The 87,716-nt window shown below is 66.4% G+C and carries 81 protein-coding genes and 4 pseudogenes; 39 read left to right on the top strand and 46 right to left on the bottom strand.

Annotated features, from left to right (window positions below; all coding sequences use genetic code 11):
* Positions 1 to 844, top strand: an 844-nt coding sequence (locus D106_RS0111140; RefSeq protein WP_018880068.1) for an IS110 family transposase, incomplete at its 5' end; no start/stop codon positions are given.
* A 116-nt stretch (positions 845 to 960) separates the two neighbouring features.
* Here D106_RS0111140 and D106_RS0111135 read toward each other — a convergent pair.
* Positions 961 to 2,199 carry a GNAT family N-acetyltransferase gene (locus D106_RS0111135; RefSeq protein WP_018880067.1) on the bottom strand — a complete coding sequence of 413 codons (1,239 nt, stop codon included), beginning with the start codon at positions 2,197 to 2,199 and terminating at the stop codon, positions 961 to 963.
* Between the two features lie 4 nt (positions 2,200 to 2,203).
* Positions 2,204 to 3,322 (bottom strand): thioredoxin-disulfide reductase, encoded by a 1,119-nt coding sequence (trxB, locus tag D106_RS0111130; RefSeq protein WP_026280652.1) that lies wholly within the window; start codon positions 3,320 to 3,322, stop codon positions 2,204 to 2,206.
* A gap of 528 nt (positions 3,323 to 3,850) precedes the next feature.
* Here trxB and D106_RS0111125 point away from each other — a divergent pair.
* The 3 genes from D106_RS0111125 to D106_RS15110 all read left to right on the top strand — a co-directional run bounded on the left by D106_RS0111125 (position 3,851) and on the right by D106_RS15110 (position 9,188).
* Complete coding sequence (locus tag D106_RS0111125; protein ID WP_018880065.1) at positions 3,851 to 6,745, top strand: ribonucleoside-diphosphate reductase subunit alpha; 2,895 nt, start codon at positions 3,851 to 3,853, stop codon at positions 6,743 to 6,745.
* Between the two features lie 109 nt (positions 6,746 to 6,854).
* Entirely contained in the window at positions 6,855 to 8,093 is a 1,239-nt protein-coding gene (locus D106_RS0111120) for a ribonucleotide-diphosphate reductase subunit beta (protein WP_018877654.1), read from the top strand.
* Positions 8,094 to 8,237: 144 nt separating this feature from the next.
* On the top strand, positions 8,238 to 9,188 hold the full coding sequence (locus tag D106_RS15110; protein ID WP_155986347.1) for a hypothetical protein: 951 nt from the start codon (positions 8,238 to 8,240) through the stop codon (positions 9,186 to 9,188).
* 83 nt (positions 9,189 to 9,271) lie between these two features.
* Here D106_RS15110 and D106_RS15105 read toward each other — a convergent pair whose 3' ends face one another.
* A complete protein-coding gene (locus D106_RS15105) occupies positions 9,272 to 9,703 on the bottom strand; it encodes a hypothetical protein (protein ID WP_155986346.1) in 432 nt (143 codons plus the stop codon).
* Between the two features lie 8 nt (positions 9,704 to 9,711).
* Positions 9,712 to 10,590, bottom strand: coding sequence for a DUF6731 family protein (locus D106_RS15100; RefSeq protein ID WP_155986344.1), 879 nt, complete (start codon positions 10,588 to 10,590; stop codon positions 9,712 to 9,714).
* A gap of 383 nt (positions 10,591 to 10,973) precedes the next feature.
* Here D106_RS15100 and D106_RS14880 point away from each other — a divergent pair, with 383 nt between their 5' ends.
* The 7 genes and pseudogenes from D106_RS14880 to D106_RS0111085 all read left to right on the top strand — a co-directional run bounded on the left by D106_RS14880 (position 10,974) and on the right by D106_RS0111085 (position 14,959).
* A complete protein-coding gene (locus tag D106_RS14880; RefSeq protein WP_081620082.1) occupies positions 10,974 to 11,582 on the top strand; it encodes a hypothetical protein in 609 nt (202 codons plus the stop codon).
* A 98-nt stretch (positions 11,583 to 11,680) separates the two neighbouring features.
* The gene (locus D106_RS15095) at positions 11,681 to 12,526 is read left to right on the top strand and encodes a hypothetical protein (protein WP_155986342.1); all 846 of its coding nucleotides are present in this window, start codon (positions 11,681 to 11,683) and stop codon (positions 12,524 to 12,526) included.
* 145 nt (positions 12,527 to 12,671) lie between these two features.
* A pseudogene (locus tag D106_RS0111105) lies at positions 12,672 to 13,004 on the top strand (hypothetical protein); the annotation flags it as partial.
* A gap of 93 nt (positions 13,005 to 13,097) precedes the next feature.
* The gene (locus D106_RS0111100) at positions 13,098 to 14,123 is read left to right on the top strand and encodes a transposase (protein WP_018880061.1); all 1,026 of its coding nucleotides are present in this window, start codon (positions 13,098 to 13,100) and stop codon (positions 14,121 to 14,123) included.
* A 25-nt stretch (positions 14,124 to 14,148) separates the two neighbouring features.
* On the top strand, positions 14,149 to 14,394 hold the full coding sequence (locus tag D106_RS0111095) for a DUF4160 domain-containing protein (protein ID WP_018880060.1): 246 nt from the start codon (positions 14,149 to 14,151) through the stop codon (positions 14,392 to 14,394).
* Positions 14,366 to 14,623, top strand: coding sequence for a DUF2442 domain-containing protein (locus D106_RS0111090; RefSeq protein WP_026182014.1), 258 nt, complete (start codon positions 14,366 to 14,368; stop codon positions 14,621 to 14,623). The genes D106_RS0111095 and D106_RS0111090 overlap by 29 nt, the downstream gene beginning before the upstream one ends.
* Positions 14,624 to 14,683: 60 nt before the next feature.
* The gene (locus D106_RS0111085) at positions 14,684 to 14,959 is read left to right on the top strand and encodes a BrnA antitoxin family protein (RefSeq protein WP_018877646.1); all 276 of its coding nucleotides are present in this window, start codon (positions 14,684 to 14,686) and stop codon (positions 14,957 to 14,959) included.
* A 262-nt stretch (positions 14,960 to 15,221) separates the two neighbouring features.
* Here D106_RS0111085 and D106_RS0111080 read toward each other — a convergent pair whose 3' ends face one another.
* Positions 15,222 to 15,779, bottom strand: coding sequence for a tetratricopeptide repeat protein (locus tag D106_RS0111080; RefSeq protein ID WP_018880059.1), 558 nt, complete (start codon positions 15,777 to 15,779; stop codon positions 15,222 to 15,224).
* Between the two features lie 72 nt (positions 15,780 to 15,851).
* Here D106_RS0111080 and D106_RS0111075 point away from each other — a divergent pair, with 72 nt between their 5' ends.
* On the top strand, positions 15,852 to 16,877 hold the full coding sequence (locus tag D106_RS0111075; RefSeq protein ID WP_026280651.1) for a transposase: 1,026 nt from the start codon (positions 15,852 to 15,854) through the stop codon (positions 16,875 to 16,877).
* A gap of 143 nt (positions 16,878 to 17,020) precedes the next feature.
* Here the strand turns inward: D106_RS0111075 and D106_RS0111070 are convergent, their stop codons facing one another.
* The 5 genes from D106_RS0111070 to D106_RS0111050 all read right to left on the bottom strand — a co-directional run bounded on the left by D106_RS0111070 (position 17,021) and on the right by D106_RS0111050 (position 22,272).
* The gene (locus D106_RS0111070; RefSeq protein WP_017940341.1) at positions 17,021 to 17,335 is read right to left on the bottom strand and encodes a hypothetical protein; all 315 of its coding nucleotides are present in this window, start codon (positions 17,333 to 17,335) and stop codon (positions 17,021 to 17,023) included.
* Positions 17,336 to 17,527: 192 nt separating this feature from the next.
* The gene (locus D106_RS14320) at positions 17,528 to 18,520 is read right to left on the bottom strand and encodes an HDOD domain-containing protein (protein ID WP_231372875.1); all 993 of its coding nucleotides are present in this window, start codon (positions 18,518 to 18,520) and stop codon (positions 17,528 to 17,530) included.
* A 224-nt stretch (positions 18,521 to 18,744) separates the two neighbouring features.
* Complete coding sequence (locus D106_RS0111060; RefSeq protein ID WP_018880056.1) at positions 18,745 to 19,221, bottom strand: YqhA family protein; 477 nt, start codon at positions 19,219 to 19,221, stop codon at positions 18,745 to 18,747.
* Between the two features lie 83 nt (positions 19,222 to 19,304).
* Positions 19,305 to 20,774 (bottom strand): amidohydrolase family protein, encoded by a 1,470-nt coding sequence (locus tag D106_RS0111055; protein WP_018880055.1) that lies wholly within the window; start codon positions 20,772 to 20,774, stop codon positions 19,305 to 19,307.
* Between the two features lie 379 nt (positions 20,775 to 21,153).
* Entirely contained in the window at positions 21,154 to 22,272 is a 1,119-nt protein-coding gene (locus tag D106_RS0111050; protein WP_018880053.1) for a S9 family peptidase, read from the bottom strand.
* A 445-nt stretch (positions 22,273 to 22,717) separates the two neighbouring features.
* On the opposite strand from D106_RS0111050, the gene D106_RS0111045 reads away from it, so the two are divergent.
* The 4 genes from D106_RS0111045 (at position 22,718) to D106_RS0111030 (ending at position 28,178) form a co-directional block, all read left to right on the top strand.
* Positions 22,718 to 23,317, top strand: coding sequence for a hypothetical protein (locus D106_RS0111045; protein ID WP_231372873.1), 600 nt, complete (start codon positions 22,718 to 22,720; stop codon positions 23,315 to 23,317).
* Between the two features lie 61 nt (positions 23,318 to 23,378).
* Positions 23,379 to 24,506: a hypothetical protein gene (locus tag D106_RS0111040; RefSeq protein WP_018876330.1), complete on the top strand. Its 1,128-nt coding sequence runs from the start codon at positions 23,379 to 23,381 to the stop codon at positions 24,504 to 24,506.
* 35 nt (positions 24,507 to 24,541) lie between these two features.
* Complete coding sequence (locus D106_RS0111035; RefSeq protein WP_026280650.1) at positions 24,542 to 27,361, top strand: EAL domain-containing protein; 2,820 nt, start codon at positions 24,542 to 24,544, stop codon at positions 27,359 to 27,361.
* Positions 27,362 to 27,434: 73 nt separating this feature from the next.
* Positions 27,435 to 28,178 carry a hypothetical protein gene (locus D106_RS0111030; protein ID WP_018866067.1) on the top strand — a complete coding sequence of 248 codons (744 nt, stop codon included), beginning with the start codon at positions 27,435 to 27,437 and terminating at the stop codon, positions 28,176 to 28,178.
* 36 nt (positions 28,179 to 28,214) lie between these two features.
* Here D106_RS0111030 and D106_RS0111025 read toward each other — a convergent pair whose 3' ends face one another.
* Together D106_RS0111025 and D106_RS0111020 are read right to left on the bottom strand one after the other, a co-directional pair.
* Positions 28,215 to 28,889 carry a c-type cytochrome gene (locus D106_RS0111025; protein ID WP_018866068.1) on the bottom strand — a complete coding sequence of 225 codons (675 nt, stop codon included), beginning with the start codon at positions 28,887 to 28,889 and terminating at the stop codon, positions 28,215 to 28,217.
* Between the two features lie 14 nt (positions 28,890 to 28,903).
* Positions 28,904 to 29,443 (bottom strand): HIT family protein, encoded by a 540-nt coding sequence (locus D106_RS0111020; protein ID WP_018866069.1) that lies wholly within the window; start codon positions 29,441 to 29,443, stop codon positions 28,904 to 28,906.
* A gap of 509 nt (positions 29,444 to 29,952) precedes the next feature.
* On the opposite strand from D106_RS0111020, the gene D106_RS0111015 reads away from it, so the two are divergent.
* From D106_RS0111015 to D106_RS0111000, 4 genes and pseudogenes are all read left to right on the top strand, one after another.
* Entirely contained in the window at positions 29,953 to 32,010 is a 2,058-nt protein-coding gene (locus tag D106_RS0111015; RefSeq protein WP_018876335.1) for a sodium-translocating pyrophosphatase, read from the top strand.
* Positions 32,011 to 32,057: 47 nt separating this feature from the next.
* On the top strand, positions 32,058 to 32,246 hold the full coding sequence (locus D106_RS0111010; RefSeq protein ID WP_018866071.1) for a hypothetical protein: 189 nt from the start codon (positions 32,058 to 32,060) through the stop codon (positions 32,244 to 32,246).
* A 71-nt stretch (positions 32,247 to 32,317) separates the two neighbouring features.
* A pseudogene (locus D106_RS14315) lies at positions 32,318 to 32,512 on the top strand (VOC family protein); the annotation flags it as partial.
* A gap of 1 nt (position 32,513) precedes the next feature.
* Positions 32,514 to 32,978, top strand: coding sequence for an SRPBCC family protein (locus D106_RS0111000; protein ID WP_018880050.1), 465 nt, complete (start codon positions 32,514 to 32,516; stop codon positions 32,976 to 32,978).
* 23 nt (positions 32,979 to 33,001) lie between these two features.
* Here the strand turns inward: D106_RS0111000 and D106_RS0110995 are convergent, their stop codons facing one another.
* From D106_RS0110995 to D106_RS15080, 5 genes are all read right to left on the bottom strand, one after another.
* Positions 33,002 to 33,475: an SgcJ/EcaC family oxidoreductase gene (locus tag D106_RS0110995; RefSeq protein ID WP_018866074.1), complete on the bottom strand. Its 474-nt coding sequence runs from the start codon at positions 33,473 to 33,475 to the stop codon at positions 33,002 to 33,004.
* A gap of 101 nt (positions 33,476 to 33,576) precedes the next feature.
* A complete protein-coding gene (locus D106_RS0110990) occupies positions 33,577 to 35,109 on the bottom strand; it encodes an L-lactate permease (protein ID WP_018866075.1) in 1,533 nt (510 codons plus the stop codon).
* 374 nt (positions 35,110 to 35,483) lie between these two features.
* Positions 35,484 to 35,837, bottom strand: a complete 354-nt coding sequence (locus D106_RS0110985) for a hypothetical protein (RefSeq protein WP_018866076.1) — start codon at positions 35,835 to 35,837, stop codon at positions 35,484 to 35,486.
* Between the two features lie 639 nt (positions 35,838 to 36,476).
* Positions 36,477 to 37,133, bottom strand: coding sequence for an MOSC domain-containing protein (locus tag D106_RS0110980; RefSeq protein ID WP_018880049.1), 657 nt, complete (start codon positions 37,131 to 37,133; stop codon positions 36,477 to 36,479).
* Between the two features lie 72 nt (positions 37,134 to 37,205).
* The gene (locus tag D106_RS15080) at positions 37,206 to 37,367 is read right to left on the bottom strand and encodes a hypothetical protein (protein WP_155985231.1); all 162 of its coding nucleotides are present in this window, start codon (positions 37,365 to 37,367) and stop codon (positions 37,206 to 37,208) included.
* Between the two features lie 119 nt (positions 37,368 to 37,486).
* Between D106_RS15080 and D106_RS0110970 the strand changes: the two genes are divergently transcribed.
* Entirely contained in the window at positions 37,487 to 38,614 is a 1,128-nt protein-coding gene (locus D106_RS0110970; RefSeq protein ID WP_018880048.1) for a site-2 protease family protein, read from the top strand.
* A 155-nt stretch (positions 38,615 to 38,769) separates the two neighbouring features.
* On the opposite strand, the gene D106_RS0110965 is transcribed toward D106_RS0110970, so the two are convergent.
* Entirely contained in the window at positions 38,770 to 39,837 is a 1,068-nt protein-coding gene (locus tag D106_RS0110965) for a triacylglycerol lipase (RefSeq protein ID WP_018880047.1), read from the bottom strand.
* A gap of 112 nt (positions 39,838 to 39,949) precedes the next feature.
* Between D106_RS0110965 and D106_RS0110960 the strand changes: the two genes are divergently transcribed.
* The gene (locus D106_RS0110960) at positions 39,950 to 40,645 is read left to right on the top strand and encodes a DUF4197 domain-containing protein (protein ID WP_018880046.1); all 696 of its coding nucleotides are present in this window, start codon (positions 39,950 to 39,952) and stop codon (positions 40,643 to 40,645) included.
* On the opposite strand, the gene D106_RS0110955 is transcribed toward D106_RS0110960, so the two are convergent.
* From D106_RS0110955 to D106_RS14310, 4 genes and pseudogenes are all read right to left on the bottom strand, one after another.
* Positions 40,639 to 41,868 carry a bifunctional diguanylate cyclase/phosphodiesterase gene (locus tag D106_RS0110955; RefSeq protein ID WP_018866082.1) on the bottom strand — a complete coding sequence of 410 codons (1,230 nt, stop codon included), beginning with the start codon at positions 41,866 to 41,868 and terminating at the stop codon, positions 40,639 to 40,641. The genes D106_RS0110960 and D106_RS0110955 overlap by 7 nt on opposite strands.
* 237 nt (positions 41,869 to 42,105) lie before the next feature.
* Positions 42,106 to 43,053, bottom strand: a complete 948-nt coding sequence (locus D106_RS0110950; RefSeq protein ID WP_018880045.1) for a hypothetical protein — start codon at positions 43,051 to 43,053, stop codon at positions 42,106 to 42,108.
* Between the two features lie 19 nt (positions 43,054 to 43,072).
* On the bottom strand, positions 43,073 to 44,215 hold the full coding sequence (locus D106_RS0110945) for a hypothetical protein (RefSeq protein WP_018880044.1): 1,143 nt from the start codon (positions 44,213 to 44,215) through the stop codon (positions 43,073 to 43,075).
* A 162-nt stretch (positions 44,216 to 44,377) separates the two neighbouring features.
* Positions 44,378 to 45,381, bottom strand: a pseudogene (locus D106_RS14310) (TIGR00341 family protein).
* 144 nt (positions 45,382 to 45,525) lie between these two features.
* Between D106_RS14310 and D106_RS0110935 the strand changes: the two are divergent.
* Positions 45,526 to 46,788, top strand: coding sequence for an HD-GYP domain-containing protein (locus tag D106_RS0110935; protein ID WP_018880043.1), 1,263 nt, complete (start codon positions 45,526 to 45,528; stop codon positions 46,786 to 46,788).
* 34 nt (positions 46,789 to 46,822) lie between these two features.
* Here D106_RS0110935 and D106_RS0110930 read toward each other — a convergent pair whose 3' ends face one another.
* Positions 46,823 to 48,127, bottom strand: coding sequence for a PAS domain S-box protein (locus D106_RS0110930; protein WP_018880042.1), 1,305 nt, complete (start codon positions 48,125 to 48,127; stop codon positions 46,823 to 46,825).
* 99 nt (positions 48,128 to 48,226) lie between these two features.
* Between D106_RS0110930 and D106_RS0110925 the strand changes: the two genes are divergently transcribed.
* On the top strand, positions 48,227 to 49,120 hold the full coding sequence (locus D106_RS0110925) for a hypothetical protein (protein ID WP_038045890.1): 894 nt from the start codon (positions 48,227 to 48,229) through the stop codon (positions 49,118 to 49,120).
* Positions 49,121 to 49,259: 139 nt separating this feature from the next.
* Here the strand turns inward: D106_RS0110925 and D106_RS0110920 are convergent, their stop codons facing one another.
* From D106_RS0110920 to D106_RS0110880, 9 genes and pseudogenes are all read right to left on the bottom strand, one after another.
* Entirely contained in the window at positions 49,260 to 50,321 is a 1,062-nt protein-coding gene (locus tag D106_RS0110920) for a phosphotransferase (RefSeq protein ID WP_018880040.1), read from the bottom strand.
* Positions 50,318 to 50,632: an MliC family protein gene (locus D106_RS0110915; RefSeq protein WP_018880039.1), complete on the bottom strand. Its 315-nt coding sequence runs from the start codon at positions 50,630 to 50,632 to the stop codon at positions 50,318 to 50,320. Before D106_RS0110915 ends, D106_RS0110920 begins: the two co-directional genes overlap by 4 nt.
* 94 nt (positions 50,633 to 50,726) lie before the next feature.
* Positions 50,727 to 53,204, bottom strand: coding sequence for an EAL domain-containing protein (locus tag D106_RS0110910; RefSeq protein WP_018880038.1), 2,478 nt, complete (start codon positions 53,202 to 53,204; stop codon positions 50,727 to 50,729).
* Between the two features lie 161 nt (positions 53,205 to 53,365).
* The gene (locus D106_RS0110905) at positions 53,366 to 53,749 is read right to left on the bottom strand and encodes a hypothetical protein (RefSeq protein ID WP_018866092.1); all 384 of its coding nucleotides are present in this window, start codon (positions 53,747 to 53,749) and stop codon (positions 53,366 to 53,368) included.
* A 188-nt stretch (positions 53,750 to 53,937) separates the two neighbouring features.
* A pseudogene (locus tag D106_RS0110900) lies at positions 53,938 to 54,243 on the bottom strand (diguanylate cyclase domain-containing protein); the annotation flags it as partial.
* Positions 54,244 to 54,282: 39 nt separating this feature from the next.
* Entirely contained in the window at positions 54,283 to 54,999 is a 717-nt protein-coding gene (locus tag D106_RS0110895; RefSeq protein WP_018866094.1) for a hypothetical protein, read from the bottom strand.
* A gap of 7 nt (positions 55,000 to 55,006) precedes the next feature.
* On the bottom strand, positions 55,007 to 56,563 hold the full coding sequence (locus tag D106_RS0110890; protein ID WP_026280649.1) for an EAL domain-containing protein: 1,557 nt from the start codon (positions 56,561 to 56,563) through the stop codon (positions 55,007 to 55,009).
* 337 nt (positions 56,564 to 56,900) lie between these two features.
* On the bottom strand, positions 56,901 to 57,857 hold the full coding sequence (locus D106_RS0110885; protein WP_018880036.1) for a pentapeptide repeat-containing protein: 957 nt from the start codon (positions 57,855 to 57,857) through the stop codon (positions 56,901 to 56,903).
* Between the two features lie 50 nt (positions 57,858 to 57,907).
* Positions 57,908 to 58,819, bottom strand: coding sequence for a patatin-like phospholipase family protein (locus D106_RS0110880; protein ID WP_018866098.1), 912 nt, complete (start codon positions 58,817 to 58,819; stop codon positions 57,908 to 57,910).
* 144 nt (positions 58,820 to 58,963) lie between these two features.
* Between D106_RS0110880 and D106_RS0110875 the strand changes: the two genes are divergently transcribed.
* Positions 58,964 to 59,521 carry a hypothetical protein gene (locus D106_RS0110875; RefSeq protein ID WP_018866099.1) on the top strand — a complete coding sequence of 186 codons (558 nt, stop codon included), beginning with the start codon at positions 58,964 to 58,966 and terminating at the stop codon, positions 59,519 to 59,521.
* A 35-nt stretch (positions 59,522 to 59,556) separates the two neighbouring features.
* Entirely contained in the window at positions 59,557 to 59,991 is a 435-nt protein-coding gene (gene trxC, locus D106_RS0110870) for a thioredoxin TrxC (RefSeq protein WP_026279188.1), read from the top strand.
* 38 nt (positions 59,992 to 60,029) lie between these two features.
* On the opposite strand, the gene D106_RS0110865 is transcribed toward trxC, so the two are convergent.
* A complete protein-coding gene (locus tag D106_RS0110865) occupies positions 60,030 to 60,380 on the bottom strand; it encodes a hypothetical protein (protein ID WP_018866101.1) in 351 nt (116 codons plus the stop codon).
* Between the two features lie 58 nt (positions 60,381 to 60,438).
* Entirely contained in the window at positions 60,439 to 61,452 is a 1,014-nt protein-coding gene (locus D106_RS0110860; protein ID WP_018880035.1) for an MDR family oxidoreductase, read from the bottom strand.
* 170 nt (positions 61,453 to 61,622) lie between these two features.
* On the opposite strand from D106_RS0110860, the gene D106_RS0110855 reads away from it, so the two are divergent.
* Complete coding sequence (locus tag D106_RS0110855; protein ID WP_018876357.1) at positions 61,623 to 63,059, top strand: diguanylate cyclase; 1,437 nt, start codon at positions 61,623 to 61,625, stop codon at positions 63,057 to 63,059.
* Between the two features lie 18 nt (positions 63,060 to 63,077).
* Here the strand turns inward: D106_RS0110855 and D106_RS0110850 are convergent, their stop codons facing one another.
* The 3 genes from D106_RS0110850 to D106_RS0110840 all read right to left on the bottom strand — a co-directional run bounded on the left by D106_RS0110850 (position 63,078) and on the right by D106_RS0110840 (position 65,073).
* Positions 63,078 to 63,398 carry a hypothetical protein gene (locus D106_RS0110850; protein ID WP_018876358.1) on the bottom strand — a complete coding sequence of 107 codons (321 nt, stop codon included), beginning with the start codon at positions 63,396 to 63,398 and terminating at the stop codon, positions 63,078 to 63,080.
* Positions 63,399 to 63,515: 117 nt separating this feature from the next.
* Positions 63,516 to 64,259 carry a class I SAM-dependent methyltransferase gene (locus tag D106_RS0110845; RefSeq protein WP_018876359.1) on the bottom strand — a complete coding sequence of 248 codons (744 nt, stop codon included), beginning with the start codon at positions 64,257 to 64,259 and terminating at the stop codon, positions 63,516 to 63,518.
* 121 nt (positions 64,260 to 64,380) lie between these two features.
* Positions 64,381 to 65,073, bottom strand: coding sequence for a VTT domain-containing protein (locus D106_RS0110840; protein ID WP_018880034.1), 693 nt, complete (start codon positions 65,071 to 65,073; stop codon positions 64,381 to 64,383).
* 134 nt (positions 65,074 to 65,207) lie between these two features.
* On the opposite strand from D106_RS0110840, the gene D106_RS0110835 reads away from it, so the two are divergent.
* Both D106_RS0110835 and D106_RS0110830 read left to right on the top strand, forming a co-directional pair.
* Positions 65,208 to 66,740: an AAA family ATPase gene (locus D106_RS0110835; RefSeq protein WP_018880033.1), complete on the top strand. Its 1,533-nt coding sequence runs from the start codon at positions 65,208 to 65,210 to the stop codon at positions 66,738 to 66,740.
* Between the two features lie 128 nt (positions 66,741 to 66,868).
* Positions 66,869 to 67,330 carry an RT0821/Lpp0805 family surface protein gene (locus tag D106_RS0110830; RefSeq protein WP_018880032.1) on the top strand — a complete coding sequence of 154 codons (462 nt, stop codon included), beginning with the start codon at positions 66,869 to 66,871 and terminating at the stop codon, positions 67,328 to 67,330.
* A 109-nt stretch (positions 67,331 to 67,439) separates the two neighbouring features.
* Here D106_RS0110830 and D106_RS0110825 read toward each other — a convergent pair whose 3' ends face one another.
* Entirely contained in the window at positions 67,440 to 68,801 is a 1,362-nt protein-coding gene (locus D106_RS0110825) for a diguanylate cyclase (RefSeq protein ID WP_018880031.1), read from the bottom strand.
* Positions 68,802 to 69,041: 240 nt separating this feature from the next.
* On the opposite strand from D106_RS0110825, the gene D106_RS0110820 reads away from it, so the two are divergent.
* Positions 69,042 to 69,530, top strand: coding sequence for a PleD family two-component system response regulator (locus tag D106_RS0110820; protein WP_018880030.1), 489 nt, complete (start codon positions 69,042 to 69,044; stop codon positions 69,528 to 69,530).
* A gap of 18 nt (positions 69,531 to 69,548) precedes the next feature.
* Here D106_RS0110820 and D106_RS0110815 read toward each other — a convergent pair whose 3' ends face one another.
* From D106_RS0110815 to amrB, 4 genes are all read right to left on the bottom strand, one after another.
* Positions 69,549 to 70,559, bottom strand: a complete 1,011-nt coding sequence (locus D106_RS0110815; protein ID WP_018880029.1) for an adenosine deaminase — start codon at positions 70,557 to 70,559, stop codon at positions 69,549 to 69,551.
* Between the two features lie 73 nt (positions 70,560 to 70,632).
* Positions 70,633 to 71,247 carry a rhomboid family intramembrane serine protease gene (locus tag D106_RS0110810; protein ID WP_018880028.1) on the bottom strand — a complete coding sequence of 205 codons (615 nt, stop codon included), beginning with the start codon at positions 71,245 to 71,247 and terminating at the stop codon, positions 70,633 to 70,635.
* A complete protein-coding gene (gene amrA, locus D106_RS0110805; protein ID WP_018880027.1) occupies positions 71,237 to 71,815 on the bottom strand; it encodes an AmmeMemoRadiSam system protein A in 579 nt (192 codons plus the stop codon). The genes D106_RS0110810 and amrA overlap by 11 nt, the downstream gene beginning before the upstream one ends.
* Positions 71,812 to 72,612: an AmmeMemoRadiSam system protein B gene (gene amrB, locus D106_RS0110800; protein ID WP_018866114.1), complete on the bottom strand. Its 801-nt coding sequence runs from the start codon at positions 72,610 to 72,612 to the stop codon at positions 71,812 to 71,814. Before amrB ends, amrA begins: the two co-directional genes overlap by 4 nt.
* 85 nt (positions 72,613 to 72,697) lie before the next feature.
* On the opposite strand from amrB, the gene amrS reads away from it, so the two are divergent.
* The 5 genes from amrS (at position 72,698) to D106_RS0110775 (ending at position 78,511) form a co-directional block, all read left to right on the top strand.
* Positions 72,698 to 73,804, top strand: coding sequence for an AmmeMemoRadiSam system radical SAM enzyme (amrS, locus tag D106_RS0110795; RefSeq protein ID WP_018880026.1), 1,107 nt, complete (start codon positions 72,698 to 72,700; stop codon positions 73,802 to 73,804).
* A gap of 80 nt (positions 73,805 to 73,884) precedes the next feature.
* Positions 73,885 to 74,421, top strand: coding sequence for an Hsp20/alpha crystallin family protein (locus D106_RS0110790; RefSeq protein WP_026280648.1), 537 nt, complete (start codon positions 73,885 to 73,887; stop codon positions 74,419 to 74,421).
* A 76-nt stretch (positions 74,422 to 74,497) separates the two neighbouring features.
* Entirely contained in the window at positions 74,498 to 75,529 is a 1,032-nt protein-coding gene (locus D106_RS0110785) for a DUF2235 domain-containing protein (protein WP_018880024.1), read from the top strand.
* Between the two features lie 118 nt (positions 75,530 to 75,647).
* A complete protein-coding gene (locus D106_RS0110780; protein WP_018866118.1) occupies positions 75,648 to 76,028 on the top strand; it encodes a DUF2237 family protein in 381 nt (126 codons plus the stop codon).
* Between the two features lie 158 nt (positions 76,029 to 76,186).
* Positions 76,187 to 78,511: an HDOD domain-containing protein gene (locus tag D106_RS0110775; RefSeq protein WP_018880023.1), complete on the top strand. Its 2,325-nt coding sequence runs from the start codon at positions 76,187 to 76,189 to the stop codon at positions 78,509 to 78,511.
* Positions 78,512 to 78,532: 21 nt separating this feature from the next.
* On the opposite strand, the gene D106_RS0110770 is transcribed toward D106_RS0110775, so the two are convergent.
* Complete coding sequence (locus D106_RS0110770; RefSeq protein WP_018880022.1) at positions 78,533 to 80,671, bottom strand: DUF1631 family protein; 2,139 nt, start codon at positions 80,669 to 80,671, stop codon at positions 78,533 to 78,535.
* Between the two features lie 208 nt (positions 80,672 to 80,879).
* Here D106_RS0110770 and D106_RS0110765 point away from each other — a divergent pair, with 208 nt between their 5' ends.
* Positions 80,880 to 82,127, top strand: coding sequence for an HD-GYP domain-containing protein (locus D106_RS0110765; protein WP_051077461.1), 1,248 nt, complete (start codon positions 80,880 to 80,882; stop codon positions 82,125 to 82,127).
* A 163-nt stretch (positions 82,128 to 82,290) separates the two neighbouring features.
* Positions 82,291 to 83,547, top strand: coding sequence for a bifunctional diguanylate cyclase/phosphodiesterase (locus D106_RS0110760; protein WP_018866122.1), 1,257 nt, complete (start codon positions 82,291 to 82,293; stop codon positions 83,545 to 83,547).
* 26 nt (positions 83,548 to 83,573) lie between these two features.
* Here D106_RS0110760 and D106_RS0110755 read toward each other — a convergent pair whose 3' ends face one another.
* The 3 genes from D106_RS0110755 to D106_RS0110745 all read right to left on the bottom strand — a co-directional run bounded on the left by D106_RS0110755 (position 83,574) and on the right by D106_RS0110745 (position 86,986).
* Positions 83,574 to 84,152 carry a CPBP family intramembrane glutamic endopeptidase gene (locus D106_RS0110755; RefSeq protein WP_018876374.1) on the bottom strand — a complete coding sequence of 193 codons (579 nt, stop codon included), beginning with the start codon at positions 84,150 to 84,152 and terminating at the stop codon, positions 83,574 to 83,576.
* A gap of 132 nt (positions 84,153 to 84,284) precedes the next feature.
* Positions 84,285 to 85,904: a BCCT family transporter gene (locus D106_RS0110750; RefSeq protein WP_018880020.1), complete on the bottom strand. Its 1,620-nt coding sequence runs from the start codon at positions 85,902 to 85,904 to the stop codon at positions 84,285 to 84,287.
* Between the two features lie 146 nt (positions 85,905 to 86,050).
* Positions 86,051 to 86,986: a histone deacetylase family protein gene (locus tag D106_RS0110745; protein ID WP_018880019.1), complete on the bottom strand. Its 936-nt coding sequence runs from the start codon at positions 86,984 to 86,986 to the stop codon at positions 86,051 to 86,053.
* 126 nt (positions 86,987 to 87,112) lie between these two features.
* Here D106_RS0110745 and D106_RS0110740 point away from each other — a divergent pair, with 126 nt between their 5' ends.
* Positions 87,113 to 87,418: a hypothetical protein gene (locus tag D106_RS0110740; protein WP_018880018.1), complete on the top strand. Its 306-nt coding sequence runs from the start codon at positions 87,113 to 87,115 to the stop codon at positions 87,416 to 87,418.
* A 94-nt stretch (positions 87,419 to 87,512) separates the two neighbouring features.
* Positions 87,513 to 87,716 (top strand): transposase (locus D106_RS14305; RefSeq protein ID WP_018880017.1); only part of this gene is annotated, 204 nt, incomplete at its 3' end.

Here is an 87,716-nt window from a genome sequence, read left to right as displayed (position 1 = left end):
GGCGATCCGTCGCTGGGTCCGTAGCCTGGAGGGTCCGGCCGACTTCGCCCTGGAAGCCACCAACGACTATCACCTGGCCCTGGCGCTGGAGGCTCATCATCAGGGCCACCGGGTGTATCTGGTCAATGGCTATCGCCTCAATCGCTACCGCGAGAGCATCGGTGGCCGGGCCAAGACCGATGCCGGGGATGCCCGGTTGCTGGTGCGTTATCTGCAACGCGAGCAGGACGAACTGCGCCCCTGGACACCGCCGCCCGAGGGCTACCGGACCCTGCAGAAGCTGCTGCGCCGGCGTGCCACGCTGGTACGGGCACGGGTCATGCTGGAACAGAGTCTGCGAGGTGTACCCGAACTGCAGTCCAACCTGAAGGATCTGCTCCGGGAGATCGGCCGGCTGGATGCCGTGCTCCAGCGTGTGCTGCGCGAGACGGTCGGTCGCGCCGGCTGGTCGGATCACGCCCGGCGCTGCCAGCAGATCGAGGGCGTCGGTCCGCTCACCGCGGCAGGCCTGACCATGGCGTTCCAGCGGGGGGCCTTCCGCAACAGTGATGCGTTCGTCGCCTTCCTGGGGCTGGATGTCCGCATCCGCGACTCCGGCACAAAACGGGGGCAGCGCAAACTCACCAAACAGGGCGATCCAGAGTTGCGACGGCTGCTCTATCTGGCCGCGATGCAGGCCAAGTCCAAACCCGCCTGGAGCGACTACTACCAGCGCTGCCTGGACCGTGGCCTGGCGACGACCCAGGCGCTGAATGCCTTGGCTCGCAAGCTGGCGCGCCTCGCCTTCGCCCTGATGAACAATCAGACCGATTACCAACCTAAGACCCCTTGTGGAGAGACATAGAATCTCCTACGGGTTGGGTCCGGCGTGCGGGGTGTTGTAGGAGCGCAGCCCCCTGCGCGATGGGGCGCAGGGATAGGCCCCATCGGCCAGAGGGCTGGCCTCCTACAGGGGATGGTTCAGGCGCGAGGTGCATCGTTGGGTTGGGCCTGCCGGTAGGGCGAGTGTTCGTGCAGGCGTTCGCAGTGGGCCTGCATCATCTGGGCCTCGCGTTCGCAGAAGTCGCGTACGGGCTGGTCGAAGCCCTCGGTCAGGATCATGTGGGCGGAGTAGGTGGGCGTGGGCAGGAAGCCGCGCGGGATCTTGTGTTCGCCCTGGGCGCCGGGCTCGAAGCGGGCCAGTCCTTCGTGGATGCAGAATTCGATGCCCTGGTAGTAGCAGGTCTCGAAGTGCAGGTCGGCCAGCTCCTCGGTGCAGCCCCAGAAGCGCCCGTACAGGGTGTCGTGGCTGCGATAGCAAAGGGCGGCGGCGATGGTCTCGTCGTCGCCCGCCGCGCCGGGTCGTCGGGCCTCGAACAGCACCACCTGATCGGCCAGCGCCGCGGCCGTTTCCACAAAAAAGGCCTCCGACAGCGTCGGGATGCCCATGTGCTTCTCGAAGGTGTCGACGTAGAAGCGGTGGAAGCGCGCCCAGTCCTCGGGCGATCCGGTGGCCCCGGTCAGCGTGCGGAACTCGATGCCGGCCTCATTGACGCGGCGGCGTTCGCGCTTGATGTTCTTGCGCTTTTTCGAGCTGAGCGCGGCCAGGAAGTCGTCGAAGCTTGCGTAGTCCGCGTTGGTCCAGTGGTACTGGCAGCCCATGCGCTTGGCCAAGCCCAGTTCGCGGGTCACGTCCAGATCATCCTGGTTGGGGAACAGGATGTTCACGCCCGAGGCATTCAGTTCGCGCCCGCGGGTGACCAGGGCGCGCACGAGCAGGGTGCGCAGGTGATCGAAGTCCGGCGCCTCCGGGTGCACCAGCAGGCGCGGCCCGGTGGCGGGGGTGTAGGGCACGGAGACGACCAGCTTGGGGTAGTAGTTAAGCCCCTGGCGGTTCCACGCGCTCTCCCAGGCGAAGTCGAACACGAACTCGCCGTAGTTGTTGGTCTTGGCGTAGGCCGGCGCGGCCGCGACGAGCTGGTCGTCGCGGAAGATCAGCACGTGCTGCGGGAACCAGCCGAACTGGCGGCCTAGGCACTCGTGGCGTTCCAGGCCTTCCAGGAAGGCGTGGCGCAGGAACGGCTCGGTGCCGCCAGTGAGGGCATCCCAGGCGGCCGGGTCCACGTCGGCCAGGCCGTCGCGCAGTTCGACACGTTCGGGCGCGTCGCCCGAGTCGTTCTCCGGCGGGTGCGGTGCCTGGGTATCGCCCTCGGCGCTCACGTGATCAACCGAGCTTGTCCAGGTATTTCTCCGCGTCCAGTGCGGCCATGCAGCCGGTGCCGGCGGAGGTGACCGCCTGGCGGTAGACATGGTCCATCACGTCGCCGGCGGCAAACACGCCCGGTACGGAGGTCGCGGTGGCGTTGCCTTCCAGGCCGCTTTGCACCTTGATGTAGCCGCCCTCCATGTCCAGCTGGCCCTGGAAGATGTCGGTGTTCGGCTTGTGGCCGATCGCGATGAACACGCCCATCACGTCGATCTCCTTCGTCTCGCCGCTCTGGGCGTGCTTCAGGCGGGCACCGGTCACGCCGGTCGCGTCGCCGAGGATCTCGTCCAGGGTGTGGTTCCACTCGATGGTGACGTTGCCGTTCTTTTCCTTCTCGAACAGCTTGTCCTGCAGGATCTTCTCCGCGCGCAGGGCATCGCGTCGGTGCACCAGCACCACCTCGGAGGCGATGTTCGACAGGTACAGGGCCTCTTCCACGGCGGTGTTGCCGCCGCCGATCACCGCGACCTTCTGGTTGCGGTAGAAGAAGCCGTCGCAGGTCGCGCAGGCGGAGACACCCTTGCCGGCGAAGGTGGTCTCGGACTCCAGCCCCAGGTACTGCGCGGAGGCCCCGGTGCAGATGATCAGGGCATCACAGGTGTATTCCCCGGAGTCGCCGATCAGGCGGTAGGGCTTGTCCTTCAGCTGCACCGTGTGGATGTGATCGAAGATCACCTCGGTGTCGAAGCGCTCGGCATGCTTCTGCATGCGCTGCATCAGTTCGGGGCCCTGCACGCCCTCGTTGTCGCCGGGCCAGTTGTCCACGTCGGTGGTGGTCATCAGCTGGCCGCCCTGTTCCAGGCCGGTGATCACGACCGGGTTCAGGTTGGCGCGCGCGGCGTAGACCGCGGCGGTCCAGCCGGCCGGGCCGGAGCCCAGGATCAAGAGCGGGCAGTGGCGCGCTTCCTTGCCGCTGCCGCCCTTTTTCGGTTCGGACTCGGTGGCGCCGCCCAGCTGGACGGCGCCGGTAGCGGCCTGCACGGCCCCGGTGGCGCTGGCCATCTTCGGGGTCTCGGCCTGGGCCTTGCCGGATGCGTTCTTCTTCTTGTCCTTCTTGGACTTCTTGGCGTCGCTCATGGCGCTCTCCATCTCGCAACAATGAATTCCGTGGCGGGGGCGGCGGGGCCGTCCCTGCGAGTCCTGCACACGATACCGGATCGTCGGGCGTGGGCCCGGGTTCCATGAATCGGGTAGCGGGATCCGGGGTGCGCCCACAGCTGGCGGGCCATCCCGGATCGGGGATCGATATGGCGGGGATTATTGGGAGGCCGGACGGCTTTGTCCAACGCGGTCACGGGCACCGGGGGAACGCCGCGCCGGCTGGGAGGGCGGGACGCATTTGGTTAATCGCGGTCGATAAAACATTTTCATGATCGCGCGGGCCGGATCGCGGGCCGGGCAGTCACTACATCGGCGTTTGGTGGATAACCCGGGCGCCCCTCCGGGAACGGCGGCAGGACGGGGAATTGCCGTTTTTATCCACAGCTTGCTCACGGGTTGTGCGCGGCTTGTTCTTTTGCGAACCACTATATCTAGTGGCTATGCAGTTCCGGATCCCCGATCTATAGTACTTCACGTTCGATCCAACACCAGCGCGAGGCCGTCATGAACAGCGAACCCTACACCGCCGTAGCCCCCGAGGGCACCCAGTACCCGCCGCAGGCCGAACCGTCGGCCGAGGTCCTGGCGACCAGCCCGGGCCAGCACCAGGTGATTCGCCGTAACGGCAAGGTCACGGGCTTCGATGCCTCCAAGATCGAGGTCGCGGTGACCAAGGCCTTCCTCGCGGTGGAGGGCGGCAACGCCGCGGCCAGCCGCCGCATCCACGAGGTGTCCAGGGAAGTGGCCGGGCAGGTGGTGGACAGCCTGTTCCGCCGCGCCGGCACCCAGGGCATGACGGTGCATATCGAGGATATCCAGGACCAGGTGGAACTGGCCCTGATGCGCGGTGGCCACCACAAGGTCGCGCGGGCCTACGTGATCTATCGCGAGCAGCAGGCGCAGAAGCGCGCCGCCGAGGCCGCCGAGCAGTCCCCGGAAGAGCAGGAGGCTGCCGCCAGCCTGAACGTGACCCGCGCCGACGGCACCCAGGCCCCGCTGGACGAGGCGCGCCTGCAGGCGGTGGTCGCCGAGGCCTGTGACGGCATCGAGCACGTGGACGGCCAGAAGATCCTGACCGAGGCGCGCCGCAACCTGTTCGACGGCGTCGCCGAGAAGGACGTGGCCACCGCGCTGGTGATGGCCGCCCGCGTGATGATCGAGAAGGAGCCGAACTACTCCGAGGTCACCGCGCGGCTGCTGATGGACGCCCTGCGCCGCGAGGCCCTGAGCTTTGTGCACGGCCGCCCGGAAGAGGCCACCCAGGCGCAGCTGGCCGAGCGCTACGCCGAGTACTTCGGTGCCTACATCCGCCGCGCCGCCGATCTGGAGCTGGTCGACAGCGAGCTGACCCGCTACGACCTCGACAAGCTGGGCGCGGCGATCAAGCCCGAGCGCGACCTGCAGTTCACCTATCTGGGCCTGCAGACCCTGTACGACCGCTACTTCATCCATTCTGACGGCACGCGCTTCGAGCTGCCGCAGGCGTTCTTCATGCGTGTGGCGATGGGCCTGGCGATCAACGAGATCGACCGCGAGGCGCGCGCGATCGAGTTCTACAACCTGCTGAGCTCGTTCGACTTCATGAGCTCCACGCCGACGCTGTTCAACTCCGGCACGCTGCGCCCGCAGCTCTCCAGCTGCTACCTGACCAGCGTCCCGGACGACCTGGACGGCATCTACAGCGCCATCCGCGACAACGCGCTGCTGTCCAAGTTTGCCGGCGGCCTGGGCAACGACTGGACCCGCGTGCGCGGCATGGGCGCCCACATCAAGGGCACCAACGGCAAGTCGCAGGGCGTGGTCCCGTTCCTCAAGGTCGCCAACGACACCGCCGTGGCCGTGAACCAGGGCGGCAAGCGCAAGGGTGCGGTCTGCGCCTATCTCGAGACCTGGCACATCGATGTCGAGGAGTTCATCGAGCTGCGCAAGAACACCGGCGACGACCGCCGTCGCACCCACGACATGAACAGCGCCAACTGGATCCCGGACCTGTTCATGAAGCGCGTGGCCGAGGACGGCGACTGGACCCTGTTCTCCCCGAACGAGACCCCGGACCTGCACGACCTGGTCGGCGCCGAGTTCGAGAAGCGCTACTGCGAATACGAAGAGAAGGCCGCGCGCGGCGAGCTGCGCGTGCACAAGACCATGAAGGCCGTGGACCTGTGGCGGAAGATGCTCGGCATGCTGTTCGAGACCGGCCATCCGTGGATGACCTTCAAGGACCCGTGCAACCTGCGAAGCCCGCAGCAACACACCGGCGTGGTCCACAGCTCGAATCTCTGCACCGAGATCACCCTGAACACCTCGGATGACGAGATCGCGGTGTGCAACCTGGGCTCGATCAACCTGGCCGCGCATGTGAACGAGGCCGGCGAGCTCGACCTGCCCAAGCTCGAGCAGACCGTGAACACCGCCATGCGCATGCTCGACAACGTGATCGACTACAACTACTACTCCGTGCCGCAGGCGCGTCGCTCCAACCTGCGCCATCGCCCGGTGGGGCTGGGGGTCATGGGCTTCCAGGACGCGCTGTACAAGCTGCGCGTGCCGTATGCCTCCGAGGCGGCGGTGGAGTTTGCCGACACCTCCATGGAGGCGGTCTCCTACTACGCCATCAAGGCCTCGACCGACCTGGCCGAGGAACGCGGGCGCTACGAGAGCTTCCCCGGCAGCCTGTGGAGCCAGGGCATCCTGCCGATCGACTCGATCGACAAGCTGGCCGAGACCCGCGGCGACTACCTGCAGATGGACACCACCCAGCGCCTGGAGTGGGACAAACTGCGCAAGCGGGTGAAGAAGGTCGGCATGCGCAACTCCAACACCATGGCGATCGCGCCGACCGCGACCATCTCCAACATCTGCGGGGTCAGCCAGTCGATCGAGCCGACCTACCAGAACCTGTTCGTCAAATCGAACCTGTCCGGCGAGTTCACCGTGATCAACCCGTACCTGGTGCGCGACCTGAAAGATCGCGAGCTGTGGGACGAGGTGATGGTCAATGACCTCAAGTACTACGACGGCTCCGTGCAGCCGCTGGATCGCGTGCCGGAGGACATCAAGGCCCTGTACGCCACCGCGTTCGAGCTGGACACCCGCTGGCTGGTCGAGGCCGCCTCGCGCCGGCAGAAGTGGATCGACCAGGCGCAGAGCCTGAACCTCTACATGGCCGAGCCCTCCGGGCCCAAGCTGGACGCCCTGTACAAGCTGGCCTGGGTGCGCGGGCTGAAGACGACCTATTACCTGCGCTCCATGGGCGCGACCCACGTGGAAAAGAGCACCGTGGCCGACTCCTCGCGCGCCAACAAGCTGAACGCCGTCTCCGGCGGCCAGCAAGCGGCCGAGCCGGAAGCACCCAAGGCCTGCTCCATCCTCGACCCGGACTGCGAGGCCTGCCAGTAAGGCGGGCCCGCCCACGGGCACCGAATACGCAGCACGCACCGATCACCATGCACTGAACAAAAGGCCCGGCCACCGCGCCGGGCCGCCACCGAAAAGAAGAGGGGACACTATGCTTTCCTGGGACGATCCGATCGCAGCCATCAAAGGCGAAGGCCAGAAAGAACCCGCCGTCCGCCCCGGCATGGGCTTTCAGGAGAACGAAGCCCTGATGAGCACCGCCGGCGCCGCACCCAGCGTCTCGCCGGACCCGGAAAACGCCGGCCAGCCGCTGGCCGAGCCGAACGAAGACGCCCTGACCGGCACCGGTCTGGAAGACCTGGAGATGGGTGCCGAGCGCATTCGCGTCGATGACAAGAAGATCATCAACTGCCACGCGGACCTCAACCAGCTCGTGCCCTTCAAGTACAAGTGGGCCTGGCAGAAGTACCTGGACGGCTGCGCCAACCACTGGATGCCGCAGGAAATCAACATGAACGCGGACATCGCCCTGTGGAAGGACCCGAATGGTCTGACCGAGGACGAGCGCACCATCGTCAAGCGCAACCTGGGCTTCTTCTCCACCGCCGACTCGCTGGTGGCGAACAACCTGGTGCTGGCCGTGTACCGCCACATCACCAACCCCGAGTGCCGCCAGTACCTGCTGCGCCAGGCCTTCGAGGAGGCGCTGCACACCCACGCCTACCAGTACTGCGTGGAGTCCCTGGGCTTGGACGAAGGCGAGATCTTCAACATGTACCGCGAGGTGCCCTCCGTGGCCACCAAGGCCGAGTGGGCCCTGCCGTTCACCAAGCACCTGGCGGACCCGAACTTCCGCACCGGCACCCCGGAGGCGGACCAGAAGCTGCTGCGCGAACTGATCGCCTTCTACGTCGTGTTCGAGGGCATCTTCTTCTATGTCGGCTTCGTGCAGATCCTCTCCATGGGCCGGCGCAACAAGATGACCGGCGTCGCCGAGCAGTTCCAGTACATCCTGCGCGACGAGTCCATGCACATGAACTTCGGCATCGACGTGATCAACCAGATCAAGCTCGAAAACCCGCACCTGTGGACCGAAGACTTCAAGAACGAAATGCGCACACTGATCTCGGATGCCGTCGAGCTGGAGGCGCAGTACGCCCGCGACACCATGCCCCGCGGCGTGCTCGGCATGAACGCGCAGATGTTCGAGGAATACCTGCACTTCATCGCCAACCGCCGCTGCGCCCAGATCGGCCTGGCCGAGCTGTACCCGGGTGCCGACAACCCGTTCCCCTGGATGAGCGAGGTGCTGGATCTGAAGAAGGAGAAGAACTTCTTTGAGACCCGGGTTACGGAGTATCAAACGGGTGGGGCGTTGAGCTGGGATTGAGGCGGCGACGGGAGCCGAAGGGAAGAGGCTAGGACATGGCCACGCCTCAGATCATAGAGGCGCTGACCAGTGCGTGACCTACATTTGACCATGCGGTTCTTTTCTCAACGGTAGCGAAGCGAGCTAAGACCTGAACCGAACGCTATGGAATGCAACGACTACATCGACGACCCTGAACGCTGCCTGCCGCCCGAGGCTGGAGAGGTCACATGGACTGGATTCGAACCCGACGACAAATGGCTAGTGGCGGCTCACCCAGCCCTCCGTCACCTAGCTATGAGGCAATGGTTTTTGACCAGGTACTGGGACCCTGCCAACGACACACCGTACATAAGTAGCGAGGGCGGATATCTATACATACATGGTGGGCCGTATGATGCGCGCGAAGAACTCGAAGATCGATTCGCCTCCATTGTATCTGAGAGGGAGATCCTAGAAGTAGTAGAAGATGTTGAATCGGAGGGTGTTCTCGACTGGGCACCAATCCATACGCGTCCAGACTACTATGCAGAGTTTGAATTTGAGGTAAGCGCGCGGGACGAGCCCCGCCAGTTATTTGATAGGCAAGTCAAAGAGGTCGAAGCACTCGCAGGTGTTGCAGTGGACGAACCTCAGAGGCCCCTATTTCGTCAGCTTCTCTACTCATCGCTGATTACAGCATTAGAGGCTTACTTGGCCGACACAATGTCGTACTGGCTTGCTAGCAATCAGCATGTGTTTAGAAGTTTTGTATGTAACTGCCCAGAGTTTAGAGACCGCAAGCTAACGGTGTCACAGATATTTGAGCGTATGGACCGCTTGCAGGAAGATGTGGAAGAGTATCTTCAAAACCAGGTTTGGCATCGTTTGGACAAAGTAGTGCCGCTGATGTCGGTCGCGTTATCCATAGAAACTCCGCCCATCGATTCCCTTATGAAGCACATTGTAGTTCGGCATGACATCGTCCACAGAGGTGGAAGGACGAAAGATGGTCAAGTCGTTGATGTTTGTGAAGAGGATGTGGAAACACTCCTAAATGAGGTTGTCCGTTTCGTTGAGGGCGTTGAGGCAGCAGTATCCGCGAAGTTTCCAGTTGGAAATTCTAGTGAACTTTGAAGAGAAGGGGGTGGCGTGCGAGAGCGGTCGCTGCATGGAGTCGTTGCGAAGCTTTCGTATTAAACACACCGCTACGAATCAGGTTACCACTTTTTAGTTCCTAGGAACCCTATCAGTATGTAACTGATTCGGTAAAACGTTAATGTTAACAGGGCGATAAAGAATATCCATGCTCCAGTTATGACGAGTGGTGGAGGGTAGTTCCAGAAAAATAGTAAAAATGCCGTCACTGAAACGGCGATACCCGCTACGATGCTTTCTGTAATGTAGTTGGTTAATGATGCTATTGCGGTGGACCTCCTTATCTTTTCCATAATTGGCGAATCCATCCCGACTATTACAGCAGTTGCTGTTCCGACAAACCCGGTAAAGATTGCTGCTAGGGTAAGGGACGATATAAGCGCCATGTTAAAGCTAGACTCAGGGGGTATAGGAAAATCCAAATACCACCAGATGGCCAGGGCGGCTAAGGCGCCTAGCTTTGGATAAAACCTCTCAAAGGTTCTGGACGTCATGGTGGCCCCTATACAAACCTGTCTTTCCAGCTATCGAATGCGGCTCTCAGCGCTTGCCATCTATCGTTTCTGGGTATTCTGCGATGTTCGTCCAGTTCCATGCTGCGTTCGTAGGTGAGGCGCTCACTGAGCAAGTCTAGGGTTTCCACAGATGCGTCGAGTTCGTTTAGAACCCCTACGTGTACGCGTCGAAAGCCTTCCGTACGCCCCCTTTGGATGAGGTTCTGTATCCGTTCCAGAGAATCCTCCAATCGTCTAGATAACGTTCCGCTCTCGTGGCCCATGCTAAGCTGAATACTGGCGCGGCGGGCGTTCGATGCATGGCTGGCCCGGAGTGCCGGGCCGATAGCGACATCGTCATTCCAGTCCTCTTCTGTCAGTTCTTGTGGTGCAATCGAAATGTCAATGCGGCGCGATGCGACTCTATTCGCGAAACGTTCGTGCGTTTGTTCGTCGAGAAGGATTTGCGGTTCGTATACACCAATTTGGTTCGTGTTATAACGCGCGAAATAATCGAGCAAGGCGCCAACTCGAACTCCTTGGTGGTTGTATTGGACGATTAAATGGCGGGAAGAAGGGTCATAAAGAGCGGCAGTGTCTTCGGTCGGGTATTCATCGGGATTATAATCATGGCCCTCGACCGGACGGTCGAGGCTACCTTTCCCGGGCCCATGAGATTCCCTGAACCATACCATGTCCATCAGATAGACCTCGGTTTCTCGGTCCCAGCTGATTGTTTCCGCGCGGATGCGCTTGCCTCCAATAGATCGAACTCGCTGGTCAAGTTGTCTCTGGTTGGCGACATGCTGAATAGAATGCTCCAACGGTGGTGTGCCTTCAGGTCTAAAAATCCGAAACGCGTGGAATTTTAAAGATGCGTTGCTCATAGTTTTTTCTCGTTGGTCGTGTCTTATGATTCTAAGAAACCTCGAAATGTAGTTTGCAGCAACCTCGGTTATAGATGCAATCTAGCAGGCCATTACGGGAGAACAAAGGGGCAAGAAGAGGAGGCAAGAAGAGGACACCCATGATTTCTTGATCGTCTGAGGCGGGCTGTCTAGGTTTGTGGGGGAGTGCATGGACCAGGGAGGGAAGAAGAGGACAGCCATGATTTCTTGACGGTCTGTAGAAAGAAGACGACACCCATGATTTCTTGGTTGGAAAGCTGTAAGACTAACAAGGCCAAGCACAGCGGCAGCTTTTTCGTTGCGGCTTCGCCTCCACTACAAAGCTGCGCGTGTTGGAAGCGTTATGTTTCTAGGAGGCTGCATTGGATCTTTGTATCACCATAAGCGAAATAAACTGGTCACTAACGAAAGATGTAGTCTCAATTGTCGGCACGATTGGTGCTCTTACTATTGGTGGGCTTGGGCTGTTCACTTGGCGGAGGCAGCTTCGGGGGGCAAGTGAGTACGAGGTTGCAAAGAAAGCAATACTAAAGACATACGAAGTCCAGCAAGCGCTTCAGTCCGTTAGAAATCCAATGCTTTATCTTAGCAAGGAGGAAGTTGAAGCTGGTCGCCGACTTGAAGAAGAGCAACGAATTTATAGCGAGCGAATGGCTCACCTCAATGAGAAATGGGCAGAGCTACAAACGATTCGCCTTGAGGCGAAAGTTATTTGGGGTAAAGAGGCTCAGTATAGTTTTAATGAAATTCAACAGCGAATCGGTGATCTTCGCGGCGCAGTTTGGCTTCATTTTTGGATGAAAGGGGCCTATGCCGGTCCGGGTACTACTGTAGATAATAGCCCAGAGCGAGTTAGAGAGAATGATAAGGTTGTCTATTTTGCGTCTGAAGAAGATGAGTTTAGCCAAAAAATAGTTGAAGCTACGGCTAAGGTTGAAGAGTTCTTTGGGCCAAAGGTTAGAACTAAATAAACATCACAAGGCCAACCACAGCGACGGCTTTTCCGTTCCGGCTTCGCCTTCACTGCAAAGCCGCGCGTGCTGGCGGCGTTGGGTGTCAAGGAGAAGTCGTGCATAACGAAACCGCAAAAGTTACGTTAGATTCAAACGTGTGGAGAAGGGTTGCCAGCCCGGACATGTTTCCTAACGCGCCTGATATAGCGTCAATTCGCGCCATTAGGGCACTTCTCACTGACGGGAAGTTGCGAGGGTACATAAGCGAAACTACTTTCACGCTTGAGCAGATTCCTAGGAAGGATCGACTGCGGTGGCTTACAGAACCACCTGACTTCCAATCTTCTCATTCAAGTTCAGCCCCTAATTCGGCTGAACTGAGTTTTTCTATCGGTCCCAGCAAGACTACGCAGCCTGAGCAAATTCAGATGGTTAGAGATCATCTCGAAGATGCGTACGGAATTGGCATTCGGATTCTTCGTTCAAAGCGCATTGCCGGGCCAAATAGCCCACTCCTTCAGGACAAGAAGTATTTTCTGAATTACGCGGATTCGGACGAGTACCATAAATTCAACAACAGAAATGGCGAAGTTGCACGTGAGTTGGAAGCTCGCGGCTTTGGGCTGAAAAGTTTAAAGGCACTCGGAGAGGCAAACCGGACGAGTGAACAACAACCCTGGCACACTGGCTTGCATCATCTCGAAGAAACTGATGCAGGAGCAGTCCCTGAGCTGATTGCTGAGTGGGCCGATTCGGACGCAATCGCGACATCGATCGCACATGACGTTGACTACTTTTGCACGAATGACTCAGCGGTATCGGCCTCGAACAGGGGACTCAATAGCATCTTAGAACCGCATAATGCGCAGGCGTTATCAACTCGGTACGGTATTGTTATCGTAACGCCAGATGAGTTGGTTGTGAGGGTTGAGAAGAAGAAGAGGACACCCATGATTTCTTGACGGTCTGAGGCGTGCTGTCTAGGTTTGTGGGGAGTGCATGGACCAGGGAGCAGAAGGCGAAGAAGAGGACACCCATGATTTCTTGACGGTCTGAGGCGGGCTGTCTAGGTTTGTGGGGAGTATATGGACCAGGGAGGGTCCGGAGATGACGCGCGCCAGGAAGGAGCTCGTCTCGGTCGAGACGACGCCGTATTACCACTGTATTTGTCGCTGTGTTCGCCGCGCGTTCCTGTGTGGCGAGGATTCCTATTCGGGCAAGAACTACGAGCACCGGCGCGGCTGGGTGCTGGAGCGCTTGCGCGAGCTGCAGGGCGTGTTCGCGGTGGACGTGTGCGCGTATGCGGTGATGTCGAACCACTATCACCTGGTGGTGCGGCTGGATTCGGATCGGGCGGCTGCATGGAGCGAAGACGACGTAATGGAGCGCTGGGCGCGGCTGTTCTCGCTACCGGTGCTGGTCGCCCGCTATCGGGCGGGGGGACGGCAAGAAAGGGACACCCATGATTTCTTGACGGTCTGAGGCGGGCTGTCTAGGTTTGTGGGGAGTGCATGGACCAGGGAGGGTCCGAAGATGACGCGAGCCAGGAAGGAGCTCGTCTCGGTCGAGACGACGCCGTATTACCACTGTATTTGTCGCTGTGTGCGCCGCGCGTTCCTGTGCGGCGAGGATTCCTATTCTGGACGTAACTACGAGCACCGCCGAGGCTGGGTGCTGGAGCGTCTGCGCGCGCTTCAGGACGTGTTCGCCGTGGACGTGTGTGCGTACGCGGTGATGTCGAACCACTATCACCTGGTGGTGCGGCTGGATTCGGATCGGGCGGCGGCATGGAGCGAGGGCGAGGTGATGGAGCGCTGGGAGCGGTTGTTCTCGCTGCCGCTTCTCGTGGCACGGTACCGGGCGGGGCAGACGAGCACGGTGGCCGAGCGCGAGAGGGCGCAGGCGCAGATTGCCCTGTGGCGGGAGCGCTTGCAGGACCTTTCGTGGTTTATGCGCAGCCTGAACGAACCACTGGCGCGGCGGGCGAACGCGGAAGATGGCTGCAAGGGCCGCTTCTGGGAAGGCCGATACAAGAGCCAGGCGCTACTGGACGATGCGGCCGTGCTGACGTGCATGAGCTACGTGGATCTGAACCCGGTCCGCGCCGGGATGGCGGACACACCCGAGGCGTCCGATTTCACTTCGATCCAGCAACGTATCCGAATGTTGGCTTCCAAGTGCGACAAGCAGGAGAGGGAGGCTTCTGACGAGGCCCAACCCAGCCTGACCGTCCTGGGCGGGGAGGGTGCTGACCCGCACGCCAATGCGGTGGTGTTTACGACCGAGGACTACCTGGGGCTGGTGGACTGGGCCGGGCGCGCGATCCGGGAGGACAAGCGCGGCGCCATCCCGGGGCATATCCCGCCAATTCTGGAACGCCTGCAGATCGATCCGGCGCAGTTCGTCCGGCATATTGCCAGGGGGCGGGGTATCCACCACGTGGCGGCGCTGGGGTGTGTCGAGCGCATGCGTGCGGCGATCCGGCGGCTTGGCCGGCGAAGTATCAAGGGCATCGGGGTTTCGGGACGGATGTTCCTGGCATCACCTGGGTGCCGTTGATTGCCTCGGTTAGCGGGAGGCCTCAATGCCGACGGTGTTCAGGGATGGACCCTACCGCTACTACTGGTTCAGCCATGAGCCGGACGAGCCGCCGCACGTCCATGTAGACCGGGGCAAGTGCTCGGCAAAGTTCTGGTTGCGCCGTGTGGCGCTGGCGCGGAATATGGGGTTTCCGGCGCACGAGCTGCGTCGGATTCGAGAGGTTGTCGAGCGTCGGCAACCGGAGTTGTTGGAGGCTTGGAATGGGTTCTTTGGCCACGAACGCGGATGAGCGTGTTGCCTCCGTGGATTTCACCGAGCATGACCTGGTGGTCGGCCTGATGGACGGTCGACGGATTTCGGTCCCGCTCGAGTGGTACCCGCGTCTGGCGCACGCAACACCCGAGCAGCTCCGGACCTGGGAGATCTGTGGCGGGGGCTACGGAATCCACTGGCCTGAACTCGACGAAGACCTCAGCACCGAAGGATTGCTGCGAGGCGCACCGGCACCCGCCCGCTGAGGCTTACTGGACTAGGGGCCGATATTTTCGACCTTTTGTCACCTTTCGAGCGAGCCATCTATGAGCAAGACCAAGAAGATTCCTGAGTTCCAGGACGAGGTAGAAGAGCGGGCGTTCTGGGAGAGTCATGATTCCAGCGACTACGTCGATTGGAACCGCGCCGCGGCGGTTGAGCTCCCGAATCTCAAGCCTTCTACCCGGACGATCTCCCTGCGCTTGCCGGAGTCGCTCCTCGACCGCATCAAGATCGAAGCCAACAAGCGTGACATGCCCTACCAATCCCTGATCAAGGCGTGGCTGGCGGACGACGTGGACGAGGCCCGCAAAAAGGGCTAACGGCGATGACAGCGGGGCGAGGAGATACGGGGGTTGTCGAGCGTCGGCAACCGGAGTTGTTGGAGGCTTGGAATGGGTTCTTTGGCCACGAACCGCAGAAGAAGAGGACACCCATGATTCTTGTCTTCGTCAAGCCTGTGGCGGGCGACCGGCCGCTGTCTCTCAGTTGGGTTTCTCACCGTAGCAGCGGCCGGTCTGGCTCGTCGCCGAGTCCCAGGCATTGATGGCCTCGAGGCATCACACCGCGAGCGCGGCTACCGGCTCAGTCGTGGCGTGCCAACACCTGGGCTCGGTCGATGGTGTTGCGCTCGGTGTTCGGCGCAATCTCCAGCAGCCGCGCCGCCCAGCGTGCCGCCGCATCCGCATCACCCGCTGCCTCGGCGGCACGAACGGCACCGAAGAGCGTGTTGTAACGTCCCGGCCACATGCCGTCGGACTGCTCGAACGCGGTTAGCGCCTCGTCCGGGCGGTCCAGTGCGAGCAGCAGCTCGCCGAGCGCCTCGTAGGGTGGAAACAGTGCGCCCGGGCTCACCGGGTGTTTCTCCACCGAGGACTCGAGCTCGCCGGCCGTGCGCAACAGTTCGACAGCACGCTCGTGGTCGCCTTCGGTATGCGCGATGAAGCCGGCGAGGATGTGCCGGTCGGCCTCGATGTAGACCGGGAAGCGGTCGTCAGGGGCCGATTCGGCTCCTTCGGCCAGGTTCGCCAGCCGCTGCTCGGCCTCGCGGGCGGTTTCCAGATCGCCGGTGTTGACCGCGCCCAGGCCGCGGGCGTACCAGCTCAGGCCCTCGGCCCAATGGACGCCGAAAGAAGAGGACACCCATGATTCTTGACGGCCTGGGACGGCCGGACTAGGTTTCAGGGGAGCTTATGGACCAGGGAGGGTCCGGAGATGACGCGAGCCAGGAAGGAGCTCGTCTCGGTCGAGACGACGCCGTATTACCACTGTATTTGTCGCTGTGTGCGCCGCGCGTTCCTGTGTGGCGAGGATTCCTATTCGGGACGTAACCACGAGCACCGGCGTGGCTGGGTGCTGGAGCGGCTGTGCGAGCTGCAGGGCGTGTTTGCTGTGGATGTGTGTGCGTACGCGGTGATGTCGAACCACTATCACCTGGTGGTGCGCTTGGATTCAGACCGCGCGACGGCGTGGAGCGAGGGCGAGGTGATGGAGCGCTGGGAGCGCTTGTTTTCGTTGCCGCTGCTGGTGGTGCGGTACCGGGCGGGGCAGACGAGCACGGTGGCCGAACGCGAGAGGGCGGAGGCGCAGATCGCCCTGTGGCGGGAGCGCTTGCAGGACCTTTCGTGGTTCATGCGCAGCCTGAACGAGCATCTGGCTCGGCGCGCGAATGAGGAGGATGGCTGCAAGGGCCGCTTCTGGGAAGGCCGCTACAAGAGCCAGGCGCTGCTGGACGACGCGGCGGTGCTGACCTGTATGAGCTACGTGGATCTGAACCCGGTGCGCGCCGGGATGGCGGATACACCCGAGGCTTCCGATTTCACCTCGATTCAGCAGCGTATCCGGGCGCTGGCCCGGGAGGGCCAGGAGCAAGGAGGTCCAGCGTGTGAGGGCGACGAGCCTCGCCTGACCGTATTGGGCCTGGAAGGCGACGATCCGCATGGCAACGCGGTGGCCTTTACCACGGAGGACTACCTGGAACTGGTGGACTGGACCGGTCGCGCGATCCGCGAGGACAAGCGGGGGGCCATCCCGGAATCCATTCCGCCGATCCTGGAACGTCTAGGGATCGATCCAGTGCATTTCCTGCGGCATGTCGGAAGGGGACAGAGGTCGCACCATGTAGCGGCCCTGGGGCACGTGGAGCGTTTTCGCGAGGCGGTGAGGCAGCTCGGCCGTCGCAGCATCAAGGGTGTGGGGATATCGGTTCGGATGTTTCTGGCGCCGGCCGGTTGTCGTTGAACCAGCCCGGTTTCAGGGGACCGAAGAAAGGGACAGCCATGATTTCTTGCGACAGACGATGGAGACAGCCTGGATTGATGCGATGTGGCTTCGTGGGTCGGTGCGCCCATAGCGCCGGCGCCCGGGGGCACCGACGCATTGGGCTAGAACAGGCCGCAGGCGGGGCCGGTGCGTGCCGAGCGGACGTTGCGGATGTCCGGGTGGGCTCGCAGGTCATCCACCATCTGGCTGTACAGGCCGTCCGGGACGTCGCGTGCGAAGGTGATATCGACGGTGCCGTTGCGGCGCATGTTGTAGGCGGTGAAGGCGTCCGCCTCGTAATCGAACAGGATCTGGGCGAGCGCATCTTCGGAAGCGAGTGCTTCCGGTGTGTTCGGCTGGGAGGTGGATGCGCAGCCGCTAACGGCGAGCGGAAGCGAGATCAGGAACAGCAGGGCAAGGGTGAAGCGGATGTTCATGGCGGTGTCTCCTTGCTGGGAGCGACAGGAATGCTCCCCCAGACCATGGCGTTCGGTGCCCACTGACTCGCAGCGGCAGGCCCACGGGCTTTTTACAAGCATATGTTAAAACCAGAAGAAAACAAGGGTAGGGGGTTGGGGCATGCGACTTGGGGCCGCGCGAATGGAACCCGCTGTGGTCCGCCTTTGGCGTCATCTGGCACTTGGTTCGGGTGTCCACTCGTTCGCATAGCGGGGCAGGGTCTTGCGGAAGACCTTACAGGAACCGGATTCCAGTTCGCCGCGGTTGCACAGGTTGTTGATTCGAGTGAATCCGATGGCATCCATTAGGAGTGCGGATTCGAGCGTAGAACGATCTGATTTGGCCCAGGCCTGAAGCAATTGAACACCGCTTTCATCGAACTCCCAGTGGCGAGCGATGGCAACAGAGACGCTGCGTGTCAGTCCCTCGAACTCGTCGATGAAGCCTCGGGAGAGGGTGGATGCGCTGAGTGTTTGTAGTTCCCGCAGAAGAACCATGAGTCCGCTGCTATGTGCCAGGGCGGATAGATAGAGTGCGAATCCTTCGCACCCTCCGCCTAAATGCTGGGCACCAATTTTGACATTCATGGCCGTTTGCAGCGTTTCTGGCCAGATTTTCTGGATCCCCGCTGGGCTCAGACGATTGTCCCTTTCGAACTGGGCTATGGGGCTTACGATGGCCGCTGCGACTGCTTCCCTCATGCGCTGATTGCCGAGGATCGTAACGGCCTGTTCGATGCTCAAAATCTCAGACCGGGTTGGGCGTACGGACGGGCTATTGACGACCTTGAGCATGTTTCCGGCCAGAACCGGATCGCTTTCCAGCATTTTCGCGATCTCTTTTGACCGGTATTGCTCGGGGTCGCGCAGCGTGGCCATGAGCCGGGGTGCGATTCGGGGAAGCCGCGGCACTTTGGCACTGAATGAGGTGGCATTCTCCATAAGCCGGTCGCGGAGGCCACGCAGCCAGGCTCGTTCTTCCGGGGAGGGCTCGTCCCGGGAATCGAGCCCTATTTCGAATAGGCCCGCACAGTAGCGCGAGGAGAGCTCTCGTTCCGAGAGAAGCTGCTCCATGCCGTCGTGTTCTTGTTCCCGAGGGCTGTTGGCGAATTCTTTGTTGGATGGAGGCGGGTCGCTGGGTGGCAGATGTTTGTTGTCGCCCACGCGACTGAACCATCGGCGAAGGCGAGAGAGCATCATGGCGGATAGCCGTCCTCGAGTACGGTATATGGCTAGTGGCAGCCGGCGCTGGCTGGCAGCCGCGAGCTCCAGACTGGCGTGTACGGGATAGATCTCAGGTTACTTGCTGGCACAGACCCGATTGAGCGTTTGGCGGCACGAGCGTGAGGCCGACGTTAGGGAGTCACATGGTTTGTGCGTTCGGTGAGTCAATCCCCGCCATGTGTCATATTCCGGAACGCAAACACAGAGCTGGCGATGATCACCGCGATGGCGAGGCCGTAGTAGAGCGTTTCCAGTGATGCGCCAACCTCCACTGCCTGCTCCAGAAAAGGCACAACCAGGATCACGATCGCGACCTGAATGATCGTGACTTTGAGGTCGTGGAAATGCCGGATCTCCAACACGGAAAGCAAGCTGCTTTTGCTGCCGGAATCCGGCTTGATGAACAGCCGAAACAAGCCAACCGCGATGATCTGGAAAGTCACAGCGATGAGCAGCATGTCGAGGACCTTCAGGAACCTCACCGCCAGGCTCTTGCCTTCATCGACCGAGCTGGGTACCTGCTGGACAAAATCGACCACGATATTGAACACGATGTATACATTGGCGGCATACAGCAGGAGAGCCGCGATGGTGCTGACCACGACCGTCACCAGTACCAGCAGCCGGCTGGTGGTGAACATTCTTTCGATCATTCGTGCATGACTCCATGGCGGGTAGTGGCGATCCGGAGAATGGAATATGAGGCGGACCGGCGGATATTGATCTATCGAGTGTGGGCCAGCTGGTTCCGGACGATGCTGCCGCCCTTCATGATCAGGTCCAGGTGGTCGGCGGGCGCATCCAGCCAGTCCAGGCCGGCTGCCGGGTCGGCATCGACCACGAGCAGGTCGGCCAGGGCCCCTTCGGCGATGACGCCGAGGCGGCCGGGGTAGGGGGCGCGGTCGCCGGACAGGGCGAGCAGTTGGCCGGCCGCGCCGGTGGCCATGTGCAGGGCCTCCAGCGGGGCCATGAAACGGGTCAGCTTGGCGAGCTGGCGGCCCTGGCTGGCGGCGCCCCCGGGGCTGAACAGGATGTCGGTCCCGAAGGCCATGGGCACGCCGTACTGGCGGCCCAGTTCGAAGGCGCGCTCGGTGCCCGCGCTCACCTGGAGCTGCTTGGCCCGGGAGACGGGGTCCGTCTTCGGGTTGGCGTCCTCGTCGTCCAGGAAGGGCTGGATGCTCCACCACACGTTGGCATCCGCCATCATGCGCACCGTCTCCTCGTCGGCGAGCTGGCCGTGCTCGATGGAGCGCACCCCGGCGCGGATCGCGCGCTGGATGCCCTGCGGCGTGTAGACATGGGCGCATACGTAGGTGCCCCAGTCGGCGGCGGCGCGCACGGCGGCGCGCATCTCCTCTTCCAGGTACTGGGCGGTGTCCAGCGGGTCGTAGAGGCTGGAGACGCCGCCCCCGGCCATGATCTTGATCTGGCTGGCGCCTTGCATCAGCTGTTCCCGGGTGCGGCGCAGCACCTCGTCCACGCCATCGGCGATCGCAGCGACACCGCTGCTCTCGATGTAATTCGGCGGGGTGCTCGGCATGCGTGGCAACTCGTGGCGCTGGCGAAAATCGCCGTGCCCGGAGGTCTGGGAGATCATCGCGCCGCAGGGGAAGATGCGCGGGCCGGCCACCGCGCCGCGGTCGATGGCCATCTTCAGGCCAAAGGCCGGGCCGCCGAGATCGCGCACGGTGGTGAAGCCGCGCATCAGGGTCGCGCCGGCCTCGCGCCCGGCCATCAGGTGCAGGAAGCCGATGTCCGCGGTCATGGCGGTCATCTGGCTGACCCCGACCAGCGTGCTGTGCCAGTGGGCGTCGATCAGGCCGGGGATGACCGCGCGCCCGCCGCAGTCGATAGTGCGTGCGGCGGTCGGGCCTTCGCCGCGCCGGGGCAGCGCGGCGATGCGGCCGTCCGCGATCAGGATGTCCACGTCCTCGCGCATCTCGAGGGTCTCGCCGTCGAACAGTCGCAGGTGGGTGAGCAGCAGCGGCTGCCCGGGCTCGCCGGCTTTGAGCTCGCGCGGGGCGAGGCCGAAGCCCGCGAACATCCCCAGCACGGCGGCGGCACCGCCGAGGAACTGGCGCCGGTTCAGGTCGGCCTCGATGCGCCGTAGGGCCGCCTGGGTATGGGCCGCGCCACAGTGGCAGGGGTTGATGCTGGCGTTCGCGCCGTGCGGTGTACAACAGGCCATGCCCATGACGGTGTGGCTCCTGGTTAACACACGCGACATCGGGATGCGGCGCCGCGTGGTTCGGGGCGCGCCCCGACGCCCGCGCGGGTGTCGGAATCCCGGCCGCTGCCGATCGCGAGCGATAGCCGGGGCTATGCTTGCAGCATACCCAAGATCTGGCGCGCGTCTACTGGCCTGACCGGGGCGCTGGCGAAAAGATAAGGACACCCATGATCTTCCCAGGCCAAGCCTGCTCGAAGTGCGGCAGCGCCATGGTGAAGCGCAAGGCCCGTCGGGGCTCCAATATGGGGCAGGAGTTCTGGGTGTGCCCGCAGTATCCCGGCTGCCGCGGGACGAAGGCAGTCCAGTAGGCGGTGACCGGGCGAGAAGGTGCCCCTGTCGCAGGTCAGTTGTCCCGCCGAGCCAACAGGTTGGTTACGGCACGGATGAGCTGCCACTGGCCCACCAGGCCCACGCCTCGCGCATCGATGTGGGAGAAGCCATCGATCAGATGCAGGTCGGTCTCGCCGACTGCATGGGCGAGGCGCTCGCTTTCGGTGTGGGGAATCATGTTGTCGTCGCGGCCGTGGATCAGGAGCGCCCCGCTGGAAAGGTGCGCGAGGTCCCGGTGGGCCAGGGATAGCCTCTCGATGGCCTCCTGCGCGCTTGCAGGTAGGTCTTCGAGGAGCCCTGGCACTCGTTCCTGGTCATCGTTGCGGATTAACGCCAATAGTCTTCGCCCCTCTTCGCCGAGACCGGCGGCCAGCGTGTCGATCGGGGCCCCGGGATCGTCCATGCGCCGCCAGGCAATTTCGTCGAGGATCTCGCGGTCTGCGGGGTCATCGAGCATGTGCAGATTGCCGCGCAGGAATAGCCACTTCGCCAGTGGATCGGGAGTCCTGGTCATCCAGCGGTCTGACCCAGGCTCCTGGAAGGCCCCGGTAGTGGCGAAGGTGATGACGTTCTTCGTGTCGTAGTAGCCGCCGATCCCGACCAGGAAGTCGATGCTCGCTTCTCCCTGTGGCGTTAGCGTCGCGAGCGTGGCCAGGCCCACGGCGTAAGAGATTGCCGCGACCCCGACGTCCTGGTCATCCGGGGCGCGCTCTTCCTCCAGGCGGGACAACATAGCAGCGGCATCCGCGATGGCGGCGGCATCCTGGGTGCGGATCCTCAGGGCTTTCGTGCCCTCCAGATCGGGGACCAGCACCAGGAAGCGTGCCCGGGCCAGTGTATTGGCGAGTTGTACCAGGCGGGGGTCGTCCTTGCCCTCTGGCGTAAAGCCCGGCACAAGGACAATACGGGCGCCGACATCCTGCCGGGGATGGTAGAGGTCGGCTTCGATGGCCCCTTCGCTCGTCGTGACTGCAAGCGTTTCGCGCGCGGGTTCCGGGGTGCGGTCCTTCAGCGCGCTCGGTCCGTCACCGGCCTCGATGTCCTGGAGCACCCGCATGGCCTCCCAGTTTTGCACTCCGATGTAGCTGGCAAGAATCACAAGGCCCAGCAACACGGCAGCGATGCGAAGCACTAGTCCTGACCTTCTGGGGGTTCTGGTTCACTCATTTGGAAGACGACTCGGTTCCGCCCGGCGTTTTTGGCTTGATCCAAAGCGGCATCGGCTTGACGGATGAGGGCGTCCGGATCAAACCGGCGACCGGCTGAAGGGGCCATGCCAAGCCATTGGAAGGGGCTTGCACGTTGAGGCTCGAAACTGGTGGACAGCAGGGGTGCAGTGCACTTCATTTTCAACGTGTTATGTCGAACAGCATGGCAACGGACCCGAATCAGGCTTGGCTTCCATGCAGTCTGCCATTAACGGAACACCGAGTATCCCGTGTGCGCCCCGCAGACACTGAAGGCAAGATGAAGTACGAAGGTGGATCCCGACGCGCAGGCGAGTAGATTTCGGTGTGCAGCCCAGTACAATCCGGAGCTTGAGTGTTGCAGTCCTGACAAGCCCGCGAAGGAGACCGATGTTTCGTATGCGGGAAAGTCAGGATCGGCGAGATGCGGCTGATTCACGCCATGGGTCCGGTTCCTCCGGATGCCTGACAGGAAAGGGAGCGCCCATCATCTGTCCTGCTAACCGTAATCTTCCCTCTGCGGGATCTGCTGGTGCGCGCGTCCCTGCTCGACGCGGCGCGCTTCGGCTTTTCATCGCGCTTTGGGTGGGTGCCGCTTTCGGCATCACAGGTCTGTCGAAGGCGGATGATGAAGCGGTATTCGTGGTCGCCCATCCAGGCGTGTCGACCCAGACCCTGACCCGCGACACGACCCGGGCCTTGTTTGGCATGCGCCAGCGCAGCTGGCCGGACGGCGAGATCGCGCGCGTGTTCGTGCTGGGGGACAACGACCCCGTACATGTGCGCTTTGCGAAGGAAGATCTCGGGGTCTTCCCCCATCAATTACGCCTTGCGTGGGACCGAGCGGTATTTTCCGGCACCGGCCAGGCACCCCGTCGAGTGGGATCTCTGTCGGAGATGCATGAGCGTGTGGGCACCACGCCCGGCGCGATTGGCTACCTCACAAAGGAGTACCTGGATGAGCGTATCCAAGTCATCGAGATGGAATAAGGTGCGGCCTGCCCTGGGCGGGACCCTGTTACTGATTGCGTCATCGGCAGCCGGCCCGGCGATGGCCGACGAGGGTGCGCTGGGGACCTTGCAGTTGCACGGGTTTCTCAGTCAGGGCTGGGTGACGACGGACTACAACAACTTTTTCGGATCCAGCAGCGACGGCAGCGGCAGCTTCGACTTCACGGAGCTTGGGGTTAACGCCTCCCTGCGGCCCCGTGAAGACTTGCTGCTCTCGGCGCAAGTGCTCAGCCGGCGTGCCGGGGAGATCGGGGATGATGGCCGGCCGAAACTGGATCATGGTTTGATCGATTACCAGGCGCTATCCGGGCCCGAGCGAACGGTGGGTGTGCAGCTAGGGCGAGTGAAGAATCCTTTCGGCCTCTACAATCAAACCCGCGATATGCCCTTTACCCGGCCGGGCATCCTTCTGCCTCAATCCATCTATTTCGATCGTGCCCGTTCGCTGGCGCTGGCCTCCGACGGTGGCAAGGCCTATTTCGAGGAGCGGATAGGCGATGCCGGGCTCCTGCGCGGCGAGGTCGGTTTCGGACGGCCTCAGGCCGATGACGATCTACAGGGGGCGCTGCGACTGGATAACGTCCCGGGTTCTATCGAGCCGCGTAACTCGACGATCGCGCAGCTGCTCTACGAGCACGATGGTGGCCGTGTGGTCGCTGGGTTGAGTGCTGCTCAGGTCAAGGCACGCTTTGAGCGCGATGGTGGGCCCGACGGGCAGTTTGCATTCGAGCCCTGGATTCTTTCCCTCCAGTACAACCAGCCCCTGTGGAGCCTGACCGGTGAATATGCGCTGCGTCATTCCAGCATGGAGGGACTAAGCGACCTCGGGGCCGATTTCGATATCACCGGGGAGAGTTGGTATCTGCAGTACTCGCGTCGCTTCAGTGATGACTGGGAATGGTTGATTCGTTACGACAGCCTGGTGGTCGATCGCAGTGACCGTTCCGGACGTGGCTTTGCAGCCGCTACTGGCCTGCCGGCACATGCGCGCTACGCCGAAGACTGGACCGTTGGCTTGCGCTGGCATCCGCACCCGCAGGTCATGCTGGGGGCGGAGTATCACCACATCGAAGGCACGGGCTGGTTGCCATCCGGTGACAATCCCGACCCATCCGAGACCCGGAAGCGCTGGAACATGCTGATGTTGCAGCTCTCCCTGCGTTTTTGAAACCGGCCGGAACGCAATAGAACGGGCACCTGGGGATGACGAAGCCACACACATCGCATTCGCGCATCCGGGTGGGACTCACGGGGCGGCTTATTGTGCTGACCAGTCTGGTGCTGGTCGGTCTGGTAGCGCTGATTACCACGCTGGGCCATGACATCCTGGAAAGCCAGTTCCAGCAGGAGCGCGAGGACAGTCACGCCCGTGAGCAACGCGAGATGCGGCTGGCGCTGGAACGTGCCGAGGACAGCCTGCAGCAATTGGCAGCCGTGGTGGCGGCGGCGCCGGGCTTGTCCCGTGCGCTCGAGCAGCGAGACAAGATACTGGCCGACCAGGTGTTGGCGACCCAATGGCCCACGTTGGAACTGGACGCCGGAGTGGCGCAGGTCCGGGTCTATCTCGAATCGGGGCGTCTGCTCTCCAGCCGAGGTGACGACGACAGCCTGACGCCCGGGCTCGTCGAAGATTGGCTGGATCGGGTCCGCGACACAGAGCGGCCTCACAGCGATCTGCGCTGTGCAGCCGACTGTCTTATCCACAGTCTGGTACCGGTGCTGGTGGATGGGGAAATGGCGGGGACTGTGCTGGTTTCCCGGTCTCTGGCCGATCTCACCCAACAGGTCCGTAACGTGTCCGGCAGTGAGGTTGCCCTGTTATTGCGCAGCGCAGGGCAGCCCGAAACGGGGGATATGCTCCGTCAGGTGCCGGAATGGGGCGGGCATCTCCTGGCGATCACCCGGATCGAACAGACGTTGCCGACCCTGCGCGCCATGGCCGAGGAGGTGGCGTGGTCCTCGCTGTCTCGGGATCCAGTGACGTTCAAGGATGGATCGCGGGTTCTGGAGGTCCAGGCGCTCCCGCTTGCGGGCCATGGCGGCACGGATACCGATGTTGAGGGGTACTTGCTGTCCCTCTCGGATATCTCCTCTCAGGTCGCTGCCATCCGGGAGCACACCCGTAACCTGTTCCTCGCCGGGATGACCGGTTGGGTGATCGCGGAGGTCATCGTGTTGTTGATCGTCTGGCCACCGATGCGGCGCCTGTATCGACTGGCTGAGGTGCTGCCGGGGCTGGCCAGCGGTGGCTTCGCGCGGACCCGGGAGGTGATTCCGGAACCGCGCCGGCGGTTTCAGGACGAGATTGATGAACTGGAGACCACGACCCTGGATCTGGCCGATCAGCTGGAGACCCTGGAGGGCACGGTGCAGAACCGGGATCAGCAGCTGGCGGCGCAGATCCAGGCACTGGCGCGCGAGCGCGATTTCATCGGTAGCCTTCTGGACACGGCACGGGTGTTTATCATCAGCCAGGATTCGGACGGGCGGATCACTCTGGTCAATGAATACACGACGACCGTGCTGGAGCATTCCGAGGAGGACTTGATCGGCCGGACGTTTGACGAGGTCTTGCCCATCGGATCTGCCGTCCTGGATGGAGATGTCCAGCAGGGGGAGGAAGAACGTTCGTTGCGCACGCCCGGTGGTGAGGAACGAGTGGTCGTTTGGTACCACGCGCCGCTTCCCGGGGATGAGCCGGGCCGGATCTCCGTGGGGCTGGACATCAGCGAACGCAAGGCCGCCGAGGCTCGACTGACCTGGCTGGCCCAGCGCGATCCGCTCACCGAACTCTACAATCGCCGCTACTTCCATGAGGCGCTGGATCAGGCCCTTGCCAAGGGTGCCCATGGCGCCGTCCTGTTGATGGACCTGGATCAGTTCCGGGATGTGAACGAGCTACGGGGCTACCACGCCGGGGACGAGTTGCTGCGCCGAGTGGGCCATACCCTGTACGAGTATCTGGGATACCGCGGCGTAATCGCGCGCCTGGGCGGTGACGAGTTCGCCCTGTTGCTGGAGGGCGCGAGCGACGATCAGGCCATGTACGTGGCGCAGTACGTGGTGAAGCTGCTGGAGGATGTGGATCTCGCCATCGGTGAGCAGCGCCATCGAGTGTCGGCCAGCATCGGTATTGCCCGTTTCCCGGAGCACGGCGCTACGCCCGCTGACCTGATGGCAAGCGCCGATGTGGCGATGTATCAGGCGAAAGAGGGAGGGCCTCAACGCTGGCACATGCTGCACGCGGTGGAAGACGTCAGGGATGAACTGGAGCAGCGGGTCTACTGGGTGGACCAGTTGCACAAGGCGCTGAAGACCAACACTTTTGAGCTGATGGTTCAGCCCATTGTGCGCCTGAGTGACCGCAGCGTGCGTCACTATGAGGTGCTGCTGCGTATGCACGGTGGTGAAGGCGAGTTACTGATGCCGGGACGTTTTATCCCCTTTGCCGAGCGCAGTGGTCAGATCGTGCAGCTGGATCGTTGGGTGCTGCGCGCGGCGCTGCAGTTGTTGGGCAGGATTCAGGACGAAGACATCAGTCTGGCCGTGAACCTCTCCGGGCAGTCATTGCATGACGACTACCTTACGGATTACCTGGCCGAGGAGTTGCGCGCCAGTGGTGCCAACCCACGGCAACTCATCCTGGAAGTGACCGAGACCGCAGCCGTCAGCGACTTTTCCACGGCACGGGGTGTGCTGACCGGCATACGCGCGCTTGGATGCCGCGCGGCACTGGATGACTTTGGGGTGGGGTTCAGCAGTTTCCACTACCTGGGCCAGCTGCCAGTGGACTACATCAAGATCGACGGAAGCTTTACTCGTAGACTCGTGGATGACCATGAAAGTCGGGTCATTGTCCGGGCGATCGCAGATCTTGCGGTTGGCCTTGGCAAGGAGGCGATCGCTGAATTCGTTGATCAGGAGGCGATTATTCCCATCCTGCAGGACTACCGGGTTGCCCTTGGACAGGGCTACCACCTGGGCCAGCCGGTGCCCGCGTCGGAAGTGTTCGGGGGCCTCTGAAGACGAGCACCGCAACATAAAGAGGACACGCACTATGAGTTCTGCGGATGCAGGTGTGTGTCGTTGGAGGGGGATGCGGGGTCTCGCGAACAGTCGAGAACGCGAGGATGCGCTGGCGGAGCGGTCGGGCGCGGGCGCGTTCTGGCCTGGACGCGGCCGCTCGGTTCGACGCGTCGCGCCCCGGGTCGCCGCCGGTGTGGTAGTCACGTTGCTCGTGATCAGTGGTTGCACGCCGTCGGGGGAGGAAGAGCATCCGTCCGGGTACGGCGAGGCGTCCGTGCAGGCGCCGCTCGACATCCGTGAGGCGTCTGTTCGGACGGCGGAGGGTGCCACGCTCCTTGGCATTGAAGACCTGCCCGGCGATATCCAGGTGGACGCGCAGAACGCCTTCGGTGCGACAACGCGATTCCGGGAGGCCAGGGCATCCCCGGATGATGCCTGGGTAGCGGTGGTCACCAGCGGTGCGGCCCACAGCGCCGGCTGGCTGGTGCGGGCGGACAGCGGCGCGGCGAGCCCGGCGGCGTTTCAGTACGGGGGCCGCGTCACGATCGGGCCCTGGAGCGACGATGGGCGCCATGTGGTGTTCGCGCAGGAAGGACCTGCAGGGAACCGTACCCTGACGGTCGTGGATCGCGAATCGCTGGGCGACTCGGTGGAAGCGAATGCGATCCCAGTGCGTGTTGAGCACCACGGGGAGCTGGATCCGGAGGCGCAACGCTACGAGGCGCTGGGCTGGGTGGAGGGAACTCTTCGGTTCCGCCTCGGCGACGAACCATGGGTGTTTGATCCGGCCTCGGGGGCGGTGGAAGCGGGGTAGTGCCAGGCCGAATGGACAGGTTGCCTCGAGCTCTGGTTACTCGCCGCGGGCCGGCAGGGAGGCGTAGTAGGCCGCGAGTGCCGCCATTTCTTCCTCTTCCAGTTCGCTCACGATGCCCTGCATCAGGCCGGCAAGGGACGTCTCGCGCGCACCGTGGGCATAGGCCTGGAGCTGTGCCATCAGATAGCGGGGCGGGTGGCCGGCCAGCGGCGGCAGGCTGGGGTTCCGTTCGCGTCCTTCGTCCCCATGGCAGGAGGCGCAGGACTGGACGTTGCGTTCCGGCAATCCTGCAAGGGCAATCTCGCGCCCTCGTTCCGCCAGATCGCCCGGCACGTCATGCGGGCCGCCCGCCGGTTCCATCTCCGCGTAGTGCCGGCTGATCGCTTCGATCTCTTCGTCGTTCAGGTGCTGGGCGATCCGCGCCATGGTGGCGTTCGGGCGCAGGCCGTCCCGGTAGGCCTCCAGCTGCTCCACCAGGTATTGCTCCGGCAGCCCCGCCAGGCGCGGGAACGGCGGCTGCGACTGGCCCTGACCCTGTTCGCCATGGCACTGGATGCAGGCGGTCGCCCCGCGGTCGTTGCCTTCCTGGGCAATGCGTGCACCGAGGTCCTCGTCCCCGCTGGCACTGGCCGTCGGCAGACCCAACGATGCCGCGGTCAGTGCGAGCCAGGCGACTGCGCCGAGGGGTTGGTGGAGGCGTGCCACGCGCATGGCATTGGCGTTGTTCAGGCCGTGTCGGTGCGTACGCCCGGGTGGGCATGGCGGTGGTAGTTCGCGCGATCCGGGATGACGTTGCGGATGCCGCCGCGAGGGTCTTCGACGTCGCCCGCGTAGCGCGGCAGCAGGATCACGTGCAGGTGGTCGATGCTGCGCCCGGCCATGCGGCCGTCGTTGTTGCCGACGGTATAGGCATCGGGCGGATTGCCCAGGAAGGGCAGGTCCAGGACGTTGTCGATGTGGTCCTTGGGGCGCTCGCGCAGGTCTTCGCGGACGCGCATGTTGCGGTACAGCTTTTCCAGGTCCGTGGCTTCGATGACCCGGCGCACGCCGTGAAGCGCGTCGAAGTAGTCCGCCTGTTCGGTGTCGTCGAGGTCGAACAGGGAGACCACGTGGCGCCGGGGAATGACGAGTGCGTGCCCGGGGTTGACCGGATTGGTATCGAACAGGGCGACGAACGAGCGGTTCTCGTAGATCAGCGGGTCGGCCAGGCCGGCGGATACCCGGCAGAAGTAGCAGTTCGGGGTGGCTGGTTGGGCACTGGTCATGGGAAGGCCTGCGAGTAGGTGCTTGCGTCAGTTGGAAAGTGGCGGATTTTACGCGACTTCCGCGCTTGCGTGCCCGCGTCCCTGTATGCGGCGAATCGGATACGCGGTGTGGCCGCGGGACGAATCGGGCCCGGTCGTGCGCGAGCAACGCTCTTTGTGAACGGTAATGTCGGCGCAGGTTCCGAAAACCCTGATGGCTGCATGGCTTGACGGCCGGGATCGCACCACGTAAGTTCCCTAGCATTGTAAGGGGTTTTTGCGGTCCGGTCACTGAGTGATCTCCCGGCCGACCCACCATCCCCCGATACGTTTGTCGAGGCTGTACGCCCGCGCCAGCGGCCGCCGCGCGCCTCGACGACCGGTCGCGCGCAGGCACGACCGGGCTGCACAAACCGGATGTCCGGGCCTGACCCGGGCGGTGGCGTCGCGCCTGGCGCGTTCTTCTTGAACGTCGCGGGTGCCCGCTGCGCCGGAGGATCTTGTGTCACGACGTATCGAAGGGGGAGCTCATGTCCATGCCACTTTCCGGCCTCGTGTTTGCGCTGCTGTGCGGCGTTGTCGCGCTGGTCTACGGTCTGTTGTCCATCCGCTGGGTGCTTTCGCGATCGGAGGGTACCGACGAGATGCGGCGGATCGCACGCGCGATTCAGGAAGGCGCCTCGGCCTACATGAAGCGGCAGTACACGACCATTGCAGTGGTCGGGGTGGTGCTGTTCGTAGGGCTGTGGCTGGTGATCGGCATCGGCTCCGCGGTCGGGTTTCTGATCGGTGCCGTGCTTTCCGGGGCCGCCGGATTCATTGGTATGCATGTGGCGGTGCGCGCCAATGTGCGCACGGCCGCGGCCGCGAAGTCGAGCCTGGAGGCGGCGATGGATGTGGCCTTCCGTGGGGGCGCGGTGACCGGCCTGCTGGTGGTCGGGCTCGGGCTGCTGGGCGTGGCGGGCTATTTCGCCGTGCTCTGGTGGCTGACACCGGAGGGGGGCGATGTGGGACTTTCGCCCCTGGTCGGGCTGGCCCTGGGCGGTTCGCTGATCTCCATCTTTGCCCGTGTGGGTGGTGGCATCTTCACCAAGGGCGCGGATGTCGGGGCGGACCTGGTGGGCAAGGTCGAGGCCGGTATTCCGGAGGATGACCCGCGGAACCCGGCGGTGATCGCCGACAACGTGGGCGACAACGTGGGCGACTGCGCCGGGATGGCCGCGGACCTGTTCGAGACCTATGCAGTGACCATCATCGCGACGATGATCCTGGGCACGCTGCTGATTCCCGAGCTGGGGCTGATGGCCGCGGTGTATCCGCTGGTGCTGGGCGGCGGCGCGATCCTGGCCTCGATCGTCGGTACCTTCGTGGTCAAGGCGCGCGAGGGTTCCGAGATTATCCGGGGGCTCTACAAGGGGCTAATCGTCTCGGGGGGGCTGGCTGCCGTGGCATTCCTGCCCATTACCCTGGTGCTGGTTCCGGATACCGCGCTGGCCAACAACATGGGCATCGAGAGCGGGGCCGCGCTGCGCCTGTACGGGGCGGCACTGGTGGGGCTGGTCCTGACCGGCGTCATTATGGTGGCGACGGACTACTACACCTCCACGGTCTTCCGGCCGGTTCGCCATCTGGCCGAGGCCTCCACGACCGGTCACGCGACCAACATCATCGCCGGGCTGGCGCTGTCGATGAAGGCGACCGCCGCGCCGGTGCTGGCGGTGTGCGCCGCCATCCTGGTGGCCTATGCCTTTGGCGGGCTCTACGGCATCGCGATCGCCGCGACCACGATGCTGTCGATGACCGGGATCATCGTGGCGATGGATGCCTACGGTCCGATCACGGACAACGCCGGTGGCATCGCGGAGATGGCCGACTTGCCCTCCGAGGTTCGGGATACCACCGATGCGCTGGATTCGGTGGGCAACACCACGAAGGCCGTGACCAAGGGCTATGCCATCGGCTCGGCGGGCCTGGCGGCACTGGTGCTGTTTGCCGACTACACCCACGAGCTGGTGCATTACACCGGGGGTGGGCACAACTTCGAGCTGAGCAATCCGAACGTGATCGTGGGCCTGTTTATCGGCGGCCTGATCCCGTACCTGTTTGCGTCGATGACCATGGAGTCGGTCGGCCGCGCGGCCTCCGGCATCGTGAACGAGGTGCGGCGCCAGTTCCGCGAGATCAGCGGGATCATGGAGGGCACCACGAAGCCGGACTACACTCGAGCCGTGGATATGCTCACCAGCGCGGCCATCCGCGAAATGATCGTGCCCTCGCTGCTGCCGGTGCTGGTCCCCGTTCTGGTCGGCGTGTTCCTGGGTACCGAGGCCCTCGGGGGGCTGCTGATCGGGACGATCGTGACCGGGCTGTTCGTGGCGATCTCGCAGACCGCGGGCGGCGGCGCCTGGGACAACGCGAAGAAGTACATCGAGGACGGGCATCACGGGGGCAAGGGGTCGGAAGCGCACCATGCCGCAGTGACCGGCGACACGGTCGGTGACCCCTACAAGGACACCTCGGGGCCCGCGATCAACCCGCTCATCAAGGTGCTCAACATCATGGCGCTGCTGCTCGTGCCCGTTCTGTAGGGCCCCGAACCGGAAGGAGAATCGACATGCCGAGAATCCGCGTACAAATGGCCCCGGATCTGGAGTTCAACATGGAACTCGACGTCGAGGGCGTCGACTGTGACAGCCGCGACTGGGACGTCCAGCAGCACAAGGCCGAGATCTACGCCGAGTTCGAGCGGCGGCTGAAGGCGGCCTTCCCCGAGGGGGTGAAGATCCACACCTTCGAGTACGGCCTGGCCTGCAAGCCAGGCTGACCGGGTGGGAGGGCACGCGCGCCTGCGTGTCCTCCCGCTGCGCTGCGCAAGCGTGAACCTCGGGGCGGGCGGCCGATGGCGGGCAGGCGGTGGAATGCGGCTGGCTGAAGGACAAGTTCGGCCTGTCCTGGCAGATCGTGCCCGCGGTGCAGGACGAGCTGATGCAGCCGGGTGACCCCGAGGCGCTGGCCCGGGTCACGCAGGCATTCCTGCAGATGAAGAAGTTCGACATCGCGGCGCTCGTTCGCGCGTACGAAGGTCGGTGACGTGGACGTCCGCGGGCCGCACCTGGCCGAGGTGGTCCATCTGACGACCTCGATCGCGCGAGCGCCCGAGGACGTGTACGCCTTCGCGTGCGACCCGAGAAACCTGCCGCTATGGGCGGCGGGGCTGGCGCGTTCAAGCGTGCGGCAGGCGGGGGATGCGTGGGTCGTCAACGGCCCCGTGGGCACGGTCACGCTGCGGTTTGCCCCGGCCAACCCGTCCGGGGTGCTGGATCATGAGGTCGAGCTGCCCACCGGCGCGGTGATCCACAACCCCATGCGCGTGCTGCCGAACGGAGCGGGCAGCGAGTTCGTGTTCAGCCTGTTCCGCCAGCCGGGGACGACGGACGAGCAGTTCCGGGCCGATCGCCGCGCGGTGGAAGACGATCTGAAATGTCTGAAGCGGTTGCTGGAAGAGCGCCGGGATCCCCCTGGCCGGGATGTACCCGGTGAGCACGCCAGCCGTTGAGGCGTTCGCGACCGGGGCCCGGTCTACCGGTGCACCGCGGTGTTCTGGCCGAACCGGATCTGCCAGCCGTGGTGTTCGTCGTGTTCGAGCAGGAAGCTCATGTGGGTGTGCAGTTCCCCGTCGCCGTGGTCCGGCAGGCCCTCGGGCATGGATTCGATCCCGGAGACCCGGAACCGGGCCTCGGCGAAGGCGGTGTCTTCACTCAGCAGGGTGATGTCCTGGACGTCCACATCCAGGGAGGTGCCGACAAAGGGGCCCTGCAGAAGCTCCGTATGCCGCCGGGCATTGCCGGCGCGGTTCTCGAAGCGCGTGCCGACCAGATTGACCACTCCAGAATCCTCTGCATAGTCGCGCGCCCAGGCCTCGCCGTCCCCGGCCTCCCAGGCGGCCGCCTTGGCCTCCAGGATCTGCTGGATCGTGTCCTCGGCTGCCCAGGCAGGGGATGCCATTACGGCGGCGAGTGGCAGGGCGGCGAGAAGAAGCGGCTTGGCGAACATGCGGTCTCCGGGGTGTGGGGTTCCGCCCCCCGGTGTACAGGAGTGTGGCCGGCGACGCCAGCCCCGAGCCACGGGGCCACGGCGCAGGCGCCGGACGGGCGCTACCAGGCGAGGGCGAGCAGGCCCGCGCCGACGCACACCACGATGACCGGGACGATGGTCTCGCGGATCACCTGACCCTCGCGGGCCTGCAGCCCGGCGGCCCCGGCCGCCATGGCGATGTTGTGCAGCGAGATCATGTTGCCCACCCCGGCACCGATCAGTTGCAGAGCCAGCACGGTCGGAATCGCCATGCCCAGGGCGTCGGCGGTATCGGCCTGGAGTTGCGCGAACAACAGGTTGGAGACGGTGGCGCTGCCGGTCATGAACGAGCCCAGGGCGCCGATAAAGGCGCTGAACATCACGAATGTGCCGCCCAGGATCTCCGCCAGCCCCTGGCCCAGGACCTGTGGCATCGACGGCAGGCCGGCCGCGTTGTGGCCGGAGGTCAGCAGGAGCTGGGTGAGGGCGATGATAAAGGCCAGCACGATCGCGGCGACGCGCAGCTTGGTCCAGGTGGCGGCGACGGCCTGGGCCAGCGTGGGGCGGCTCACGCGGAACAGCACCAGGGCGGTGAGCAGGGCAAGACCAAAGTAGAAATACGGGGTGTACAGCGGGGTCAGGCTCTGGCCGAGTTCGATCTCCCGAAACGCCCCGGGCGACCAGCGCACGGACTGCAGGGCCTCGCGCAGGGGCATGATGGTCCGCGACGCGATCAGGGCAACGGCCATTACCGCGAAGGGGACGAAGGCCAGCAGGACGCGTCCGACCGGGGCCTGCTCGACTTCCTCCCGTCGCTCGTGGCCGGGCAGCAGGAAGCCGCGGTGGGCCGCCAGGGCGATGATCGCCATGGCCGCCACGCCCCCGATGATGGACGGCAGCTCAGGCCCCACCAGCCAGGCAACCAGCAGGTACGGGATGCCGAAGGCCAGGGCCGACAGAACGGCGAACGGCACGAATGCGCGGAAGCGCCCGCGTTCCTCGCCCAGGGTGGCGACCCAGACCATGAACAGCGTGACAAACGGCGCCAGAGCGGTGTGGATCACGGCCGTCTGCAGCACCGCGGAGCGGGTGGTTTCCGCATCCAGGCCGAGGCCGGCGAAGCCGATGATCACGGGGGTGCCGGCCGCACCGAAAGGGACGGCGGTGCTGTTGCCGATCAGGGCGATGGCGACGGCCTTTAGCGGCCGCATCCCGAAGTAGACCAGTAGCGGGGCGGCCAGCACCGCGGGGGTGCCAAAACCGGCGATGCCCTCGACGAAGCTGACCAGCCCCCAGCCGAGGAGCATGGCCAGTACCCGGTGGTCGCGCGAGACGCTGGCGATCACCGACTGGATCGCGCTCATGTGCCCCGTACCGATCATCACGTTCAGCACCAGCAGCGCCAGTACGATGATCAGCAGGACCTCCACGAACACGACCGCGGCGTCCAGCAGACTGGCCACCAGCACGGGGCCCGATACCTCCCAGACCAGGACGGCCAGCACGAGTGTGGCGAGATAGGCGAGCGGCGCGGCCTCGAAGGCCGGGCGGCGCAACGGCACCAGCCATGCGAACAGCAGCAGGAAGGGCACCAGCGTAAGCCAGAACAGCACGATCGCTTCTCCCGCGCGACGCGAATGGGATCATGCTACCCCGTCGCCGAGCGCGCATACACATCGGTGCGGTCGGATCGCTATAGAACAGGCACGCGAACCTGCACAGACAAAGGGATATCCGTCATCGGTCACACCGCTTGGAGAACCGGTGGAAATCGTTCGGAGGGGATGCGAGGGGGCGGAGGAAGGTGTTCGGCTCCGGGCCACCAGGACTTGCGTCGGCTCGGGAAAGCCCATGGCGCGTGCCATGGGCAGGAAGGTTCAGGGGGTAAAGGGGATACCCCCGCTGGTTCGATGACCCCGGGCATCGCTCCCCGGGGAGCAGGCAGTACAGGCCGGCCGAAGGGGCCGGCCTGTCGACGGACCTGGTTTCAGTCTTCTTCCTCCTCGGTGTCATTCCCCAGGTCGATGCCACCTTCGGCTTCGGCATCGGTTTCGGCTTCGGCGCCGTCATCACCCATCCGGGTGTCCGCGCCGGCACCTGCGCCCATACCGCCTTCGGCACCCGGGGCCCGACCGTCACCGGTCGCACCGCCGGCCGCGCCACCGGAGGCCTCGGACCCCCGTTCGGAGCCGCCGGCCATTCCGCCACTGGCCTCGGCTCCGGTTTCGGCCGCTCCTTCTGCCGACCCGCCAAGGTCTTGGGCCTGGGCGGCGCCCACGGCGCCGACGGTGAACAGCGAACTCAGTGCGATGGCAATGGCTGTCTTGCGAACGTTCCACATAGTTTTGCTCCTGCGATTTGAACAAAGCACCGCCGGGGTGGCGCCCTGCGGGGGTGCGCCCCGGCTGTGTGCCACCCATGGATAGCGTGGCCGGAAATCGCGTTAAAGCCTGTGCGTCAGGAGTTGACCGCCAGTTCACAGACGTAGGCGGCGCGTTGTGGAGTGGTTCGCGTGCGCACCGGCACGAGCTCTCCGGATTGGCCACGCGATTCGGCCAGTCGCGCAAGTCGGCGATGCGTCGAGCGCAGTGCACAGGGGGCATGTGAGCGGTGAGGGTTGCGCTGTTCTACCCGGGGGATGGCTTGTCGGCAAGTCGGCGGTGGGCGCTGGGGCCTGCCAGGGAAACACCGATCCACGTACACGCTCGCGCTCGAGTCGCTTTTGCGTGCGTTTAATGCGCGGTGACTGCCGTGCAGTCATTCTGCACAAGGGAACCGCAACGCCGTGCGCGCGTGCATTTTTGATCAACAACGGGTGGCCGGGCCCCTTCGTTGATTAAGTTGTGGGGTTGGTGCCCCGGGTTCCCCGATCCTGCGTTGCGCCTCGAATCAATTAGAAACGGGCGGGTAGAACCACTACCCGCGGCATGCCGCGCCTTGCATCGGAAAACCTGGGGGCCAACGCGAGCGTGCAGATTGATCAGTGTTTGCCAAGGCCGCGCAGCTTTCTTCGGGCCATCTCGCGCCAGTTGGCGGCCAGGGCCTCGCAGTCCGCGAGCTTCTCCAGGGGCGTGCGCTGGTTGTGCTGGTAGACCGCCGCCATGGCGGCGGCGATGCTGAGGGTGTCGGGCAGGCGTTCAAGCCGTTCGATGGTGTCGCCCACGCCGAGGGTGCCCGGTTGCAGCACGCGGTAGAACCAGCCACAGCGGCCGGTGTCCTGGACCTCGCGCGCCAGGCCCGGGATGTCGAAGCGTACGTCGAGTTTCCAGCACGGCGTACGGGGCTGGCTGACCTGCACCCGGGCGGAACCGATGCGGTAGATATCGCCGATGTGGACGTTGCGCTCGTCCATGCCGTGGCTGGCGAGGTTCTCGCCAAAGCCGGAGGCGACGAAGCGGGCGGCGTGAGCCGGGTACTGCGCCTGCCAACCGTCGTACCGGTCCAGGCTGTAATGGAGCAGGGCGCGTTCCGGTCCGCCGTGGTTGTCCGGGTCCGCCTGCTCGTCACCGTCCAGGCCCAGGGGCCCCACCGCGAGCGGGCCGGCCACCGGCTGCTTGTCGATGGCGCTGGCGCGGCCTCGGGCGTAATCCGGGGCCACGCGGCCGGTGTAGAGGCCGATGAGTCGGTTGGCGGTCATACGGGTGCAGTTCCGGGCTTGCGCATGGTCGCGACGATACAACAGGTCCGCGTCTGCGTGACGCCTGTTCGCTCAGCGCCCGGCCAGATAAAGCAGCCGCGCGATGAAGGCGATGCCCAGGATGATCCAGCCGATGGGGTAGGGCAGCACGCCGGAGAAGAACGCGGTCAGGCTGGCGACGAGCAGGGCGCCGATGATAAGCAGGGGGATATCCATGGCATTGAGAGCACTCACGGCGGCGGATGTTCCGCAAGCCCCGTGCCCCCCGACAGCCAAGTGCGCCGCGCCATAATACGGACCACGTCGGTACCGCTGATGGTATCGGAGAGCCTGGCGCCGCAAGGAGTTGCTGCATGTTCAAGACCGTCCTGATCCTTGGCCATATCCGCGGGATTCGTATCCAGCTCCACATCAGCTGGGTATTCATCCTGATCCTGCTGGTGGCCAGCATGAGCACGGGCTTTCACCACCAGTATCCGGAGTGGAGCCTGGCCATGGCGGCCGGCACGGCGCTGGTGACGGCCCTGCTGTTCTTTGCGTCCATCCTGGCGCATGAACTGGGGCACAGCATCGTCGCGCTGCGGCGCGGGGTACCGGTGGAGTCCATCACGCTGTTCATCTTCGGCGGCGTGGCGCAGATGGAGCGGGATCCGGAGCGGGCCGAGGACGAGTTCTGGATCGCCATTGCCGGGCCCGCGGTGAGCGTGGCACTGGCGCTCGCTTTCGCCGCGCTCGCGCGGGCCACCGCGGACGGGTACGAGCCGATCCCGGTGGCCCTGGGCTGGCTCGCGCTGATCAACCTGGTCGTGGCGATCTTCAACCTGATCCCCGGGTTTCCGCTGGATGGCGGGCGGGTGTTCCGCGCGGTGATCTGGAAGCTCACGGGTGATGCGCGCCGCGCCACCGAGGCAGCCGTTTGGGGCGGGCGTGTGGTGGCGTTCCTGCTGTTCGGCTTCGCCTTCTGGAACCTGGTGGTGATCGGTAACCTGATCGGTGGGCTTTGGATGATGCTGATCGCCTGGTTCCTGCTGACCATGGCCGAGGGCCAGGGCCGGATGTTCGACATGCGGGAACGCCTGGCCGATGTGCGCGCGCGGGACCTGGCCAGCCCGGATCCGCCCTGCGTGCGCCCGGAGACCACCATCGACGACTGGATTCACCACGATGTGCTGCCGGGCGGGCGCCGCGCCTTTCTGGTGGGTACGCCGGAGCGGGTGCAGGGTCTGGTGAGCCTCAGTGACAGCCGCAAGCTGCCGCGCGAGCAGTGGGGCGCGCGCCGGGTCGACGAGATCATGACCCCGGTGGAGTCGCTGAGCCGGGTGGCGCCAGACACGAAGGCCGAGGCGATCCTGCGCATGATGAGCGAGCGCAACCTCAACCAGATCCCGGTGATGGAGGCCTCCGGGCGCGCGATCGGCTGGATCGAACGCCAGCAACTGCTGCGCACCATCGAGATCCACATGGATCTGCAGCGGCCATAGGCGGGTCGTTCAGGGTGGCGGCGAGCGGGGCTTTTCGGGCGTACGTCGGTCGCGATGCTGGCAAAGCCCCGGTTGGTTCCGTCGGTCCGTCGTTCCGCCGTTGCGCCAGGCATGCACGGGCCGGCCGGGACCGCTCGCGGTTGCCGTGGCTTCGGTCAGTCGTTGGCGGGGCGGGCGCGCCACTGGTCGAGGATGTCGAGGATCGGGTCGATGGCGGGGGGCTCGTCCGTCAGCGGGCCTGGGACCAGCAGCCCCCGGTGCGAGGCCTCAAGAATCAGGGGCTCCGGGTGTCCCTCCAGGCTCAGTGACTCCAGCGGTACGACGCCGTCGCCCAGTTCCTCGTCGGTCTGCTCCCACCATTCGCTGATGCGTCCGGCCACGGCCTCCAGGTCGATCTGCTCGTCCAGCGCGGCGAGGCTCTCGCGCATGGCGGGGGTGGGTTCGGGGAGCTTGCCACCGATGATGCGGACCGGGATCGCCTCGGGCCAGGGACGGGCATTCAGTTCGGCCAGGAAGGGGCTGTCGGGACGCAGGTCGATCTTGGCGGCGCCGGTGCCGTCGCGCAGTCCGGCGAACAGCGAGAAGCGCTGCTCCTGGAGGTCGGCCAGCCACTCGCGTACCTCCAGCCAGACCCGCAGCCGTGCCCATTCGGAGCCGTGGTTGGGGGTGGCGACGAGGATGACACCGGCCACTGGCCGCCCCCCGACCCGGGGCGGCTTGCCCTCGGGGTGCCGGTAGCGCGTCACGAAATCGCGGATCACCAGGCCACCCATGCTGTGACCGATCAGGATCAGCGGGGCATCGCCCTCGAGTTGCCCCCAGTGTTCCGCCAGGAGGTCCGTGCTGTGGTCGATGGCCTGGTCGTTGGGGTAGCGGAACTCCCAGCCGTTGAGGCCGGCTTCGTCCAGCGCCGGCGCGAGCGTATCCCAGATATCGCCAGGCTCGTCCAGCCCGTGCAGGAGCAAGACGTCCGGCGGGTGGTCCTCGGCGAAGCGCTCGGATCGGGGAATGAATCCGAGCAGCTCGTCGGGAAGCTCCATGGCCTCCGGAAACCACTCGCTCAGGCGGTCCTGCACCTCCACGCGCAGTTCGCGCTCCTGCTCCGGGTTGTGTTCGGCCCAGCCGACCCAGATCGCCAGCGCGAGCAGGGGCAGGCCCACCAGGATCAGGAAGGCCGCGAGGCGCCGGCGGCGCCGGGACGAATCGGGACGGGGGGCGTTCATGTGTTCACCATCGGACAAGCGGGCCTGCGCGGCAAGGGGTGTCGCCGGGTATGGACCGGAGGGTTTTCCACCCTGTGTATCATGACGGGACACCCGTTATGGATCACCTGTTATGCCCCGCGTGTACCTGCTCCCCTGGCTCCTTCTGCCCTTCCTGCTGACGGCCTGCGCGGGACTGGACGTACGCGATTTCGGGCTGGATGGGGGCGGGGGTGATCGAGCCGAAGAGGCGATCCGCGAGGCCCTGCGCGTCGGGACCGAGCGCACGGTGGAACGCACCGGCCGCGAGGACGGCTACTGGGGGAACGCGCTGATCCGCATCGGCTTGCCACAGGAGCTGGAGCAGGCCGGGGATGTGCTGCGCCGCGTCGGGTTCGCGCGCGAAGTGGAGGACCTGGAGCGGCGCATGAACCGGGCGGCGGAGTCCGCGGCACGGGAGGCGGTGCCGGTGTTTGTCGACGCCATCCGCGGGATGCGTCCCGAAGACGTTCAGGGCGTGCTGCGGGGTGCCGATGATGCCGCCACGCAGTACCTGCGCGGGGCGTCGGAGTCCACCCTGCGCGAGCGCTACATGCCCATTGTCCGGGAGCAGATGGAGCGAGCGGATGTGTATCGCGTGTACCAGCCGCTGCGGGATGCGGCGGGACGCATTCCCGGCCTGGAGGCGCTGGACGTGGATCTGGACCGCTACGTGACCGATCACGCCCTGGACGGCTTGTTCACCATCCTGGCCGACGAGGAGCGCCGTATCCGCGAGGACCCGGCGGCACGCACCACCCAGTTGCTGCGGGAGTACTTCGGTCAGTAGTGAACCGCGTGGAGCGCCCCGGTGCGGGGTTCGTCGGAGAGCAGCAGCGCCGGGATCTCTTTGGCCAGCAGCGGGCGGGCGAAGTAGTAGCCCTGGACGCAGTCGAATCGCAGTTGGCGGCCGATCTCCAGTTGCTCCCGGGTCTCCACCCCTTCGGCGATCGTGCGCAGACCCAGGGAGTCGGCCAGCAGGACGATGCCCCGCGACAGGTCCCGCGCGGACGGATCCAGACCCAGTCCGGAAATGAGCTGGCGGTCGATCTTGAGGATGTCGATGGGGAAGCGATTGAGGTAGGCGAGGGACGAATAGCCGGTTCCGAAGTCGTCGATGGCCAGCGGGACACCCAGCGACTTGAACTGGTGCAGGGTGTCGGTGGCATTGTCCATGGCCAGCACGGTTTCCGTCAGTTCGATGTGGAGCAGCTCCGGCGGGAGTTGATGCCGCTCCAGCGCGGCCGCGACGTGGGCCGCCATTTCGGGTCGCACGATGTCGTGCGCCGAGAGATTGATCGCGACGTACCAGGGTGGGTGGCCATGCTCGGTGGCCTGGGCCCTCCATTCAGCGGCCTGGCGGCAGCCCTCGTTCAGCACCCGGTCGCTGATGTCGTGGATCAGCGAGGAGTCCTCCGCTACATCCAGAAAGTCGGCGGGGGCGAGTTCACCGCGAATGGGGTGCTGCCAGCGGATCAGAGCCTCGACGCCGACGTGGCGTTCCAGTTCCAGGGAGTAGATCGGCTGGTAGCGCAGGAAGAACTCGTTGTGCCGAAGCCCGCGTCGGATATCGAATTCCTGGCGCATCCGCCGCAATTCCTCGGTGACCGGATGCAACGCCGGGATCACCAGCCAGGCCATCAGTTGTCCGATGCCGATGAAGAAGCCGGTGCGCGTCAGCCAGCGCTCGGTCTCCTGGGCGGTGCCGGCCGCGACATCCACCGGCGTCAGGGGGCCGGCCAGCACGCCGGCGACCAGGGCCACGACCAGCGCGGTGCTGGCGCCGAAGCGCGCTGCGGCGAACAGGATGGGAACGTAATAGAAATGCGGGACGATACTGTCGGCCCCGCCCGCCGTGTAGACGATCAGCCAGGAAAGGATCAGCCCACCGAGGATCAGCGCACTCGCGGTGACAAACGACATGCCGACCCAGGCGCGCAGGGTCGTGCGGGCGAGGTGGTCGGAATACCGAAGGCCGCCGGCTGAGGGGGGAGCCGATTCGAACCTGGACATCGCGCACTTCCTTTGGCCGATCCCGGGCCGGTTGCTGCAGTGCGGGCCGCCTCATTGCGGGGCGCGGCTCTCGGCCGCGATCCGGAATGTACGAGATCGCGACCTATTTCCCGAGTGTAGTCCATGTGCGGGAAAACGCCGGCCGGGGTCCGCCATGGCCCGGGCCTGTTGCCGGCTGGGTCGCGCGGGGATCCGGGTGTCCGGTGCGGGTCGGGCGCCCGCACCGGATTTGACGGGCTAGTCGCAGGCGGTGGCGGCGGCCGGGAGGTTGCCGCGCACGCAGGTGCTGATCTCGGGCGGGTTCTCGTTGCTGCGCAGGCGGACGAAGCGGCCGTCGATCTCGCCCGCGGCGTTGGTCGGGTAATGGTCGCCCATGTGCATGCCGGCCCCGTGCAGGACCCAGTAGTTGAGCATGTGCGCCTCGCCGTGGGGCTGTTCCAGGTAGACCAGGGTGGCGCCGTGGGCCATCTCGGTCACGATCAGCCGCCGGATCCGCTCGCCGGCCTCGAATTCGACATAACCCAGCGCATGGCTGCTGACATGGCCGCCGCGCATACCCTGCATCTCGGGGGTGTGATTGGTCTGGATCACGCGGAAGCGCCCGTGGGGCTGGCCGTCCCGCATCTCGCCGTCGAAGCGCATGACCATCTTCATGCTGCTGTCCATGGCGGAGGCGGCGTACAGCCGCCGCGCCTCCTCGATGCTGGAGACGGCCGCCGGTTCCATGGCCTGGTGGTTCTGGTACCAGGTCATCCAGAAGCTGACGGGCCCGTTGTCGACCGCATCCGGGCAGGCGCCGTCGGCATGCAGTTCGAAGCGGTCGAAGCCCAGGTCCACCGAACCGCGTCCCTTGTTGGTGACCAGGGCGCGGGCAAAGATCACCTCGGCCGGCGTTTCGAGGTTGGCCATGGCGCGGTAGCGGTCGTCCCAGGCGCATTGCGTGGCGCCGCGTCCCGGCAGGGCCTGGCGGCTGATCTGCCGCGCCTCGCGCGAGCCGCGTTCGCTGCGATAGGTGTCCAGCAGCGCGCGGGTGCCGGGCTCCAGCAAGGCCGTGTCCACCGCCTGGATGTTGCGGTCGAACTGGCGGTCGGCGCCCGGGGTGGCGTGGGCGGCCGTGGCGGCCAGGCCGAGGGTCAGGGCGAGGCCCAGAGCAAGGAAACGGGTGGGTGTCGGGTGGGTGCGCATCAGTCGGTTCTCCGTGGGTTTACTGCCATTGCAGGTCCATGCGTTGCTGCATGCGGTGCCATTCGGCGGTGATGATGTCGCCCGCCACGCGATGGGCGGCGTCCATGCGCGGGCGCGCCTCGGGGTAGAGGAGCATCACGGCCTCGCTGGCGCGGGCGAAGTCGCGCCGGGTGCGGTAGTGCACCATGGTGTGCACCAGCAGGCTGTCGAGATCGTCGAAGGAGCGGTCGGCGGCCTGGCGGTAGCGCGCCATGCGCTCCGGGGTTAGTTCGAGCTGGCGGTGGGTCTGCGACAAGCCGTCGAACAGGGCGAAGAAGCTCATCCCCAGATCGGCCCCCTGGCGCAGGGCGTGATCGCCCAACTGTCGCTGCAGGACCTCGCCGGCGCCGAAAAGGCCGGCATTGCCATCGCGGGCCAGCAGGCCAAAGAGGCTGCCGGTGGCACTGGCCGGGGCGCCACGGGACCGGGAGAGTTCGCGGATCTCGCGGTCCAGGCGCTGATGCCCCGCGTCCAGCAGGAGTTCGAGCGCCGGGGCGGTGTCGTCACCCAGCGCACGCAGGACGTCCTGGCGCTGTCCGTGTGGCAGGCGCTCGAGATCCCGCAAGACCCCGGCGACATCCCGCGATCCGATCTGCAGGCGTTCGAGCTCGCCGCGCACGGCGGCTTCCGGGTCCTCCAGCACGCGCGCGAGCTGGCGCACCTGGTGCCCGGCATGCTCGCCGACCAGTCCGTGCCGGCCCAGCTCTCCGAGGATCGCGGTGACCTGTTCCAGTCCGCCGGCGGGGGTGCGGCCGGGCTCGGTGGCGGCGACCAGGGCGCTGCCGAAATCCATTGCGGGGACACCGGCGGTGCGGCTGGCATGATCGAGCAGGCCGCTCATGCGATGCGTCTGCTGCGCGCCATAGGCCATTGCGGCGGTTTGAAGAAGCCGTCCGGCGAGACCCGCGATGTCGCGGGAGGATTCGCCCACGGCCTCGTCGACCCAGCCGGCGAGATCCCCCTGCGCCATATAGGGCGAGAGATAGGCCCCCCGATTGTCGGGCAGCGGCTCCGGGGCCACGGAGGCCACGGCGGGCAGGCAAAGCAGGCCCCCCAGTCCGAGCAGAGCGGGGCGAAGCCAGGGGCCGAGTCTGGCGATCAAGCCGGGCATGCGCAGGGGCATGGGGCGGGTTCCTCCCTGTCGGGTGGTCGCGGCCCATTCGGATCCATTCCGGTATGTTCGCCACCGATCCTGAAGGATCGCCACCCAGTCGTGAGATTAGGCGAAGCGGTGGACGGGGTCAAAGCCGCGCGTGGCGCGTGGCGCGTGGCGCCGGGGGCGAGACTACAGCGTGACGTCCGCCTCGAGGATCAGAAAGACCAGCAGGGCGAGGGTGATGGCCCATAGCAGGAGGTAGCCCGCCATGCTTTGCGCGGCGGCTGCCTGCTGCGCCTGGCCGCGCGGGCGTACGCCCTGGTAGAGGAAGACGAGCTTGGCCGCGAGGTTGACGCAGACTACGTTCACCGCGAGCAGCAGGGCCGCCATGTACGCGGCGGAGAATTCGCCGGAGCCGAGCATGATCCCGACGGTCGCGGCCGGCGGGAGCAGGGCCACGGCGACCATCACGCCGACCAGCACCGTGGGCAGGCCGGTGGTCAGCGACAACACGGCCGCGGCACCGGAGGCCAGGGCCAGCGCGACCGAATCCAGTCCGACCTCGGTGCGCATCTGCAGCTCGCGGGCACCCACATCCACCGACATGACCGTGGCGAGCAGCATCCCGATCAGGATGGCGCCCCCCAGGCCCACCGCATTCGTGCGCAGGGAGCGGCCGATCAGGCGGGTGTCCGCCATGGAGGTGCCCAGCGCCAGGGCCAGGTTGGGCCCCAGCAGGGGCGCGATGACCATGGCACCGATGACCACGGCCACGTTGTTCTCCAGCAGGCCGATCGCGGCCACGATGGTGGACAGCACGGTCAGCAGCAGGAAGTGGCCGGTGAGATCCGCCCCGCCGGCGACGTTGGTGTAGAGCTCCTCGCGTGACACGGCGCGGGCCTTCTTCCGGCCGCCTCCTTGTCGGCCTCTTTCGGCTCCTGAAAGGGGTCCGGCAGTACGGCCTCGACCGGCAGCACCAGGATACGCGCGGTCTCGGACGCGCCGAGTACACGGTAGAGGTCGTCCATCAGGCGTTGGCGGTACTCGGTGCTGACCAGCATGTGCACCGCCATGCGGTCGCGGTTCTCGTCCACGCCGTGCCACAGCACGTCGATCGCGAGCCCCTCGGCGATGCCCAGCACGGTGTCCAGGTGCCCGGCGGGTCCCACGACCTCGATGATCTTGCTGCTCATGAACGTCCTCCCGGTGGATGACCGGCATCCTAGCAAGGCTTCTCGTTAGGCGCCGTTAGCCGCGATTTGTGGCTCTCCGGTAGTGGCAGGATAATCCCGGCCGCGGGGCGCCCCGTGCCCTGACTCGACGAACCTGGGACACGAATGCTGAAGAAGATCAAGGTGGAGCACGTCGTTTGCGGGATGTTTATCCGCGAGTTGTGCGGGTCGTGGATGGAGCATCCCTTCTGGCGTACGCGCTTCCTGCTGGATGACCCGAAGGATCTGGCGAGCCTGCGGGACAGCAGTATCCGCGAGGTGTGGATCGACACCTCCAGGGGGCGCGACACGGAGGCCGTGGAGGCCGTTGTGACGCCGGAGGAACGCGACGCCGCGGTGCCGGCGCCGTTGCAGTTCATCCCGGATACGGGGCGCGACCGGGAGCCCGCCTCGACCCGGGAGGAGCTGGAGCGGGCGGCCACCATCTGCCGGAAGTCGCGCCAGGCCATGACGTCGATCTTCGGCGAGGCGCGGATGGGCCGCGCGGTGGATACCGAACTGGCGCGCAAGGTGGTCGAGGAGATCACCGATTCGGTCACCCGCAACTCCCGCGCGCTGGTCAGCCTGGCGCGATTGAAGAATGCGGACGACTACACCTACATGCACTCGGTGGCGGTTTGTGCATTGATGGTTGCGCTGGGGCGTGAACTGGGGCTGGAGGACGAGGCCCTGCTGGCGGCCGGCGAGGCGGGGCTGATGCACGACATCGGCAAGGCCGCGATGCCGCTGGAGGTACTGAACAAGCCGGGCAAGCTGACCGCGGAGGAGTTCGCCGTGATGAAACGCCATCCGGCGGAGGGGCACCGAATCCTGCAGGCGTCCGCGCACGCGCTTGATCCGGTGACCCTGGACGTCTGCCTGCATCACCACGAGAAGATGGACGGCTCGGGATATCCCGAGGGGCTGACCGGCGAGCAGATCACCCTGCACGCGAAGATGGGCGCGGTCTGCGATGTCTACGACGCGATCACCTCGAACCGGCCGTACAAGGCGGGCTGGGATCCGGGCGAATCCATTCGCAAGATGGCCGAGTGGGCGGACGGCCACTTCGATCCCCGGGTGTTCCAGGCCTTCGTGAAGAGCCTGGGGATCTACCCCGTGGGCTCGCTCGTACGCCTGGAATCCGGCCGCATCGGGGTGGTCGTCGACCAGTCGTCTGGCTCCCTGCTCAAGCCGGTCGTGAAGATCTTCTACTCCACCAGTTCGGGCTGCCGGATCCCCCCGAAGATCGTGGATCTCTCCGCGCCGCACCAGCAGGAGACCATTGCCGCGCGCGAGGATCCGGCCGCATGGCCGTTCCCCGATCTCGATGAACTCTGGTCGGGCCTGCCACAGGAGCGACAGACCCGCGACCGCCGCGAGGCGTAGCCAGGCGTAGACCGCTCGCGGACCCGTAAGACGGTTAGTGCCCGTCGCGGGGGATGGAGGCGACGGATTCGACCACGAGATTCGCGCCGTCGTGGATCTCGTCGACGATGCCCTGCACGGTCTGCACCTGGGCGTCGGCCTGTTCGGCGATCTCGCGCACGGTCTCGATGCGTTCGCCGATCTCGCGGGTGCGTTCCAGGTTGCCGTTGATCACCTCGGCGATGCGGGTGGTGGCCTCACTGGTGTTGGCGGCGAGCTTGCGCACCTCCTGGGCGACCACGGCAAAGCCGCGCCCCTGTTCGCCGGCACGGGCGGCCTCGATGGCGGCGTTCAGCGACAGCATCCGGGTGGTTTCGGCCACCGTGCGGATGGTCTCGATGATGGATTCGATGTTGCGGGCCTCGGCGTTCAGGCGTTCCACGGCCTCCTGGGTGCCGCTGACCTCGCTGCGGATCTGCTCGGTATGGCGGGCGTTCTGTTGCAGCGAATCCGCGCCGCGGCGGGCATGTTCCGCGGTCTTCTGCGCCATCTCGTGGGCGACGGCCGTCGCTTCGCGGGTGCGTTCGGCGGTATGCACGCTGGCGGTGATGTCCGTGGCGAACTTGATCACCTTCTCGACCCGTCCGTGTTCATCAAGGATCGGGTTGTAGGTAGCCTCCAGCCACAGCTCCTCACCGGATGCCGTGAGCCGGCGGAACTTGCCGCTCATCAACTGCCCGTGCGCCAGGCGCTCCCAGAAGTCCGGATGATCGCGGTAGAAGGCTTCGTCACAGAACATGCGGTGGTGCTGGCCGCGGATCGCGTCGAGATCGTAGCCCACGGCCCTGAGGAAGTTGTCGTTCGCCTTGAGGATCACGCCGTCCGGGGTGAATTCGATGACGGCCATGGACCGGTCCAGCGCGGTAAACACCGCAGCCTGGTCGCGCAGTTGAGCCTGCCGCTCGGTCACGTCATAGGCCAGTTTCGCCACCTTCTCCAGCCGCCCATTGGCGTCGCGCACGGGAAAGTAGGTGGCCTCGAGCCAGAGGGTTTCGCCCGAGCGTGTCACCCGGGGGAAGGTGCCGGCGCGCGATTCCCCGGCCGCCAGGCGGCGCCAGAAGTCGCGGTACTCCAGCGAACGGGCGTATTCCGGGCTGCAGAACATCCGGTGGTGCTGCCCGATCACGTCCTCGCGGTTGTGGCCCACGGCCTGGAGGAAACGCTCGTTGGCGTCGAGGATCTGGCCGCGCGGGGTGAATTCGATGTAGGCGACCGCCTCGCGAATCGCCTCGAGCACGGGGTTGGCGGGCGCGTCGGAAGCGGCTGCGGCGTCGGCTCGGGACGGGAAGATGGATGTCATGGTGGACTCCGGACAGTGAGGGAACGACCTGTGTCGTTGAAAACACTGTACAGGGCGTGTACAAGAAAAGTACAGCTATTTGTTAAAAGGAGCGATGGCATGGGGCACTCAGCACGTTCGGGAGGCTCGTGGGCGGTTCTGTGGCTTGGTCTGGCCGTGCTGCTGGCCGGCTGTGGCGGGACCTTTCCCCAGCCCGGTCCTGGGGCGACGTTCGAGGATGGACTGACGGCGGACGCCCTGTTCCAGCGCACGCTCGCGGCGCACGGTGGAGATCTGCGCGCGTTCGACGGCGACCTCAACCAGGCGACCGATGGCGAATGGGGGCGCATGATCCAGCGCATCCAGCCGCTGGTGGCCGACGCGGGCTACCGCGGGGTGGGGGAGGAGCGCTTCCGCCCCGCCGATGATCTGTACGCCCTCCACTACACCGGACCGGAGGGCACCAAGAGCGTGTACCGCCATGGCGACGTGTTTCGGGTGTTCTACGACGGCGAACGCAGCACGGATCCCGAGCGGATACGTGCCAGCGCGATGACCACGGATGCCGGCGAGCTGTTTCATTACGGACCCAGCTTCGTGAAGCATCGGGCAACGGGTTTCGAGCGCCTGGAGGATCGGCGCGAGGGCGGGGTGCGTTATCGGCGCGTCCTGGCCACCCTCGAGCCGGGTTTTGGCAAGGCCGACCGGGACCAGGTGGTGATGTGGATCCATCCGGAGACGGACCTGCTCTATCGCGTGCACATCACGCTGAACGGCTTTGGACCGACCCAGGGTGCCCACGTGGACACGACCTTCCTGGAGTATGCCGAGGTCGAGGGATTCACCTTGCCGACCCGCTTCGAGGAGCGGGTGCGGGGCCCGCTGCGGCTGTTCGTGCACGAGTGGTGGGTTACGGGGCGTGACAGCAACCGGGGCTGGTCAGCCGAGGATGTGCGTGGTCCCGGATTTTTCGGCGCGGCGGGCGCGGCCGCGGCCGACTCCCCCGCTCCGTGATGGGCGCCCGGGTGTGCCATCATTCACGGATGACGACCGAAACGAGCCGGAACAACGCCGAATCGCCGAGTGAAGCGCCCGCTCCGGACGCGGAACCGGCAGGCGCGACCGCGGCCTGGGGAAGCTGCTCGGCGGAGCCCTACTGGCTGGAAGTCGCGGAGGAGCTGGGGCTGGATCCCGAGATGGGTCCCGGGATGGACTCTGGGTCCGTGCCGGAACCGCCTTCTTCCTGAATGCGGTGGATCACGGCGAGGGCCATGCGCCGGCTGTAGTCGTGGATCTTCCAGTGGTCCGGCATCCAGCCGACCAGGAAGCGGTAGAAGTCGGCCTGGGCCACCGGGAACAGGGCGCGCCACTCGCGCTCGACGGCCCCGGTCACGTCTCCCTTGCCCTCCGCGTACAGGGCCTTGCCCAGCGCGGCGAAATAGACCTCCAGCAGTTCGGCCTCCCAGGCCTCCTGTTCCCGTTCGTCCAGGCAGCTCCCGAGGAAATAGGCCACGTCGCGCATCCCGCAGCCACCGCCTGCGTACTGGAAATCGACGGCGGCGACGGCGTCGGCCCCGGGCGTGAAGCAGAAGTTCGCGACCTTGGCGTCGCCATGGACGAGCGTGCGGTGGCGGGCACCGGTCAGGGCGGCGTCCAGCGCGGGCGCCGCGGCGCGCATCGCCGGGTCCTCGATGGCGGCCCATTCGTCCGGGCGGGTGGACAGGTGCCAGTAGCTGCCCTCGGGCCACAGCCCCTTCGGGGCGTGTCCCAGGAAGCGTGCATGGAAGCGGGCCAGCCAGTGCAGGCAGTGCGGCGCCTCGGCGCGGGTCAGGTGTTCCTTGCGCCGCGCAAAGCCGGCGGCGTCGAGGTCTTCCAGCAGGAGCAGGTGCTCCTCGCCGATGGTCTCGGCGGCCAGGCAGTGGGGCACACGACTAACGGGGTTGCAGAGGCCGGCCCAGTCGCGATACCAGGCCATCTCCACCTGGTAGGAGCGAACCTTGCGCCGATGCGAGCGGTCGTTGCTCCAGCCCCGCGGATGGTCCATCGCGTCGGGAAAGACCACGTGCTTGAGGATGACCGTCGGCCGGTCGGCCCCTTGCAGCCGGTAGCGGACGATCTCCCCGTAGCCGCTCCACAGGGTCTGGATTACCTGCTCGCGTTCCGCCTGGCGGGCGCCGGTGGCCCGCCGGACAAAATCGGTGGTGCGGGCGCTCATCGGCGCGGGGGCAGGGCGCGGCAGCTCCAGAACACGCCGACCATCTCCAGCATCGCTGCGTCGTCCCGCGTCCAGAACACGATCTCGTCGGTGGGGTTGGCGTAGCGTCCGCCGTAGGCGGTCTCGGTGGCCTGCAGGCGGGCCCGGGCACCATTGAAGGCGAGCAAGGCCTGGTCGTCCTCGAAGGTGGCGGTGAACTCGGGCCCGTAGGCGCAGATGTAGGACACCTCGCGCGGCGCGTCGTCGCCGCGGGGCAGTGCGCTGCAACCGGCGAGCAGGGCGATTCCGGCGAGGACGAGGAGTGGACGCACGCGGTGGCCTCCGGTGGATGGTGTGCCATCGTAGCCGCTGGGTGGACGCCCTTGCATGTCTCCCTGCGGTGCCGGGGTTGTTGGCACGCAGTGATCAGGCGCTGTGGCCCGACTGCGCGCCGGTTGCCGTGGGTCGCGCGATCAGGCGTTCGCAGTCCGCCGCTGCCTGCGGGCGGGCAAACAGAAAGCCCTGCAGGGTCTGGCAGCCCTCCGCCTCCAGGAAGTCCTTCTGTGCCGCGGTCTCTACGCCCTCGGCGACGGATTCGAGGCCGAGGTTGTCGGCCAGGCCCAGTATGGTGCGGACGATGGCGGCATCACTGGTCCCAGGCGCCAGATCCGCGATGAAGCAGCGGTCGATCTTCAGCACGTCCAGCGGGAAGCGGCGCAGGTAGGCCAGCGAGGAATACCCGGTGCCGAAATCATCCAGGGCCACCCGCGCGCCCCGCTCGCGGAACTGGCCCAGGGTACGGATCACCTGCTCGATGTCGGCCATCAGCATGCTTTCGGTGACCTCCAGCTCGAGGGAATTGGCGTCCAGCCCCGTCTCTTCCAGCACGCGGTCGATGGAGTGGGCCATCTGCCGATCCCGGAACTGGGGGGCGGCCAGGTTCACGGACATCCGCACGGCGGGGAGTCCGGCCTGGTGCCAGGCCCGGCACTGGCGGCAGGCCTCGGTCAGGATCCACTGGCCCAACTCGACGATCAGCCCGGTCTCCTCGAGGATCGGGATGAAGGCGCCGGGCGAATGCACCGTACCGCCGGGGTCCGTCCAGCGCAGCAGGGCCTCGACGCCGACGACGCGCCCGTCCTGCGCGGCCACCCGTGGCTGGTAATGCAGGAAGAACCCCTCGTGGTGGTCGACCGCGCGCCGCAGCTGACCCTCCAGCGAGACGCGCTTGCGCACGTCGCTGTTGAGATCGCCGGAGCAGAATTCGATGGCATTGCCCTCGGTACGCTTGGCCTGATGCATCGCCGACTCGGCGCGCCGCATCAGGTCGGCGATGTCGCGGGTATCGTGCGGATACACGGCGACCCCGATCGAGCCCGGGACGTAGAGTTCGTGTTCCCCGGCCTTGATGACCCGGCGCAGGGGTTCCAGCAGGCGGGTGACCGATCCGGCGACCGCGCCGGGTGCTTCCACCGGCAGCAGGGCGCCGAACTCGTCCCCGCCCAGTCGGGCCAGGACGCCGCCCACGGGCAGGCGGTTCTCCAGCCGCCGCGCCACATGTTGCAGGACCTCGTCACCGGTGGCCTGGCCCATGCCTTCGTTGACGCTCTTGAAGCGGTCGAGCCCGATATGGGCGAGTACCAGCGGGCGTCCCAGGCGTTCGGCATCCACCACGGCCTGCTCGGCGCGCTCGGCAAACCGGGTCCGGTTGGGCAGGCCGGTGAGGGCGTCGTGATAGGTGATGAAATGCAGCCGCCGCTCCGCCTCGCGGCGCTCGGTGATGTCGTGCACCACACCGGCCATGCGCTGGGGCCGGCCTCGGGAGTCGAAGTCCACGCTACCACGCTGGTGCACGATGCGGACGCTGCCATCGGGGCGGACGATCCGGTGTTCGATGTCGTAGTCCGGGCCCGCCGGGGTCAGGGCCGCGTCGACGGCATGCTGCACGCGCTCGCGATCGTCCGGATGCACGGCCCGCATGAAGGCCTCGTGGGTCGCGCCCCACTGGTCCGCTTCGAGGCCGAAGATCCGGAAGACTTCGCTGGACCAGCGGATCCTGCCGGCCTCGAAATCCGAGATCCAGTTGCCCAGATGAGCAATCTGCTGGGCCTCCTGGAGTTCCCATTCACGCTGCTCCAGGGCCTCGCGCGCGGCCTGGCGCTCGGTGATGTCCTGGAAGGAGACCACCGCGCCGGTGACCCGGTTGCGGGAATTGAACAGGGGGGCCACGTTGATCAGTACAGGAAACCCGTGCCCGGCGCGGCTCCAGAAGTATTCCTCGCAGGCCTGCAGCGGTTCCCCGGTACGCAGGACCCGGTACACGGGGCATTCCGTGGCCGGGAAGGGCTGGCCATCGGGGCGGCTGTGATGGGACAGCTCGTGCGAGTTGCGGCCCAGAGCTTCTTCCTCCGTCGCAAACCCCAGCAGTTCGCGGGCGGCGGGGTTGAGGAAGGTGTAGTGACCGTCGGCATCGATGCCGAACACGCCTTCGGCCAGGCTCCCCAGGAGGTTGTCGCGCAGGGACTCGGTCTGCCGGCGCTCGGTGACGTCGATGCCCAGGGTCTGGAAGTGGGTGATCCGGCCGGCCCCGTCGAAGAACGCGCGGCTGGTCCAGCGAACCCAGCGGTCCGCGCCATCGCCGCGCTGGACGGGGTTTTCGATGGTGCGCACCGGGGCATCGGGGGTGTAGCGCAGCAGGTCGGCCCGGTTTTCCGCCTGGCGCTCGTCGGGCAGGTCGTGGATCCAGCGGTGGCCCACCAGCCCGCCGGGCGGGGCCGCGAAGAATTCGTGGGCGGCCTGGTTGGCATAGAGGATGGTCGTGTCGGGGTGATAGCAGATGATGATGAAGGGGTGATGTTCCACCAGTTCCTGGTACTGGATCTCCACCCCGGACGAATCGCTCATGCACTTCCCCCTGTCGGTCGCGGTTTCGGTGGCCCCTTCCCACCGATCGCGTCTTCCGGAGTCTGGCAGGAGGTCCGCGACCGCGCAAACGGTACTTCAGAGGGAGATTTGGCTCGCGCTACGCGACCGCCTGTCGCCGGGTGCGGGAGCGCCCGTAGAGGTCAGTGCGGGTCCTCGCGGGACTCCAGCTGATCCAGCGGGTCGTGGTCATCCTCCTGTTGACGCACCCGTCGTGCGTGCAGGCCGGGATCGGCGAGCGAGGGGTCGGCCTGTACATTGCGTACCACCAGAAAGGTCCACACGGTGGCAAACCCCCACAGAAAGACCCCGATGGCCAGCGGGAAGGCGGCGTGCCCCGAAGCACCCCCGAGGCCGGTCCACAGGGCATAGGCAATGGAGACCAGGGCCGCGGCCCAGACGATGGCGATGGGGGCGGCGCAGCTGTGGGCGGCGGCACCGTAGCGGTAGGCCGCGATCGGGGGCAGGGTGACGCCGAGGGTTCGGTACAGCGCGGGTTCGCGCGCGGGGTCATGCAGGCTGGTCATGTCCGTTTCGCCCTCCCGAGTGCCGGATTCCCCGGAGTCTGGTCCGAAACCGGGGCGTTTTCCAGATGACGGCGCGTAGCGCCCGGCGGAATCGGGTATGGATCACGGATTCGGGCGTTAGCGGCCGATCGTGTCCCCGTCACGCACGCGTATCGGTTTTCCCTGAGATCGCTGGCGATGGCAATGGTTCAGCCGGCCCTCGGGGAGTCCGTGATCGCGACCCGGTTGCGGCCATTGCGCTTGGCCTGGTACAGCGCGCGGTCCGCGGCCTCGACCAGCCGCGCGGCGCCGCCCGTCGCGTCCGGGATGATGCTGCTCACCCCGGCGCTGGCGGTGAGCGTCGGGGTAATGCGCGAACTGGCGTGAGGGATCGCCTCGTCGCGTATGCGCTGGAGGCAGCGTTCGGCGAGGGTGTGAGCACTCTCCCGATCGGTGTCCGGCAGGATCAGCACGAATTTCGCCCCGTCCCCGTGTGCCACCGGGTGTTTCGGGCGGGTTCGCGCTCATGGCGAAAGGCGTCCTTGTGCCGTCTTTCAGCTTGTTGTGAGTGGCTGGATCAGCAGCTCGAGGCGCGGGGTCCGGACGGGGCTGCCCGGGTTCGTGTTCACTGTACCGGTACCCATACTGCGCAGTACCAGCCGCTCGGGTGCCACGCCGGCATCCTGCAGGCGCTTGCCCGCGTTCAGGGCATCGCCTGCGGCGGGGGTCTCCGCGCCGTCGTCGGAGTCGGGGTCCGGGCCGTCGCGATAGGCCACGAGGGTGATCAGGCTGGCGCGAAATTCGTGGAGCAGGTGACCAATGGTGTCCAGCGCACGGGCCTGGCCGTTGCCTTCGTTCAGGGTGACGTGGATGCCCGCGTCCCGGTGCTCGATGGTGGCGGGCTGCCCGGCCAGCTCCTGGCGCAGCCGGGCGCCGAGGACATCCACGTAGTAGCCCACGCGGGCCGGCTCCAGCGTCTCGTGGCCCTGCTCGCGCAGGGCCACGCGGCGTTCGCTTTCCGCGTGCTTGGAGGTGGCCAGGCTCAGCGCCGCGGCCGAGGGTTCCTCGGGCGTGGCCTCGTCGGCCGCAGGGGTGTCCGCGGCCCCGTCCGGGTCGGTGGCCGGCTCGGCGGTCGTGGCGGGGCGGTCCTCGGTCGCGGCCGGGCGTTCCTGTTCTACCGGCAACAGGCCGCAGCCGGTGGCGGTTGCCGCCAGCAGCAGGGCCAGTGTCAGGGCGCGTCCCGGCAGGCGCGGGGTGGGGATGTTGGGCATGCTCTCCTCAGTGGTTGCGGCACCAGTCCAGGAAGGCCTGAGCGGGCAGGGGGCGGCTGTACAGGTAGCCCTGTCCGCCGTCCACGCCCTGCTGGCGCAGCCATTCGGCCTGGTGGGGCGATTCGATGCCTTCGGCGACGATGTGCAGCTTCAGGGAACGGGCCATCTCGATGATGTGGCCGATCACGCTGCTGGTTACCGCCTCGTGGGCGATGGCATCGGCGAAGGTCTTGTCGATCTTCAGTGTATCCAGTTCGAAATGTTCCAGATAGGAAAGGCTTGAATATCCTGTGCCAAAGTCGTCGATGGCGATGCGGTGCCCGCGCCCGCGCAGTTCCCGCAGGCGGCCGCGTACGGCGTCTTCGTTCAGCAGCGAGCGTTCGGTCAGTTCCAGTTTGATCGAGGCGGGGGCAACGCCGGCCTCGCGCAGGGCCTTGCGCAGGGCGTCCCCGAAGCGATCGGAGGCCAGGTCGTGGCCGGTAATGTTGAGGTTGATGGTCTGTTCGGTATGCGCCCGCAGGTGATCCCCCAGGTCGTGGAGGATGGCGCGCAGGATCGCGAGGGTCAGGTCGGTGGCCTGTCCGGTGTCCTCGGCCAGGGGCACGAACACATCCGGACGAATGGTCTCGTCGCCCTCGCGGTGCCAGCGTGCGAGGGCCTCCGCCCCCCGGCAGCGGCCATCGGCGAGGTCGACGATGGGCTGGTATTCCACGCTCAGGCGGTCGCGGGCGATGGCCTCGCGCAACTCGCTGGCGAGGCTCAGGCGCCGCCGCAGGTAGTGCACCACCAGGAGCAGCCACAATGCCACCAGCAGCAGCCCGAAGATCCCGGCCACGACAAGGGTTGGCAGGTAGCGCTCCCAGAAGGCCGCCAGTGGCTGCGCCGCGATGATGTCGATGGGAAAGATCGTATCCAGGGAGAAGTGGCTGACCAGGCGCCCCGCGGCATGGTCGACGCTGAGACCGGCGGGCGTGGCGTCGGGCGACGGCAGGTCCGCGTCGGCTGGATGGCGTGTCATGGGCAGGCCTTCGACCCACAGGCCAACCTGCTGGCTGTCCAGCAGGCCGGGGGGCATCAGCAGCCGCGGGTCGATGGCCACGTCGTGCTGTCCGAAGCGCATCAGGAACAGCTCGACACCGCCCACGGCGGTTGCCGAGCTCGGCCACCAGGCGATCACGCCACTGTCATAGATGCGGCTGGCCCGGGGCGGGGTCAGGGCCTCGCCCTGGACGAATCCGGCCCCGCACTGGCGTTCCGCCGCGCGCCAGTAGCCGATGGCCCGTACATGCGGCCGGGCCATCGCCACATCCTGCAGGTGTTCCAGGTGTTCCGGCGAGCAGGGCTCCATCTCCAGCTGGTTCAGGGTGTCCAGCAGGTCGCGGGCATCGACCAGGGTCGCCTCGGTCCCTTCGCCCAGGCGCTGGGCGAGTTCGGCCAGGCGTTTTTCCTCCGCCACCACGGACTCCTGCCAGAGGAACCAGGCCAGGGCGGCGAGCGGCAGCAGGATGCCGAGCAGGGCCGCGGCCGAGACCGAGAGCAGGACCTTGTCGCGTCGTGTGATCATGGTGGCCGTGGAACAGGCGGGACACTTGAAGCTTAGCATGCGCCCGGACGAATTCCGGGGCGGGCGCGGCGCTTTGGCGCGGCATCCGGAGCCGTCTATGCTCGAAGGGATACCGGTCGGTTCGGGGGTGCCCGATGAACACGAAGACGGAACCCACCCAGCCCGGAACACGGGCCGAAGCCGCTGTTGCCGCGCCGCGCAGCCGCCTCAGCATGCACGAAGGCGTGACAGCGTCCTGTGACTGCTGTTCCTGCGAGGCGGAACCTTACTGGGCGGAAGTCGCCCGGGAACTGGGGATCGACCTGGAGTCCGAAGTAGGTGCGCAGGGAGATCGGGGCTAGTCGCAGGTCCCGACGGAGTCGCGGGCGCAGATGCGGCCATCGGTCCAGATGCTGCGCCCGAGCCGGGCCCCGTCCAGGCGTGCGCCCGCGAGGTCGGCCCCGGTCAGGTTGGCATGCGCGAGATTGGCGTCCTCGAGGTTGGCGTCGACCAGGTGCGCCCGGATCAGGTCCGCGCCGGTCAGGTTGGCGCCGGCGAGATCGGCACCCTCCAGGCTGGTCAGGGTGAGATCGGCGAAGCGCAGGTCGGCGTCCGTGAGGCGAGCACCGTGCAACCGCGCGCCGGCCAGGCGGGTGTTGTGCAGGGATGCGCCCGTCAGGTCGACGCCGCGCAGGTCCGCGCCGGCTCGGTCACAGTAGTTCCAGTTGATGCCGGGCGCCGGTGCCGCTGCGCAGTCCGGTCCCGGGTCGCGTTCGAGCGTGATGCCGAAACCGATGAGCAGCGCGAGGGCCAGCGCAACCGCGGAGCCGCCCACGATCCAGGGGCGCGGCCCGCGGATCCAGCCGCTCCAGGGCCGTGGCGGTTGTTCCAGGATCTCGGCCCATTGCTGGCGGTGAGAGAGGGTCTCCGGTGATTCCGGGCAGCGGCGGTCGCCCTTGCGGCGGTCGCGGATCTCGGGCGGCGGGTCGTCGTGACGCCGCTCGCGGCGGCGTTCGTCTTCGCGCAGGCGCGCCTGCTCCAGGCGTTCGCGACCCTCCGGGGTGTGGGCGTTCTGCAGCTCTTCGGGGATCAGGTGCGGGCGCTGGTCGATCCGCCACCAGGTCTCGCCGTCGCGACTGACCTCGTCATCCGGGCACAGGCGGCCCAGGATCAGGAAACGGCCGATGGAGCGCTGGGGGTAGGGGCCGCAGACCTGCCCGCCGCGCCGGGTGAACCACAGTTCATGGCGCCCGTCGCCGGGTTCCGGTAACGGGTCGTTGGGATCGGGCGAGGGATTGGGGGGGGCGTGGGCCACGCTGCTCCTGGGTTCCCGCGGGGTCGCCTCCGTTGCGACCGATGCCGCGATTATAGGGCATGCCCCCGGGACTCGAGCTGCTCGCGCAGTTCGTCGGCGGCGGGCTGTGCCTTTTCGAGGATCTCGTCAATGCGGTTGAAGTGCAGCAGGCGGATGCCGCCGGTGTCCGGGACGAGGTAAAGATCGGGCGGATCCAGCCGGGTCATGTGGCGGATGATGGAACCCTGCATGATGCTGAAGCTCTTGAACAGCAGGTCCGTGATGCCGATGTCCTCGGTGTCGTTCTGCGCGCCGTTGCCGGAGACATCCACGGCGATGACATAGTCGTACTGGCCCTGGAGCAGGTCGTAGGGCAGCGGGTTGGAGGCGCCTCCGTCGATCAGGTAGCGGTCATCGCCATGTTGCACCGGTTCGAACAGTCCCGGAACGGCCATGCTCGCGCCGATGGCGGCGAAGAGGTCGCCCTCGTCGATCACCACGCTGTCCCCACTGCGGAAGTCGGTGGCCACCACGGAGAACGGGATGCGCAGGTCGTCGAAGTCACGGGCCTCGGTGTGATCGGCGAGAAAGCGCAGGAATTCGCTGGAGTCGAACAGGGCGTTGCGGCCCAGCCGCAGCGGGACCAGGTCCAGCAGCTTGATGTCGGAGCGTGCCAGCCCGGTGAGGGCGTCGAGTTCGGACCCGGCGAAGTCATCGAACAGGTCCAGGATCTCTTCAGCATCCAGCCCAGCGGCATACAGCCCGCCGATCACGGCCCCGATGCTGGTGCCGGTGATGCGGTCGGGGTGCATCTCGAGGTCGTCGAACACCTGGAGGATGGCGATATGCGCCAGGCCGCCGGCGCCGCCCGAGCCCAGCGCCAGCCCGATGGTTGGCGATGACGAATCGGCGCGCTCCGCCATCAGAGGCGCCGGCGCGGCGGACAGCAACAGGGCGAGGAGCAGGACCAGCAGCGGCTTCATGGGGTGGCGTACTTCCGAATCGTGAGGTGCATCCTGCTACCCTGAGCCGGAATGCATCCGGGGGCAAGCCTTTTGGAATCAGGGTATTCGAGTGCGCGGGCCGACAGGATTCCCCGCGGGTTCAAGTGGGCCTATCTCGCCTTTGTGCTGGTGCTGGTGCCGATCTACGCGGCCGTGCACGGGTGGTTCAATTTCCTGTGGTTTTCCAACGTCGCGCTGCTGGGCGGGCTGCTCGCGGCCTGGCTGGAGAGCCGTCGCCTGGCCAGCATGATGCTGGTGGCCGTGGTCCTGCTGGAGCTGGGCTGGGTGCTGGACTTCCTGCTCAGCATGCTGGTCTGGGGCTGGGCGCCGCTGGGCATCGTGCACTACATGTTCAACCCCGAGATTCCGTTGTTCGTGCGCCTGCTGTCGCTGTACCACCTGCCGCTGCCGTTCGTGCTGATCTGGCTGGTCTGGCGCCTGGGTTACGACCCGCGCGCCTGGCGCTACATGGCGGTTCTGGGCTGGGCCATCCTGCTGCTGACCTTTGCGCTGGCGGACCCCGAGAACAACGTGAACTGGGTCCTGGGGCCGGGCGGCCAGGTCCAGGAGTGGATGCATCCGGTCACGTGGCTGGGCGTGGTGATGGCTTTTTGTACCGGGGTCTGGTGGTTGACCCATCTTCTGTTCGGGTGGTTGCTGCCGCGGCGCGGAGTAGAATGAAGTGGTCCGTCGGGTGGTAATGGCGAGGTGCTGCTGTGAGTGAGTCCCTGCATGTGGTGTGTCCGCATTGCGATGCGGTCAATCGAATCCCCGCCGCGCGCCTTGGCGCCGGGGCGAAGTGTGGCCAGTGTCACCAGCCGTTGTTCGTCGGCGAACCGGCGGAACTGACGAGCACGAATTTCCGGCGGCACGTCGAGCGCAACGATATCCCGCTGCTGGTCGATTTCTGGGCGCCCTGGTGTGGTCCCTGCAAGATGATGGCGCCGCAGTTTCGGCAGGCGGCGGGGGAGCTGGAGCCCACCGTGCGGCTGGCCAAGGTGAACACCGAGGCAGCACCCGATCTGGGGCAGCAGTTCGGGATCCGCAGCATCCCGACGCTGGCGCTGTTCCGCGGCGGCCGCGAGCTGGCCCGCCAGGCGGGGGCCATGGGCGCGGCGGATATCGTGCGCTGGACGCGGGGGCAGGTGTAGACATTGGTCCGGGCCCGGCGTCCAGCGGCCCGTGTTTGCTAGCCCAGTCGGCGCCAGGCCTCGTGGCCGCAGCTCATGCACTGGTACTGGGCCTCGAAGTGTCCCGGTTCGTCCGGGCGTTCGCGGATGGTGCCGTCCTGGAAGGTGAAACTGCGCAGGGTGCAGCGCGGGCATTTCTCGACCGGGTCGCGCGGCGGACGGGGTTCGCCGGATGTCGGCGCGGGCTCGCCGTCCGTGGAGCCGGAGGCCTCCTCCAGCGCCTGATTGAGTTCCCGCGTCAGTTCGGCGGTGAGGCGGTGGGCGGCCTCCGCTCGGTCCTCCCGGGCCATGGCTTCCAGTTCGGCGAGGCGGTCGCGGATGGACTTCAGGCGGGACGCGAGTACGGTCATGGGGATCTCCTGGGTGGTCTGTCCGCGAGCATAGCCGGTTCGAGGTGGCCCGGGGATATCAGGAGTCGCCAGCGACTTGCGGATCCAGGCGCACTACCGTGCGTCCCCGAATCTGTCCCGCGAGGATCTGCTCGCCGTAATGCGGCAGGTCGTCCAGCCCGATCTCGGTGGCCATCGCCTCCAGATCGTGGCCGGGGAGCAATGCGGCCAGGCGTTCCCAGGTCTCTCGCCGTCGTTCGGCGGGGCACAGCACCGAGTCGATCCCCAGCAGGTTGATGCCGCGCAACAGGAACGGCAGGACCGTGGTCTTGAGCTGTGGCCCCCCGGCCAGGCCGCAGGCCGCCACCGAGGTTCCATAGCCCATGCCGGCGAGTACATGGGCCAGCATGTCGCCCCCCACCGTGTCAACGCAGCCGGCCCAGCGTTCGCGCAGCAAGGGCTTGGTCGGGGCATCGGCCAGGTCGGCGCGGGGCAGGATCGTCGACGCACCCAGCTGTTGCAGGTAGTCGGCGTTCTCCGTGCGGCCGGTGACGGCGGTGACCGTGTAGCCCAGGCGGGCCAGCAGGCGTACGGCGATACTGCCCACGCCGCCGGAGGCACCCGTGACCAGGACCTCGCCGGCGTCCGGCTGCAGGCCGTGGTCCTCCAGGGCCTGGATCGCCAGCATGGCGGTAAAGCCGGCGGTGCCCGCGGCCATGGCCTGGCGAGCGTTGTAGCCCGCAGGCAGCGGGACGAGCCAGTCCGCCTGCACGCGGGCGCGTTCGGCGTAGCCGCCCCAGTGGGTCTCGCCCACTCGGTAGCCGGTCAGCACAACAGGGTCGCCCGGGCGGTAGCGTGGGTCCGCGGACTCGAGGACCGTGCCGGCCAGGTCGATGCCCGGCACGTGCGGGTAGTCCCGGACCAGGTTCCCCTGGCCCTGCAGGATCATGCCGTCCTTGTAGTTCAGCCCGGAATAGTGCACCCGCAACAGGACCTCGCCGGCGGGCAGGTCATCGAGCTGGAGTGGGCGGATTGTCGCCCGCGGTCCATCGGGCGTGTGTTCGAGGATCAGGGCCTTGAAGGTATCGGTCATGCGGTCTGGCGTGGTGTACGGATGGGACGGAGAGCCTAACAAAGGTGCGAGCGCGGGACCCGCGCGGCGGGAATGTTGCTACCCTCCAGAGTATGGGCGAGCATCGTGGACGGGCTCCGTCGAACGATTGCGCGGTGCGTGCCGACAGGTATCCCTGTGCGAGGATGGCCATGGCGGACGATCTCCACACGCGTTTCCACACCCTGATCATCGAGCATGCCCCGGTGTGGGTGAACACCCTGGACACCGAGGGGCGGGTGACGCTCTGGAATCGCGCGGCGGAGCGGATCAGCGGCTATCGGCGCGAGGACGTCGTGGGGCATGCCGCGATCTGGGAATGGCTTTACCCCGACGCCGCTTATCGCGCGGCGATCCAGGAGGAGGTGGAGGCCATCATCCGCGACGGGCGCGAGATTGCGGGTCTGGAGACCACGATCCGGACGCGCAGCGGCGAGGCGCGCACGCTGTCGTGGGCGGCCCAGCGGTTTTTCGATGATGACGGCACGCTCATCGGGGCCAGTGCGATCGCCGAGGACATCACCCGCCGCAAGCACCTGGAGGCAAGGGCCCAGCGCCAGCAGCGGCTGCAGGCGCTGGTGTCCGCGATCTCCGCCCGGTTCGCCGACCTCGCGGCGGACGCAGTGGACGCGGCCGTAACGGAGGTACTTCGGGATCTCGGCGAGTTCTTCCAGACGGGCCGTGCCTATGTGATCCGGTTCCGTCCGGACGGGGCGACTATGGACCTGGTGCACGAGTGGTGTGCCCCCGGCGTCCAGCCGTTCCTCGACCAGATGCAGGGCATTCCCATGGAGTCCCATGGGTGGGTGACCGGTCACATCCGGCGCCGCGATACCGTGCACGTGCCCGATGTGGACGACCTCCCCCCGGAGGCCGCGGTGGAGCAGGCCGAGTTCCGCCGCCAGATGATCGAGTCCCTGTTGCTGATCCCGCTGATCAGTGATCAGAACGCCTTCGGCATGCTGGGTTTCGACTCGGTGAACCGGCGCTGCGAATGGAGCCCCGAAGAGATCGCCACCCTGCAGGTGGTGGCCGACATCATCGCCGGTACCTTCGCCCGCAAGCAGGCGGAGGCCGAACTGGCGCGCCAGGCGCGGGTGGATGGCCTGACCGGGCTGGCGAACCGACGCGAATTCGACGCCGTGCTGGAGCGCGAATGCCGCTCTCGCCGCGAGGTGAATCTGGCACTGCTGATGATCGATATCGACCACTTCAAGCCGTATAACGACCGCTTCGGGCATCAGCGCGGGGATGACTGTCTGCGCCAGGTGGCCCGGGTGCTGCGGGAGGCGGCACACCGGCCGACGGATCTGGTTGCGCGCTACGGGGGGGAGGAGTTTGCCTGCATCCTGCCGGACACCACGCTGGAGGGTGCCCGCGCGGTCGGCGAGCGGGTGCGCCGCGAGGTGGAGGCCCTGCAACTGGAACATCCGGATAACGTAACCGCTACGGTGACGGTCAGTCTCGGCGTCAGTACGGTGAGCGGGGCGCGTTCGACGACCCCGGAGGCTCTGCTGGGCGAGGCGGACCGGCTGCTCTACTGCGCCAAGCGCGAGGGGCGCAACCGGGTCTGCGCAGCGGGGCTGTAAGTGGCCGCGCCCGAGTCGCTATTCGCCGGTTGAGCGCGTCGGGCGCTCGCGCGGGTCGGGCGAGCGCGCGTCGGTGCGCTCCAGCAGGGGTACGACGGGCGTGGCCTCGCTGTCCTCGCTGACGAACTGGTCGCCTTCCATCCACGGCGGCGGCAATTGCGGCCGCATGTCCTGGACCTGGGCCAGATTCGGGAACTCGACCTTGGAGAACAGCTCGGCGGCGGATTCCTGTGCCTCGGGGTTCTGCACGGTCAGCACGAAGCCCGTGGCCAGCACCAGCAGGGACAGCTGGAAGCGCTGATCGCGGTAGGTGGAACGTGAACGCAGCAGATCGAGCATCGGATGGTCTCTCGGGAGTCTTGCTTCAGGAGACATTACGCCGGGGCGGGTGGTTCCTTCAAGCGGGCATGAGGAAAGGCCGGGTTTTTGGCTGGCCCGGGGCGCGGCCGGCGGATCTCAGGGTTCGCGGCGGCAGACCAGGAAGACCTCTTCCACTCCCGCGGTGGGCACCATGCCGGGGCTCAGTGCGAGCGGCTTCTGCAGGCGCAGGCCCAGCGGCATCAGGAAACGGTTGTAGACCTTCATGGCGACGGGCCGGTGTCGCTGCAGGAACCACATCCCGAGATCGGTGAGGCGCGAGGATTTCGGCTTCATCCCGAAGATCGCGCTTTGTTCGATCGTCAGCCCGTGGCATTCGAGTAGCTGGATCAGATGCGCCGGCTCGTAGCGCCGGTAGTGGCCGACGATGTCGTCGAACGGGGTCCAGTATTCCGGGTGCAGCGGGGTCGAAAGCAGCACCCGGGCCCCGGGCGCGGCCACCCGCGAGAGTTCGCCAAGGGCCGCCTCGTCGTCCTCCACGTGTTCGATGATGTCCAGTGCGCACACCAGGTCGAAGCGGTCGTCGGCATAGGGCAGGGCGGAGATCGGGGCGGTCTGGGTGACACCGCCCCGATGGTCCAGTGCGGCCAGGGCCGGCGGGCTGATGTCGACGAAGTGGGTGTCCGCGATGGGCAGTCGCGGGCGCATGCCGGGCCCCACTTCGAGGCGGCGCTCACGGGATGCCGCGAGACTGGAGACCAGGGTCCAGGTATTGAAGCGCTCGGGGGCTACCAGGCGGGTATCCGCCCACAGGCCATCATAGAAACGCTGATTGACGTCGCCGATGTCCGAACAGGGTTGTGGGGAGGGCTCTCGAGTCACGTAGAGGGCGTGCTGGAATGCGGGACGACAGTCTAACGAACCTGGCGGACGGTGACAGGTTTGCGGGCGTGTAGCGGGAAACCGTTCTCGGTTTGAGGGGGGCGACCGCATGGGCACGCCGTCATGGTCGGCCCGCCCGCCGGCGCGAGTGCTGGCGCTGAATCCAGTAGCGCAGCACCGAGCCGAGCAACAGGAAGATCGCCAGGACGACCAGCGGCAGGAGGGTCCGGGCCTGCAGGACCTCGCCGGTGGTGATGGCATCCGTGGCCTCGTGGATGGCGGTGGCGTAGACGCCCCACTTGACGGCCAGGCCGAGCACGGCCGCCAGCAGGAAGCCGCCCAGTGGCAGGCCGAGGGCCCCGCCGGCGTAGTTGATCATCGAATGCGGGAAACCGGGGAACACGCGAAGCGCCATCTGCATAGCGACGTGCCCGTGGCGCCGCAGGAAATCCGTCAGCCAGTTGTTCTCGTGGCCCTCGCGTTCGGTGCGCGCCAGGCGGGCGGCGACCCGGTAGGCCCCCCAGGCACCGCTCGTGCTGCCAATCAGCAACAGGCCGACGGCGACCAGCGGCGGGTGGAACGGGGCGATCAGCCATATGACCAGCGTGCCCGGCAGGGCGAAGACGAGCATCAGCGCCATCAGTAGCACCAGCCCGGCGGTGGCCCAGGGGCCGCCCGCGAAGGTCTCGCCCCAGGCCAGCAGGCGGGCCGGGTCCCCCATCCACAGTGCGCTGCCGATGCCCAGTGCGATCAGCAGGACCAGCACGCCACGCCCCAGGGTGGCGCGCGCGATCCGGCGGTGGGCTGGCGGCATGGGGTCTCCGTGGCTGCGGCGGGCCGATGGTTTCAGGGTAGACGATGCGCACGGGCGGCGTGGATGATCAGTGTTCTCCCGCAGTGCCGTGATGGATGGGTACACTCGACGGAGTACCTCGAAGGAGCGACGGATTGAGCAAGAAGCTGGAGAATCGGACGGCACACAAAATCCTGCGCGGGCTCAAGTCGCGTTATCCGGTGTTCTACCTGCTGGGTTGGGACGAGGATCGGATGGAGCGGCTGCTGCGCTCGGTCGCGCGCTCGTTCTACGGCGAGGACGGTCACCTGGAGGTCTGGTCGGCGAGCCACGGGTTCGGGGAACACGATGACCCGGACGCGCCGACCACCGATCCGGTCGCGGCGGTGGCGCGGGTGGCGGCAGGGGAGACGGAAGCGCCGCGTATGGTGCTGCTGAAAGACCTGCCGACCTGGTTCGACGACAACCCGGCACTGGTGCGCGGGGTGCGCGATCTCTACTACCAGCTGAAGAAGGGTCGCAACGTGGTGTTCCTCAGCTGTCCTCTGCTGAAGCTGCCGGAGATCCTGAAAAAGGAGATCTTCCTGGTCGAGGTGGACCTGCCCTCGGAGGCCGAGGTGCTGGAGCAGCTCGAGCACACCCATGGCGCCGAGGCGATCCCGCGCGAGCAGTTGTTCCGCCTCGCGGCGGGGATGCGCGGGTTGTCCCTGAACGAGGTCGGGCATCTGAGCGCGCGGCTGTTCCGCGGCCAGCCCCTGCCCGAGGCCGAGATGCTGGCCGAGATCCAGGAGGAGAAGGGCCAGATCCTGCGCAAGGAGAGCTGTCTCGAGTTCTATCCGCCACAGCGCTCGCTGGAGGACATCGGGGGCCTGGAGAATCTCAAGGAATGGGTGCGCACGCGCGCCGACCTGTTCACCGAGAAGGCCTGGAACGACAACGTTCCGCTGCCCGCCGGGGTGCTGTTCATGGGGGTCAGCGGCTGTGGCAAGAGCATGGCCGCCAAGGCCATCGCCACCGCCTGGGGGCTGCCGCTGGTGCGGCTGGACATGAGCCTGGTGCTGTCCGGCAGTTTCGGCACCCCGGAATACGCCTTTGCCCGGGCCACCCGTATCGCGGAGGAAATCGCGCCCATGGTGCTGTGGGTGGACGAGCTGGAGAATGCCTTTGGCTTCGACAGCCACGCCGCCGGCAGCGCCGGCAATGTGAATATCTTCTCGAGCTTCCTCACCTGGCTGCAGGAGAAGTCGCCACGCGTGTTCGTGGCGGCGACCGCGAACCGTGTCCAGCAGCTCCCGGCCGAACTGATGCGCAAGGGGCGCTTTGACCAGCTGTTCTTCCTCGACCTGCCCAACGTGGAGGAGCGCAAGGAGATCCTGCGCATCCATATCGAGCGCCATGGCGGCCACCTCGAGGACTTCAACCTGAACTACATGGCGGCCAGTACCGAGGACTGGAGCGGGGCCGAGATCGAACAGGCGGTGAAGTCGGCGCGCATCGACGCCTACCAGGAAGGCCGGGTGTTCAACCAGCGCGACGTGATCCGTAACGTGATCAACACGGTACCGCTGTCGCGGACTATGGTGGAGCAGATCCGCGAGATCAAGAGCTGGGTGTTCCAGCGCGCGATCAACGCCTCCAAGCCGGAGCCCAAGAGTGCCGCGGCCTCCCCGCCGAAGCCGCCCGGCTGACCGACCGGGTCTCCGGGTCGGGCCCCGGAGACCCGCCGCCTGGCCGCCTATACTCGGAGCAGGGGGACGCCGAAGCCGGCGCCGGTCCCCCGCGGGTTCAGGGTCGGGTCGCCGGTGGAGGAATGCTCATGTGGCGCAATGTTTCTTTCGTGATCGTCCTGGCGGCGACCCTGGGGCTCGGCGGCTGTGCGACCTATCAGGGCTCGCAGGAGCAGGCCGGGATGGTGATCGGTGGCGTGCTGGGCGGCGTGCTCGGTTCGCAGGTCGGATCCGGACGTGGCCGCACGGCCGCCATCATCGCCGGGACTCTGGCCGGTGCGGCGATCGGTGGCTCGGTGGGCCAGTCCATGGACGAGGTGGACCGCCTGAAGACGGCCCAGACTCTGGAGAGTGTGCGCACGGGTGTGCCCTCGCGATGGGTCAATCCCGACAGTGGCAATCAGTATACCGTGGTGCCGACCCGAACCTACGAGACCACGGCCGGCCCGTGCCGCGAATACACCATTGACGCGGTGATCGGCGGCCAGACCGAGCAGGTATACGGGACGGCCTGCCGGCAGGCGGACGGCAGCTGGCGCGTTCAGAGCTGATGGGCGCATCGCGCCCGATGACCCGGGCCGTGCGGATCAACACACGCGTTCGCGTGGGCGCATCGGGTTTTTCGAGCCCCGGCGCGTGTGCGATGGCCTCGGCGTCTCGCTAGTTGACGGGTTGCGGGCTTGCCTGTCCGGCCCCCGGGGCGGCATCGGGTGGGCTGTCCGGCAGGTCGGGGTCGCCCGGGCCGTCCAGGGTGCGCGAGACCACGCGGTCGCGGCCTTCGCCCTTGGCCTGGTAGACGGCCTGGTCGGCGACCCGGAAGAGGTCGTTCATGCTGACCTCGCGCCCGGCCGGGCGGCTGGTGACGCCGAAGCTTGCGGTAATGGTCAGCCCGGCGGGTTCGAGTTCACGCAGCTGCTGGCGCAGCTCCTCCGCGCGGGTGTGGGCATCGAACAGGTCGCATTCCGGGAGTACCAGGAGGAATTCCTCGCCCCCGAAACGCAGGGCCACGTCGCTCTCGCGTCCGGTGGTGCGCAGGAGTTCGCCGACGCCGACCAGGACCTCGTCCCCGACCAGGTGGCCATGGGTGTCGTTGATCTGCTTGAAGTGGTCGATGTCCAGCAGGATCAGGCTGAGCGGGATGTCGTTCTGGTTGGCCTCGGCGAAGAACCGCGCGGCGCATTCGGCCAGGACGTTGCGGTTGCGCAGTCCGGTCAGCGGATCGATCATTGCCATGTCGTAGAGCTTCTGGCGCTGGTCCTGGACCTCCTCGAACAACCGCTTGTTGGCCAGCAGGTTCCCGATGCGGGCGCGGACCTCGTCCTCCAGCACGGGTTTCGTCACGAAGTCGTTGACGCCGAGGCGGAAGAGTTCGGCGCGCCGGTTCTGGTCGTCCAGGCCGGACATGGCCACGATCGGCAGGCTGGTCTTGTCGGGGAACTGCTGGCGTAGCCGACTGACGAGCCCCATCCCGCTGATCTCGCCCTCGACCAGGATGTCGGAGAGCACCAGGTCCCAGGTGCCCCGGTCAAAGGCCTGCAGGGCCTCGTCGGCGCTGCGGAAGTGCGCGACCTCCAGGCCCATGCCCTCGAGGATGCGGATCATCACGCGGGCGACGGTGGGACTGTCCTCCACGTACAGGACGTTCCCCTCGTGGGCGTGTTCCACCGGCCGCCCGTAGCGCGCGGCCTGATGGAACAGGTCACGGATGTTGGTCTTGTCGTGGAGGTCGGTGGCGCCGGCCTCGAATGCCTGACGGCGGATGTCGTGGTCGTGCTGGGTCGTGAGCAGGATCAGGGGCAGGTCATGGCCAGCGGCCCTGGCGCGGGCCCGGCGGCAGAATTCCACGCCGGTCATGTCGGGCAGGGTGATCGAGGCGCAGACCAGTTCCAGGTCGTTTTCCTCGATGCGGGCAAGCCCTTCGGCCCCGCTGCTGGCCATGATCGGCTTGTGCCCGGCGGCCAGGACCATGCGGCTCCACAGCGCCCGGAAGACCCGCGAGCGGTCGACGACGAGGATCTTCATGCCGGGCCTCCCGCGGCCGGGCGCCGCAGGGGCGCGCGCGTGGGCTGTGGCCGGGCTGTATTGGTCTTCATGGCGGGTTCCGACTCCGTTCAGGCATCCGCACGAAAACCCGGATGATGCGCGCCTTTGCGCTGCTGTTCAAACCGAAGCAACGGGCGCGGTGGACAGGGCCTGCGGGGGGAGGAACAATGCAGTCAGACGGGGGGCGCCACGTCCATTGGATCAGGAAGGGAGTCCGGCATGAGCTATCTGCAGCGAATGGGGAGTCTGCTGCGTTTTGGCAAGGCTGGCGAACGGCGCAGGAAGGCACGCCGGGAGGCCGCGCGCGGGCTGCGTGTGCTGGTGGTGGATGATTCGCGCACCGTGGTCGCACTGCTCTCCAGCATGCTCCGGCAAAACGAGATGGAGCCGGTGGGGGCCGGCGATGCCGAGCAGGCCCTGGCGCTGGCCCGCGAGAACCCGCCGGACCTGATCTTTCTCGACATCATCCTGCCCGGGATGACCGGGTTTGCCATGCTGCGTCAGCTGCGCCGGGACCCGGCCACCGCGAAGGTGCCGGTGATCATGATCAGCGGCAACGAGGACGCGGTGGAGCAGTTCTTCCTCGATCGCATCGGCTCCGATGACTTCATGAAGAAACCCTTCGGTCGCGGCGAGGTCTTCTCGCGGATCGAGCGCCTGGTGGAGCAGGGTCGCCTGCCGGCGCGTCCGCTCCGGTTTTCCGGGTAGAGAAGTCGTCGACCGCCGTCAGTCCGCGAGACGGGCGCGCCAGGCGTCGATCTCGCCGTGCAGACGCTGTTGTGCTTCGGGCTCCAGGAACGCGGCGTCGACGGCGTTGCGCGCGAGGCGTTCCAGGTCGTCGGGACCCAGTTGCAGGGCTTGGGCGGTCGCGCGGAAGTTTTCCCCCACATAGCCGCCGAAATAGGCCGGGTCGTCCGAATTGATGGTGACGCACAGCCCGGCATCCATCAGGCGTTTCAGGTTGTGGTCTTCCAGGCGGTCGAAGACGCACAGCTTGATGTTGGACAGCGGACAGACCGTGAGCGGGATCCGGTCGCGCGCCAGTCGCTCCATCAGCGCCGGGTCCTGTTCGGCCTGCACCCCGTGGTCGATGCGCGCGACCCGGAGCCCGTCCAGTGCCTGCCAGATGTATTCCGGCGGGCCTTCCTCACCGGCATGGGCCACCGCGGGGAAGCCCTCGGCGCGGGCCCGGTCGAACACGGCCTGGAAGCGCTCGGGCGGGTTGCCCAGCTCGGCCGAATCGAGGCCGACTGCATGGATATGTTCGCGCCATGGCAGTGCCGTCTCCAGGGTCTCCATGGCCGCGTCCGCACTCAGATGACGCAGGAAGCAGAGGATCATCCGGCTGGTAATGCCGAGTTCGCGCTCGCCATCGGCGAGCGCCCGGCGGATGCCGTCGATGACGGTCGCGAATGCCACGCCGCGCTCGGTGTGCGTCTGCGGATCGAAGAAGATCTCGGTATGGCGGACGTGATCCGCCTGGCAGCGTTCGAGGTAGGCCCGGGTCAGGTCGTAGAAGTCCTGCTCGGTCAGCAGCACGCGGGCGCCGGCGTAGTAGATGTCCAGGAAGGACTGCAGGTCGTGGAACTGGTAGGCCGCGCGCACGTCCTCGACCGAGGCATACGGCAGCTCGACCCCGTTGCGTTCGGCCAGGGCGAACATCAGCTCGGGCTCCAGCGTGCCCTCGATGTGCAGGTGCAGCTCGACCTTGGGCAGGGTGGCGATGGCGTCTTGCATGGCGGGTCCGGTCCCTGGGTATCGACAGCCGCCGAAACTAGGCCGGCGGCGTCCGGGCCGCAAGTACCCCGGGTCAGCCGAGGGGCGCGAGCAGCTCGCGGAAGAACCGCGCCAGCAGGCCGGGCTCCAGCCAGAGCATGAAGGCCACGCCCCAGGCGCCGCCCCACAGATGGGCGCTGTGGTTGATGTTGTCGCGATTCTGTCGCTGGGCGTAGAGCGAGTAGCCGATATAGACCGCGGCAAACACGATGGCCGGGACCGGGATGAAGAACACGAACAGCAGGGACCACGGCTGGAGCAGGATGTAGGCGAACAGCACCGCGGACACCGCACCAGAGGCCCCCAGGGAGCGGTAGCCGGGATCGCGCAGATGGCGCAGGTGGCTGGGCAGGCTGGCGAGCACGATGGCGGCCAGATAGAACAGGACGAAGCCACCCATGCCGATCTCGGGCACCAGCACGCGCTCCATGGCCATGCCGAAGAAGAACAGCGTGATCATGTTGAACGCGAGATGGGTGCCGTCGGCATGGATGAAGCCGTGGGTCACCAGGCGCCAGTACTGGCCGCGTTGCACCGACGGTGGGTGATGGATCATCGCCTGCAGCCAGCGCGGGTTCTGCCATGCCAGCAGCGAGATCACGACCGTGGCAATGACGATGTAAAGGGTGATGCTGGGTTCAAAGTTCACCGGCAAACTCCTGCGAGCTGTAGCGCCAGGCCTGGAGCCCCATTGTCCAGCCGTCATGCCCCAGCCCGGCCTTCTGCAGCAAGGCATCGAGGAAGGCCTCGGGATCGGGTAGCTGCTCCCACACCGCGGGCAGGAAGGTCGCCCGCCGCGTCCCGGCCTGGATGACCAGGCCATCGCGCCCGGGCTGCAACTGCTGCAGCAGGGCCTCTCGATGCGGGGCATCCACGGGGTGCGCGGCGCTTAGCAGGGTCACCGAATACTCGAGCCCGACGAGTTCCTCCGGGCGCAGGCGGGGAAAGCGCGGATCATGGAGGGCGGCGGCCCGGGCGTTGTGCTGGACATCCGTGGCCAGGGGGCGATGGGCCTCCAGGCTGCCGATACAGCCGCGCAGGGCATCCCCCCGCTTTAGGGTCACGAAGCTGGCGCCCGGGTCGGCAAGCGGGGCGGGCTCCTCCGCGAGCGCGATACCGTCGGCGGCATGGTCGTGCGCGGCCCGGTGGATGGCGTCCGCTGCGAGTTCCAGCAGGCGCTCACGCGCCGGCGCGGACAGTTCGATGACGGGCGTCATTGCAGCATCCACGCGCCGTAGCCGACCACCTGGTCGCGTGGGCCGGCGGTGTCGCCGGAGTTGCGCTGGTCCAGAGTGGTAATGGCGAGACCCCGCTGCCGCGCCAGACGCAACAGACCCGCCAGCGGGCGGCAGCCGCAGGCCTGTTCCGGGCCCAGCGCGTGTTCGTCCAGGCGTTCGATCGCCCGGGTGGTGGCGGCATCCAGGCGGCTCGCCGTGGCGTAGTCATGGAAATGGGAGAGATCCGAGCTGACCACGACGAGGGTCTCCGGGCCGCCCCACAGGCGTTCCAGTACGTTCGCAACCTGTTCCGCGGGGGCATCCCCGACCACCAGCGGTACCAGCTCGAAGGACCCCAGGGCCACCTGCAGGAACGGCAGGTGCGCCTCCAGGCTGTGTTCCGGGCCGTGGGCGACGTCGAGTGCCTGGACGCCGGGCAGCCCCGCAATGGTATCCAGCGCCTTGTGATCCACGGGGACGTCGCCCAGGGGGCTGCGGTAGGCCGTGACCGTGGTGGTCGCGATCCCGTGGAAGGGCACGCGATGCGACGGGCCCAGCAGCACCACGCGCCGGATGCGGCCCGCCAGCGGGCGGATGCGGGCATAAGCCGAGGCCGCCACCGGGCCGGAGTAGGGGTAGCCGGCGTGCGGGGCGATCAGGGCCTTGGGCGGCGCCGCGTCGGGTGCCGGCCGGACGGCATCCAGCAGCCGGGTGACCGTGGCCCGCAGCTCGGCGGGGTCGGCCGGGTAGAACTGTCCCGCGATAGCGGGCTCGCGGACGCGGAGCGGGGCGCTCATTGGAGGTCTCCGTCGGACATTATGTCGTTGAATATCGGGGTTTCGGCCTCATATTCAAGGGTATGAACCACGAGCCGGACCGGATATGAACGACACCCCTGAACATGACGCCTTCACGGTGGCCACTCGCTACTGGCACAGCCTGGAGGATGGCCGCGTGCAATGCGACCTGTGCCCGCGCTACTGCAAGCTGAAGCCCGGGCAGCGCGGGGCCTGCTTTGTCCGCGCCAACCTCGACGATGCCGTGGTGCTGACCAGCTACGGGCGCTCCTCCGGCTACTGTGTCGACCCGATCGAGAAGAAGCCGCTCGACCACTTCCTGCCGGGCAGCCCGGTGCTCTCGTTCGGTACGGCGGGCTGCAACCTGGCCTGCAAGTTCTGCCAGAACTGGGATATCAGCAAGTCGCGCGAGATCGACACCCTGGCGGACCGTGCCGATCCCGAGACCATCGCCCGCGTGGCCGAGGCGCTGGGTTGCCGCGCGGTGGCCTTCACCTACAACGACCCGGTGATCTTCCATGAATACGCCATCGACGTCGCGGCTGCCTGCCGTGCGCGGGGCATCCGCTCGGTGGCGGTCACCGCCGGTTACATCACCGAACAGGCTCGCGGCGAGTTCTTTGCCGCCATGGACGCGGCGAACGTGGATCTAAAGGCGTTCACCGATCGCTTCTACCACAAGCTGACCGGGGCGCATCTGCAGCCGGTGCTCGACACCCTGGAGTGGCTGGTACACGAGACCGATACCTGGGTCGAGATCACCACGTTGCTGATCCCCGGCGAGAACGACAGCGACGCGGAGATTACGTCGATGGCGCAATGGATCCTGGAACACCTGGGCCCGGATGTGCCGCTGCACTTCACGGCCTTCCATCCGGATTTCAAAATGACGGAACACCGGCGCACGCCGATCGAGACCCTGCAGCGGGCACGCCGGATCGCCCGCGAGCAGGGCCTGCATCACGTGTACACCGGCAATGTGCACGATGCGGACGGCCAAAGCACCTGGTGTGCGGGGTGCGGGCAACGCCTGATCGGGCGCGACTGGTATGAACTGTCGGACTGGAATCTGACCGCCGATGGCTGTTGCAACGCCTGCGGGGCATCGGTCCCGGGTGTCTTCGAGTCCCGCCCCGGCACCTGGGGTGCCCGGCGTCAGTCGGTGCGGCTGGCCGACTTTCGAAGGGCTTGATTCACCGGGCTTGAAAAGTCCCTTTGGGCGACCTAGTTAATTCGCTAGACAGGGTTGGATTTCTACCGGAGGTGATGATCATGGACCTGCAAAAGCTCAAGCCGTGGAACTGGTTCAAGCGCGAGGAGGCGGCGAACCCGGAGGTGGTTCCGGCCCGTGGCGAGATGTCGGAGGTGCCCATGCGTGATCCGCTGATGCGCATGCACCGGGAGATGGACCGGATGTTCGAGGACTTCTTCGGTGCCGCTCTCGGCGGGCGCGGGCGCGATGCGGCCTCGCTGCTGCTCAAGCCCAGTGTGGATATTGCCGAGAGCCGCAAGGCCTACCGGATCACCGTCGAGGTGCCGGGTATCGAGGAGGACGCGATCGACCTGACCGTGGACGGCGACGACCTGATCATCTCCGGCGAGAAGAGCCAGGAAACCGACGAAGAAGACCAGGGCTATCATCGGGTCGAGCGGGCCTACGGGCAGTTCCGCCGGATCCTCAGCCTGCCGGGGGATGCGGATGTCGATGCGATCCAGGCGCGGTTCAAGAACGGCGTGCTGACGATCGACATTCCCCGCCGTGCGGAGGACGCGCGGCCGGGAGTGCGCCGGATCGAGATCGGCTCCTGACGAGCGAGATGCCCCCGCCGGCAGGTATGCGGTTTCCGTGGGGCGTTCCTCTGCGAACAGGCTATGAGGCAAGCGGATGACACGACGGATCGTGATTTGCGCGGACGGGACCTGGAATCGCCCCGAGGAGGACGTCGAGTCGGACGTGCCGACCAACGTGCTGCGTCTGGCGCGGGCCATCGCGCCCGCCGACGCCAGTGGTGACCCCCAGCAGGTCTTCTACGACTGGGGTGTCGGGGCGTACTACGCGAAGGTAACGGGCGGCGTGACCGGGCGGGGCATCCACAAGAACATCCAGGATGCCTATCGCTACATCGTCCAGAACTACGACCCCGGCAGCGAGATCTTTCTGTTCGGCTTCAGTCGCGGTGCCTACACCGTGCGCAGCCTGTGCGGGCTGATCAACAACTGCGGGATCCTGAGGCGCCCGGACGCGCGCCTGATCGAACAGGCCTTCCGTCACTACAAGAAGACCGCGGCCAGCCATGCGCCGGAGGGGTCGGCCTCGCGCGAGTTCCGGGCGGCGTATGCCCACCCCTCGCGGGAGATCCGCTTTGTCGGGGTCTGGGATACGGTGGGCGCCCTGGGCATCCCGTTCTCCCTGCTGGGGCTGTTCGACCGCACTGACGAGTTCTACGACACCAAGCTGGGCCCCAACGTGCGGGTCGCGCGGCATGCGATGGCGATCGACGAGACCCGCGCCGACTTCGAGCCGACCCTGTGGGAGCCGCGCCCGGGGCTGGACCTCAAACAGGTCTGGTTCAGCGGGGTGCATGCCGATGTGGGGGGCGGCTATGCCCCGGATACCGATGGGCGTCTGGCGTCGGAGGCGCCGCTCGCATGGATGATCGACCAGGCGCGGGCGGCCGGCCTGCAGGTGGAGCCACACCTGGTCGATGCCCTGCGGCCCGATCCACTGGCCCCGCTGCATCGTTCACGGCGGCACATCTATCGCTTGCGCCGCCGCCACCGGCGTCCATTGCACCAGCCGGGGTATCCGACGGAACTGCATCCCGGCGTCCTCGATCGGTACCAGCAGGATCCCGACTATCGGCCCGACAACCTGCGCGACCACGTGGTTGAGTGGGGCTGGCCGGATGCCGACTGATCAGTGTTTCCTCAAGATTGAGGCCGGTGCCAGTGAAATTCCCGCGGGCCGAGTAGTCGCTCGCATGGGGCGGGGGGGTGTCCGTTATGCTGTAGGGACCACGAACGGGGAGTTTTCCATGCAGCCTTTTCCCTCCAAGAATGTGTTTGGCGGGGCGCTCGAGCCCTGCGGCCGGGACCCGGTGACCGGCTTTTATCGCGACGGCCGTTGCGCCACGGGCTATGACGACCAGGGCATGCACACCGTGTGTGCCGAGGTCACGCGCGAGTTCCTGGATTTTTCCCTGGCGCAGGGGAATGATCTGATGACACCGGTACCGGAGTTCGGCTTCCCCGGCCTGGAGGCAGGGGATCGCTGGTGCCTGTGTGCCGCGCGCTGGCTGGAGGCCTACCGGGCGGGGGCGGCCCCGGGTGTGTTTCTGCGCGCCACGCACGAGGAGACCCTGGCGGTCATTCCGCTGGATATCCTGAAGGAACACGCGCGCGACCCGGCCGATTGAGCGGGGCAATCCACCGCGGAATATCGGCGCAGGGCCGGGATGGGGCCGGCCCGCTGTAAATTAGGGAGAGATACGGATGGATCCGAGCATGCCGGGCGCGAGCAGGCGCCCTGGACAGGGGTGGGGTGCGGTCGGGGTTCGGGCGGATGGCTGAGCACATGGCGGTTCCCGAGATTGAACGCTTCCGCATTCTGCGGACGCTGGGTGCCAGTACCCGCGACGGGCTCTACGTGGCGCACGATCCGGTACTGGACCGGCAGGTCGCGATTCGTACGCTGACCCAGGCGGGCGCCGACGAGCTCACCCGTCAGGCCCTGCTTGCGGACGCGCGTCGCCTGAGCCGCTTCCGGCATCCGAATATTGCGCCGATCTTCGAGGCGGGGAACTACGCTCAGGGCGTCTACCTGGTGTTCGAGTACGTTGAGGGCGAGACCCTGGACCGGATCCTGGCCGGGGGCGCGCTGCCGATTGATCGTGGCCTGGCCCTGATGCGCGAGCTGCTGGACGCCGCGGCGGCGGCCCATGAGCAGGGCATCCTGCACGGGACCCTGCAGCCGGCCAACGTGACCGTGAACCCCGAGGGGCATGCACGCATCACCGGGCTGGGCATGGCGCTGCCCGACGCCGCGGCCCGTGGCGAGAGCCACCTGCCGGACACCCCCTACTACCTGGCCCCGGAACAGCTGGCAGGCGAAGCGGCCAGCGAACGCTCCGACGTCTTCTCGCTGGGGGCCCTGTTCTTCGAGATGCTGACGGGTGAACGCGCCTTTGGAGGCGAGGATCCGGAGGCGATCCGGCAGTCGATGCTGGCGGCGGGGCTGGAGCCACCATCCGGTCGTACCGGTAATGGCGACGAGCGCTTCGATGCCCTGATCCTGCGGGCGACCCGCCCCGATCCGGCGGAACGCTTTGCCTCGGCCCGCGAGTTTCGCGAGGCACTGGTGGCGGCCCTGGAGGGGGAAGGCTCGCAGGACGCCGGGTCGCAGGATTTCATCCTGCGCAAGATCCGGCGCAAGCCGGATTTTCCCGGGATCTCCAGCCACATCCGCGAGATTACCCAGTGTTCCGATGACACCATGAAGCGTTCGGTGGCGGAGCTGTCGAACGCGGTGCTGAAGGATTACGCCACCACCCAGAAGCTGCTGCGACTGGCCAACTCGCCCTTTTACAGCAACTTCGGCGGCAATATCCGGACGGTGTCGCGCGCGATCGTGCTGCTTGGTTTCGAGCAGGTGCGCACGGCCGCGCTCGGGCTGGTGCTGTTCGAAAACCTCAAGGGCGGCCGGCATTCCGGTCGCCTGATGGAGGCCCTGGTCGGCACGCTGTTCAGCGCCATGCTGGCGCGCGATCTGGCGGAGCAGGTTGGCGGGGTGGAGAGCGAGCAGGCCTTCGTTTGCGCGCTGTTCCACGATATCGGGCGCATGCTGGTGCTGTACTACCTGCCCGAGGAAGCGGACGAGATCCGCATCCGTGTGGGTCAGGGCACGGGGGAGGACAGTGCCGCCCGCCAGGTGCTGGGGATCTCCTACGAGGCGCTGGCGCGCAGCGTACTGGAGGACTGGAATTTCCCGCGCGAGCTGGTGGCATCGGTAGAGCGCGCTCCATCCGGCATCCTGCCGGCGGCCCGGGATGCCGATCAGCGCCTGCATCGCATCGTGACCCTGGCCTCCGAGATGGGCCAGTGCATCACCCGCGCCGAGCGCGACCAGCAGGGGGCTTTGCTGACCGATCTGCGCCGGCGCTATGAACATGCCCTGGGCGTGGATGCGCGCGGCATGCAGCGGGCGATCCGCTCGGGACGCGAGCATATGGATCACTTCCTGGCGGTGGTCAAGCTGCCGCCGGAAGGTCGGGAACCGCTGAACCGCCTGAAGGCGAACCTGGGGGTACGCATTGATGACGGCGAAGCGGAGGCGCTGGAACCCGAGCCGGGAGCCGGGGATGCGCTCCCGCGGGCCGGGCAGGAGCCCGCCGTTCAGGCCGCGGCGCTGATGGAGGCCCTGACCGACATGCTGGACAGCATGGTCGTCGAGTTCGACCTGAACGCGCTGGTCCAGACGACGCTCGAGACGCTGTATCAGGCGCTGGGCCTGCGCCGGGTCATGCTGATGCTGGCGGACCGCGAGCACCGGGTCCTGGTGGCCCATACCGCGTTTGGTCAGGACGCGGAGACCCTGTCCGGTCGCTTGCGCCTGAGCGTAGCGGGCAAGGGCGACATCCTGTCCCTCGCCCTGGAGCAGCAAAAGGATCTGGTCATCAGCGACAGCCACGAGGCATCGATCAGCCGCTATATCCCCGATGAGTTCCGGCAGGCCCTGGATGCGCGCAGCTTCCTGTTGCTGCCCCTGGCGGTGCGGGATCGGTGTGTGGGATTGCTCTACCTGGAATTGCCGGAAGGCGTTTCGCTGGACCCGAGCGTGTTGCGGGCGCTGAAGGCGGTGCGCAACCAGCTGGCCCTGGCGATCCGCCAGGCGCGCGACTGACCGATCCGGCTGCGCGGGGGCTCAGCCCCCCGGGGCCTCGATAATGGCGTCCAGCGGGTTGTCCTCCGGCAGCGCGCGCATGCGGCCCTGGCGCAGCTCCTGGGCCACGCCCTGCAGGCTGTGGCGGCGGGCGTGCACGCCGTCGAGGGACAGGAAGAAGAAGCGCCGCGTCGTGTCGCCGCGCCAGATCAGGGCCAGGCGCCGCGGGTTCTCGCCGGCGTCGTCGCAGAATTCGAACCAGTCTCCGATGTCGAGCCCGATCGCGGCGAAGACGTGGTCGTCGTCGCGGTCCTGGTCCAGTGTCGGGTCGTCGTCCTCGTAGCGCACGGATTCGCGTGTCTGCAGCCGTGCCCGCGGGTCGAAGCGCTCGGCGTCCTCCGGGGCCCGCAGGCGGTAGAGGTGGGCCTTGCCCAGGTGCTGCACCAGGTCGCGGATGCGGTCGTCCCCCAGGCCCGCGGCGCGGGCGTGTTCCTTTGCCTCGACCACCAGCGGATTCACCTCGGCGGCGGTGGCCATGTTGCAGATGTGGCGCACGACCTGGCGCAGCACGCGATGCAGGGCCTCCCCGGCCTCGCCGGCGTCGTGCTCCACGGCCAGCACGGTCTCCCAGGACTGGAAGATCTCCTCGGCCGCGGTCTCCGGGAGGTCGGCCCCGGTCTCCAGCGCGGCCAGCGCCAGATTGCGTCGGGCCTGTTCGGCCCATTCCTCGGCGTTGGGCAGGTCGATCTGGGTGATCTGGCGGGCGTGCCAGAGGGCGTCCTCGTTCTCCACGCTCTCGAGGAACTGGTTCATCAGCACCTCGGCGCTGTCGCGGTCGAGGCGGTCGGCCCGGTTACGCAAGTATTCGATCGAACGCCGGATACAGCCCAGGTAGCGTTCCACATCCTCGCTGTCGGGTTCCGACTCCGGATTGATGCGTATGGCGACGTTGATCAGGCTCCCGATCCACAGGCGCAAGGGGTGCGAGCGGTCGCGGAAAAAGCCGAGATCCCGGATGACGGCGGTGGCCAGCGGGTACTGCATCTCGCCGATCTCGGCGCGCACGGCCGGGTTGAACCCCACCTCGCGGAAGATGTGGTCGAACAGCCCCTGCAGCAGGTCGTGGATGAACGGCATCAGCGAGGCGCGCGGGTCCGGCTGATCGGAGGGCATGACGAAGGCCGTCATCGGGGCCGCGTTGCCGGAGCCCGCGGAGCCCGCCGCTTGCCCGCCGCCATCACCTTCGACCGGGCGAAACACCGGGGACTGCACCATGTTCGAGGCCCAGGCGGCCCACTGTGCCGGGTCGGCCTCGGTGTCGGGCATGCGCGCGGGTTCGTCGGCCTCGGCCTTGCGCGTGGAGGGCCGCCACCCGGAGGTCGTCGTGGCGGGGTCGGCGTCCGGTTCCGCGGAGGCGTCGGTATCGCGTGCGCCGGCGAGGCGTTTCCACGAGGCGTTGCGGCGCAGGGTTTCGCTGGACTCGGGGGCGGCCGGTGTCTCGGTGATCAGCCCGCAGTGTTCGATCGCCTCGACCACGAAGGCCAGGGTGGGGGCCGCGGTCTTCTGCATGCAGTCCAGGTAGGAGCGCATCAGGTCCAGGGTCATCTCGGTCTTGCCGAAGTACAGCTCGCCAATCTCGATCAGGCGCTCGTACCAGTGCAGCGGTGACCAGGGCGCCCAGTTGGGATGCTCGAAGCGGTTCTTTTCGCGCGCGGCCTGGGTGAACACGTAGTGCGAGTAGCGGTTGTTCTCGCGCATCGAGCCTTCCAGCTTGTGCCGCAGCGACCGCCGCGTGGACTGGTAGTCGTCGAGGATGCTGAGACCGTCGTCCTGATCCGCGAACGCGACCCCCGAGAACTCGTACTGCGGGGGGTAGTCGTGGCTGCGGAAGTCCTCCATCAGGGTGTCCTGGAAGTCCCGGGTCACGCGCTTCTCGAACATGCGGAAGTCATTCGCCCACAGGAGGGGATTGCCCGTCACATTGCCCCAGGTGCGTCCGGCCTCCCATTCGTCGCGGGCCGTCGACAGGCAGCGCTCCAGGTGTTCGATCACCCGGGGCACGACCATCTCGGCGAGCTGCTCTCGCTGCACGATCGACAGCCCGGCCATCCCGGTCCATTTGCCGGAGGCCTTGAGCGGCTGGCGGGGGGAGCCAAGGAGGGTGTCCTGGTCGGCTGGCATGAGGCACTCCGGCGTGGGATCGTCGTCGCTGCGGGTCCATCGTCCCGCAAAATCGTGATGTGTGCACGGGTTCGGGGCGCCGAGCGTTAGCGATTCACGGCCGGCGCACTAACGGGCTGGCCTGGGGCGGGGCGTCTGGGTAGTGTAGAAAACAATACTGAAGGTGTGAGTTACGAGAGCGCCGGATGGCAAGCGGAGTGTTCCTGGCATGTCCTGGGGATTGATACAACAGGAGATTCCCGTCGCGGAGTTGCGGGTTGGCATGTACGTAAGCCAGCTCGACCGCCCGTGGCGGGATACGCCGTACTGGGTCGAGGGCATTCTGATCCGCTCGCAGGAGGACATCGACGAGCTGGCCCGCCATTGTCGCCACGTGTTCGTGGACCGGGAGAAGAGTGCCCCGGAGTCGCTGACCCGACTTGCGCCCGCCACCCGCGAAGCGGCGCTGACCGTAGCCGTTCCCGGTCGCGCCGAGGCGGCCCAGTTTCGGGGAATGACCGTCTACCGCGATCAGTGCAGCGTGGACGAGGAACTCCCGGCCGCAAGCGAGGCCTGGGCCACGGCCGGTACCATTCTCGATCGCATCCGGACCGAGATGGAGCGCAATCCCGGGGTGCGCGTCGCGGCGGCGCGGGAGGCCTCGGAGGCGCTGCGCGAGAGCGTGGAGCGCAATCCCGATGCTCTGTTGTTGCTGGCCCGACTGCGCGATTCCGGCGATGTCCTGTACGACCACTCCCTGCGGGTGTCCGTGCATCTGCTGGCGCTGGGACGGCACCTGGGGCTGGACCGCGGCGAGCTGTCGATCCTGGGGCTGGGCGGGCTGTTGATGGACGTGGGCAAGATGCAGTTGCCCCGAGCCTTGCTGGAGCGGGGAAAGCGGCTGTCCCCCAACGAGCGCCGCGAGATGCAGCGGCACGTGGAGTACGGCGAGCAGATCCTGCAGCGCTCCCACGGCATCCCCGATAAGGTCCGCGATATCGTCCTTCAGCATCACGAGCGCGAGGACGGTCGCGGCTATCCGCGGGGGCTGGTGGCCAACGAGATCAGCGCCTGCGCGCGGATGGCGGCGATCGTGGACTCCTACGAGGAACTGCTGGCGGATCGGCGCCTGGCGGGAACGCCCTTCGAGGCGCTCAAGGAACTGCGCGAGCATGGCCGCTGGGGATTGAACTCGGCGCTGGTCGACCAGTTCACGCACTGCGTGGGGCTGTTCCCGGTGGGCAGTCTTGTGGAGCTGGACAGCGGCGAGGTCGCCATCGTCCTGAGCCACCGGCGGACCCAGCGCTTCATGCCTCGGGTCATGCGCATCCTGGATCCGCAGCGTCAGCCTTACCCCGATCCGCTGGAACTCGACCTAGGGTCGACGGACCCGGAATCCGAGGGTGCGCAACGGCAGATCGTGCGCGATTTGCCGGCCGGGGCCTACGGAGTCGATCCTGCACGCTATTATCTCTAGAAAAGACTGAAAAAATGTCCGGTTTGGTTACAAGCGGCGGCCGGCGTCCCTGTGCCAGGTGAGTGGTTCCTGGTCCGCTACAGCGTTCGTGGCACACGGCCGGACCGAACGGATTCAGTCTTTTCCTGGAGGCGCCGCGCGGGCGCAATGCCGGAGCCCAGCGATGTTGTCGAATCTATCGGACTATCCAGCCTTTCTCGAACGCCTGCAGGCGGGTTGCGGTGCGCGTTCGCCGGCCCTGGCCGTGGTCGATCTGGAGGGCTTGGGCGATATTGATGCCGCCCTGGGTTATGACGTGACGGACCGGTTGCTGCGCCAGGCCGGCGAGGCTCTGGCGACCGCCTTGCCGGGCGGGTTCGTCGGGATGACGGGACGCCACCAGCTCGCCTGCATGCTGCCCCATGTGGACGGCAGCGGATTCGCCGAGCTGGCGGGCCACAAGATGCTGCGGGTGCTGGGCGAGCCTTTTCCCTGCGGCGAGCGCGAGGTGCTCCTGTGGCCGCGGGTCGGACTGGCCCTGTCCCGGGGCGGGCGCGCCGTAGCCCCGCCGACCCTGCTGGCCCAGGCCTGTGCGGCGATGCGCAAGGCTCGGCGTGAACGGGTCCGCCTGCGCCTGCATGCCCCCGACGCAGCCGAGACGATGCTGGAGGGTGTCGACCTGTGGTCGCAGCTGGGCGATGCGATCGAGGAGGGAGCCCTGCACCTCGAGTATCAGCCGCAGATCGCCCTGGCTTCGGGGCGGGTGGAATCGGCCGAGGCCCTGCTGCGCTGGGATCACCCGGAATATGGCGCGATCCGGCCGGACACCATGGTGCGCGCGGCGGAGGGGACCGATCTGATGCCGCGCCTGACCCACTGGGTCTTCAACACCGCGTTGCGCCAGTGCGCCGAATACCGCCAGGCCGGGCTGGGCGTCGGGGTGTCGGTGAACTTTTCCGCGGATGATCTGCAGGAGCCGGAGGTGGTGGACCTGGTGGCCCAGTCGCTGGACCTCTGGGGCGTGCCACCCGAGCAGGTCACGATCGAACTGACCGAGACGGCGGTGATGGAGAGCCACGATGCCACCGCGCGCGACGCCCTGCACAGCATGAAGGGGCTCGGGCTGCGCCTCTCCATGGACGACTTCGGCATCGGCTATTCATCCATGGAGCGGCTGCTGCGCATGCCCCTGGACGAACTCAAGATCGACATGACCTTTGTCCACGAACTCAGCGCCAGTCCCCCGCATCAGCGCATCGTGGAGTCCATGGTCGGCCTTGGACACAAACTGGGCCTGACGGTCGTGGCTGAAGGGGTCGAGGACGAGGACACGCTGACCCGTCTGCGGGCCCTGGACTGTGATCTGGTGCAGGGGTTCTACCTCGGCCGGCCGGCCCGCCTGGGATACTTCATGGAGCAGATGTTGCGGACGCGCGATTGACAGCGCTGGCCTGATGCGTTCGCTGCCTATCCTGTCGATCGTGAACGCAGGTACAGGTGGATCACGATCCAGTCGTACAGGGCGTGGGTGACGATGACCACCAGCAGGTTGCCGGTGAGGTGGTACAGCACCCCGAGGTACAGCCCGATGATCGTGGCGAACACGAAATACAGGCGGCTGATCGAATGGGCCAGTCCAAAGACCACCGCGGCGGCGACGATGGCCCACTCGGCGGACCAGCGTTCGGTCAGCCACCCCTGCAGCACACCCCGCACCAGCAGTTCCTCGCCCACGCCCGCGAGGATGGAGATCAGCAGCACGGCACCGGGCAGGGCGTGCCGAAAGAGCTGGTGCACAAAATCCCGCACCTGATCGGCCAGGGCACGATAGGGCTCCCAGCCACTGATGGCGAGCGCGCCCAGCAGGATCAGCATGGGCAGTACGGCGAGGGCGCCCAGGGCGGCGGCGTCCAGGCTCCACTCGATCCGCTCGGCCAGCGGGATCCCGGCAACGCGGGCCAGGATCAGGGCGAGCGGGATCAGCGCGGCCTGAAAGACCAGGCCGGCCAGCAATGGGTGCCGCGCGATGGCCTTACGCAGGCTCATGGCAGGGTGGACGGATTCATTCGCGAGAGGATGCCCGATCCCGGGGGCGGTTGTCCCGCACGAAAAAAACCCGCGCCGCCGGACGGGCGGGCGCGGGGTGGAGTGAAGGCCCTGGATGGCCCGTGGGGGTCGTCAGGTCCTGGCTTCCTCGATGCGGATCAGGGCCAGTTCGTGGAACAGCCCCTTCATCAGGCTGATGCACATCAGCAGCAGCACGATGACAAACGGCAGGCCGGTACTGACCGCCCCGGCCTGCAGGGCGTTGAGGGCCGCGGCCCCGCCAACCGCCAGCAGGACACCGGCGACCACGCCCTCGGTGGTGGCCCAGAACAGGCGCTGGGACTGCGGGGCATCGGTCTTGCCGCCCGAGGTGATGGAATCGATCACCAGCGAACCGGAATCCGACGAGGTGATGAAGAACACCAGCACCAGGGCGATGGCCAGGAACGAGGTGATCGCCGTGAACGGCAGGTGTTCCAGCATCTGGAACAGCGCCAGCGACGAGTCGGAGATGCCGTCGGCCAGGGCGCCGATCCCCTCGCGTGCCTGGTCCAGGCCGGAGCCGCCGAAGGCGCTCATCCAGATCACCGTGACCAGGGTCGGCACCAGCAAGACGGCGGTGACGAACTGGCGCACGGTGCGCCCGCGGGAGACGCGCGCGATGAACATGCCGACGAACGGCGACCAGGAGATCCACCAGGCCCAGAAGAAGATCGTCCAGGCGTGGTAGAAGGTCTCGTCCTCGCGCCCGACCGGGTTGCTGAGCGGCAGGATGTACTGCACGTAGCCGCCGACCGTAGTGCCGACGCTGGACAGGAACGCCAGAACCCCTCCGGCCACCATCACGAACAGCAGCAGCAGCGCGGCGAACAGCAGGTTGATGTTGCTCAGGACCTTCACGCCGCCATGGATGCCGCGCATGATCGACAGCAGGGCGATGATGGTCACGCCGATGATGATGGCGACCTGCGTATTCAGGCCCGAGTCGATGCCGAACAGGAATTCCATTCCCGAGGCGGCCTGCTGTGCCCCCAGGCCCAGCGAGGTGGCCAGGCCGAACATGGTGGCCAGTACGGCCAGGGTATCGATCACGTGACCGATCGGCCCCCAGACGCGCTCGCCGAGGAGGGGATAGAAGGCCGAACGGATGGTCAGCGGAAGGCCCTTGTTGTAGGCGAAGAACGCGAGCGCCAGGCCGACCACCGCGTAGATCGCCCAGGGATGCAGGCCCCAGTGATACATGGTTGCGCCCAGCGCCGCCTGGCGGGATTCCTCGGTCCCGCCTTCGATGCCCAGGGGTGTGCCGAACCATTCGGTGAAGTAACCAACGGGCTCGGCCACGCTCCAGAACATCAGGCCGATACCCATGCCGGCGGCAAACAGCATGGAGAACCAGGAGATCACGGAGAACTCCGGCTTGGCGTCCTGGCCGCCAATGCGGATGCGCCCGATCGGCAGCAGGATCAGGGCCAGACAGAACAGAACGAAGATGTTGCCGGCCGACAGGAACAGCCAGTCGAAGGTGCGGCCGATCCACTGGCGCGTGGCGTCGAGGTGTTCGTTGGCCTGTTCCGGAAAGATCAGGGACAGGATGACGAATACGACGATCAGGAATGCGCTGACCACGAAGACCGGGTTGTGCAGGTCCAGCCCCAGCGGATTGATGTTCTGCTCGCCAATCTCGTGGTCGGTGTCGTATTCGGCTTCCAGTGCCTCTTTCTGTTTTTCCAGGTCCTGCGGATTCTCGCTCACCGTCTCCTCCTTGGCTTTTTTCTGGCATGTTGCCTTGGCCGAATGTCGGCCCGTCGCAACCCTGTCGAGTAAAGACACTGCACCACAAAAATGCAAAGGGCCGGTCCAGAATGCGTTTTACCGGCGTGAGGGAGGGGCCCGGCGCCTCAGCGGCGCGACAGCTCGCAGAGGGCGCGGACATGGGCCGCCGCGCTGCGCCCGAGCGACGAGAAGTCGTATCCACCCTCCAGCATGGAGACCAGGCGCCCGCCAGCGTGGCGCGCGGCGACATCGACCAGGGCACGCGAAATCCAGGCGAAGTCGTCTTCCGCCAGGTGCAGGCTGGCCAGGTGGTCGTCCCGGTGGCCGTCGAACCCGGCCGAGACCAGCACCAGCTCCGGCTGAAAGAGATCCAGAGCGGGCAGCCAGTCGCGTTCGATCGCGGCGCGAAAGTTTGCGCCGTCGGTGCCGGCGGCCAGGGGCGTGTGGATCAGGTGATCGCGTTCGGCCAGCGGTGTGCCCGGGTAGAACGGGTGCTGGAAGGAAGAGCAGTAGAGCACCCGAGGGTCCTCCCGGAAGATGTCCTCGGTCCCGTTCCCGTGGTGGACGTCGAAGTCCGCGATCGCCACGCGCGCGAGGCCGTAGCGCGCCAGCGCGTGGGCGGCCGCCACCGCGATGTTGTTGAACAGACAAAAGCCCATGGCCCGCTCGCGTTCGGCGTGATGGCCGGGCGGGCGGACGGCGCAGAAGACATGGTCGGCTTCCCCCTCCATCACGGCCCGCACGCCCGCGACTCCGGCCCCGGCCGCGTGCAGGGCGGCCGCCAGCGAGCCTTCGTTCATGACGGTGTCCGCGTCGAGCATCGTCTGCTGCCCGGGCGCCGGGGCGCTGGCCCGTATGCGTGCGACATGCGCCGGGCTGTGGACCCGCTCGAGTTGCGCGTCGGTGGCCGGGGGCGCATCCAGCAGGATCAGGCCTTCCAGCAGGCCTTCGTCGAGCAGGGCATTGCGGATCGCGTGCAGGCGGCCGGGGCGCTCCGGGTGGGTCGGGCCTGGATCGTGCAGCAGGCAGTCGGGGTGCGAGATATAGGCCGTATGGGTCATGGTCAGCCTCCGTCGGGGCACCTCCTGCGAGTATAGGGGGCAGACGGCGGCCAATGCGGTGGCCCCGTGCGGCCCCAGCCGGTACGGTAGGACGCGGGATCAATCCATGGTGCAGAGGAGATGTGCATGAAGGCCTTGCTGATCGACCCGGAGAAGCAGACGATCGAGGCGGTGGAGGTGGAAGGGCGCGAGGATATCGCGCGGCTGATCGGTTTCGATACGCTCGAGTCCGACGAGATCGGTCCCGATGGTGACCGCCTGTTCTTCGACGAGGAGTGCTTCCTGCGGGGGACGACCGGGCGTTTCCAGATCGACAACGTGATCCCGGTGTCGGGCAAGGGCCTGGTGGTGGGGAGCCGCGACGACGGCGCCAGCCTGCAGGACGTCGTCTCCGACCCGGATGCCCTGCGGGCGCGGATGAAATACCTCTAGGTGTGGAGTCTCACAAGGTTGTCCTCTGAGCTGGTCTAATTTCCGTGGACACCTCGTTAGGTGGGACGATACCCCCTGGACGAGGAGAACAACCATGGCACGCAAGCGCCGAAGTTTTTCAAGCGAATACAAGGAGCGCGTGGCCCGGATGGTGGTCGATGACGGTCTGGAGGTCTCGGTCGTATGCCGGGATCAGGATCTAGGCGAGACGGCCGTTCGCCGCTGGGTCGATCAACTCAAGGCGGAGCGCACGGGGCAACCGGGCGAGGGTCGGCCGCTGACGGCGGAACAGCAACGG

Source organism: Thioalkalivibrio sp. ALE9, assembly GCF_000377445.1.
GTDB lineage: Bacteria > Pseudomonadota > Gammaproteobacteria > Ectothiorhodospirales > Ectothiorhodospiraceae > Thioalkalivibrio.
This window is presented reverse-complemented; position numbering and strand designations above follow the sequence as displayed.

Coding starts and splice junctions, on each gene's coding strand:
- trxB (WP_026280652.1), bottom strand. CDS start 3,322: ATGAGCGACGCCAAGAAGTCCAAGAAGGACAAGAAGAAGAACGCATCC.
- D106_RS0111125 (WP_018880065.1), top strand. CDS start 3,851: ATGAACAGCGAACCCTACACCGCCGTAGCCCCCGAGGGCACCCAGTAC.
- D106_RS0111120 (WP_018877654.1), top strand. CDS start 6,855: ATGCTTTCCTGGGACGATCCGATCGCAGCCATCAAAGGCGAAGGCCAG.
- D106_RS15110 (WP_155986347.1), top strand. CDS start 8,238: ATGGAATGCAACGACTACATCGACGACCCTGAACGCTGCCTGCCGCCC.
- D106_RS15105 (WP_155986346.1), bottom strand. CDS start 9,703: ATGACGTCCAGAACCTTTGAGAGGTTTTATCCAAAGCTAGGCGCCTTA.
- D106_RS15100 (WP_155986344.1), bottom strand. CDS start 10,590: ATGAGCAACGCATCTTTAAAATTCCACGCGTTTCGGATTTTTAGACCT.
- D106_RS0111100 (WP_018880061.1), top strand. CDS start 13,098: ATGACGCGAGCCAGGAAGGAGCTCGTCTCGGTCGAGACGACGCCGTAT.
- D106_RS0111095 (WP_018880060.1), top strand. CDS start 14,149: ATGCCGACGGTGTTCAGGGATGGACCCTACCGCTACTACTGGTTCAGC.
- D106_RS0111090 (WP_026182014.1), top strand. CDS start 14,366: ATGGGTTCTTTGGCCACGAACGCGGATGAGCGTGTTGCCTCCGTGGAT.
- D106_RS0111085 (WP_018877646.1), top strand. CDS start 14,684: ATGAGCAAGACCAAGAAGATTCCTGAGTTCCAGGACGAGGTAGAAGAG.
- D106_RS0111075 (WP_026280651.1), top strand. CDS start 15,852: ATGACGCGAGCCAGGAAGGAGCTCGTCTCGGTCGAGACGACGCCGTAT.
- D106_RS0111070 (WP_017940341.1), bottom strand. CDS start 17,335: ATGAACATCCGCTTCACCCTTGCCCTGCTGTTCCTGATCTCGCTTCCG.
- D106_RS0111060 (WP_018880056.1), bottom strand. CDS start 19,221: ATGTTCACCACCAGCCGGCTGCTGGTACTGGTGACGGTCGTGGTCAGC.
- D106_RS0111055 (WP_018880055.1), bottom strand. CDS start 20,774: ATGGGCATGGCCTGTTGTACACCGCACGGCGCGAACGCCAGCATCAAC.
- D106_RS0111045 (WP_231372873.1), top strand. CDS start 22,718: ATGTTTCGTATGCGGGAAAGTCAGGATCGGCGAGATGCGGCTGATTCA.
- D106_RS0111040 (WP_018876330.1), top strand. CDS start 23,379: ATGGCCGACGAGGGTGCGCTGGGGACCTTGCAGTTGCACGGGTTTCTC.
- D106_RS0111035 (WP_026280650.1), top strand. CDS start 24,542: ATGACGAAGCCACACACATCGCATTCGCGCATCCGGGTGGGACTCACG.
- D106_RS0111030 (WP_018866067.1), top strand. CDS start 27,435: ATGCGGGGTCTCGCGAACAGTCGAGAACGCGAGGATGCGCTGGCGGAG.
- D106_RS0111025 (WP_018866068.1), bottom strand. CDS start 28,889: ATGCGCGTGGCACGCCTCCACCAACCCCTCGGCGCAGTCGCCTGGCTC.
- D106_RS0111020 (WP_018866069.1), bottom strand. CDS start 29,443: ATGACCAGTGCCCAACCAGCCACCCCGAACTGCTACTTCTGCCGGGTA.
- D106_RS0111015 (WP_018876335.1), top strand. CDS start 29,953: ATGTCCATGCCACTTTCCGGCCTCGTGTTTGCGCTGCTGTGCGGCGTT.
- D106_RS0111010 (WP_018866071.1), top strand. CDS start 32,058: ATGGCCCCGGATCTGGAGTTCAACATGGAACTCGACGTCGAGGGCGTC.
- D106_RS0110995 (WP_018866074.1), bottom strand. CDS start 33,475: ATGTTCGCCAAGCCGCTTCTTCTCGCCGCCCTGCCACTCGCCGCCGTA.
- D106_RS0110985 (WP_018866076.1), bottom strand. CDS start 35,837: ATGTGGAACGTTCGCAAGACAGCCATTGCCATCGCACTGAGTTCGCTG.
- D106_RS0110980 (WP_018880049.1), bottom strand. CDS start 37,133: ATGACCGCCAACCGACTCATCGGCCTCTACACCGGCCGCGTGGCCCCG.
- D106_RS0110970 (WP_018880048.1), top strand. CDS start 37,487: ATGTTCAAGACCGTCCTGATCCTTGGCCATATCCGCGGGATTCGTATC.
- D106_RS0110965 (WP_018880047.1), bottom strand. CDS start 39,837: ATGAACGCCCCCCGTCCCGATTCGTCCCGGCGCCGCCGGCGCCTCGCG.
- D106_RS0110960 (WP_018880046.1), top strand. CDS start 39,950: ATGCCCCGCGTGTACCTGCTCCCCTGGCTCCTTCTGCCCTTCCTGCTG.
- D106_RS0110955 (WP_018866082.1), bottom strand. CDS start 41,868: ATGTCCAGGTTCGAATCGGCTCCCCCCTCAGCCGGCGGCCTTCGGTAT.
- D106_RS0110950 (WP_018880045.1), bottom strand. CDS start 43,053: ATGCGCACCCACCCGACACCCACCCGTTTCCTTGCTCTGGGCCTCGCC.
- D106_RS0110945 (WP_018880044.1), bottom strand. CDS start 44,215: ATGCCCCTGCGCATGCCCGGCTTGATCGCCAGACTCGGCCCCTGGCTT.
- D106_RS0110935 (WP_018880043.1), top strand. CDS start 45,526: ATGCTGAAGAAGATCAAGGTGGAGCACGTCGTTTGCGGGATGTTTATC.
- D106_RS0110930 (WP_018880042.1), bottom strand. CDS start 48,127: ATGACATCCATCTTCCCGTCCCGAGCCGACGCCGCAGCCGCTTCCGAC.
- D106_RS0110925 (WP_038045890.1), top strand. CDS start 48,227: ATGGGGCACTCAGCACGTTCGGGAGGCTCGTGGGCGGTTCTGTGGCTT.
- D106_RS0110920 (WP_018880040.1), bottom strand. CDS start 50,321: ATGAGCGCCCGCACCACCGATTTTGTCCGGCGGGCCACCGGCGCCCGC.
- D106_RS0110910 (WP_018880038.1), bottom strand. CDS start 53,204: ATGAGCGATTCGTCCGGGGTGGAGATCCAGTACCAGGAACTGGTGGAA.
- D106_RS0110905 (WP_018866092.1), bottom strand. CDS start 53,749: ATGACCAGCCTGCATGACCCCGCGCGCGAACCCGCGCTGTACCGAACC.
- D106_RS0110895 (WP_018866094.1), bottom strand. CDS start 54,999: ATGCCCAACATCCCCACCCCGCGCCTGCCGGGACGCGCCCTGACACTG.
- D106_RS0110890 (WP_026280649.1), bottom strand. CDS start 56,563: ATGATCACACGACGCGACAAGGTCCTGCTCTCGGTCTCGGCCGCGGCC.
- D106_RS0110880 (WP_018866098.1), bottom strand. CDS start 58,819: ATGAAGCCGCTGCTGGTCCTGCTCCTCGCCCTGTTGCTGTCCGCCGCG.
- D106_RS0110865 (WP_018866101.1), bottom strand. CDS start 60,380: ATGACCGTACTCGCGTCCCGCCTGAAGTCCATCCGCGACCGCCTCGCC.
- D106_RS0110860 (WP_018880035.1), bottom strand. CDS start 61,452: ATGACCGATACCTTCAAGGCCCTGATCCTCGAACACACGCCCGATGGA.
- D106_RS0110855 (WP_018876357.1), top strand. CDS start 61,623: ATGGCGGACGATCTCCACACGCGTTTCCACACCCTGATCATCGAGCAT.
- D106_RS0110850 (WP_018876358.1), bottom strand. CDS start 63,398: ATGCTCGATCTGCTGCGTTCACGTTCCACCTACCGCGATCAGCGCTTC.
- D106_RS0110840 (WP_018880034.1), bottom strand. CDS start 65,073: ATGCCGCCAGCCCACCGCCGGATCGCGCGCGCCACCCTGGGGCGTGGC.
- D106_RS0110830 (WP_018880032.1), top strand. CDS start 66,869: ATGTGGCGCAATGTTTCTTTCGTGATCGTCCTGGCGGCGACCCTGGGG.
- D106_RS0110825 (WP_018880031.1), bottom strand. CDS start 68,801: ATGAAGATCCTCGTCGTCGACCGCTCGCGGGTCTTCCGGGCGCTGTGG.
- D106_RS0110820 (WP_018880030.1), top strand. CDS start 69,042: ATGAGCTATCTGCAGCGAATGGGGAGTCTGCTGCGTTTTGGCAAGGCT.
- D106_RS0110815 (WP_018880029.1), bottom strand. CDS start 70,559: ATGCAAGACGCCATCGCCACCCTGCCCAAGGTCGAGCTGCACCTGCAC.
- amrA (WP_018880027.1), bottom strand. CDS start 71,815: ATGACGCCCGTCATCGAACTGTCCGCGCCGGCGCGTGAGCGCCTGCTG.
- amrB (WP_018866114.1), bottom strand. CDS start 72,612: ATGAGCGCCCCGCTCCGCGTCCGCGAGCCCGCTATCGCGGGACAGTTC.
- amrS (WP_018880026.1), top strand. CDS start 72,698: ATGAACGACACCCCTGAACATGACGCCTTCACGGTGGCCACTCGCTAC.
- D106_RS0110790 (WP_026280648.1), top strand. CDS start 73,885: ATGGACCTGCAAAAGCTCAAGCCGTGGAACTGGTTCAAGCGCGAGGAG.
- D106_RS0110785 (WP_018880024.1), top strand. CDS start 74,498: ATGACACGACGGATCGTGATTTGCGCGGACGGGACCTGGAATCGCCCC.
- D106_RS0110780 (WP_018866118.1), top strand. CDS start 75,648: ATGCAGCCTTTTCCCTCCAAGAATGTGTTTGGCGGGGCGCTCGAGCCC.
- D106_RS0110775 (WP_018880023.1), top strand. CDS start 76,187: ATGGCGGTTCCCGAGATTGAACGCTTCCGCATTCTGCGGACGCTGGGT.
- D106_RS0110770 (WP_018880022.1), bottom strand. CDS start 80,671: ATGCCAGCCGACCAGGACACCCTCCTTGGCTCCCCCCGCCAGCCGCTC.
- D106_RS0110765 (WP_051077461.1), top strand. CDS start 80,880: ATGTCCTGGGGATTGATACAACAGGAGATTCCCGTCGCGGAGTTGCGG.
- D106_RS0110760 (WP_018866122.1), top strand. CDS start 82,291: ATGTTGTCGAATCTATCGGACTATCCAGCCTTTCTCGAACGCCTGCAG.
- D106_RS0110755 (WP_018876374.1), bottom strand. CDS start 84,152: ATGAGCCTGCGTAAGGCCATCGCGCGGCACCCATTGCTGGCCGGCCTG.
- D106_RS0110745 (WP_018880019.1), bottom strand. CDS start 86,986: ATGACCCATACGGCCTATATCTCGCACCCCGACTGCCTGCTGCACGAT.
- D106_RS0110740 (WP_018880018.1), top strand. CDS start 87,113: ATGAAGGCCTTGCTGATCGACCCGGAGAAGCAGACGATCGAGGCGGTG.